The sequence below is a fragment of the Pantoea cypripedii genome, assembly GCF_002095535.1.
Taxonomy (GTDB): Bacteria; Pseudomonadota; Gammaproteobacteria; order Enterobacterales; family Enterobacteriaceae; genus Pantoea; species Pantoea cypripedii.
On the sequence record NZ_MLJI01000001.1, the window covers coordinates 4371839 to 4487181 of the forward strand.

Annotated in this window: 106 protein-coding genes, 1 rRNA gene, 1 pseudogene and 1 other annotated feature (1 of these 109 cut by a window edge); of the genes and pseudogenes, 60 read left to right on the forward strand and 48 right to left on the reverse strand. The window is 54.6% G+C overall.

Annotated elements, in window-relative coordinates:
* Positions 1 to 8: 8 nt before the first annotated feature.
* Positions 9 to 1691 carry an AsmA family protein gene (locus tag HA50_RS20480; RefSeq protein WP_084878636.1) on the forward strand — a complete coding sequence of 561 codons (1683 nt, stop codon included), beginning with the start codon at positions 9 to 11 and terminating at the stop codon, positions 1689 to 1691.
* A gap of 39 nt (positions 1692 to 1730) precedes the next feature.
* Here the strand turns inward: HA50_RS20480 and fabY are convergent, their stop codons facing one another.
* The 5 genes from fabY to typA form a co-directional block, all read right to left on the reverse strand.
* Positions 1731 to 2678 carry a fatty acid biosynthesis protein FabY gene (gene fabY, locus HA50_RS20485; protein ID WP_084878029.1) on the reverse strand — a complete coding sequence of 316 codons (948 nt, stop codon included), beginning with the start codon at positions 2676 to 2678 and terminating at the stop codon, positions 1731 to 1733.
* Positions 2679 to 2737: 59 nt separating this feature from the next.
* Entirely contained in the window at positions 2738 to 3175 is a 438-nt protein-coding gene (dtd, locus tag HA50_RS20490) for a D-aminoacyl-tRNA deacylase (RefSeq protein ID WP_084878032.1), read from the reverse strand.
* Positions 3172 to 4041, reverse strand: coding sequence for a virulence factor BrkB family protein (locus HA50_RS20495; protein WP_208617326.1), 870 nt, complete (start codon positions 4039 to 4041; stop codon positions 3172 to 3174). Before HA50_RS20495 ends, dtd begins: the two co-directional genes overlap by 4 nt.
* Before the next feature lie 3 nt (positions 4042 to 4044).
* The gene (yihX, locus tag HA50_RS20500) at positions 4045 to 4641 is read right to left on the reverse strand and encodes a glucose-1-phosphatase (protein ID WP_084878037.1); all 597 of its coding nucleotides are present in this window, start codon (positions 4639 to 4641) and stop codon (positions 4045 to 4047) included.
* A gap of 224 nt (positions 4642 to 4865) precedes the next feature.
* Positions 4866 to 6686, reverse strand: coding sequence for a ribosome-dependent GTPase TypA (gene typA / locus HA50_RS20505; RefSeq protein WP_084878039.1), 1821 nt, complete (start codon positions 6684 to 6686; stop codon positions 4866 to 4868).
* A gap of 438 nt (positions 6687 to 7124) precedes the next feature.
* On the opposite strand from typA, the gene glnA reads away from it, so the two are divergent.
* The 3 genes from glnA to glnG all read left to right on the forward strand — a co-directional run bounded on the left by glnA (position 7125) and on the right by glnG (position 11140).
* On the forward strand, positions 7125 to 8534 hold the full coding sequence (gene glnA / locus HA50_RS20510; protein ID WP_084878041.1) for a glutamate--ammonia ligase: 1410 nt from the start codon (positions 7125 to 7127) through the stop codon (positions 8532 to 8534).
* Between the two features lie 139 nt (positions 8535 to 8673).
* Entirely contained in the window at positions 8674 to 9723 is a 1050-nt protein-coding gene (gene glnL / locus HA50_RS20515; protein WP_013511065.1) for a nitrogen regulation protein NR(II), read from the forward strand.
* Between the two features lie 7 nt (positions 9724 to 9730).
* The gene (glnG, locus tag HA50_RS20520) at positions 9731 to 11140 is read left to right on the forward strand and encodes a nitrogen regulation protein NR(I) (protein WP_084878044.1); all 1410 of its coding nucleotides are present in this window, start codon (positions 9731 to 9733) and stop codon (positions 11138 to 11140) included.
* 37 nt (positions 11141 to 11177) lie between these two features.
* Here glnG and hemN read toward each other — a convergent pair whose 3' ends face one another.
* Together hemN and yihI are read right to left on the reverse strand one after the other, a co-directional pair.
* Entirely contained in the window at positions 11178 to 12551 is a 1374-nt protein-coding gene (gene hemN / locus HA50_RS20525) for an oxygen-independent coproporphyrinogen III oxidase (protein ID WP_084878047.1), read from the reverse strand.
* 236 nt (positions 12552 to 12787) lie between these two features.
* Positions 12788 to 13306 carry a Der GTPase-activating protein YihI gene (yihI, locus tag HA50_RS20530; protein WP_084878050.1) on the reverse strand — a complete coding sequence of 173 codons (519 nt, stop codon included), beginning with the start codon at positions 13304 to 13306 and terminating at the stop codon, positions 12788 to 12790.
* Positions 13307 to 13927: 621 nt separating this feature from the next.
* Between yihI and yihA the strand changes: the two genes are divergently transcribed.
* Positions 13928 to 14569, forward strand: a complete 642-nt coding sequence (yihA, locus tag HA50_RS20535) for a ribosome biogenesis GTP-binding protein YihA/YsxC (protein WP_084878052.1) — start codon at positions 13928 to 13930, stop codon at positions 14567 to 14569.
* 84 nt (positions 14570 to 14653) lie between these two features.
* On the opposite strand, the gene spfP is transcribed toward yihA, so the two are convergent.
* The 5 genes from spfP to HA50_RS20555 form a co-directional block, all read right to left on the reverse strand.
* Positions 14654 to 14701 carry a small protein SpfP gene (gene spfP, locus HA50_RS32280; RefSeq protein WP_071892919.1) on the reverse strand — a complete coding sequence of 16 codons (48 nt, stop codon included), beginning with the start codon at positions 14699 to 14701 and terminating at the stop codon, positions 14654 to 14656.
* A gap of 276 nt (positions 14702 to 14977) precedes the next feature.
* The gene (polA, locus tag HA50_RS20540) at positions 14978 to 17764 is read right to left on the reverse strand and encodes a DNA polymerase I (RefSeq protein ID WP_084878054.1); all 2787 of its coding nucleotides are present in this window, start codon (positions 17762 to 17764) and stop codon (positions 14978 to 14980) included.
* 370 nt (positions 17765 to 18134) lie between these two features.
* Entirely contained in the window at positions 18135 to 18764 is a 630-nt protein-coding gene (gene dsbA / locus HA50_RS20545; protein WP_084878057.1) for a thiol:disulfide interchange protein DsbA, read from the reverse strand.
* A gap of 26 nt (positions 18765 to 18790) precedes the next feature.
* Entirely contained in the window at positions 18791 to 19777 is a 987-nt protein-coding gene (locus HA50_RS20550; RefSeq protein ID WP_084878059.1) for a serine/threonine protein kinase, read from the reverse strand.
* 45 nt (positions 19778 to 19822) lie between these two features.
* Complete coding sequence (locus HA50_RS20555; RefSeq protein ID WP_084878061.1) at positions 19823 to 20098, reverse strand: YihD family protein; 276 nt, start codon at positions 20096 to 20098, stop codon at positions 19823 to 19825.
* Positions 20099 to 20169: 71 nt separating this feature from the next.
* Here HA50_RS20555 and mobA point away from each other — a divergent pair, with 71 nt between their 5' ends.
* Positions 20170 to 20745: a molybdenum cofactor guanylyltransferase MobA gene (gene mobA / locus HA50_RS20560; protein ID WP_084878063.1), complete on the forward strand. Its 576-nt coding sequence runs from the start codon at positions 20170 to 20172 to the stop codon at positions 20743 to 20745.
* On the forward strand, positions 20742 to 21254 hold the full coding sequence (mobB, locus tag HA50_RS20565; protein ID WP_084878065.1) for a molybdopterin-guanine dinucleotide biosynthesis protein MobB: 513 nt from the start codon (positions 20742 to 20744) through the stop codon (positions 21252 to 21254). Before mobA ends, mobB begins: the two co-directional genes overlap by 4 nt.
* Positions 21255 to 21321: 67 nt before the next feature.
* On the opposite strand, the gene rrf is transcribed toward mobB, so the two are convergent.
* Positions 21322 to 21437, reverse strand: a 5S ribosomal RNA gene (gene rrf, locus HA50_RS20570).
* Positions 21438 to 21676: 239 nt separating this feature from the next.
* Positions 21677 to 22455: a sequence feature (most likely nonfunctional fraction of RNA operon), on the reverse strand.
* Positions 22456 to 22991: 536 nt separating this feature from the next.
* Here rrf and mdtD point away from each other — a divergent pair.
* Positions 22992 to 24395, forward strand: coding sequence for a multidrug transporter subunit MdtD (gene mdtD, locus HA50_RS20575; RefSeq protein ID WP_084878067.1), 1404 nt, complete (start codon positions 22992 to 22994; stop codon positions 24393 to 24395).
* On the opposite strand, the gene rbsR is transcribed toward mdtD, so the two are convergent.
* From rbsR to rbsD, 6 genes are all read right to left on the reverse strand, one after another.
* Positions 24392 to 25384 (reverse strand): ribose operon transcriptional repressor RbsR, encoded by a 993-nt coding sequence (rbsR, locus tag HA50_RS20580; protein WP_409521686.1) that lies wholly within the window; start codon positions 25382 to 25384, stop codon positions 24392 to 24394. The two genes, mdtD and rbsR, sit on opposite strands and share 4 nt — an antisense overlap.
* A gap of 4 nt (positions 25385 to 25388) precedes the next feature.
* Complete coding sequence (rbsK, locus tag HA50_RS20585; protein ID WP_084878072.1) at positions 25389 to 26318, reverse strand: ribokinase; 930 nt, start codon at positions 26316 to 26318, stop codon at positions 25389 to 25391.
* Positions 26319 to 26382: 64 nt separating this feature from the next.
* Entirely contained in the window at positions 26383 to 27258 is an 876-nt protein-coding gene (gene rbsB, locus HA50_RS20590) for a ribose ABC transporter substrate-binding protein RbsB (protein ID WP_084878074.1), read from the reverse strand.
* Positions 27259 to 27284: 26 nt separating this feature from the next.
* A complete protein-coding gene (rbsC, locus tag HA50_RS20595; RefSeq protein WP_084878077.1) occupies positions 27285 to 28256 on the reverse strand; it encodes a ribose ABC transporter permease in 972 nt (323 codons plus the stop codon).
* Positions 28253 to 29761, reverse strand: a complete 1509-nt coding sequence (gene rbsA, locus HA50_RS20600) for a ribose ABC transporter ATP-binding protein RbsA (RefSeq protein WP_084878079.1) — start codon at positions 29759 to 29761, stop codon at positions 28253 to 28255. Before rbsA ends, rbsC begins: the two co-directional genes overlap by 4 nt.
* A gap of 7 nt (positions 29762 to 29768) precedes the next feature.
* Positions 29769 to 30188, reverse strand: coding sequence for a D-ribose pyranase (gene rbsD, locus HA50_RS20605; protein WP_084878081.1), 420 nt, complete (start codon positions 30186 to 30188; stop codon positions 29769 to 29771).
* Between the two features lie 238 nt (positions 30189 to 30426).
* On the opposite strand from rbsD, the gene HA50_RS20610 reads away from it, so the two are divergent.
* A complete protein-coding gene (locus tag HA50_RS20610) occupies positions 30427 to 31938 on the forward strand; it encodes a DUF3472 domain-containing protein (protein WP_158087423.1) in 1512 nt (503 codons plus the stop codon).
* A gap of 35 nt (positions 31939 to 31973) precedes the next feature.
* Here HA50_RS20610 and HA50_RS20615 read toward each other — a convergent pair whose 3' ends face one another.
* Entirely contained in the window at positions 31974 to 32369 is a 396-nt protein-coding gene (locus tag HA50_RS20615; RefSeq protein WP_084878086.1) for a YgiW/YdeI family stress tolerance OB fold protein, read from the reverse strand.
* Positions 32370 to 32552: 183 nt separating this feature from the next.
* On the opposite strand from HA50_RS20615, the gene qseB reads away from it, so the two are divergent.
* Entirely contained in the window at positions 32553 to 33215 is a 663-nt protein-coding gene (qseB, locus tag HA50_RS20620) for a quorum sensing response regulator transcription factor QseB (protein WP_084878088.1), read from the forward strand.
* Positions 33212 to 34543 (forward strand): quorum sensing histidine kinase QseC, encoded by a 1332-nt coding sequence (gene qseC / locus HA50_RS20625; protein WP_084878090.1) that lies wholly within the window; start codon positions 33212 to 33214, stop codon positions 34541 to 34543. The genes qseB and qseC overlap by 4 nt, the downstream gene beginning before the upstream one ends.
* Positions 34544 to 34561: 18 nt before the next feature.
* On the opposite strand, the gene kup is transcribed toward qseC, so the two are convergent.
* Positions 34562 to 36430 (reverse strand): low affinity potassium transporter Kup, encoded by a 1869-nt coding sequence (gene kup / locus HA50_RS20630; RefSeq protein WP_084878093.1) that lies wholly within the window; start codon positions 36428 to 36430, stop codon positions 34562 to 34564.
* Positions 36431 to 36729: 299 nt separating this feature from the next.
* Here kup and ravA point away from each other — a divergent pair, with 299 nt between their 5' ends.
* The 24 genes from ravA to HA50_RS20750 all read left to right on the forward strand — a co-directional run bounded on the left by ravA (position 36730) and on the right by HA50_RS20750 (position 63302).
* On the forward strand, positions 36730 to 38226 hold the full coding sequence (ravA, locus tag HA50_RS20635) for an ATPase RavA (protein WP_084878639.1): 1497 nt from the start codon (positions 36730 to 36732) through the stop codon (positions 38224 to 38226).
* Positions 38223 to 39683, forward strand: coding sequence for an ATPase RavA stimulator ViaA (gene viaA / locus HA50_RS20640; protein ID WP_084878095.1), 1461 nt, complete (start codon positions 38223 to 38225; stop codon positions 39681 to 39683). Before ravA ends, viaA begins: the two co-directional genes overlap by 4 nt.
* A gap of 67 nt (positions 39684 to 39750) precedes the next feature.
* Positions 39751 to 41874 (forward strand): 5-histidylcysteine sulfoxide synthase, encoded by a 2124-nt coding sequence (gene ovoA, locus HA50_RS20645; protein ID WP_084878097.1) that lies wholly within the window; start codon positions 39751 to 39753, stop codon positions 41872 to 41874.
* Positions 41875 to 41978: 104 nt separating this feature from the next.
* A complete protein-coding gene (gene asnC, locus HA50_RS20650) occupies positions 41979 to 42440 on the forward strand; it encodes a transcriptional regulator AsnC (RefSeq protein WP_013511092.1) in 462 nt (153 codons plus the stop codon).
* 155 nt (positions 42441 to 42595) lie between these two features.
* Positions 42596 to 43036: an FMN-binding protein MioC gene (gene mioC / locus HA50_RS20655; RefSeq protein ID WP_084878099.1), complete on the forward strand. Its 441-nt coding sequence runs from the start codon at positions 42596 to 42598 to the stop codon at positions 43034 to 43036.
* A 440-nt stretch (positions 43037 to 43476) separates the two neighbouring features.
* A complete protein-coding gene (gene mnmG / locus HA50_RS20660) occupies positions 43477 to 45366 on the forward strand; it encodes a tRNA uridine-5-carboxymethylaminomethyl(34) synthesis enzyme MnmG (RefSeq protein WP_084878101.1) in 1890 nt (629 codons plus the stop codon).
* A 47-nt stretch (positions 45367 to 45413) separates the two neighbouring features.
* Positions 45414 to 46031: a 16S rRNA (guanine(527)-N(7))-methyltransferase RsmG gene (rsmG, locus tag HA50_RS20665; RefSeq protein WP_084878103.1), complete on the forward strand. Its 618-nt coding sequence runs from the start codon at positions 45414 to 45416 to the stop codon at positions 46029 to 46031.
* Between the two features lie 713 nt (positions 46032 to 46744).
* Positions 46745 to 47125, forward strand: a complete 381-nt coding sequence (gene atpI / locus HA50_RS20670; RefSeq protein WP_084878105.1) for a F0F1 ATP synthase subunit I — start codon at positions 46745 to 46747, stop codon at positions 47123 to 47125.
* 8 nt (positions 47126 to 47133) lie between these two features.
* Positions 47134 to 47952, forward strand: coding sequence for a F0F1 ATP synthase subunit A (gene atpB / locus HA50_RS20675; protein ID WP_013511097.1), 819 nt, complete (start codon positions 47134 to 47136; stop codon positions 47950 to 47952).
* A 49-nt stretch (positions 47953 to 48001) separates the two neighbouring features.
* A complete protein-coding gene (gene atpE, locus HA50_RS20680; protein WP_003849523.1) occupies positions 48002 to 48241 on the forward strand; it encodes a F0F1 ATP synthase subunit C in 240 nt (79 codons plus the stop codon).
* Positions 48242 to 48348: 107 nt separating this feature from the next.
* Positions 48349 to 48819 (forward strand): F0F1 ATP synthase subunit B, encoded by a 471-nt coding sequence (gene atpF, locus HA50_RS20685; RefSeq protein ID WP_084878108.1) that lies wholly within the window; start codon positions 48349 to 48351, stop codon positions 48817 to 48819.
* A 14-nt stretch (positions 48820 to 48833) separates the two neighbouring features.
* Complete coding sequence (gene atpH / locus HA50_RS20690) at positions 48834 to 49367, forward strand: F0F1 ATP synthase subunit delta (RefSeq protein ID WP_084878110.1); 534 nt, start codon at positions 48834 to 48836, stop codon at positions 49365 to 49367.
* A 14-nt stretch (positions 49368 to 49381) separates the two neighbouring features.
* Positions 49382 to 50923, forward strand: a complete 1542-nt coding sequence (gene atpA, locus HA50_RS20695; protein WP_084878112.1) for a F0F1 ATP synthase subunit alpha — start codon at positions 49382 to 49384, stop codon at positions 50921 to 50923.
* Positions 50924 to 50975: 52 nt separating this feature from the next.
* On the forward strand, positions 50976 to 51842 hold the full coding sequence (atpG, locus tag HA50_RS20700) for a F0F1 ATP synthase subunit gamma (protein WP_084878114.1): 867 nt from the start codon (positions 50976 to 50978) through the stop codon (positions 51840 to 51842).
* 30 nt (positions 51843 to 51872) lie between these two features.
* Positions 51873 to 53270, forward strand: coding sequence for a F0F1 ATP synthase subunit beta (atpD, locus tag HA50_RS20705; RefSeq protein ID WP_084878116.1), 1398 nt, complete (start codon positions 51873 to 51875; stop codon positions 53268 to 53270).
* A gap of 24 nt (positions 53271 to 53294) precedes the next feature.
* A complete protein-coding gene (locus tag HA50_RS20710) occupies positions 53295 to 53714 on the forward strand; it encodes a F0F1 ATP synthase subunit epsilon (RefSeq protein ID WP_084878118.1) in 420 nt (139 codons plus the stop codon).
* A 167-nt stretch (positions 53715 to 53881) separates the two neighbouring features.
* Complete coding sequence (gene glmU / locus HA50_RS20715; protein ID WP_084878122.1) at positions 53882 to 55252, forward strand: bifunctional UDP-N-acetylglucosamine diphosphorylase/glucosamine-1-phosphate N-acetyltransferase GlmU; 1371 nt, start codon at positions 53882 to 53884, stop codon at positions 55250 to 55252.
* Between the two features lie 144 nt (positions 55253 to 55396).
* On the forward strand, positions 55397 to 57226 hold the full coding sequence (glmS, locus tag HA50_RS20720; protein ID WP_084878125.1) for a glutamine--fructose-6-phosphate transaminase (isomerizing): 1830 nt from the start codon (positions 55397 to 55399) through the stop codon (positions 57224 to 57226).
* Between the two features lie 176 nt (positions 57227 to 57402).
* Entirely contained in the window at positions 57403 to 58446 is a 1044-nt protein-coding gene (gene pstS / locus HA50_RS20725) for a phosphate ABC transporter substrate-binding protein PstS (protein ID WP_084878127.1), read from the forward strand.
* Between the two features lie 91 nt (positions 58447 to 58537).
* Positions 58538 to 59500: a phosphate ABC transporter permease PstC gene (pstC, locus tag HA50_RS20730; RefSeq protein ID WP_084878129.1), complete on the forward strand. Its 963-nt coding sequence runs from the start codon at positions 58538 to 58540 to the stop codon at positions 59498 to 59500.
* Positions 59497 to 60384, forward strand: a complete 888-nt coding sequence (gene pstA, locus HA50_RS20735; RefSeq protein WP_084878131.1) for a phosphate ABC transporter permease PstA — start codon at positions 59497 to 59499, stop codon at positions 60382 to 60384. The genes pstC and pstA overlap by 4 nt, the downstream gene beginning before the upstream one ends.
* A gap of 44 nt (positions 60385 to 60428) precedes the next feature.
* A complete protein-coding gene (gene pstB / locus HA50_RS20740; protein WP_084878133.1) occupies positions 60429 to 61202 on the forward strand; it encodes a phosphate ABC transporter ATP-binding protein PstB in 774 nt (257 codons plus the stop codon).
* A 17-nt stretch (positions 61203 to 61219) separates the two neighbouring features.
* Positions 61220 to 61954 carry a phosphate signaling complex protein PhoU gene (gene phoU, locus HA50_RS20745; RefSeq protein WP_084878135.1) on the forward strand — a complete coding sequence of 245 codons (735 nt, stop codon included), beginning with the start codon at positions 61220 to 61222 and terminating at the stop codon, positions 61952 to 61954.
* A 106-nt stretch (positions 61955 to 62060) separates the two neighbouring features.
* Positions 62061 to 63302 (forward strand): MFS transporter, encoded by a 1242-nt coding sequence (locus tag HA50_RS20750; RefSeq protein WP_084878136.1) that lies wholly within the window; start codon positions 62061 to 62063, stop codon positions 63300 to 63302.
* A gap of 42 nt (positions 63303 to 63344) precedes the next feature.
* Here HA50_RS20750 and yieH read toward each other — a convergent pair whose 3' ends face one another.
* Positions 63345 to 64004 (reverse strand): 6-phosphogluconate phosphatase, encoded by a 660-nt coding sequence (gene yieH / locus HA50_RS20755; protein ID WP_084878138.1) that lies wholly within the window; start codon positions 64002 to 64004, stop codon positions 63345 to 63347.
* A gap of 140 nt (positions 64005 to 64144) precedes the next feature.
* Here yieH and HA50_RS20760 point away from each other — a divergent pair, with 140 nt between their 5' ends.
* A complete protein-coding gene (locus tag HA50_RS20760) occupies positions 64145 to 65458 on the forward strand; it encodes an NCS2 family permease (RefSeq protein ID WP_084878140.1) in 1314 nt (437 codons plus the stop codon).
* A 32-nt stretch (positions 65459 to 65490) separates the two neighbouring features.
* On the opposite strand, the gene HA50_RS20765 is transcribed toward HA50_RS20760, so the two are convergent.
* Positions 65491 to 66249, reverse strand: coding sequence for a 4'-phosphopantetheinyl transferase family protein (locus HA50_RS20765; RefSeq protein ID WP_084878142.1), 759 nt, complete (start codon positions 66247 to 66249; stop codon positions 65491 to 65493).
* A gap of 301 nt (positions 66250 to 66550) precedes the next feature.
* On the opposite strand from HA50_RS20765, the gene HA50_RS20770 reads away from it, so the two are divergent.
* On the forward strand, positions 66551 to 67057 hold the full coding sequence (locus HA50_RS20770) for a flavin reductase family protein (protein WP_084878144.1): 507 nt from the start codon (positions 66551 to 66553) through the stop codon (positions 67055 to 67057).
* 64 nt (positions 67058 to 67121) lie between these two features.
* On the opposite strand, the gene HA50_RS20775 is transcribed toward HA50_RS20770, so the two are convergent.
* The 8 genes from HA50_RS20775 to rpmH all read right to left on the reverse strand — a co-directional run bounded on the left by HA50_RS20775 (position 67122) and on the right by rpmH (position 73429).
* Entirely contained in the window at positions 67122 to 67712 is a 591-nt protein-coding gene (locus HA50_RS20775; RefSeq protein ID WP_084878146.1) for a malonic semialdehyde reductase, read from the reverse strand.
* Positions 67713 to 67859: 147 nt separating this feature from the next.
* Positions 67860 to 69173, reverse strand: a complete 1314-nt coding sequence (locus HA50_RS20780) for a type II toxin-antitoxin system HipA family toxin (RefSeq protein ID WP_084878641.1) — start codon at positions 69171 to 69173, stop codon at positions 67860 to 67862.
* Positions 69173 to 69433: a helix-turn-helix domain-containing protein gene (locus HA50_RS20785; RefSeq protein ID WP_084878148.1), complete on the reverse strand. Its 261-nt coding sequence runs from the start codon at positions 69431 to 69433 to the stop codon at positions 69173 to 69175. The genes HA50_RS20780 and HA50_RS20785 overlap by 1 nt, the downstream gene beginning before the upstream one ends.
* A gap of 165 nt (positions 69434 to 69598) precedes the next feature.
* Positions 69599 to 70963, reverse strand: a complete 1365-nt coding sequence (mnmE, locus tag HA50_RS20790; RefSeq protein ID WP_084878150.1) for a tRNA uridine-5-carboxymethylaminomethyl(34) synthesis GTPase MnmE — start codon at positions 70961 to 70963, stop codon at positions 69599 to 69601.
* An 80-nt stretch (positions 70964 to 71043) separates the two neighbouring features.
* Entirely contained in the window at positions 71044 to 72690 is a 1647-nt protein-coding gene (gene yidC, locus HA50_RS20795; RefSeq protein WP_084878152.1) for a membrane protein insertase YidC, read from the reverse strand.
* 2 nt (positions 72691 to 72692) lie between these two features.
* Positions 72693 to 72950, reverse strand: coding sequence for a membrane protein insertion efficiency factor YidD (gene yidD / locus HA50_RS20800; RefSeq protein ID WP_084878154.1), 258 nt, complete (start codon positions 72948 to 72950; stop codon positions 72693 to 72695).
* A complete protein-coding gene (gene rnpA, locus HA50_RS20805; protein WP_036625704.1) occupies positions 72914 to 73273 on the reverse strand; it encodes a ribonuclease P protein component in 360 nt (119 codons plus the stop codon). Before rnpA ends, yidD begins: the two co-directional genes overlap by 37 nt.
* A 15-nt stretch (positions 73274 to 73288) precedes the next feature.
* Positions 73289 to 73429: a 50S ribosomal protein L34 gene (gene rpmH, locus HA50_RS20810; protein ID WP_003849659.1), complete on the reverse strand. Its 141-nt coding sequence runs from the start codon at positions 73427 to 73429 to the stop codon at positions 73289 to 73291.
* Positions 73430 to 74033: 604 nt separating this feature from the next.
* On the opposite strand from rpmH, the gene dnaA reads away from it, so the two are divergent.
* From dnaA to HA50_RS20885, 15 genes and pseudogenes are all read left to right on the forward strand, one after another.
* Entirely contained in the window at positions 74034 to 75434 is a 1401-nt protein-coding gene (gene dnaA, locus HA50_RS20815; RefSeq protein ID WP_084878156.1) for a chromosomal replication initiator protein DnaA, read from the forward strand.
* A 4-nt stretch (positions 75435 to 75438) separates the two neighbouring features.
* Positions 75439 to 76539 carry a DNA polymerase III subunit beta gene (gene dnaN / locus HA50_RS20820; protein WP_084878158.1) on the forward strand — a complete coding sequence of 367 codons (1101 nt, stop codon included), beginning with the start codon at positions 75439 to 75441 and terminating at the stop codon, positions 76537 to 76539.
* A gap of 183 nt (positions 76540 to 76722) precedes the next feature.
* Positions 76723 to 77808, forward strand: a complete 1086-nt coding sequence (gene recF / locus HA50_RS20825; RefSeq protein ID WP_084878160.1) for a DNA replication/repair protein RecF — start codon at positions 76723 to 76725, stop codon at positions 77806 to 77808.
* 17 nt (positions 77809 to 77825) lie between these two features.
* Positions 77826 to 80233: pseudogene (gyrB, locus tag HA50_RS20830) on the forward strand (DNA topoisomerase (ATP-hydrolyzing) subunit B).
* A 198-nt stretch (positions 80234 to 80431) separates the two neighbouring features.
* A complete protein-coding gene (locus tag HA50_RS20835) occupies positions 80432 to 81631 on the forward strand; it encodes a PfkB family carbohydrate kinase (protein WP_084878162.1) in 1200 nt (399 codons plus the stop codon).
* 36 nt (positions 81632 to 81667) lie between these two features.
* Entirely contained in the window at positions 81668 to 82591 is a 924-nt protein-coding gene (locus tag HA50_RS20840) for a dihydrodipicolinate synthase family protein (protein ID WP_084878164.1), read from the forward strand.
* A 155-nt stretch (positions 82592 to 82746) separates the two neighbouring features.
* Positions 82747 to 83241 (forward strand): NanQ anomerase/TabA/YiaL family protein, encoded by a 495-nt coding sequence (locus tag HA50_RS20845; protein ID WP_084878166.1) that lies wholly within the window; start codon positions 82747 to 82749, stop codon positions 83239 to 83241.
* A complete protein-coding gene (locus tag HA50_RS20850; protein ID WP_084878168.1) occupies positions 83238 to 84524 on the forward strand; it encodes an MFS transporter in 1287 nt (428 codons plus the stop codon). Before HA50_RS20845 ends, HA50_RS20850 begins: the two co-directional genes overlap by 4 nt.
* Before the next feature lie 89 nt (positions 84525 to 84613).
* Positions 84614 to 85423 (forward strand): sugar-phosphatase, encoded by an 810-nt coding sequence (yidA, locus tag HA50_RS20855; protein ID WP_084878170.1) that lies wholly within the window; start codon positions 84614 to 84616, stop codon positions 85421 to 85423.
* 209 nt (positions 85424 to 85632) lie between these two features.
* Entirely contained in the window at positions 85633 to 86331 is a 699-nt protein-coding gene (locus HA50_RS20860; RefSeq protein WP_084878172.1) for a FadR/GntR family transcriptional regulator, read from the forward strand.
* Entirely contained in the window at positions 86328 to 87200 is an 873-nt protein-coding gene (locus HA50_RS20865) for a 2-dehydro-3-deoxygalactonokinase (protein WP_084878174.1), read from the forward strand. Before HA50_RS20860 ends, HA50_RS20865 begins: the two co-directional genes overlap by 4 nt.
* The gene (locus HA50_RS20870; RefSeq protein WP_084878176.1) at positions 87184 to 87801 is read left to right on the forward strand and encodes a 2-dehydro-3-deoxy-6-phosphogalactonate aldolase; all 618 of its coding nucleotides are present in this window, start codon (positions 87184 to 87186) and stop codon (positions 87799 to 87801) included. The genes HA50_RS20865 and HA50_RS20870 overlap by 17 nt, the downstream gene beginning before the upstream one ends.
* Positions 87798 to 88946: a galactonate dehydratase gene (gene dgoD, locus HA50_RS20875; protein ID WP_084878179.1), complete on the forward strand. Its 1149-nt coding sequence runs from the start codon at positions 87798 to 87800 to the stop codon at positions 88944 to 88946. The genes HA50_RS20870 and dgoD overlap by 4 nt, the downstream gene beginning before the upstream one ends.
* 196 nt (positions 88947 to 89142) lie before the next feature.
* Entirely contained in the window at positions 89143 to 90435 is a 1293-nt protein-coding gene (locus tag HA50_RS20880; protein WP_084878181.1) for an MFS transporter, read from the forward strand.
* Positions 90436 to 90519: 84 nt separating this feature from the next.
* Positions 90520 to 91782, forward strand: a complete 1263-nt coding sequence (locus HA50_RS20885) for a YidR family protein (RefSeq protein WP_084878183.1) — start codon at positions 90520 to 90522, stop codon at positions 91780 to 91782.
* Here HA50_RS20885 and HA50_RS20890 read toward each other — a convergent pair.
* Positions 91760 to 92119: a YceK/YidQ family lipoprotein gene (locus tag HA50_RS20890; RefSeq protein WP_167379252.1), complete on the reverse strand. Its 360-nt coding sequence runs from the start codon at positions 92117 to 92119 to the stop codon at positions 91760 to 91762. The genes HA50_RS20885 and HA50_RS20890 overlap by 23 nt on opposite strands.
* 283 nt (positions 92120 to 92402) lie before the next feature.
* Between HA50_RS20890 and ibpA the strand changes: the two genes are divergently transcribed.
* On the forward strand, positions 92403 to 92819 hold the full coding sequence (ibpA, locus tag HA50_RS20895) for a small heat shock chaperone IbpA (protein WP_013507211.1): 417 nt from the start codon (positions 92403 to 92405) through the stop codon (positions 92817 to 92819).
* A 139-nt stretch (positions 92820 to 92958) separates the two neighbouring features.
* On the opposite strand, the gene HA50_RS20900 is transcribed toward ibpA, so the two are convergent.
* The 6 genes from HA50_RS20900 to HA50_RS20925 are packed head-to-tail and all read right to left on the reverse strand — an operon-like array spanning position 92959 to position 98677.
* Positions 92959 to 93864: an EamA family transporter gene (locus HA50_RS20900; protein WP_084878188.1), complete on the reverse strand. Its 906-nt coding sequence runs from the start codon at positions 93862 to 93864 to the stop codon at positions 92959 to 92961.
* 20 nt (positions 93865 to 93884) lie between these two features.
* Complete coding sequence (locus HA50_RS20905; RefSeq protein ID WP_084878191.1) at positions 93885 to 94385, reverse strand: YbaK/EbsC family protein; 501 nt, start codon at positions 94383 to 94385, stop codon at positions 93885 to 93887.
* A gap of 28 nt (positions 94386 to 94413) precedes the next feature.
* Positions 94414 to 95214 (reverse strand): 2OG-Fe(II)-dependent halogenase WelO5 family protein, encoded by an 801-nt coding sequence (locus HA50_RS20910; protein ID WP_084878193.1) that lies wholly within the window; start codon positions 95212 to 95214, stop codon positions 94414 to 94416.
* Positions 95215 to 95220: 6 nt separating this feature from the next.
* Entirely contained in the window at positions 95221 to 95928 is a 708-nt protein-coding gene (locus HA50_RS20915; protein ID WP_084878195.1) for a class II glutamine amidotransferase, read from the reverse strand.
* The gene (locus HA50_RS20920; RefSeq protein ID WP_084878197.1) at positions 95916 to 97193 is read right to left on the reverse strand and encodes an ATP-grasp domain-containing protein; all 1278 of its coding nucleotides are present in this window, start codon (positions 97191 to 97193) and stop codon (positions 95916 to 95918) included. The genes HA50_RS20915 and HA50_RS20920 overlap by 13 nt, the downstream gene beginning before the upstream one ends.
* A gap of 17 nt (positions 97194 to 97210) precedes the next feature.
* Positions 97211 to 98677, reverse strand: coding sequence for a hypothetical protein (locus HA50_RS20925; protein WP_084878199.1), 1467 nt, complete (start codon positions 98675 to 98677; stop codon positions 97211 to 97213).
* Between the two features lie 219 nt (positions 98678 to 98896).
* Here HA50_RS20925 and HA50_RS20930 point away from each other — a divergent pair, with 219 nt between their 5' ends.
* Entirely contained in the window at positions 98897 to 100351 is a 1455-nt protein-coding gene (locus HA50_RS20930; protein ID WP_084878201.1) for an aminotransferase-like domain-containing protein, read from the forward strand.
* Here HA50_RS20930 and HA50_RS20935 read toward each other — a convergent pair.
* The 9 genes from HA50_RS20935 to HA50_RS20975 form a co-directional block, all read right to left on the reverse strand.
* Positions 100348 to 101595, reverse strand: a complete 1248-nt coding sequence (locus HA50_RS20935; RefSeq protein ID WP_084878203.1) for a valine--pyruvate transaminase — start codon at positions 101593 to 101595, stop codon at positions 100348 to 100350. The two genes, HA50_RS20930 and HA50_RS20935, sit on opposite strands and share 4 nt — an antisense overlap.
* Positions 101596 to 101688: 93 nt before the next feature.
* Positions 101689 to 102672: a glyoxylate/hydroxypyruvate reductase GhrB gene (gene ghrB / locus HA50_RS20940; protein WP_084878204.1), complete on the reverse strand. Its 984-nt coding sequence runs from the start codon at positions 102670 to 102672 to the stop codon at positions 101689 to 101691.
* A gap of 69 nt (positions 102673 to 102741) precedes the next feature.
* Entirely contained in the window at positions 102742 to 104022 is a 1281-nt protein-coding gene (locus tag HA50_RS20945) for an MFS transporter (protein WP_084878205.1), read from the reverse strand.
* Positions 104023 to 104070: 48 nt separating this feature from the next.
* Complete coding sequence (locus HA50_RS20950; protein ID WP_084878643.1) at positions 104071 to 105015, reverse strand: sugar kinase; 945 nt, start codon at positions 105013 to 105015, stop codon at positions 104071 to 104073.
* Positions 105016 to 105028: 13 nt separating this feature from the next.
* Positions 105029 to 105775: a sugar phosphate isomerase/epimerase family protein gene (locus HA50_RS20955; protein WP_084878207.1), complete on the reverse strand. Its 747-nt coding sequence runs from the start codon at positions 105773 to 105775 to the stop codon at positions 105029 to 105031.
* Between the two features lie 358 nt (positions 105776 to 106133).
* Positions 106134 to 107159, reverse strand: coding sequence for a LacI family DNA-binding transcriptional regulator (locus tag HA50_RS20960; RefSeq protein ID WP_084878209.1), 1026 nt, complete (start codon positions 107157 to 107159; stop codon positions 106134 to 106136).
* Positions 107160 to 107225: 66 nt separating this feature from the next.
* Positions 107226 to 108221 carry a LacI family DNA-binding transcriptional regulator gene (locus HA50_RS20965; protein WP_084878211.1) on the reverse strand — a complete coding sequence of 332 codons (996 nt, stop codon included), beginning with the start codon at positions 108219 to 108221 and terminating at the stop codon, positions 107226 to 107228.
* 152 nt (positions 108222 to 108373) lie between these two features.
* Complete coding sequence (locus HA50_RS20970) at positions 108374 to 109036, reverse strand: OmpA family lipoprotein (RefSeq protein ID WP_084878214.1); 663 nt, start codon at positions 109034 to 109036, stop codon at positions 108374 to 108376.
* 108 nt (positions 109037 to 109144) lie between these two features.
* Positions 109145 to 109705: a DNA-3-methyladenine glycosylase I gene (locus HA50_RS20975; protein WP_084878217.1), complete on the reverse strand. Its 561-nt coding sequence runs from the start codon at positions 109703 to 109705 to the stop codon at positions 109145 to 109147.
* A gap of 144 nt (positions 109706 to 109849) precedes the next feature.
* Between HA50_RS20975 and HA50_RS20980 the strand changes: the two genes are divergently transcribed.
* From HA50_RS20980 to HA50_RS20995, 4 genes are all read left to right on the forward strand, one after another.
* The gene (locus HA50_RS20980) at positions 109850 to 110551 is read left to right on the forward strand and encodes an autotransporter domain-containing protein (protein WP_084878220.1); all 702 of its coding nucleotides are present in this window, start codon (positions 109850 to 109852) and stop codon (positions 110549 to 110551) included.
* Positions 110552 to 110664: 113 nt separating this feature from the next.
* The gene (gene dnaT / locus HA50_RS20985; protein ID WP_084878222.1) at positions 110665 to 111201 is read left to right on the forward strand and encodes a primosomal protein DnaT; all 537 of its coding nucleotides are present in this window, start codon (positions 110665 to 110667) and stop codon (positions 111199 to 111201) included.
* Positions 111201 to 111941 (forward strand): replicative helicase loader DnaC, encoded by a 741-nt coding sequence (gene dnaC / locus HA50_RS20990; RefSeq protein WP_084878225.1) that lies wholly within the window; start codon positions 111201 to 111203, stop codon positions 111939 to 111941. Before dnaT ends, dnaC begins: the two co-directional genes overlap by 1 nt.
* Before the next feature lie 117 nt (positions 111942 to 112058).
* Positions 112059 to 113192, forward strand: a complete 1134-nt coding sequence (locus HA50_RS20995; RefSeq protein ID WP_084878227.1) for an ROK family protein — start codon at positions 112059 to 112061, stop codon at positions 113190 to 113192.
* Positions 113193 to 113283: 91 nt separating this feature from the next.
* Here the strand turns inward: HA50_RS20995 and HA50_RS21000 are convergent, their stop codons facing one another.
* On the reverse strand, positions 113284 to 114747 hold the full coding sequence (locus HA50_RS21000) for a sugar porter family MFS transporter (RefSeq protein WP_084878229.1): 1464 nt from the start codon (positions 114745 to 114747) through the stop codon (positions 113284 to 113286).
* 117 nt (positions 114748 to 114864) lie between these two features.
* Between HA50_RS21000 and HA50_RS21005 the strand changes: the two genes are divergently transcribed.
* Together HA50_RS21005 and HA50_RS21010 are read left to right on the forward strand one after the other, a co-directional pair.
* Complete coding sequence (locus tag HA50_RS21005; RefSeq protein WP_084878231.1) at positions 114865 to 115047, forward strand: hypothetical protein; 183 nt, start codon at positions 114865 to 114867, stop codon at positions 115045 to 115047.
* A 102-nt stretch (positions 115048 to 115149) separates the two neighbouring features.
* A protein-coding gene (locus HA50_RS21010; RefSeq protein ID WP_084878234.1) for a LacI family DNA-binding transcriptional regulator crosses the window boundary here: on the forward strand, positions 115150 to 115343 show its beginning. Its footprint extends 799 nt past the window's final position; 194 of the gene's 993 nt are visible here — the first part of the coding sequence; it begins with the start codon at positions 115150 to 115152; the stop codon falls past the right edge of the window.

Genomic DNA, 115343 nt, shown 5'->3' on the forward strand with positions numbered 1-115343 from the left:
TGGATGCGATGAAATTTCTTGGAAAGTTTTTCCTTACCTTACTGCTGCTAATTCTGCTGGCCTTTGTCATCCTGTATGTGTTGCTGCAAACACAGTGGGGTGCAGGCTGGTTTAGCCGTTGGGTGAGCGACAAAACCGACTGGCATCTGTCCCTCAGCAAAATCGAACATAACTTCTCTGCGCCTTCGCACATCATCCTTGATGACTTTAGCTTTGGTCACGATGGTCAGCCTGCGGTGCTGGTCGCCAGCCACGTCGATCTCGGTCTGGCGCTGGTGCAGTTCAGCGATCCGCTGCACTTTAGCAGCATTGAATTGCGTGATGGCGAAGTTAACCTGGCGAACCTGACCCCGGATAACGCGTTGCCGGTGCAAGCCGATCGCCTGCAACTGAATAATATGCGTATCGACAGCCCACGCAGTGCCCTGCCAATGTTTGCCCGCAAGGTAAACGGTGGCGTTGTGCCGTGGAAGCCAACGGCCAGCGATATGCTCGGCAGCGACGCACAATTCCAGATGAGTGCCGGTGAAATGACGCTGGACGGCGTACGCGGTAATAATGTGCTGTTGCAGGGGAATGTGGCACAACGCCGCCTGGTGCTGAGTAATATCGGTGCCGATCTGGCACGCGGCTCAATGACCGGTGATGCCGAGCGCGATGCACAGGGCAACTGGAAAATTAACCAACTGCGCCTCAATGATATCCGCCTGCAAACCCATAAAGACCTGCTCGATTTCCTCAACCCGATCAGCGATGTGCCATCGGTAACGATTAATCGCCTCGATATGACCGACGCACGTTTGCAGGGGCCAGACTGGGCGGTCACTGACCTCGATTTAACCCTGAAAAACCTGACCTGGCGCGGGAATGACTGGCAGAGCGATGATGGCTCGCTGGCGATGAATGCCGGAAACTTTATTAACGGTACCTTTGAGCTGAATGATCCCATCGTCAATGCCGATTTTTCACCTCAGGGCATTGCGCTGACTCAGTTCAGTTCACGCTGGGCCAATGGTGTGATACGTGCCAGTGGTAACTGGACGCGCAGCGACAAACGCCTGACCCTGGATGAACTGGCGGTGGCCGGGCTGGAATATACCCTACCGCAAAACTGGCGCGATCGCTGGCAGCAGAGTTTACCGACCTGGCTTGATAGCGTGCTGCTGAAGCGCGTAACGGCCAACCGTAACCTGATCATTGATATTAATCCGGCGTTTCCGTTCCAGATGACGGCGCTCGACGGCAGTGGCGAAAACCTGTTGCTGGCACGTCAGCAGCAATGGGGCATCTGGGCGGGCAAAGCCAGTTTTAACGCTGCCGAGGCCACTTTTAACCGCACCGATTTACGCCATCCGTCGATTAGCTTTAACGCGGACGATCAGCAAATTCAGGTCAGCGAGATGAGCGCCTTTAACGGCAGTGGCTTACTGGAGGGCACGGCTACCGTCGGCCAGCTGGCGCAGCGTCCGTTGACACTGCACTTGAAAGGCCAGGCGGTTCCGGCCAATATCCTGGAGAACTGGGGCTGGCCAGCGCTGTCGTTGAATGGCAATAGTAATTTGCTGCTGCAAGTAAACGGTTCACTGAGTGCGGCTGCGCCATTGCGCCCAAGCGTCAATGGCACTTTGTCGGTGACGACAGAGTCCCAGTCCGTGCAGCAGACCATGCATGGCGGGCAGGTTCAGCCGTAATCGTAGGGTAACGGCGATCGTGCCGTTACCCTGACTTCACTAATCAATACGCGCGCCGGATCCACCCTCTTCCAGCGGTCCCTGGGGATCGGCGGGTAACACGATATATACCCCTTCAAACACCGCGCCCAGCTCCTCATCACCAAATAGCTCAACTTCCATCTGCACACGCGCTTTACGTCCACGCGCCAGACGATCGAGATCGCCACTCAGCGAGCCAAGATCGGCAATCGCGCCCGGACGGCCACTGATCGGTTTGCTATAACGAATGTGCGCATCGGCAAGAATGATGGTGCCGCCCAGATGACGTTCGCGCAGCAACAACCAGATCAATCCCCAGCCAGTGAGCGTGGCCAGCGAGAACAGGCTACCGGCAAACAAGGTGTGGTGCGGGTTCTGGTTACCGGTTTCTGGCATGGTGGTGGCAAACTTCTGCCCGGTATATTGCAGGATACGCACCCCCATTTTTTCACTCAGCGGGATATGCTCATACCAGGCCTGCTGCAACTGCCCACACCAGTCGGCACGATGCAGAATATCATCCAGCGTCACCACCGGTTTGATCATCAGGAAATGGCGTACCGGCGTGGTTTGGGGTGCGGTGATTTCCCCCTGATTAACGAAACCGAGCTTGGCGAAGAACTCGACAGCATCCTCGCGGGCGCTACAGGTCACGCGTTTTGCCCCTTCCTGACGCGCCACTGACTCCAGCGTCATCGCTACCAGCGTTCCCAGGCCTTTACCCTGCACCGACGGATGCACAGCGAGGAAGCGGATAGCCGCTTCATTTTCAGCATTGATATACAACCGCCCGACCGCCACAGGCTTGCCCTGCTCATCCACCACCATCTGATGATGAGCCAGCGCATCCCAGGCATCCCGTTCGGAACCCTGCGGCTGGCGCAACGGTTTACGTAACATTTCCCAGCGGAACTGGTAGTACATATCCAGTTCTTCAGCGGTTTGCGGTACGCGAAGATGATACATAAAGTGATTCTCTCGTTCGGAGCTTACGTGGCTGATCCCTTGCCGCTCGGCTGAAAATCTCACACCTGCAACCAAAAGGTCACCGGACCATCGTTAACCAGCGCTACCTGCATATCGGCAGCAAAGCGGCCATTAGCGGTTGTCACGCCCTGCTCACGGCAGCACGCACTGAAATAGTCATAGAGGCGCTCGGCTTCCGCCGGTTCAGCACCACCCGAGAAGGAGGGGCGCATGCCTTTTTGCGTGTCAGCGGCCAGCGTAAATTGTGAAACCACCAGCACGCTGCCGCCCGCCTGCTGCACATTGAGATTCATTTTATCGTTCTCGTCACCGAAGATGCGATAACCCAGAACGCGCTCGCACAATCGCTGTGCTTTTTTTTCATCGTCGCCCTTTTCAACACCCAGCAACACCAGCAAACCGGCACCAATCTCTCCCACAATCGCGCTGTCGACGCTGACACTGGCGCGACTGACGCGTTGAATCAAAGCAATCATGTTTCCTCTCGTTCTTTTTCTCGTTCCCGCTGTTTTAACTGACGATAGTCATCCAGCGTGACGGTGATTTCTGCACCTAACAACACAATACACCAGGTCCAGTAAACCCATAGAAACAGAATAGGGATTACCGCCAGCACCCCGTAAATTAACTGATACGAGGGAAACATCGTAACATAGAGCGCAAAGCCTTTTTTGCCCAGCTCAAACAGCAGGCCAGCCACCACCGCACCCACCAGCGCATCGCGCGCAGGGACACGGCGCGTCGGTACAATGCTGTACAGCAACCAGAAGGCGAGAATCGAGAGGAGTAAAGGGAAGAGGCGGAGTGCCTGCTCTATCAGGCTATTGACGCCCGAGACGTTCACCCAGCGCAACGACAGCAGATAAGAGCTGATGGCCAGACTGGCCCCCGCCAGTAGCGGCCCGAGGGTCAGAATCATCCAGTAGACGGCAAACGAGTACACCACAGGCCGCTTTTTATCACTGCGCCAGATGACGTTCAGGGCGCTGTCGACCGAATGCATCAATAGCAACGCCGTGACGATCAGGCTTACCGCTCCTACCGCGGTCATTTTATTCACGTTGGCGACGAACTGTTCCAGATAGCGCTGGATAGTGTTGCCCGCCGCTGGCACAAAGTTGGTGAAGATGAAGTTTTTCAGCTGCTCGCTGATATCGGAGAACACCGGAAAAGCGGCAAATAACGCAAACACCACCGCCACCAGAGGCACCAGCGCCAGCAAAGAGACGTAGGCAAGATTGCCCGCCTGCGTCGTCATGTTGTCTTCATCAATGCGCCGCCACAGCAGTTTTACCCACAGGAAAAATGCGTGTGAGGAGTGGCGCAGATGTCGCACCCACATCACTCAGAGACGGCCTGCAAACCAGGCGGGCACGGTCTTACTGTCGGTAACCAATACGCTATCAATGCCGAGCGCGCGCGCAGCCTCAATATTGGCGTGGTTATCATCGAAGAACACGGCCTGGTCCGCTGTGAAGCCTTCGTTCTCCAGCACATGATGATAGATGCGTGCTTCCGGTTTGCGCATACCGACATCCTGCGACATATAGAGGGTGTCGGCAGCCTGTTGTACCTCGGGATATTGCGTCGGCCAGAACTCATAATGTAGCCGGTTGGTATTGGAGAGGATCACCACACGATGCCCATCCGCACGCAGTTTATTCATCACCGCCAGCGTATCCGGGCGCACGTCAATAAACACCGCCTGCCAACCGGTGGTGAATTGTTCGTAACTGAGCGCAATATCCAGCTGGTCGCACAACCGGGCGGCGAAATGCTGATCGCTAATCTCCCCCCGTTCGTGTTGTTCAAAAGCTTCATCCATCCGAAAGCGGCTTTGTAGCATTGCCAGTGGAACGCGTCCCAGGTCACTCCAGACACCGAGCACACGGTTGAAATCAATATCAACAATCACATTGCCTAAATCAAAGATGTAGAGCATGACGCCTCCTTATATTCCCTGGATCATTCACTCTAGCGGCAAATAGGTAGGCTGAACAGGCAGGGGGGAGGTGAAATCCGCGATCTGGAAGCGGGCGCACCCTTCCACTTTGCAGGCCGGGTGCGGCTTACATTAAGAAATGGCCTCACGCGTTATCAGACAATTGCCCGATATTCAGGCAAAAAAAAGCCCCGCATTGCGGGGCTTCTTCTGTTCGTTTTCGCTTAGTCTTTGCTGCCGCGAGACGCACGCTTACGGTCGTTCTCGGTCAGGTGACGTTTACGAATACGTACTGATACCGGCGTCACTTCTACCAGTTCGTCGTCATCGATGAACTCGATAGCCTGCTCCAGTGTCATCTTGACTGGCGGAACCAGAGTGGTTGCTTCATCAGTACCTGACGCACGCATGTTGGTCAGTTTTTTACCGGTCAGGCAGTTTACAGTCAGGTCGTTAGAACGGCTGTGAATACCGATGATCTGACCTTCATAAACTTCCGCACCGTGACCCAGGAACAGCTTACCGCGATCCTGCAGACCGAACAGGGCGAAGGCTACCGCTTTACCCTGACCGTTGGAGATCAGTACGCCGTTCTGGCGCTGACCCACTTCACCCGGACGAACGTCGTCGTAGTGGCTGAAGGTGGAGTACAGCAGACCGGTACCTGAAGTCATGGTCATGAATTCGTTACGGAAGCCGATCAGACCACGGCTTGGGATCACGTAGTCAAGACGCACACGGCCTTTACCATCCGGGTCCATGTTTTTCATGTCGCCTTTACGCTCACCCATTGCCATCATCACAGAACCCTGATGGGTTTCTTCGATGTCCAGGGTCACGTTCTCGAACGGCTCCTGCTTACGGCCTTCGTGCTCACGGAAGATAACTTTCGGACGGGATACCGCCAGTTCGTAACCTTCACGACGCATGTTTTCGATCAGCACTGACAGGTGCAGCTCACCACGACCAGAAACGCGGAATGCATCAGCATCAGCAGTTTCTTCAACACGCAGTGCCACGTTGTGTACCAGTTCTTTGTTCAGACGCTCCAGAATCTGGCGCGAAGTCACGTACTTACCTTCTTTACCGCAGAACGGTGAGGTGTTTACGTTAAAGAACATGGTCACAGTCGGCTCATCCACGCTCAGGGCAGGCAGCGCTTCAACATTCTGCGGGTCACAAATGGTGTCAGAAATGTTCAGCTCACCCAGACCGGTGATCGCAATGATATCGCCAGCTTCAGCAACGGTGCTTTCGATACGTTCCAGACCGAGGTGGCCCAGCACTTTACCGACTTTACCGTTGCGGGTTTTGCCTTCGCTATCAATGATCGTAACCTGCTGGTTCGGCTTCACTTTACCGCGTTTGATGCGGCCGATACCGATAACACCCAGGTAGTTGTTGTAGTCCAGCTGAGAGATCTGCATCTGCAGCGGTGCTTCAACTTCAACCTGCGGCGGAGAAACACGGTCAACGATCGCCTGATACAGCGGGGTCATGTCGTCAGCCATGTCATTGTGGTCCAGACCCGCGATACCATTCAGCGCTGAAGCGTAAATGATCGGGAAGTCCAGCTGTTCGTCAGTCGCATCGAGGTTAACGAACAGGTCAAATACCTGATCCACCACCCAATCCGGACGCGCGCCAGGGCGGTCGACTTTGTTGATAACAACAATCGGCTTCAGGCCGTGGGCGAAGGCTTTTTTGGTTACGAAGCGAGTTTGCGGCATCGGGCCATCCATCGCATCAACAACCAGCAGCACCGAGTCCACCATGGACATTACGCGCTCAACTTCACCACCGAAGTCGGCGTGTCCCGGGGTATCAACGATGTTGATACGGTAATCATTCCATTTGATGGCGGTGTTTTTTGCGAGGATAGTAATTCCACGCTCTTTCTCCAAATCGTTGGAGTCCATCACACGCTCAGTCGCTTCGGTACGGGCGTCGAAAGTACCGGACTGTTGCAGCAGTTTATCAACCAGGGTGGTCTTACCATGGTCGACGTGCGCGATGATGGCGATGTTACGCAAATTTTCGGTCACAGCTTTGCCTCAGGCATTATAGAAATAACGCGGTATTGTACACGGATTAAGCGGAAGACTGAACATGATCACAGATTTCGCCTAAAGTTTCTTGAAGTGCTGGTTTTTAGCACCAATTGCGGTGCATTAATCTGCACTGCGATGGCGTTTTGCACCATTTAAGTGCTCAAATTCACCAGCAAAGCACCATTTAGGTGCATGCAATCCATCCTGGTGCAGCCGCCGACTCACTAAAGGGCGCACCACAGCACGATTTTACCTGTAATAAAAAAGTTGGCACAGAATTCGCTTTAGTATTTTCAAGCGAAAACGACAGTTGCACAACGGTTGAAGAGCTTGCCGAGATCTTTGGTTAGGAGATGTCAGAAGCCATGGCACATTCCAGGCAACGAAGTTCTCTCACCACGACGACAATGACAATTTCCAGGAGAGTTGAGTATGTCCGCTGAACACGTTCTCTCGATGATGAACGAGCACGAAGTTAAGTTTGTTGACCTGCGTTTTACCGATACCAAAGGTAAAGAACAGCACGTTACTATCCCTGCTCACCAGGTTAACGCTGACTTCTTCGAAGAAGGCAAAATGTTCGATGGCTCCTCCATCGGTGGCTGGAAAGGCATTAACGAATCAGACATGGTACTGATGCCGGACGCAACTACTGCTGTTCTGGATCCGTTCTTCGAAGACCCGACGCTGATCATCCGTTGTGACATCCTTGAGCCAGGCACCATGCAGGGCTACGATCGCGACCCGCGTTCAATTGCTAAGCGCGCTGAAGATTTCCTGCGCTCTTCTGGCATCGCTGATACCGTTCTGTTTGGACCTGAGCCGGAATTCTTCCTGTTCGATGACATCCGTTTCGGTTCTTCAACTTCTGGTTCACACGTTGCTATCGACGATATCGAAGCAGCATGGAACACCGGTAAAGAATACGAAGGCGGTAACAAAGGTCACCGTCCGGGTATCAAAGGTGGTTACTTCCCGGTTCCTCCGGTTGACTCAGCTCAGGACATCCGTTCTGCCATGTGTCTGACCATGGAGCAGATGGGTCTGGTGGTTGAAGCGCATCACCACGAAGTAGCAACTGCTGGTCAGAACGAAGTGGCTACCCGCTTCAACACCATGACCAAAAAAGCTGACGAAATTCAGATCTACAAATACGTTGTTCACAACGTTGCTCACGCTTACGGCAAAACCGCAACCTTCATGCCGAAGCCAATGTTTGGTGACAACGGTTCAGGTATGCACTGCCACATGTCTCTGTCTAAAGGCGGCGTGAACCTGTTCTCTGGCGACAAATACGGCGGCCTGTCTGAAACTGCTCTGTTCTACATCGGCGGTATCATCAAACACGCTAAAGCCATCAACGCCCTGGCTAACCCGACCACCAACTCTTATAAGCGTCTGGTCCCAGGCTACGAAGCACCGGTAATGCTGGCTTACTCTGCCCGTAACCGTTCTGCTTCAATCCGTATCCCGGTTGTTGCCAGCCCGAAAGCTCGTCGTATCGAAGCGCGCTTCCCGGACCCGGCTGCTAACCCGTACCTGGCATTCACCGCACTGCTGATGGCTGGCCTCGACGGCATCATCAACAAGATCCACCCTGGTGATGCGATGGACAAAAACCTGTATGACCTGCCGCCGGAAGAAGAAGCTGAGATTCCAAAAGTGGCTGGTTCACTGGAAGAAGCGCTGAACTGCCTGAACGAAGACCGCGAGTTCCTGACCCGTGGTGGCGTGTTCACTGACGACGCTATCGACGCTTACATCGAACTGCGTAAGTCTGAAAACGACCGCGTTCGCATGACTCCGCACCCGGTAGAGTTCGAGCTGTACTACAGCGTTTAAGTTTTCGAAGATTTTTTGTTGCCGTGGAAACTTTCAGCCCATCTCCGGATGGGCTTTTTTCTCCACGAATTCATCGTTCAAATGACGGGTTTTACCACCAAAGGCTATAATGCACTGAATTAGTGCAGAGGAACGCTGTATGGCAACTGGCACGCTGCCCGATGCGGGGCAGATTCTCAATTCCCTGATAAACAGTATTTTGCTGGTCGATAATGAACTGGTAATTCATTACGCCAACCCGGCAGCACAGCAATTACTGGCGCAAAGTTCACGGAAATTATTCGGCACGCCGTTACCTGAATTAACCGGCTATTTTTCGCTGAATATTGAGGTGATGCGCGAGAGTCTTGAGGCTGGCCAGGGCTTTACCGACAGCGAAGTGACCTTAGTGGTAGATGGCCGCGCGCATATTATGTCGCTCACGGCGCAACGTCTGCCCGATGGCTTAATTTTGCTGGAAATGGCGCCGATGGATAATCAGCGTCGTCTCAGCCAGGAACAAATTCAGCATGCTCAGCAGGTCGCCGCTCGCGATTTGGTACGCGGTCTGGCTCATGAAATTAAAAACCCGCTGGGAGGTTTACGTGGTGCTGCGCAGTTATTATCCCGCGCCCTGCCCGACCCTTCGCTGAATGAATATACCAAAGTCATTATTGAGCAGGCCGATCGTCTGAGAAATCTGGTCGATCGTTTGCTTGGCCCGCAGCAGCCCGGTTTACATGTCACTCAAAGTATTCATCAGGTGGCTGAGCGCGTGGTCAATCTGGTCTCGATGGAGTTGCCGGATAATGTTTCGCTGGTGCGTGATTACGACCCCAGCCTGCCGGAGCTGCCACACGACCCGGATCAAATTGAGCAGGTTCTGCTGAATGTAGTACGCAACGCGCTTCAGGCGTTGGGTGAAGAAGGCGGCACGATTATTATCCGCACCCGCACCGCGTTCCAGTTAACGCTGCACGGGGTACGATATCGCCTGGTGGCACGCATCGATATTGAAGATGACGGCCCAGGCATTCCGGCTCAACTGCAGGATACGCTGTTCTATCCGATGGTGAGTGGGCGTGAAGGCGGCACCGGTTTAGGTCTGTCGATTGCGCGCAGTCTGATCGATCAGCATTCAGGAAAAATAGAATTTAACAGTTGGCCTGGTCACACCGAATTCTCGGTTTACCTGCCTATTCGCCAGTGAGGTTTCTATGCAACGAGGGATAGTCTGGATCGTCGATGACGATAGCTCCATCCGCTGGGTGCTTGAACGTGCGCTCACTGGAGCCGGTTTGAGCTGTGCAACCTTTGACAGCGGCAACGAAGTGCTGGAAGCGCTCTCGACCAAAACCCCAGATGTTTTACTGTCAGATATTCGCATGCCGGGCATGGATGGGCTGGCGCTGCTGAAACAAATTAAACAGCGTCACCCGATGCTGCCGGTCATCATTATGACGGCGCACTCGGACCTGGATGCCGCCGTCAGCGCTTATCAGCAGGGAGCATTTGATTACCTGCCGAAGCCATTCGATATTGATGAAGCGGTTGCGTTGGTAGAGCGCGCCATCAGCCATTATCAGGAACAACAGCAGCCGCGCAATCAGCCGGTGAGCGGACCAACCACCGATATTATCGGTGAAGCCCCGGCCATGCAGGACGTGTTCCGCATTATTGGCCGTCTGTCGCGTTCCTCCATCAGCGTGCTGATCAACGGTGAGTCAGGTACCGGTAAAGAACTGGTGGCACATGCCCTGCATCGCCACAGCCCGCGCGCTAAAGCCCCCTTTATCGCGTTAAACATGGCGGCGATTCCGAAAGACCTGATTGAGTCCGAGCTGTTTGGCCATGAGAAAGGCGCATTTACTGGTGCCAATCAGATCCGTCAGGGACGTTTTGAGCAGGCCGATGGTGGCACGCTGTTCCTTGACGAGATTGGCGATATGCCGCTCGATGTGCAGACTCGTCTGCTGCGCGTGCTGGCCGATGGTCAGTTCTACCGGGTGGGTGGCTACGCGCCGGTGAAAGTGGACGTCCGCATCATTGCGGCAACCCATCAGAACCTGGAAATGCGGGTGCAGGAAGGCAAATTCCGTGAAGACCTGTTCCATCGTCTGAACGTGATTCGTGTACATCTGCCACCACTGCGTGAGCGTCGTGAAGACATTCCACGCCTGGCACGCTACTTCCTGCAAGTGGCGGCGCGTGAACTGGGTGTGGAAGCCAAGATCCTGCATCCTGAAACCGAGGCAGCGCTGACGCGTCTGCACTGGTCAGGCAACGTGCGTCAGCTGGAAAACACCTGTCGCTGGTTGACGGTGATGGCAGCAGGTCAGGAAGTGTTGATCCAGGATCTGCCCGCGGAGCTGTTTGAATCCAGCGCCCCGGAAAGTCCGGTGCAATCGCTGCCGGATAGCTGGGCCACGCTGCTGGCACAATGGGCGGACCGTGCGTTGCGTTCTGGTCATCAAAACCTGTTATCTGAAGCACAACCGGAGATGGAGCGTACCCTGCTCACCACCGCGTTGCGCCATACACAAGGCCATAAACAGGAAGCGGCACGTTTGCTGGGATGGGGGCGTAATACCCTGACCCGTAAACTGAAAGAACTGGGAATGGAATGACAGTGTGAAAAAGGGAGCATTTGCTCCCTTTGTTGTTTTATATCACGCGTGAAAACTGCTGCTGACGCGCCTTTTGCCGCAGATACACATCAAAGCACATGCAAATATTGCGGATCAGCAGGCGGCCAATGCCGGTAACCCGTAAACCGCCCTCATGCTGCTCCAGCAAGCCGTCTGCCACCAGCGGTGCCAGTAAGCCCAAATCCTCCGCAAAATAGCGCTTAAATACGATTGGCCATTGTGCCTCGATAGCTGCGAAGTCGAGTGCGAAGTTGCAAATCAGTGCCTTGATCACATCGCGACGCAGGCAATCATCTTCACTCAGGGTCAGACCGCGCCACAACGCATTGCCCTGTTCCTCAACGCTGGCGTACCAGGTATTGAGATCTTTATGATTCTGCGCGTAGCTGTCACCCAGCATGCTAATCGCCGACACACCCAGCCCCAGCAAATCCGTGTCACCCTGGGTGGTATAGCCCTGAAAATTGCGGTGCAACTCGCCTGCTCGCTGGGCCACCGCCAGTTCGTCATCGGGACGCGCAAAGTGGTCCATACCGATAAACTGATAACCTACGCCAGTCAGGGTCGCGATGGTCTGCTGTAAAATTTCCAGTTTTTGCGCTGCGCTGGGTAGTTCATCTTCTTTGATTTTGCGTTGTGCCGCGAACAGCGCGGGCAGATGCGCATAATTAAACACGCTAAGACGGTCGGGGTTGAGGGCAATGACACGTTGCAGAGTAAAGGCAAAGCTCTCTGGCGTTTGCAGCGGCAAACCGTAGATCAGATCGATGCTGACCGAGCGAAAACCCTGGTCACGCGCACGTTGTACCAACGCGAAGATCATCGCCTCATCCTGCACGCGATTGACCTTTTCCTGTACCGCTTTATTGAAATCCTGTACGCCCATGCTGAGACGATTGAAACCCAGCGAGCGCAGATGATCGATCATCTCCAGCTCAATTTCTCGCGGATCGACCTCGATCGACATCTCCACGTCATCAGCCAACGTAAAATGGCTGCGTAACAAGCCCACCAGCCGACTCACCTGCTGCTGATTAAGGAAGGTCGGCGTACCACCGCCCCAGTGCAGCTGGGTGACGCTACGGCCCGTAAACAGCGGCGCACGCTGTTTAATTTCCTGCTCCAGCACGTCAAGGTAGCGATCGGCTTTGTGCAGCTGACGCGTCACGATTTTATTGCAGCCACAGAAGTAGCACAGACGATGACAAAACGGGATATGAACATACAGTGAGAGCGGACGATCGGGATAGCGCGTCACCGCCTGCTGAAAATCGGCTTCGCCAAAATTTTCACTAAATTCCAGCGCGGTAGGATAGGAGGTATAGCGCGGACCGGCGTAATTGTACTTTTCAATCAGCCGCTGATCCCACTCAATCTGCTGCGATGACATGCTCACTCCTTACGGTGACGTCGTCTGAAGGCGGGCCGCGAAGCAGAAGAGTGAACAGGGTGACGCACAGAAACCCGATGTAAACGCGACTTCAGACGCGACAGGCGGCGTAGTTTAAACAATAAGCTGATTAGATAACATGCCAGCAGCAGCGCTAAAATTGATCCAGGCCAAAACATCGGTGAATACCTGTTTTGCGTGGCATGCGTGAAAACGCATGCCGATCAAAATGGAGCTTATTTGCCCTTCAGCAGGCGCATCATATCTTCTTCTGCCTGCTCATCATCGTCCGCATCATCATCAAGTGCGATGCCAAGCGTCTCCATCAGCTCATCAATGCGGTCCAGGGTTTCGTCCAGCCAGGCCTGCTCTTCACCACTCAGGGTCTCGCCATTTTCCAGACGATCCAGCAGTGTGTCGAGACGCTCATCATTTTCCAGCTTCGCCAGCTCTTCCTGCGGGGTAAGACGGACTTTTTCCGCTTTCGGCTTAGGTGCTGGCTTTTTCACAACAGATGTTTGCCCATCGGCCACTAAGGCTACCGGCTTCTTACTGCCAAGACGCGGATCCTGAGATTTTTTCGCCTGACCACTACCCGTGGTCTGTTTTTCCGGATTTCCACGGCTGCCAGCAGCATGACCGCGATGCTTTTTATCACGTTTGCGGTCGCGTGCTTCGGTATTCAAATCTTCACGCGATTTACGTTTCGCTTTAGCGGCGGGTTTGCCGCGTGTTGGTTGTGCAGGTTGCTTCATGGTGTTGGGTCTCGGCAATTTTTAATCAGTATATACCCGCCATATTACGGGCTGGTGTGGTGAGTGCGCTTTTCGCCTTCCCACCGCCCGAATGATTTAAGGTATAGAATTGCGGCGAAATCTAGCAGAAAGCAGACAAAGAAAAAAGGCGACAGCCTATGCTGTCGCCTTATTTCACACCTTCATATGAAGGAAACACGAAATAAATCCATTATGGCTCACAACGTCCCGGTTGCTCCCTCGCCAAATCGCTCCTGCGAAACTCCCTGTCCTTTTCCGATTTCTCCCTGAATCGCTTCCTGCCTGCTCCTCGTCACCCCCGACACTCCTGAGCACATCATCCTGATGGGTGCAGCCTTGCACTGACACCAAATGTAGACTACTCGGTAAAATGAACAAGTAAGACTCTTCTTTAATTTATAAAGGAAATGGTAGAGATATCAGTAATTCATTGAATTTAAAAATGAAAAAATCAGTCCCTGGAAAGGATAAACGGTAATAGCTGGCAGCACTAATCACACATCTCTTACAAAATGGCGCGTTAAGACGCCATCGGGCACTTTTGCGCCATAACAGGTATACTCTGCCCAATTGCCTGAATCACTTTGCCGGAGTTTTACTTTGTCTGCTTTGAATTATCACGTCACCCATTTCATCCTCAGTGCCCCGGATATTCGCCACTTACCCGCAGATAGCGGCATTGAAGTGGCTTTTGCTGGTCGCTCGAATGCAGGCAAATCCAGTGCGCTGAATACCCTCACCAATCAGAAAAGCCTGGCCCGTACCAGTAAAACGCCGGGGCGCACCCAGCTCATCAACCTGTTTGAGGTGACGGAGGGCAAACGTCTGGTGGACTTACCGGGCTACGGTTACGCCGAAGTACCGGAAGAGATGAAGCGTAAATGGCAGCGTGCATTGGGTGAATATTTGCAAAAACGCCAGGCGCTGAAGGGATTGGTGATACTGATGGATATCCGCCATCCGTTAAAAGATCTCGACCAGCAAATGGTGGAATGGGCGGTCCAGAGCGAGATCCCGGTTATGCTACTGCTGACCAAAGCCGACAAATTGGCTTCTGGCGCGCGTAAAGCACAGTTGAATATGGTGCGTGAAGCATCACTGGCCTTTCAGGGCGATGTGCAGGTGGAGATGTTCTCTTCGCTGAAGAAACTGGGCGTCGATAAACTTCGCGATAAGCTGGACAGCTGGTTTAACGAACTGGAACCTGCACAAGAAGGTGAAGGCGACGACATCACGGCATAACATGCCTGCGGGTTAATCACCCGCTTTTTCAGATAAAGCCCAATAAAAAACGCCCCAGTCATAAATGACTGGGGCGGCTAATATTCAGCCAAATCCGATTACGTGAAGTAAAAGGTCTGAAAGATAGAACATCTTACCTCTGTACCCTACGCGAGAAACTTTACCTGATTTTTCCTGACCAACAAAGGGTTTTTTGTTGTTTAGTTTCAGGAATCGACATCATTTTTACCAGGTTCGTCACAAAATTGCGTACCCACTGTAGTTTAATTACCAAAAAAATGCTTAGACGTTAGTGAGTTACAAAACGCGCATTTTACAGGCCGCTTTTGCATGTTGCTGAACCGATTAAGTAAACTTTTTTCTTATGACATTGTCGTAAGCGGCTTTTCACCGCTTACGAGGTAAAACTTAGTGTGCCTGGTCCCAGTTATCGCCAATCCCTACCTCAACCTGGAGCGGTACAGCCAGCTTCATACTGCCTTCCATCAACTGACGTATTTTTTCGCAGGCAGCATCCACTGCATCCTGATGGATCTCAAAGACGAGTTCATCGTGTACCTGCATGATCATTTTTACCGCATCACCGTTTTGCTGTAATAACCAGCCATCCACGGCGATCATTGCACGCTTAATGATGTCTGCAGCTGTCCCCTGCATGGGTGCGTTGATGGCCGCACGTTCCGCAGCTTTACGACGGATAGCATTACCGGATTTGATATCCGGCAGCCATAAGCGTCGGCCATCCAGAGTCTCGACGTAGCCTTTTTCTGCCGCCTGCTCACGCGTCTCTTCCATGTAACGCAACACGCCCGGATAACGTTCAAAGTAGAGATCCATATACTTTTTCGCTTCACCCGCGCCGATATTCAACTGACGTGACAGGCCAAACGCGCTCATCCCGTAAATTAAGCCAAAGTTGATCGCCTTGGCGCTGCGACGCTGCTCACCAGATACCTTGCCCAGCGCCACGCCAAATACTTCTGATGCCGTTGCACGGTGAATGTCCTCTCCCTGAGCGAAGGCATCCAGCAACCCTTTATCCTGTGACAGATGCGCCATAATACGCAGTTCAATCTGTGAATAGTCGGCAGCGACAATGCGTTTGTCCGGCCCGGCAATAAATGCCTGACGGATACGACGCCCTTCATCATTGCGCACCGGGATATTTTGCAGGTTAGGATCGGTGGAAGACAGGCGACCCGTCGCCGTTACCGCCTGATGATACGAGGTATGCACGCGACCAGTGACAGGGTTGATCATCAGCGGTAGCTTGTCGGTATACGTCGATTTCAGCTTCGACAAACCACGATGTTCCAGAATCACTTTTGGCAGTGGGTAGTCCAGCGCCAGCTCTGCCAGCACCTCTTCACTGGTCGATGGCGCTCCGCCTGGGGTTTTTTTAGTGGGTTTAATCCCCTGTTTTTCAAACAGAATGGTTTGCAGCTGCTTAGTAGAAGAAAGGTTAAATGGCTCACCCGCCAGCTCGTGCGCTTGCAGCTCCAGTTCCGCCAGACGCGTAGTCAATTCCTGGGAATGTTTCGCCAGGATATTTTGATCGATGAGCACGCCGTTACGTTCTACCCGAGAGATGACCTTCAGCAGCGGCATCTCAATCTCTTCGAAGATTTTTTTCGGACCGGCTTCTTTCTCCAGCTCAGGCCACATGTTCAGGTGTAACTGCAGGGTCACATCCGCATCTTCCGCAGCATAATGCCCCGCCTGCTCAATCGCGACCTGGTTAAATGTCAGCTGGTTTTTACCCTTCCCGGCGATTTCTTCAAAGGTCACGGTTTTATGGTTTAACCAGCGTGCTGCCAGGCTATCCATATCATGCTTACCGGCAACACTGTTCAGGCAATACGACTCCAGCATGGTGTCGTATTTAATCCCGTTCAGTTCGATATCGTAGTTCTTCAGTACGCCACGATCGTATTTAAGATTTTGCCCGACCTTAAGCGCCTTACTGTCTTCCAGCAACGGTTTTAATTGTGCCAGCACCGTTGCGCGATCCAGTTGATCAGGTGCATCGAGATAATCATGCGCCACCGGCAGATAAGCGGCTTCACCCGGGGCCACGGCAAAAGCGAGGCCCACAATGTTGGCGCTCAGGGTATCCAGTGAATCCGTTTCCAGATCAAAAGCAAAAACGTCGCTTTTTTTCAGCTTTTCCAGCCAGCTGGCAAAGGTGCCTTCATCAAGGATGGTGACATAGCCATCAGACGACAAGACACTCACGGTCTCAGCTTTAGCCACCGGTTCATCCGGTAATCCCTGCTGAGCCTGTGCGTTGTTCTTCTTACCCTGTAGCCATTTCCCTTCCTGCAGATCAACCAGCCAGCGTTTAAATTCGTAACGACCAAACAGCGTTTGCAGTACCGAGACATCCGGCTCATTTACCGTCAGCTGTTCACAGGTCAGTTCCAGTTCAACGTCAGTTTTGATGGTTGCCAGTTGATAGGAAAGAAATGCGACATCGCGGTTCTGTTCCAGCTTGGTCGCCATGGTTTTGGCTCCGCGGAATGACAGATCGGCCACTTTTTCCAGGTTGTCATAGATGGTTTGCATACCTCCCAACCCCTGCAACAGCGCCTGCGCCGTCTTTTCCCCCACCCCCGGTACGCCGGGAATGTTATCCGAGCTATCGCCCATCATGGCAAGGAAGTCGATAATCAGGGAAGGTGGTACACCGTATTTCTGTTCAACTTCTTCTGGTCCCAGGACCGTATTGGTCATGGTGTTAATCAGGGTGATACCCGGCGTAACCAGCTGGGCCATATCTTTGTCGCCGGTACTGATCAATACAGCGCGCCCCTGCTTTTCAGCTTCCTGTGCCAGCGTGCCAATGACGTCATCGGCTTCCACGCCAGAAACCGCCAGCAGCGGTAATCCCATCGCCTTTACCATTTCATGTAATGGCTCAATTTGCGCACGCAGGTCATCAGGCATAGGAGGACGATGAGATTTGTAGTTCTCGAATAACTCATCGCGGAATGTTTTTCCTTTCGCATCGAAGACCACGGCAACGTGACTGGGTTGATACTGCATCAACAGGCTTTTCAACATGTTGAGCACACCGTACATGGCGCCAGTTGGCTCACCTGCGCTATTGGTCAGCGGCGGAAAGGCATGATATGCACGGTAGAGATAGGATGATCCGTCTACCAGAATCAGGGGATTTTCTGCAATGTGCGCCATAAGTTTGATTTTTCTTCGTTGCGATTAAGAGGTGTATAAGGATGCCATAACCTGAGGCGAATGTTGAATTTGCACCAGCCGAAGTGGTGTTTTTTACTCAAAACGCAGCAGGGATCGCAAGGATCATATTGTGGATAACTTTGTGCGTAAATTTCATAACGTATTGTTATTTCCGTTATTCGCAATCGTTTCCCTTATAAAAAAATAAACTTTTCAATAGGTTATTGACTTTCTGTGATGCGAGACTTCTTTTTAAAAAGATGATCATCGATGTGGATATTAACCACAAGGTTAACAGTAGGTAGGGATATAAAGGAGGGGCCGATAATGAAAAAACGCCGACTGAGCCGGCGTTGGGTTGGTAGCTAAATTAGTTTTTTTCCACCAGGAATTTTACTACGTTGGCATAATCGGCAACAAAGTTATCCATCGAACTGGTGTCGAGACCGCCGTTGTTGACCATATATTTGCCATTAATAAACATCGCTGGCACACCCTGCAGATTTACATCAGATGCCGCTTTCTCCTGCTGAGCAACCAGCGCTTTTACTGCAAAGCTGTTCCACGCCGCATCGTAATCTTCAGAAGAAATTCCTGCCGCTTTGATAAAAGTATCTTTCAGGCTGGCCGCATCGGTCACGGTCTGCGTTTTCTGAATACCATCGAAAATTGGAGCTGAAACTTTGTCTTCAACACCCAGCGCCATCGCCACCGCCCATGCGTGCGTCACCACCGGACCGAAATCACCACCAAGGAAATCAACGTGATATTTGGTCACTTTAGTATTAGCAGGCAGATTCTTTTTCACCGCATCGCTAACGTGGTAAACACGTTCAAACTGGTAGCAGTGCGGGCAAAAGAAGGAGAAGAACTCCATTACCTGCGGTTCACCGGCGACAGGTTTCGGCAGCGTGACATACTGTTTGCCGTCGGTAAATTGTGCCGCTGAGGCGCTAAATGCCAGCATTAAACCTACCAGCGCGAACCAAATCTTTTTCATCGTGAAAAATTCTCCTGACTGCTTCATTAATATTGCGGGCTAAGCTGCAACGGCGGTTCGTTTAACAGCTTCTCCTGCTCGGTAAAAAGTACAATTTGCCGATGCCAAAAATCCTCATCGGTCATCCACGGAAAGGCTCGTGGAAAAGCAGGATCCTGCCAGCGACGCACGACCCAGGCTAAATAATAAACCATGCGCATCGCGCGTAAAGGCTCAATCAGTGACAATTCATGTAAATCGAAGTCACTGAATTCATTGTAAGCCTCCAGCAAAATATCCCACTGAATGCGTTGTTCCTGAAGATCACCATTCACTAACATCCACAGGTCCTGGATTGCAGGTCCGGTACGCGCATCATCAAGATCGACAAACATCGGTCCATCACGCCACAGAATATTGCCTGGATGGCAGTCACCGTGTAAACGCAGTGGCTGCCATTGCGTATTCCATCGCTGCTGCAGCGTGTGATACAGCTTATCTACAGCCGCCAGCAACGGAGCTTTACATGCATTCGGTACCAGCATGCTTTGTTCCAGCTGCTGACGCGGCTGCACAATATATTCATCCAGGCCAATAGTCGGCCGTTGCTCAAAATGCTGCTGACGGCCTGTTTGATGGATTCGCCCCAGAAAACGGCCAACCCACTCCATCTGTTCTTCATTATCGGTTTCATACTGCCGACCACCCAGACTCGGAAACACGGCAAACATAAATCCTGCATGGCTGTTCAGCGTGCTTCCCTGTAGCTCCAGAGGGGCTGCAACAGGGACTTCATCGGCCAGTAGATCATGGGTAAACTGGTGTTCCTCCAAAATCTGGCCAGCGCTCCAACGCTGTGGGCGGTAAAACTTCACCACATAGCGACGCTTTTCATCATCACTGAATTGATAGACGCGGTTTTCGTAACTATTAAGGGCGGTTAAGCCAGATTCGACGCGCAGACCTGTCTCCCAAAGTGCATCAAGGATGACATCGGGATTCAGTGTCTGGAAATTAAAGGCTGCTTCGCTCATCATTTGGCCTGTGTGTTACCTTTGCTTTAATGCGCAAGGATAGCACTACTCATCATCCCTAATCACACCGCGTGCGCGTAATAGCGCGGTTTTGAAGTCCACTTCATAATCCTTTTTCAGCCCGGGAATCTCAGCATCACTGCCTGCATCACGCATTTTGAGATGGTAAATCAATATGTCGTCAGTTAATTCACTTAATGGGCCACTGAAACCTGATTCCTGTGCCAGTTTTTGTAAAAATGCCAACAGGTTAAGATCAGACTCCTTCTGCCATGCCGGTTGCAGGAGTTCGAGCAGTTCGTTGAGACGGTGGTATTTCATCATTCATTCCTTTATGCAGGTGTTGGGCTGCCGACCTGTAAGTATCGTCCACTATGAGTAAGGAGACGAAAATGACAGCATTAACCGGCGTAATTCTGGCTGGCGGCCAGGGACGCCGTATGGGTGGTGAGGATAAAGGATTGATGCTGCTTCGGGGTGAGCCCCTTTATCAACACGTTCTGCGCCGTTTTCGGCCGCAGGTCAATATTGTGTTGATAAGTGCCAATCGTAACATTGATCGTTATCAGGCAAGCGGTTCTCAGATTGTTACCGATTCACTGGCGGATTATCCCGGCCCACTGGCAGGTATGCTAAGCGGCTTACGCCACAGCAAAACCGAATGGGTAGCGTTCTGTGCCTGTGACACGCCATGGATCCCTGACGATTTTGTCGCGCGTCTATGGCAACAAAAAGCTGATGCGTCAGCGGTGTGGGTAAAATCCTCTCTGCGCGATCATCCAGCGCTGGCTTTGGTGAATCGTTGTTTAGCGGATAATCTCGAAGCCAGCCTGTTAAGCGGAGAACGCCGTCTGATGCGGTTCTTGCAGGAAAATGGCGGACATGCCGTGGCCTTTGCAGATCCTGAATCAGCGTTTCGTAATATCAATACACCTGACGATCTGCGGGATGAGGAAATGTCATCATGACAGTACCTTTGCTGGCGATCGCCGCCTGGAGCGGAACAGGTAAAACCACGTTGTTAGAGAAGGTCATTCCCTTACTGAAAGCTCAGGGGATTCGTCCAGGCCTGATTAAGCACACACATCATCATATGGATATCGATAAGCCGGGAAAAGATAGTTATCTGCTGCGAAAAGCGGGAGCCGATCAGGTGATCGTTGCCAGCAATCAACGCTGGGCTTTGATGTGCGAGACACCTGATGAACCGTTAAACCTGGAACAACTGGCATCACATATGGATAAATCGATGCTGGATTTGGTGCTGGTTGAGGGTTTTAAAGATGAGCCAATTGCAAAGATCGTACTCTGGCGGGCAGGTGTTAAAGGCGAAGTGGCGGATTTACTTGATAAGCATGTCATCGCAGTGGCAAGTGATGCTGATCTGGAACTTCCGATAGCATCCCTGGATATTAATCAGCCTGAACAGATTGCTGAATTCATTGTTCAGTGGCTTGCTTCGCAGAGTAGTACATGAATTTCTTCTGATTCACAGACGTAAAAAAGCCCTGAACTTTCGTTCAGGGCTTCTTCACTTGATTGATGCCTGGCAGTTCCCTACTCTCGCATGGGGAGACCCCACACTACCATCGGCGCTACGGCGTTTCACTTCTGAGTTCGGCATGGGGTCAGGTGGGACCACCGCGCTACAGCCGCCAGGCAAATTCTTTGTGCTCTGTCCTGTGTCTTTTGCACTGCTGCTGCGTTGGCTGCATTCGCGTAAGTCAGTCACATACTCATGTATGCTCCTTCCTTCCGTCTCTTTTGCCGCCTTGCTTCAGCGCAAAATCCTTCGGACTTGACTCCGCAGGACACAACTAAATCCGGTAAACAATGCTGAAAATTCTTCTCTTGGTCTCTCACAACCAAAACGCCTCTGGCGTTGTAAGGTTAAGCCTCACGGGTCATTAGTACCGGTTAGCTCAATGCATCGCTGCACTTACACATCCGGCCTATCAACGTCGTCGTCTTCAACGTCCCTTCAGGACCCTCAAGGGGTCAGGGAGAACTCATCTCGGGGCAAGTTTCGTGCTTAGATGCTTTCAGCACTTATCTTTTCCGCACTTAGCTACCGGGCAATGCCATTGGCATGACAACCCGAACACCAGTGGTGCGTTCACTCCGGTCCTCTCGTACTAGRMGCAACCCCCTAGCTAGCTAGCTGCTGGCACGGAGTTACGCCGGTGCTTCTTCGTGCGGTAGCGTCAATGGTTGACGCGTATTAACCTCAACCCTTCCTCCCGCTAGAAAGTACTTTACAACCCGAAGGCCTTCTTCATACACGCGGCATGGCTGCATCAGGCTTGCGCCCATTGTGCAATATTCCCCACTGCTGCCTCCCGTAGGAGTCTGGACCGTGTCTCAGTTCCAGTGTGGCTGGTCATCCTCTCAGACCAGCTAGGGATCGTCGCCTAGGTGAGCCGTTACCCCACCTACTAGCTAATCCCATCTGGGTTCATCCGATGGTGTGAGGCCCGAAGGTCCCCCACTTTGGTCTTGCGACGTTATGCGGTATTAGCTACCGTTTCCAGTAGTTATCCCCCTCCATCGGGCAGATCCCCAGACATTACTCACCCGTCCGCCACTCGTCACCCAAGGAGCAAGCTCCTCTGTGCTACCGTTCGACTTGCATGTGTTAGGCCTGCCGCCAGCGTTCAATCTGAGCCATGATCAAACTCTTCAATTTAAGTTTGATGCTCAAAGAATTAAACTTCGTAATGAATTACGTGTTCACTCTTGAGACTTGATATTTTTTAAGTCCGTAGACTTTTGATATCAATCCTGCGAGTGCCCACACAGATTGTCTGATAAATTGTTAAAGAGCAGTGCGAGCAGCGGGTTAACCGTCTGTCGCGAGGTGGCGTATATTACGCTTTCCTCCTTCAGAGTCAATCACTTTTTTCAGCGATTTTCTCCGGCGGGATGAATCACTTCGTCCCTCGCTGACCGTCTGCGTTGCCGCTTTGCCGTGTCAGTGGAGGCGCATTATAGGGAGATAATTCTGACTGACAAGCGTTTATTGCAAAAAATTGACTGAGCGCTACTTTTTTAGTCGAACGGGTAAAAAGAAGACATTTTGCGATGAAGAAACACCCAAAACAGCCCCGCGCGCGGCACAAATCATCGTAATGCTCCTAAACGTCGGTGCTATCCTGTTTCTCCAATCGCAGTTTTCCCCTGCTGCAGACAGAATTTTATTAAAGAAGGACTTTAAATGATTCGCTCCGCGCGCAGTATGGCCGGGTTGCCCTGGATCGCCGCTATGGCATTTTTCATGCAATCGCTTGATGCCACCATCCTCAACACCGCGCTTCCTGCCATCGCAACCAGTCTTGAACGTTCCCCACTTGCCATGCAATCCGCTGTCATTAGCTACACATTAACTGTCGCAATGCTTATTCCCGTCAGTGGCTGGTTGGCCGATCGCTTCGGCACGCGCAAAATCTTTATTCTGGCGGTTGCATTATTCACCTTGGGTTCACTGGCCTGCGCGTTATCAGGCAGCCTGGGCATGCTGGTATTTTCGCGAGTGGTTCAGGGGATTGGTGGGGCGATGATGATGCCGGTCGCACGACTGGCGCTGTTACGCGCCTATCCACGCAGTGAACTGTTGCCTGTCCTCAACTTTGTTACCATGCCCGGCCTGGTCGGGCCGATTCTCGGACCCATGCTGGGCGGATTACTGGTTACCTATGCCAGCTGGCATTGGATCTTCCTGATTAACATTCCCATCGGTCTGCTCGGCATCTTTTATGCCCGGAAATACATGCCGGATTTCACCACACCGAAACGCCGCTTCGACTTTGGCGGTTTTGTGTTGTTCGGTGTAGGCCTGGTACTGATCTCCATTGGTATCGAACTGTTTGGCGAACGCATTGTGTCACCGTGGCAGGCAACCGCCGTGTTGTTTGCCGGTGTGTTGTTGCTTCTTCTATATATTGTTCATGCGCGTCACCATCCGGCACCGCTGATCAGCCTGCCGATGTTTAAAACCCGCACGTTTTCCATCGGCATCATCGGCAATATCGCTTCGCGTCTGGGTACCGGTTGTATTCCGTTCCTGATGCCACTGATGTTGCAGGTTGGATTTGGTTATCCAGCGATTATTGCCGGTTGCATGATGGGGCCGACCGCTATCGGCTCATTGCTGGCGAAATCCACCGTCACCCAGGTGCTGCGACGCTTTGGTTATCGCCACACGCTGGTCGGCATTTCAGTGATTATCGGAATTCTGATTGCCAGCTTCTCACTGCAATCACCGGGCGGAAGTGTGGCCATGCTGCTGCTGGCGTTATTCGTGCTGGGGATGGCAATGTCGACACAGTTCACCGCCATGAACACCATCACTCTGGCCGATTTGAATGATGAGAATGCCAGTGGCGGTAATAGCGTGCTGGCCGTTACGCAGCAGTTGTCGATCAGCTTTGGTGTCGCGGTAAGTGCAGCGGTGCTGCGCTTTTATCAGGAATTTGGTGGCACCACGGTGCAGCATTTTCATGCCACCTTTCTTACCATGGGGGTGATCACCGTGCTGGCCGCCTTCACCTTTATGCTGCTGCGTAATGGCGATGGCCGTCATTTAATCACCAACCGTGATAAAAAGAAGAAAGGCGCCTAAACCGAACCTCGCTCCACCAGCTCCGGCGTCAGGACCAGCGTTTGCTGACTGGCGTCGGGATCGCTCATGCGATGAATCAGCGTATCAATCGCCAGTTCACCCAACTCATCTTTCGGTTGATGGATGGTACTCAGCGGCGGCGTCAGATAACGCGAGAGTTCAATGTTATCGTATCCCATCACGGCGATATCCTGTGGCACACGCAACCCGGCCTGAAACAATGCGTGATAAACGCCGACCGCCATCGCATCGTTGCTGGTAAATACCGCCTCCGGCAGGGGGTCCAGGGTCAGCAGCTGGTTCATGGCATTAAAACCGCCCTGAAACTCAAAATCACTGTCCACCACGTACCCTGGCAATACCGGCAATCCGCTGCCGGACATGGCTTTATGGAAGCCATCCAGACGCAGCCGCGCGGGTGTTTTATCCTGCGGACCGGCAATGCAGGCAATACGGCGATAGCCACGATCGATCAGATGCTGCGTCGCCAGTTCACCGCCTAACAGCGCGTTATCCTGAATAATGTCACCACGTCCTTCAAACGGTGCCCAGTCCATCATCACCATAGGAATCGACGGATAACGATTCAGGATATCTGCCGATGGCAGGTGAGTTTCGGTACACATGATCAGCAAGCCATCAACGCGCTTCTGCAACAGCGTTTCCAGGCTGCGATTCATGCGCTCCTCATCCCCTTCGGTATTACACAGAATCAGACTGTAGCCCCGTTCATAGCAGCTATTCTCCACACCACGTACCACTTCCGAATAGAAGGGGTTGCTGCTGGCCGTCAATAACATACCAATGGTGCGTGTCTGATTGATTTTGAGGCTGCGCGCCAATGCGGAGGGAGCGTAATTCAGGGTACGAATGGCCTGCTCCACCTTTTCGCGTACCTGCTCGCTGACAAAGCGATTGTTATTAATGACATGCGAAACGGTGGAGGTTGAGACGCCCGCCAGGCGGGCGACATCTTTCATGGTAGCCAAGCGCTTATCCCTGTTGTTGCAGGAAGGCATCAATCTCAGTACGCCAGGGTACCGAGGGCTGCGCACCAGGACGGGTAACGGCTATCGCCGCTGCCGCATGGGCAAAACGCACCGCATCATGCATGGCTACGCCTTCAAGACGGGCAGTAATAAACGCACCGTTGAAGGTATCGCCAGCGGCGATGGTATCCACGGCCTGTACGCTGAAGCCCGGAATGCGCACACCATCGCCCTGCTCACTCAGCCAGACACCGCGGCGTCCCAGCGTAATCAACACGGTTTGAATACCTTTGGCATGCAACGCTGCGGCGGCACGTGCAGCATCTTCATCACTTTTTACCGCGATGCCCGTCAGAATCTCGGCTTCGGTTTCATTTGGCGTGATGATATCGATCAACGCCAGCAGTTCATCGGAAAGTTGCGTCGCCGGAGCCGGATTGAGGATCACCTGCGTCTGCTGTGCTTTGGCAATTTTCGCTGCCGCCAGCACGCTTTCCAGTGGGGATTCCAGTTGCATCAACAGGGCATCCGCGTCTGCGATAACCTGTTGATGACGCGCCACGCAGGCCGGCGTTAATGCCGCGTTGGCACCAGAATAAATGCCGATATTATTTTCACCTTCGCCATTTACGAAGATCATTGCCACACCGGTGGCTTCTTCCGCCACGGTTTCTACCGGAGCGGTATCGATACGGTCCTGCTGCAGCTGCTGACGAATGCGTTCGCCAATGTCATCTGCACCAACGCAGGCAATAAAGGCGATATCGGCACCGGCTCGTCCGGCCGCTACCGCCTGATTAGCCCCTTTACCGCCAAAGGCAACCTGATACTGTTTCCCGATCACCGTTTCGCCCGGACGTGGGAAGTGGGCGAGATTGAGGATGTGATCGGCATTGATGCTGCCGAGTACGGCCAGTTTTGCGCTTTTGCTCATAGGGAGTGATCCATCAAGAATGCGCCACCCAACGGTGGCGCGTTGCCCTGCTTTTCTTCGCGTGTTATTTGGTAACCAGTTTCAGATCGACCGGATTGATCGACTGCACTTTTTCACCTTTCAGTACTTTATCCGCAGTATCTACGCCGATGATACCAATCTTATCAGGCATCTGTGCGACAGTGGCAGTCAGTTTGCCCGCTTCAACGGCTTTCACACCGTCTGCGGTGCCGTCAAAGCCCACCACCACCACGTCGGTTTTACCGGCGGTCTGCAATGCACGCAGTGCGCCCAGTGCCATTTCGTCGTTCTGCGCGAACACCGCCTGCACATCCGGATGCGCCTGCAGCAGGTTCTGCATCACGTTCAGGCCTTTAGTACGGTCAAAATCAGCCGGCTGGCTGGCAAGAATATTGAATTTGTGCGCCTCGGCAGCCTGTTTAAAACCATCGCCACGCTCGCGGGCTGCTGAAGTACCGGCAATGCCCTGCAATTCGATGATTTTCGCGCCGTCACCGACTTTCTTCGCAATAAAGTCACCGGCCATCTTGCCGCCAAAGCGGTTATCAGACGCCACGTGGCTGACCACGGTGCCCTGAGCCGCTACGCGGTCAAGGGTGATAACCGGAATGTTTGCCTGGTTGGCCATCTTCACGGCATTGCCCACGGCGTCAGAATCGGTTGGGTTGATCAGCAGCAGCTTAGTGCCACGTACCGTGAGGTCCTGCACGTTCGCCAGCTCTTTCGCCGGGTTGTTCTGCGAATCCAGCACCACCAGGTTATAACCCAGTTTGTCAGCTTCTTTCTGTGCGCCATCTTTCAGCGCAACAAAGAATGGGTTGTTCAGCGTTGAAACCACCAGAGCGATAGTATCCTTCGCCATCGCGCTGGCACTGAGAGTGGCGCCAAGAATGACGGCCAATGCGGTTAACTTTTTCATTAATGAATCCTGTGTGAAGGTCAGAGTTATTTACTGCTTTTGTTATCCACCAGCACTGCCAGCAGAATGACGACTGCTTTAACAATCATTTGGTAGTAAGAGGAGACACCCAACAGATTGAGTCCATTGTTGAGGAAGCCGAGAATCAGTGCCCCGATCAGCGTCCCCATAATGCGACCTTTACCACCCGCCAGGCTGGTTCCGCCCAACACCACAGCAGCGATCGCATCCAGTTCATAACCGGTACCCGCTGTTGGCTGGGCTGATGACAGGCGTGCCACCTCGATGGTGCCTGCCAGCGCAGCCAACATGCCGCACAGTAAATAAACGATGATTTTGACGCGGTTAACGTTAATCCCGGACAAACGCGTTGCCGCTTCGTTGCCGCCCAGCGCATAGATATAACGACCCAGGCGTGTGTGGTGCAGCATGTACCAGGCAAGCCCGAATACCACCGCCATCAGCCATACTGGCGTCGGAATACCCAGCGGGCGACCAATACCGAACCAGCCAAACAAATCGGCGTTGTCACTAAAGCCGGTATTGATCGGGCTGCCATCGGTGTAAACCATGGTGACGCCGCGCAACAGCAACATCATCACCAGCGTGGCGATAAACGCCTGCACTTTGCCGCGTGCCACGATTGTGCCGGTAACCCCGCCGATCACCGCGCCAAGCGCCAGCGCCGCAGCCACGGCCACCAGCGCATTCACTTCGTGGCCGACGATCGAGGCGGCTACCGCACCGGTCAGCGCCAGCAGCGAGCCAACCGAAAGATCAATACCGGACGTCAGGATCACCAGCGTCATCCCGACCGCCATGATGGCGTTCACCGAGGTCTGCTGCAGAATGTTGAACAGGTTGGCAACGGTAAAGAAATTCGGGCTGAGGCTGGCAACCACGGCAATCAGCACAATCAGCGCGATCAGCGATTTCTGCTCCAGCAACCAGGCTTTGCTGAACCAGCGACGGCTGGCGGGTAAGGTTTGGGTACTCATACAACTAACTCCTCGCTGTGTTGCTTACCGACTGCCGCCGCCATCAGGGATTCCTGGGTAGCCTGCTCACGGGTAAATTCGCCACTCAGGTGGCCTTCATGCATCACCAGAATGCGGTCGCTCATGCCCAGCACTTCCGGCATTTCGGACGACACCAGGATGATGCTCAGCCCATCGGCTTTAAACTGGTTGATTAACTGATAGATTTCTTTTTTTGCGCCAACATCAACACCACGCGTCGGCTCATCAAGGATCAGCACATTCGGCCGCGTCATCAGCCCACGGGCAATCGCCACTTTTTGCTGATTACCGCCGGAAAGCAGGCCAATCGGCTGTTCCATCGAAGGCGTTTTAACGTTGAACAGGCGGATGAAATCGCCTACCGCCAGCTGTTCTTCAGCGTGCTTCAGGCTACCGTTGCCACGGCTGAAATAACGCAATGCAGTCAGCGACATGTTTTCTTTCACTGACATGCCCAGCACCAGGCCATCGCGTTTGCGATCTTCGGAGATATAAACGATGCCATTCGCCAGGCCATCCTGCGGTGCGCGCGTCACCACTTCACGGCCATCAAGCATCACCTTGCCGCCGCTGCGTGGCAGTGCGCCGTACAGCAGCTTCATCAATTCGGTACGGCCTGCACCCATCAGACCGGAAACGCCAAGGATTTCCCCTTTGCGCAGGGTAAAGCTGACTTCATGCACCCCTGGGCCACTCAGGTTTTCCACCTGCAAACGTACCGCGCCGGGTGCCTGGCCGAGATGTGGATATTGATCTTCCAGCTTACGACCCACCATCATCTCAATCAGGCTATCTTCGCTGAGTTCGCTGACCGTACGTTCGGCAATAAACTGACCATCACGGAACACCGTGACGTCATCGCAAATCTCGAAAATCTCTTTCATACGGTGGGAGATGTAGACAATGCCGCAGCCCTGCGCCTTCAGTTCATTAATGACGCGGAAGAGCGACAGCGTTTCGGTATCGGTCAGCGCATCAGTCGGTTCATCCATAATGATCACCCGCGACTGAAAACTGAGTACCTTGGCGATTTCCACCATCTGCTGGTCACCAATCGACAAATCACCCACCAGCTTATGGCTGTTGAAACGCAGGTTGAGGCGTTGCAGCAGCGTATCCGCTTCGGCATACATCTTTTTCCACTCGATGCGGCCAAAACGGTTAACAAATTCACGCCCAAGGAAGATGTTCTCCGCGACCGTCAGTTGCGGGATCAAATTCAGTTCCTGGTGAATAATGCCGATGCCAGCTTCCTGTGACGCTTTCGGCCCGGAGAAAGTGGTTTCCTGGCCCAGCCACTGTAGCGATCCCGCATCCATGCTGTAGATACCCGTCAACACCTTCATCATGGTGGATTTACCGGCACCGTTTTCCCCCACCAGCGCCATGACACGCCCCGGCATGACCGACAGCGATGCGCCCTTCAGCGCTTTCACACCGGGAAATGACTTTTCAATCCCTTTGAGTTGCAATAACGGTTGCATAACGACCTCAGAAGGTAACGCCCGCGCTCAGGATGACATTCGCATACGGAGAACACTCTCCGCTGCGAATGACCGCCTGACTACGCTGAGTCTGTTGTTTGAACTGTTCATGACTGATGTAACTAACGGCAATGGTATTTCCCTGGTGCTGTTGCAAGGCTTCGAGCACGGCGAGCAGAGCACTGTGGAGCTGCGGATTGTGTTGCTTAATCTCTTCCGCCATCAGAGCGCTTTCGACCTGCATCTCTTCAGTTACCACCTCAACAACCTGTAAAAACCCGGGCGTACCTGGCGTCAGCGCCAGATCGATACGTTGCGGCCCCAGCGGAATGGGTAACCCCGCATCAGCAATCGTCAGCGTATCCGTGTGTCCCAGACGGGCAATCACATGAGAGATTTCAGCGTTTAACAAGCGACCTTTCTTCATTTCTTCCACTCCACAGCGAAACGTTTCGCTGACCGGAGTGTATAAAATGTCCACCGCAACTCAATGGCGACATCACGGAAATGTGATCGCCATCGAAACGTTTCGCTTGTACCGGGGAAAATTTGAGTTAGGCGGAAAAAACCTGAGTTCTTTTACCTCCGACTAAAGAACTCACCTGGTTTTCAGGAGAAATTCCTTATTTAACCTCATGTCAATATGTTTTCTGATGTGTCCGGATATGTCACTTCACGCAAAAACCAACACTGAACAACCATCCGCTGGCTGTAAATACAGATGGATTTATCTAAGGACAATGATGAATTTCAAGGTGAAAACACTCGGAAGTTTGATTGCGCTCTCGCTCTTAACTGTCAATGTGCCTGTGGCAAAAGCGCATAACGATCAGGGAGATAAAGCCCGCACACCGAACGTACATTTCAGCACCCATCCCAACATGCAGAGCAGCAAAATGCTCAGCGCGTTGACGGCAAGCATGGAAGTGCAGGAAATGACAAATGAAGCGCCACCCTGGTACTGGGCTTATCAGGGCTGGTATATGAGTGAAGGCGCTTTTTATTTTGGTCTCCAGCCAAATGGTGAGTATGGCAAAACCGCGCTGTTCAGCATTTTCGGCAAAGGCACCCAAAGTAACGTTGAAGCCTGTAAGCGCGGCGCAGATTCGACCGACCCCGATACCGGTATGAGTTGCCATATTCCTTATGACTGGGAAGTTGGCCATAAATATACCTTCAACGTGAAACGTACCGGACAGGATGCCGCGCAAAGTCTGACAACCTGGCAAGGTTCTGTCACCGATCAGACTACCGGTCAAGAGACCATCATCGGTATCGTATCCGTACCTGCTCGTTGGTCAGATCTGCAACCAAGCCTGTTGGGCTGGGCTGAGTGGTTTTTGAACGGAGAACTCACCTGCGCGCAACGTACCAATTTTGTTGTTAAGTACAATGACGTCTCGGGTGTGTATTCCGATACCGCCACCCCATGGCAGAGCTATATCTCCGATTCGAACCCCAATACCTGCGCAACCTATGACATGACCGGTACGTATCCGACCGAAGTCATTATGAGCGCCGGAGGAACATTTGACGGAGATAATAATTCCGGTGGCAACACCGATAACGCGCCTGTCGCGGTGGTGCCTGCCGATTTTAGCGTCATCAGCTCATCTGATGGATCGATTGTCCGCGAGCTGGATGCTTCCGGCAGTAAAAATGCCGATTCATACAGTTGGAAAGTCACAGGAGGCAAGGGCAGCTTCTGGCTACAGGAAGAAGAAAAGGGTGGCTGGGTAAGCGCATTAGGACAGGCTAAGGTTCGCGCCCTCTTCCCAGCGAATTCCAGCGGTACCGCCATCTATGAATTAACCGTGAGCAAAAATGGCAAACAAGACACTAAACGCGTGACCATAACAGTCACTGCACCGGAAAATCCGACCACACCGGATCAGCCGGGCACCGAGTTTCCGGAATGGCAAGCGGGTACGCCTTATGTGGCAGGGGACAAAGTGACCTATGAAGGGATCAAATACGTCGCGAAATACTGGACGCTATTCAGACCCGGTTATAACGATGCCTGGAAACTGGCCAATCCATCTCAGATAACAGAATGGAAAGCATCGATGGCCTATTCCGGCGGCGATAGTGTCATTTATCAGGGGAAAACCTATAAAGCGGCCTACTGGACGCAGGGCAACACACCGGGGCAGCACTCCGTCTGGCTGGTGCAATAACGAAAAGGGGCTGCCATGGCAGCCCCTGAATGCGTTTACGGCAGTTTTTTCACTTGTTTCACATCCAGCTCAATCGCATTGAAATCTTTATCCAGCTCACCTGTCAGCTCAACCCGATCCTTCGGTGAAATGGTTTGCCCATTCCAATGCTTGTGATCAATTTCGACCTTCATGCTGCCGGTCTCATCGCGGAACAAGTAATCCTCCTTGCCTATTTGCTTCTCCAGAGAACCGCGCACGGTGATCCAGCTATCGTCCTTCATCTCTTCTGCCTGCTTCACCGTTACTACGCTGGTGTTGCCAGCCTGAAAACCACCTGAATGACTTTGTACGGCTGGCGCATTGGGATCGACAAATCCACCCTGCTGTGCCGCCAGAACCGGCGTGGCAACCAGCGCAACGATCGCGAAAAGTGCTGCATGCTTTTTCATTTGATTCACCTCTTTTCCATGAAATGTGCGGGATACGCGGGCTATTTCACCATAAGGTTCTTAACAGGATCTTAAGGCTGATCAATTAATTAAAATTGGTGAAAAACAGGCAAAATGTCGCCATTTCTCCTGTACATGCGTAACTCTGCTTCGTATAACACCAGCAGGAAAGGAGGGTTTTACATGCGGATTTTATTGATTGAGGACGACGGGATCATTGGTGATGGCCTGAAAGTCGGCCTGACCAAACTCGGTTTTAGTGTGGACTGGTTTGTTTCCGGGGATGCGGGATTTCAGGCGCTGGCATCTGCCCCCTGGGATGCGGTAATTCTTGATTTGTCCCTGCCTGAACGGGATGGACTCGATATTCTGCGCCAGTGGCGTCAGCAGGGTCAGGATGTCCCGGTATTGATCCTGACCGCACGGGATGCGCTCGATCAGCGGGTGCAGGGATTGCAGCTGGGAGCAGATGACTACCTCTGCAAACCTTTTGCCCTGACGGAAGTGGCGGCACGTTTGCAGGCGCTGATTCGCCGTCGGCATGGCCAGTTACAACCCGAATTACGCCACGGCAAGGTAGTGATGTCACCCGCCAGCCATAGCGTGCTGTATGACGGAGATCCGGTCATGCTAAAAAGCCGCGAGCTGGCCCTGCTGGAACTGTTTCTGCGCAATCCTGGCCGGGTGCTGACACGCAGCCAGCTGGAGGAAAAACTGTATAGCTGGGATGACGATGTCTCCAGTAATGCGGTCGAAGTCCACATCCACCATCTGCGCAAAAAACTTGGCAGCCAGTTTATCCGCACCGTGCATGGTGTTGGCTACACGCTGGGAGCGGCAGAATGAGTCTGTTCCTGCGCCTCGCCATCGGCTTTGTCGTGCTGATCATCCTGTGCTGGGGCAGCGCCAGCCTGAGCGCCTGGCACCAGACGCGCGACACCGTTAATGAACTGTTCGATACCCAGCAAATGCTGTTTGCCAAACGCCTGTTGGCACTCGATCCGGCCACGCTGCATGAAGCCACTCTGCCAAAAAACAAAGCGCTCCTGAGTAAGCATCGGGGTAAACAGGATGACGACGCGCTGGCCTTCGCTATTTTTAGTCACGATGGCAAACTCCTGCTGAATGATGGCGAAAACGGTCGCGATTTACAGTTTGATGACCGGCGCGACGGTTTCCGCGATGGGCGTCTGCGGGATGATGATGACAGCTGGCGTCTGCTATGGCTGACTTCTCCGGATCAACGCTATCGTGTGGTAGTGGGTCAGGAGAAGGATTATCGCGATGATATGACGCGCACGTTGGCCCAGAGCAGCATCATGCCATGGTTGTTCGCACTGCCGTTTATGTTGGTATTGTTGCTGGGGTTGGTGTGGTTTGAATTGCGCCCGTTGAAACGCCTCACCCGCTCACTCCACCAGCGTGCCGCCGATGATGCCACGCCGTTGCCGCTTGTGCGGCTGCCGAAAGAAGTTCAACCGCTGGTTCAGGCGTTAAACGGCCTGTTCAACCGCATGGCTGAGATGGTCCAGCGTGAACGCCGTTTTACCTCAGATGCCGCCCACGAGCTGCGCACGCCACTGGCAGCACTACGGGTGCAGAGTGAAGTGATCCAGCTGGCGGATGACGATGAGGCGATGCGCAACCGTGCGCTACAGCAACTGGATGCCGGGATCCTGCGTGCCACCCGGCTGGTGGATCAGCTGCTTACGCTGTCCCGGGTGGAAGCGGACGATCTGCGTAGCGAGTTCCAGCCAGTCGCCCTGGCTCCATTGCTGCAAACCTTGCTGGCCGAGCATTATCCGCAGGCAGAACAGCAAAATATCGAACTTCAGTTACACATGGCCGCCGAGCCGGTGATGAACGGTCATCAGCTGTTGTTGTCATTGATGGTGCGTAATTTGCTGGATAACGCGCTGCGTTATACCCCCGGCGGTAGCCTGGTAGAGGTCAGGCTGGCTGCACGTACCCTCACCATTGACGATAATGGTCCGGGCGTGAGCGATGCGCACTTAGCGCGGTTGGGGGAACGTTTCTGGCGACCTCCCGGACAAACGCAAAACGGCAGTGGGCTGGGCTTATCCATTGTGAAGAATATCGCGCAGCTGCATGGTATTCGCGTGGTATTTAGTCAGCGAGAAGCAGGGGGATTGCGCGTCACGCTCAGCTGGTAAGCGGACGCGCAAAGGGTGTCAGATCTCGACCTGAGTTCCCAGTTCAATCACCCGGTTCGGCGGGATTTCAAACTGATCCGGCGCGCGCAGCGCATTGCGTTGTAGCGCGAGGAACAGCTTACCGCGCAGACGCAGATACCACGGTCGGTCGCCAATAATCAGCGACTCATGCGACATAAAGAACGAGGTTTCCATCATGCGGCAGTTCAGGCCTTCCAGCCCGCAGCGGTGGAAAATCTCTTCCACATTCGGCGTTTCACGCCAGCCATAACTGGCGACCACACGCCAGAAAGTCGGTGACAGCTGTTCAATCGTCACCCGTCGCACGTTATGCACATAAGGCGCATCTTCGGTACGCAGCGTCAGCAGCACCACACGTTCATGCAACACTTTGTTGTGCTTGAGGTTATGCAGCATGGCAAACGGGATGACGTTTAACGCACGCGACATATACACCGCGGTGCCCGGCACACGCACCGGCGGTGATTTTTCCAGTGAAGCAATCATCGCTTCGAGAGAATTGCCGTGTTCATGCATACGGCGCAGCAGGCGGAAACGCTCGCTTTTCCAGGTGGTCATGACGATAAACATCACCAGCGCCAGGGAGAGCGGCAGCCAGCCGCCGGAGAAGATTTTCACCAGGTTGGCGGAGAACAGCGACACATCGATACACAGCAACGAAACCAGAATGAAACTGACCAGAATTTTATTCCAGTGCCAGTTTTTGATCGCCACGGTGCAGGACAAAATGGTGGTCAGCACCATGGTGCCCGTTACCGCGATACCGTACGCTGCCGCCAGATTGCTGGAATGTTCAAAGCTGACGATGACAATCAGCACGGCGAAATAGAGCAGCCAGTTGATCACCGGAACGTAGATCTGGCCGGACTCCATCTCAGAGGTATGAATAATACGCATCGGGGGCAGATAGCCCAGACGCACTGCCTGACGCGTCAGCGAGAACACGCCGGAAATAACCGCCTGCGAAGCAATCACCGTCGCCAGCGTGGCGAGGATCAACAGCGGAATGAGCGCCCAGTCCGGGGCCAGCAGGAAGAAGGGGTTTTTGATGGCTTCAGGATGAGACAGCAGCAGCGCGCCCTGGCCAAAGTAATTTAGCACCAACGACGGCAGCACCACCGCGAACCATGCCACGCGAATCGGCAACTTACCGAAGTGCCCCATATCGGCATACAACGCCTCCACACCGGTGATCGACAGCACCACAGCGCCCAGCGCAAAGAAGGAGACAGTTTTGTAATGCACAAAGAAGTACACCGCATGCGACGGGTTAAGCGCCTGCAACACTTCCGGGTTTTTGATGATGCTATCCGCACCGAGTACCGCCAGCACGATAAACCACAGCAGCATCACCGGGGCAAACAGTTTGCCAACAATACCGGTACCGTGTTTCTGGATGATAAATAGCAGGGTTAATACGGTAATCGACAGCGGAACAATCCAGGGATCGAGCGAAGGAGCGGCAATTTCCAGGCCTTCAATCGCCGACATCACCGAGATAGCCGGGGTGATGACCACTTCACCATAGAAGAAGCTGCCACCAATTAACCCCATAATCACCAGAATCGCCGTGGCTCTGGCACCGGTATTACGTCCCGCCAGTGACATGAGCGTCAGAATCCCACCTTCACCGGCGTTATCCGCACGCATCACGTAGCTGATGTATTTCAGCGACACCACCAAAATTAGCAGCCAGAAAATCAGGGAAAGAAAGCCAAATACCGCTTCGCGTTCCACACCAAAGCCAAACTGGCCGGAGAGACATTCACGTAAGGTATAAAGCGGGCTGGTACCAATATCGCCATACACCACGCCGATGGCGGCCAGCGTGACTGCGCCTAGGGACTGCTTGTTTTCCGAGCTCATAGAGTTATCTTTTGTTGGAGTCGATCAGGCGGTTTGCCGACCGCTCTGGCCATCAAAAAGCGCACAGTATGCACATATTCCCAAAAAAACCTACCCTTACTAACATACAACATGGCGTCAGCAACGCGTTTTTTCGCTGCAAAATCCGGCAAAAAGAGGCCGGAACAGGCGAGTGGCCTCGCCTCAACCTTCTGAAACAAAAAAGCTGACGGCTATCAACGCTTTCACGCATGATAATCAGTAGAGTAATGCGCTCGCCAGAATGCGTGGCACAGGATCAGAAGGACAATGATGTGATTATGGCTCAACCCCATCTTTTGGCAGAAAGAATTTCTCGCCTGAGCAACGCTTTAGAAAAAGGGTTGTATGAACGGCATCATGCGATCCGCCTCTGCCTGCTGGCGGCACTGAGTGGCGAAAGCGTCTTTTTGCTGGGTCCGCCAGGCATCGCCAAAAGCCTGATTGCCCGCCGCCTGAAGTACGCTTTCCAGCATGCCCGCGCGTTTGAATACCTGATGACGCGTTTCTCCACTCCCGAAGAAGTTTTTGGTCCTCTTTCCATTCAGGCGTTAAAAGATGAAGGTCGCTATCAGCGCCTGACCAAAGGTTATCTGCCGGACGCCGAAATCGTCTTTCTGGATGAGATCTGGAAAGCTGGCCCGGCGATTCTTAATACCCTGCTCACTGCCATTAATGAACGTCGCTTCCGCAATGGTGATAGCGAAGAAAAAATCCCGATGCGCCTGCTGGTCACCGCCTCCAACGAACTGCCGGAAGCCGACAGCGGGCTGGAAGCTTTGTATGACCGCATGCTGATTCGCCTGTGGCTCGATAACGTGCACGAGAAACAGAACTTCCGCAGCATGCTGACCCACCAGCAGGATGAAAACGTCAATCCGGTGGCTGATTCACTGTGTATCACGGATGAAGAGTATCAGCAGTGGCAACAAGGCATCAGCCAGGTGAGCCTGCCAGACCATGTGTTTGAACTGATTTATCAGTTGCGTCAGCAGCTGGAAAACCTGGCCGATGCACCTTATATCTCCGATCGCCGCTGGAAAAAAGCCATCCATCTGTTGCAGGCCAGCGCCTTCTACAGTGGCCGTGTGTCGATTGCCCCGCTGGATCTGATCCTGCTAAAAGATTGTCTGTGGCACGACGTGACCTCGATGAAACTACTGGATCGTGAAATCGATGCGCTGATGACGCAGCATGCCTGGCAACAACAACCGATGCTGATGAAACTCCAGCAGATCAAAGCGCGTCGGCTGGCGCTGCAACAGCAGCAAAGCGTGGCGCAGGCACTGACGCTGGAAAAGCACAGCGGCATGTTTAGCCGTAAACCTCATTACGAGTTGCCTGCCTCGCTCAGCGACGAACAGCTGACGCTGATGTTGCAACAGCCGCTGATGCTGCATGACATGCAGGTCAGCCATGTGTTGATCAGCCGTGAAGCGCTGAATCAGTGGTTACTGAAAGGCGGCGAAATCCGTGGCAAGCTCAACGGCATCGGTTTTGCGCAGAGCCTCGATTTGCTGGTGGATGCGCAACATTGCCTGACGTTACGTGACGTGAGCCTGCAGGCAACGCGTCTGACGCTGCCCGGTGCCAGTACCAGCAATGAAATGCCGCAGGAAATCATTGATGAGTTTGATGCGCTGGATAACCAGCTGCGCGCTCAGCGCACGTTGTTCAGCCAGCATCAGCGCTGTCTGTTTATCAGCGACGACTGGCTGGCACGCATTGAAACCAGCCTGCAGGATGTGGCGGAACAGCTGAAACAGGCGCGTAAATGATCTCGCTGGAGACGCTGAGCACCCTGCTGTCGATTGGTGAAACCGAGCTGATCGAAGAGTTAATTCTGGCTTTGCTCGCGTCGCCGCAGCTGGCGATGTTTTTTGAGAAATTCCCCCGCCTGAAACAGGCAATGATGCGTGACCTGCCGCGCTGGCGCTCTGAAATCGCTGAACAGATGAAAACCACCGCGGTGCCAGAGGCGCTGGGGCAGGAGTTTCAGCTGTTCCAGCAGGCGCAACTGCTGAACCCGCATGAATTCAGCCAGCAGCTACCCGCCATCATGACGCAGCTGAAAAGCCTGCCGTCACCCTTTATTGAAGAAGCCAGCAAACTGCTGCTGCATACCGATAGCAACCAGCTAAGCAACGCGCAGCACACCCTGTTTCTGCAACGCTGGCGGCTTAGCCTGACACTGCAAACCCTGACGCTAAATCAACAATTGCTGGAGCAACAGCGCGAGCGCCTGATGGCGGAGCTGCAACAACGCATGGCGCTGAGTGGACAACTGGCTCCGATCCTCACTGATGATGATGAAGCTGCTGCCGGACGTTTGTGGGATATGAGCAAAGCGCCGTTGCAGCATGGTGATTATGAGTTAATCGTGCAGTACGGCGATTTTCTTGCTCAGCAGCCGGAGTTGATGAAGCTGGCGCAACAGCTGGGGCGCAGCCGTGAAGCAAAGGCAGTGCCGTCGCAGGATGCGCCACTGGAGGAGTTTCATCAACTGGTACGCGAACCCGATAACGTGCCGGAAGAAGTCAGCGGCATTCATCAGAGCGATGATGTACTGCGCCTGTTGCCGCCCGAACTGGCCACGCTGAGCATTAGCGAGCTGGAGCTGGAGTTTTATCGCCGCCTGGTCGAGAAGCGTCTGCTGACCTATCGCCTGCAGGGTGAAGCCTGGCATGAAAAAGTCAGCCTGCGACCGGTCAGCCACCAGCAGCACGAAGAACAACCGCGTGGCCCCTTTATCGTCTGCGTCGATACCTCAGGTTCCATGGGCGGTTTTAATGAACGCTGTGCCAAAGCCTTTTGTCTGGCATTGCTGAAAGTCGCGCTGGCAGACAAACGCCGTTGCTACATCATGCTGTTCGCCCATGAAGTGATTGGCTATGAACTAACTGCCGATAACGGCATCGAACAGGCGATACGTTTTCTCAGCCAGCGTTTTCGCGGCGGCACCGATTTGGCTGCCTGTCTGGCGGCAGTGGTGGCGCGTATGGAAGGCAGCCTGTGGCAGGAAGCCGATGCAGTGATCGTTTCCGATTTTATCGCGCAGCGTTTACCGGAAGAAATTGTTAACGCCGTCAAACAACGCCAGCGCCATAATCAGCAACGTTTTCATGCTGTGGCGATGTCCGCGCACGGCAAGCCCGGTATTCTGCGTATTTTCAATCATATCTGGCGCTTTGACACCGGCCTGAAAAGCCGCCTGCTGCGGCGCTGGAAGCGTTAAGTCATCTGGCGGAAATGCTTATTTGCTATAGTGATAAGTTCTCACATTGAGCAAACTGGAGCACACCGTGACCACCGCCCTGCCAACACCAACCCGCACGCTGCGGCTCTCCGGCCAGAATTCACAACAAAAACGCGCCGAGCTGCTGACCTACTTCCAGCAAACCTGGAACCTGTATGAAAGCCTGTTCGATTGTCTTGCCGACGATCGTGCCTATTTCAATAAAGCTATTTCACTGCGTCATCCGCTGATCTTCTATTTTGGCCACACTGCCACCTTCTACATTAATAAGCTGATGGCGGGGGGGTATCTTGATCAGCGCGTCGACGATCGTATTGAAGCGATGATGGCGATCGGCGTGGATGAAATGAGCTGGGACGATCTCGACGACAGCCATTACGCCTGGCCGACCGTGGCGGAAGTGCGCGACTATCGCGGCAAGGTCAAAAGCCTGGTCAGCGAATTTATCCAGACCATGCCGCTGGAACTCCCTGTCAACTGGGATAGCCCGGCATGGGTGATTCTGATGGGTATCGAACATGAGCGCATTCATCTGGAAACCTCCAGCGTGCTGATGCGCCAGTTGCCAATCGAGTGGGTAAAACCGCAGCCGCACTGGCCGGTATGCCCGCAGGCACGGCACGATCGTAGTCAGGTGCCAGCTAACTCCTTGATTGCGATGCCCGGTGGCCGTGTGCAACAGGGCAAAACCGACGATACCTACGGCTGGGATAACGAATATGGCAGCAAGACAACTGAGCTAAAACCGTTCAAAGCCAGCAGGATGCTGGTCAGCAACGCGGAATTTTTCACCTTCGTCGCTGCGGGTGGTTACCAGCAAAAACGCTGGTGGGATGACGAAGGCTGGGGCTGGCGCGAGTTTTCCAGCGCACAGATGCCCAGCTTCTGGGTGGGTGATATTCAGCAACCCGATCAGCTAAAACTGCGGCTGATGACCGAAGAAGTTCCGATGCCATGGGACTGGCCCGCTGAGGTTAATCAGCTGGAAGCCGCGGCGTTTTGTCGCTGGCTGGCGGAAGAAACCGGCAAAGCCATCCAGCTCCCCTGTGAAGCTGAGTGGATGCAGCTGCGTGAATTAGTCAGTGGCGATCAGCCTGACTGGATCGAAGCACCAGGTAATATCAATCTGGCGCACTGGGCGTCTTCCTGCCCGGTCGATCGCTGCAACCAGGGCGAGTTTTTCGATATCGTCGGTAACGTCTGGCAATGGACCACCACGCCTATCAACGGTTTTGAAGGCTTTAAGGTGCACCCGCTATACGATGACTTCTCCACCCCAACCTTTGATGGCAAACATGCGTTAATCAAAGGCGGCAGCTGGATTTCTACCGGTAATGAAGCGCTAAAATCTTCACGCTATGCCTTCCGACGTCACTTCTTCCAGCACGCCGGTTTCCGTTATGTGGTTTCCTCACATGAAGAAACGATGGCGCTGAATCCGTATGAAACCGACAGCATGGTGTCGCAGTACCTCGATTTCCAGTACGGGCCATGCTATTACGGCGTGCCTAATTATGCGGAACATCTGGTCACGCTGCTGTTGCCGCACTGCACACAGCGTGGACAGGCGCTGGATATCGGTTGTGCCACCGGTCGCGCCAGCTTTGAACTGGCACGCCACTTCGAGCAGGTAGTCGGCATGGATTACTCGGCACGCTTTATTGATGTGGCGCTGCAACTGACCTCCGGAGAGGATTTCCGCTATGTGGTGCCGGAGGAGGGTGAGCTGGTGGAGTATCGCCAGGTGCGCCTGAAAGAGTTTGGTCTGTCTGATGAACAGGCGCAGCGCATTCAGTTCGTGCAGGGCGATGCCTGTAACCTGAAGCCGCAGCCGAATCGCTACGATTTGGTACTGGCATCAAATCTGATCGATCGCCTGCGCCAGCCAAAACGCTTCCTGCAGGATATCGCGCCGATGATTCGCTCAGGCGGCCTGTTGGTGTTGTCATCGCCTTATACCTGGCTGGAAGATTTCACGCCGAAGGAAAACTGGCTGGGTGGCGTGCGGGAAAACGGCGAAGCGCTGACGACCTATCAGGCGCTGCAACGTTTACTGCGTGACGAATTTGAAGAGATCGCAGCACCGCAGGATGTGCCTTTCGTCATTCGTGAGACGGCGCGTAAGTTCCAGCACACGCTGGCACAGGTCACCTTGTGGCGTAAGCGTTAAAAGCGTGCAGACAACGGCAGCCCCGTTGTCTGCGCCTTGCCTGCTCCGCCATTTTGCTGCACATTCTCCTCTGTTCACTGAAGACGAGTTTAAGAGGGAAGGAAATGGCGGAACATGTGCAGCTGGATAACCTGGATCGCGGCATTTTAAATGCGTTGCTGGAGAATGCCCGCACCGCTTATGCCGAGCTGGCCAAACAGTTCAATGTCAGTCCTGGCACGATCCACGTACGTGTTGAGAAGATGCGTCAGGCTGGCATCATTCTCGGTACCAGAGTCGAGATCGATCCGCGCCAGCTGGGTTTTGACGTCTGTTGCTTCATTGGCATTATCCTGAAAAGCGCCCGTGACTATCCCGCCGCGCTCAGCAAGCTGGAAGCGCTGGATGAAGTGGTCGAGGCCTGGTACACCACCGGTCACTACAGCATCTTTATTAAGGTCATGTGCCGTTCCATTGATGCCCTGCAACAGGTGCTGATCAACAAGATCCAGACCATTGACGAAATTCAGTCCACCGAAACCCTGATCTCCCTGCAAAACCCGATCATGCGTACCATCAAACCCTGATCCCTTCCTTTCCTGTGCACAAACTTATCCCAGGCAGATCTCACCTGGGATGCAGCCTGGCAGCCCGTGCTTTTCGTTATTAACCCTGTTTTCCACAGGTGGATCACGGCTTGATCACAGCGTACAATGCTCGCCTTTGAGTTCCGGAGAGCATCATGGCCGATATCACGTTAATCACTGGCAGTACCCTGGGCAGCGCCGAATATGTCGCCGAACATCTGGAAGAAAAACTCCAGGATGCGGGCTTCTCTACCACGGTGCTGCATGGACCGGAGCTGGATGAAGTGCCACAGGAAGGTATCTGGCTGATTGTGACCTCGACGCACGGCGCGGGTGAGCTGCCTGATAACCTGCTGCCATTCTATGAAGCATTAAAAGAGACTCAACCGGATCTCTCCGCCGTTCGTTTTGGCGCAGTAGGCATTGGCAACCACGAATACGATCTGTTTTGTGGCGCGATCAGGCTGCTGGAGGATCAACTGAACCAGCTGGGAGCCAAACGTATTGGCGATCGCCTGGAGATCGACGTGCTGGAGCATGAGATTCCGGAAGATCCGGCCGAAGTGTGGCTGGCAAGCTGGAAAACACAGTTATAAGGTGATCCTGGCCGGTTGGGGATCGTGAAATCGGGGCGATCCCCAGAGTTTTCCGCTGTTTTAGGATTTTTATTTCCCGATCTCCTGTGGATAACATAGTCTGAATCATGCGTATAACCGGTAGTTATCCCAAGAACAACCGATGATGCTTTTCTTAGCTGTGGATAACAAGGCATTTTGATCTCAGCTTATACGGATCAGGATCACCGATCATTAACAGCAAATGATCCAGACCAAGATGCTGTTGCTTAAGTGCTTTTTCAGGTTATCAACAGCAAGGGGCGATTCTAATAAGAGATCTAACAGGAAGATCATCCAAAGAATAAAGATCCTTTCTTTTAAACCTCAGGATCCCGCGACTTTCACCGCAGACAGAATTTCAGTAGAATCCACCGCCCAGGGCAATGATCCCTGTCCGAACATTAACGAGGTACCACTTCATGTTTTATCCAGATCCTTTTGACGTCATCGTAATTGGTGGTGGTCATGCGGGCACAGAGGCCGCGATGGCAGCTGCCCGAATGGGTCAACAAACCCTGTTACTCACCCATGACATTGATAAGCTGGGACAAATGTCCTGCAACCCGGCAATCGGTGGTATCGGCAAAGGACACCTAGTGAAGGAAGTGGATGCCCTCGGCGGTTTGATGGCAACGGCAATCGACAAAGCGGGTATCCAGTTTAGGATACTAAACGCGAGCAAAGGCCCGGCCGTGCGTGCGACCCGTGCACAGGCTGACCGTGTGCTGTATCGTCAGGCAGTGCGTTCTGCGCTGGAGAATCAGCCGAACCTGATGATCTTCCAGCAGGCGGTTGATGATCTGATTGTGGAAAACGATCGTGTCGTCGGCGCTGTAACGCAGATGGGTTTGAAATTCCGTGCCAAAACAGTAGTGCTGACTGTCGGGACCTTCCTCGATGGTAAAATTCATATCGGGATGGATAACTACAGCGGTGGTCGCGCAGGCGATCCGCCATCGATCCCATTATCAAAACGCCTGCGCGCGCTGCCGCTGCGGGTTGGCCGTCTGAAGACCGGTACTCCGCCGCGTATTGACGCGCGCACCATTGACTTCACCCAGCTGTCACCGCAGCACGGCGATGACCCAATGCCGGTGTTTTCATTCATGGGCAATGTCAGCCAGCACCCACAACAGGTGCCGTGCTGGATCACCCATACCAATGAACAAACCCATGATGTGATCCGCAACAACCTCGATCGCAGCCCGATGTATGCCGGGATTATCGAAGGGATCGGCCCGCGTTATTGCCCGTCGATCGAAGATAAAGTGATGCGCTTTGCCGATCGTAACTCGCATCAGATCTTCCTTGAACCGGAAGGGCTGACCAGCAACGAAATCTATCCGAACGGAATTTCCACCAGTCTGCCATTTGATGTGCAGATGCAAATCGTCCGTTCGATGAAGGGCCTGGAAAACGCGAAGATTGTGCGTCCGGGTTATGCCATCGAGTATGACTTTTTCGACCCGCGTGACCTGAAACTGACGCTGGAGAGCAAATATATCCAGGGTCTGTTCTTCGCGGGCCAGATCAACGGCACCACCGGCTATGAAGAAGCGGCGGCCCAGGGTCTGCTGGCCGGTCTGAACGCGGCTCGTCAATCCGCCGATAAAGAAGGCTGGGCGCCGCGTCGCGATCAGGCTTACATGGGTGTGCTGGTTGATGACCTGTGCACACTGGGTACCAAAGAACCGTACCGCATGTTTACCTCACGCGCGGAATATCGTCTGATGCTGCGCGAAGACAACGCGGATTTGCGTCTGACTGAAACCGGTCGCGAGCTGGGTCTGGTGGATGATGCGCGTTGGGCGCGTTACAACCAGAAACTGGAAGCCATTGAGCTGGAACGTCAACGTCTGCGCGATTTGTGGGTGCATCCAAAATCGGACAACGTAGCGGAAGTGAACAGCATCACCAGTTCGCCGCTGACCAAAGAAGCCAGTGGTGAAGATTTGCTGCGTCGTCCGGAAATGACCTATGCGTTGCTGACCTCGCTGAACAGCTATGGCCCGGCGCTGGCCGATGAACAGGCTGCAGAGCAGGTCGAAATCCAGGTGAAATACGAAGGTTACATTGCGCGTCAGCAGGAAGAGATCGATCGCCAGCAGCGCAATGAAAACACCTTGTTGCCTGCGACGCTTGATTACCGTCAGGTCTCGGGTCTGTCGAATGAAGTGATTGCTAAACTCAACGATCACAAACCCAGCTCGATTGGCCAGGCGTCACGCATTTCTGGCATTACGCCAGCTGCCATCTCCATTTTGCTGATTTACCTGAAAAAACAGGGCCTGCTGCGTAAAAGCGCCTGATTGATCACGGGGCGGGCCTGCTCGCCCCCGTTAATGGAATTCTCGTCGTGATTAACAAACTCTCCGCGCTGCTGAAAGCGGCAAACATTTCTCTCTCCGATCAACAAAAACAACAGCTGGTTGGTTATGTTGAGTTGCTGCATAAATGGAATAAAGCCTACAACCTGACATCCGTACGCGATCCGCAGCAGATGCTGGTGCGCCATATTCTCGATAGCATCGTGGTGGAGCCGCATTTACAGGGCGATCGCTTTATTGATGTGGGGACCGGACCGGGATTACCGGGTATTCCACTGGCGATTGTGCGTCCACAGGCGCATTTCACGCTGCTGGATAGCCTCGGCAAGCGTGTTCGTTTCCTGCGTCAGGTGCAACATGAGTTAGGGCTCACTAACGTTACGCCGGTGCAGAGTCGTGTCGAAGAGTTTCCGGCGGAGCCGCCATTTGATGGGGTGATCAGCCGTGCTTTCGCTTCGCTTGAGGATATGGTGAACTGGTGCCATCATCTTCCTTCGGCGCAGGGACACTTCTATGCCCTGAAAGGCGTGCGCCCGGATGATGAAATAAACACCTTACCGGCGGGCTTTGTGGTGCAGCAGGTTTATCCATTACAGGTACCTGAGCTGGATGGGGAACGTCATCTGGTGGTGATCGCCCGTCAATAGCCCCGAAAATGGTATGGATTAAGACCAATCTATACCATTTGAGTTACCTGATGGGGTGGATAAAAAAGCAGCAATCGAACGATAGACGATAAAGAGATTTATTCAGCAGGGCAGGGGAAGCGAGTTAACATTCCTGGCGGAAATTATCCGAAAAGCTCTGTTACATTTAACGTTTAATTCACATTTCATTATCAGTTAGATCACTTCTCTGGGTGTATTTACGTGAAAGAATAGTCACGCCAGAAAATATAACTCTGCAATAAATCGGCGTGCGTAATATCAGTTTTGCGATTTTATTACGCTGTGAGATGTCAATAGAGTGTTTTTATCGTTAATCCAGTCGATGTGACCTGATTATAATTTTATCTTTCTGATAAATGGACTTTTTTGTCCAATCTGAAATGGATGTTTCTATGTTCAAAACAAAATCACATCATGTCCATATGCTTATAATGTGATCTGAAGCACGCTTTAAAAGCAAGTGGCAGGCGCAATTTCACCTCATGAAACCATCATTCTTTGATGTGAATCTTTTGAGAAATAGCCCTCCGGAAAGAAATTTAAATAATTGTTCACCTTTTCGCTACTTAGCGATTGAAATCGCAGGTGCGGCCCGTATAATTTGCACGGCTTTTGCTGCTTGACTCAAATGAGTAAAGGCAGTCTTATACGACACGCGACATACCCCATTCGGGGCAGGAGAGTTCAGCACCATGTCAGTGTCTCTTTACAGTGTAAAATTAGCCCGAACCGTGCTGCTTTTTCAGCTGGTGACATTTGTCGTAATCGGTGCGTTGTTTGCCCTGAAAGATGTTATCTGGGGTGCCTCCGCCATCGCGGGTGGGCTGGCAGCCTGGCTGCCGAATGTGTTGTTTATGTTTTTAGCCTGGCGCCTGCAGGGGCAAACACCGGCCAAAGGGCGTGTAGCCTGGAGCTTCGCCTTCGGTGAAGTGTTAAAGGTGTTCGCCACCATTATTTTTCTCATTGTGGCGTTGGGTGTGTTTGGGGCGGTCTTCTGGCCAGTCGCAATCACCTGGTTATCGGTGCTGGTGGTGCAGATCGTCGCACCGGCTGTAATTAACAACAAAGGGTAAGAGGCATCATGGCTGCAGGAGAAATCTCTACTCCGCAAGAATACATAGGTCACCACCTGAATAACCTTCAGCTGGACCTGCGTACTTTCGAGTTAGTGAATCCGCACGACGCTCCCGCGACGTTCTGGGTATTAAATATCGATTCCATGTTTTTCTCTCTGGTGCTGGGACTTATCTTCCTGGTGTTGTTCCGTAAAGTGGCCAAAAGCGCCACCAGCGGTGTGCCAGGGAAATTACAAGCGGCTATCGAATTGGTTGTCGGTTTCGTTGATAACAACGTACGCGACATGTACCACGGTAAAAGCAAACTTATCGCCCCGCTGGCTCTGACGATTTTCGTCTGGGTCTTCCTGATGAACTTCATGGATCTGCTGCCTATCGACCTGCTGCCGTTTATCGGTGAGCACTATTTAGGCCTGCCGGCGCTGCGCGTCGTGCCGTCTGCGGACGTGAACATCACGCTGTCTATGGCGCTGGGCGTATTTATTTTGATTCTGTTCTACAGCATCAAAATGAAAGGTGTAGGTGGCTTCGCCAAAGAGCTGACGCTGCAGCCTTTTAATCACCCGATCTTCATCCCCATCAACCTGATTCTTGAAGGTGTTAGCCTGCTGTCCAAACCGGTTTCACTCGGTCTGCGACTGTTCGGCAACATGTATGCGGGTGAGCTGATCTTTATCCTGATTGCCGGTCTGCTGCCGTGGTGGTCGCAATGGGTGTTGAATGTGCCGTGGGCCATTTTCCACATCCTGATCATTTCGCTGCAGGCTTTCATTTTCATGGTCCTCACGATCGTCTATCTGTCGATGGCATCTGAAGAACATTGATTTTTATCTCAACTACTTAGCTTTTAACTGAAACAAACTGGAGACTGTCATGGAAAACCTGAATATGGATCTGCTGTACATGGCTGCCGCTGTGATGATGGGCCTGGCGGCAATCGGTGCTGCGATCGGTATCGGCATCCTCGGTGGAAAATTCCTGGAAGGCGCAGCGCGTCAGCCGGACCTGATTCCTCTGCTGCGCACGCAGTTCTTTGTTGTAATGGGTCTGGTGGATGCAATCCCGATGATCGCTGTTGGTCTGGGTCTCTACGTGATGTTCGCTGTCGCCTAAGCCTGATAGCCTTTGTTTCTCATGACACCCGGTGTGGTGAGAAACGGATTCTGCCGCTTATCATTGATAACGGCAGAGCAAGTTAACTTAATAAGAGGCATTGTGCTGTGAACATTAATGCAACAATCCTCGGCCAGGCCATCGCGTTCATCCTGTTTGTCGCGTTCTGCATGAAGTACGTATGGCCGCCGATTATGGCTGCCATCGAAAAGCGCCAGAAAGAAATTGCTGATGGCCTTGCTTCTGCTGAACGCGCGAAGAAAGATTTGGATCTCGCGCAGGCCAATGCGACCGACCAGCTGAAAAAAGCCAAAGAAGAAGCCCAGGTCATTATCGAGCAGGCGAACAAACGCCGTGCACAGATTCTGGACGAAGTGAAAACTGAAGCTGAGACTGAACGTAACCGCATCGTGGCGCAGGCGCAGGCAGAAATCGAAGCCGAGCGTTCACGTGTCCGCGAAGAGCTGCGTAAGCAAGTCGCGTTGCTGGCATTAGCTGGCGCCGAGAAGATCATCGAACGTTCCGTAGATGAAGCTGCTAACAGCGACATCGTTGATAAACTGGTCGCTGAACTGTAAGGAGGGAGGGGCTGATGTCTGAACTGATTACTGTAGCTCGCCCCTACGCCAAAGCAGCTTTTGACTTTGCTGTTGAGCATCAAAGTATCGAGCGCTGGCAAAACATGCTGGCGTTTGCCGCAGAAGTGGCTGGCAACGAACAGATGGCAGATCTTCTTTCCGGTGCCTTAGCACCGGAAGCCTTATCTGCTTCTTTCATCGCAGTCTGTGGTGATCAACTGGATGAATACGCTCAGAACCTGATTAAGGTGATGGCGGAAAACGGACGTTTGACAGCGCTTCCAGATGTACTGGAACAGTTCATTCAACTGCGTGACGCGCACGAAGCGACGGCCGAAGTTGATGTGATTTCTGCCAGTACGCTGAGCGACGGCCAGCTGACGAAAATCAGCGCCGCGATGGAAAAACGTCTGTCACGCAAAGTTAAGCTGAATTGCAAAATTGATAAGTCTGTAATGGCAGGCGTGGTCATCCGTGCGGGTGATCTGGTGATTGATGGCAGCGTTCGCGGCCGTCTTGAGCGTCTGGCAGACGCCTTGCAGTCTTAAGGGGACTGGAGCATATGCAACTGAATTCCACCGAAATCAGCGAACTGATCAAGCAGCGCATTGCTCAGTTCAATGTCGTGAGCGAAGCTCACAATGAAGGTACTATTGTTTCTGTAAGTGACGGTATCATCCGCGTACACGGCCTGGCCGATGTAATGCAGGGTGAGATGATTGCCCTGCCGGGTAACCGTTACGCTATCGCCCTGAACCTCGAGCGTGACTCTGTAGGTGCGGTGGTGATGGGTCCGTACGCTGACCTCGCCGAAGGCATGAAGGTTAAGTGTACTGGCCGTATTCTGGAAGTGCCGGTTGGACGTGGCCTGCTGGGTCGCGTTGTGAACACCCTGGGTGCTCCAATCGACGGTAAAGGCGCAATCGAAAACGACGGCTTCTCGCCGGTTGAAGTGATTGCTCCGGGCGTTATCGATCGTCAGTCTGTTGATGAGCCAGTTCAGACTGGTTACAAATCTGTCGATGCGATGATTCCAATCGGCCGTGGCCAGCGTGAGCTGATCATCGGTGACCGTCAGACCGGTAAAACGGCGATGGCTATCGACGCCATCATCAACCAGCGCGATTCAGGCATCAAATGCGTGTACGTTGCGATCGGTCAGAAAGCTTCTACCATCTCTAACGTGGTACGTAAGCTGGAAGAACACGGTGCACTGGCTAACACCATCGTGGTTGTGGCTTCTGCTTCTGAATCTGCTGCACTGCAATACCTGGCACCGTATGCCGGTTGCGCAATGGGCGAATACTTCCGTGACCGTGGTGAAGATGCGCTGATCGTATACGATGACCTGTCTAAGCAGGCTGTTGCTTACCGTCAGATTTCTCTGCTGCTCCGTCGTCCGCCGGGTCGTGAAGCGTTCCCTGGCGACGTGTTCTACCTCCACTCTCGTCTGCTGGAGCGTGCATCACGCGTTACCGCTGATTACGTTGAGCGTTTCACCAATGGTGAAGTGAAAGGTAAGACCGGTTCTCTGACTGCACTGCCGATCATCGAAACCCAGGCGGGTGACGTTTCTGCGTTCGTTCCGACCAACGTGATTTCAATCACCGATGGTCAGATCTTCCTGGAATCTAACCTGTTCAACTCCGGTATTCGTCCGGCAGTTAACCCAGGGATCTCAGTATCTCGTGTGGGTGGTGCAGCGCAGACCAAGATCATCAAGAAACTGTCCGGTGGTATCCGTACCGCTCTGGCACAGTATCGTGAACTGGCGGCGTTCTCTCAGTTCGCTTCTGATCTGGACGATGCAACCCGTAAACAGCTGAGCCACGGTCAGAAAGTGACCGAGCTGCTGAAACAGAAACAGTATGCGCCGATGTCAATCGCGCAGCAGGGTCTGGTGCTGTTTGCTGCAGAGCGTGGCTTCCTGAACGACGTTGAGCTGGCAAAAATTGGTAGCTTCGAAGCAGCGCTGCTGGCGTTTGCAGACCGCGACCACGCCGAGCTGATGGCTGAAATCAACCAGTCTGGTAACTTCAACAACGAAATCGAAGAGAAGCTGAAAGGCCTCCTTGAAACGTTTAAAGCAACCCAGTCCTGGTAATGTCTGGCGGCTTGTCTGAAAAGGCAGGCCGCAAGGCTTTGAGGAGAAGCTAATGGCCGGCGCAAAAGAAATACGATCCAAAATCGGAAGCGTGAAAAACACGCAGAAGATTACCAAAGCAATGGAAATGGTCGCCGCCTCCAAGATGCGTAAAACGCAGGAACGCATGGCGGCCAGTCGTCCGTATGCAGATACCATGCGCAAAGTGATTGGTCACCTTGCGTTAGGTAATCTGGAATACAAGCACCCTTACCTGGATGAGCGTGACGTTAAGCGCGTCGGCTACCTGGTCGTTTCGACTGACCGCGGGCTTTGTGGTGGTTTGAACATTAACCTGTTCAAAAAAGTGCTGGCAGAAATGAAAGCCTGGACTGATAAAGGCGTACAGAGCGATCTGGCGATTATCGGTTCCAAAGGGCTGGGTTTCTTCGGCTCTGTGGGTGGCAACATCGTGGCGCAGGTTACAGGCATGGGCGATAAGCCTTCACTGTCTGAATTGATCGGCCCGGTAAAAGTGATGTTGCAGGCTTATGATGAAGGCCGCATCGACAAGCTGTATGTCGTCAGCAACAAGTTTAATAACACCATGTCTCAGACTCCGACCATTACCCAACTGCTGCCGTTACCGCCAGCGGAAGGTGAAGAAGAGATGAAGGCGAAGACCTGGGATTACCTGTACGAACCCGATCCGAAAGCGCTGCTGGATACCCTGCTGCGTCGTTATGTCGAATCGCAGGTTTATCAGGGTGTGGTGGAAAACCTGGCCAGTGAGCAGGCCGCACGTATGGTTGCGATGAAAGCTGCAACCGATAACGGCGGAAATCTGATCAAAGAGCTGCAGTTGGTTTACAACAAAGCTCGTCAGGCCAGCATCACCCAGGAACTTACCGAGATCGTCTCGGGGGCCTCCGCGGTTTAACCAGGTTTGGAATTAGGTAGAGGATTCAAGATGGCAGCTGGAAAGATTGTCCAGATTATCGGCGCCGTAGTTGACGTCGAATTCCCTCAGGATGCAGTACCGCAAGTGTACAGCGCCCTTGAGGTTAAGAATGGTGATGCTCGTCTGGTGCTGGAAGTTCAGCAGCAGCTGGGTGGTGGCGTGGTTCGTACCATCGCCATGGGTACTTCTGACGGCCTGAAGCGCGGTCTGGAAGTCACCGACCTGAAAAAACCGATCCAGGTACCGGTTGGTAAAGCAACCCTCGGCCGTATCATGAACGTGCTGGGCGAGCCGATCGACATGAAAGGCGACCTGAAAGAAGAAGACGGCAGCGCAGTAGAGGTTTCCTCTATTCACCGTGCAGCACCTTCTTATGAAGAACAGTCTAACTCGCAGGAACTGCTGGAAACCGGCATCAAGGTTATCGACCTGATGTGTCCGTTCGCTAAGGGCGGTAAAGTCGGTCTGTTCGGTGGTGCGGGTGTAGGTAAAACCGTAAACATGATGGAGCTGATCCGTAACATCGCGGCTGAGCACTCAGGTTACTCGGTATTTGCCGGTGTGGGTGAGCGTACTCGTGAGGGTAACGACTTCTACCACGAAATGACTGACTCCAACGTTATCGATAAAGTAGCGCTGGTGTATGGCCAGATGAACGAGCCGCCGGGTAACCGTCTGCGCGTCGCACTGACCGGTCTGACCATGGCGGAAAAATTCCGTGATGAAGGCCGTGACGTACTGCTGTTCATCGACAACATCTATCGTTACACCCTGGCCGGTACAGAAGTTTCTGCACTGCTGGGTCGTATGCCTTCAGCGGTAGGTTATCAGCCGACTCTGGCTGAAGAGATGGGTGTGTTGCAGGAGCGTATTACCTCCACCAAGACCGGTTCAATCACTTCCGTACAGGCCGTTTACGTTCCTGCGGATGACTTGACTGACCCGTCTCCGGCGACCACCTTCGCCCACCTGGACTCAACTGTAACCCTGAGCCGTCAGATCGCTTCTCTGGGTATCTACCCGGCCGTTGACCCGCTGGATTCCACCAGCCGTCAGCTGGATCCGCTGGTTGTTGGTCAGGAGCACTACGATGTAGCGCGTGGCGTACAGTCACTGCTGCAACGTTACCAGGAACTGAAAGACATCATCGCCATCCTCGGTATGGACGAGCTGTCTGAAGATGACAAACTGCTGGTGGCACGTGCGCGTAAAATTCAGCGCTTCCTGTCTCAGCCGTTCTTCGTTGCTGAAGTGTTCACCGGTTCTCCAGGTAAGTACGTATCGCTGAAAGACACCATCCGTGGCTTCAAAGGCATCATGGAAGGTGAATTCGACCATCTGCCAGAGCAGGCTTTCTACATGGTTGGCGCGATCGACGAAGCTGTGGAAAAAGCGAAGAAACTGTAATTTCGGTTTCCCGGGAGGAATGATATGGCTATGACTTATCACCTGGATGTGGTCAGCGCGGAGCAACAAATGTTCTCCGGTCTGGTGCAGAAAATCCAGGTGTCAGGTAGCGAAGGTGAACTGGGTATTTTCCCGGGTCACGCCCCGCTCCTGACTGCCATCAAGCCTGGTATGATTCGCATCGTTAAACAGCACGGCGAAGAGGAGTACATCTACCTCTCTGGCGGCGTGCTGGAAGTACAGCCGAGTAGCACCACTGTGCTGGCCGACACCGCGATTCGTGGTGAAGACCTGGACGAGGCGCGCGCGCTGGAAGCGAAACGTAAAGCAGAAGAGCACATGAGCAGCAGCCACGGTGACGTGGACTATGCGCAGGCCTCTGCCGAACTGGCGAAAGCTATCGCGAAACTGCGTGTAATCGAGCTGACCAAAAAAGCGATGTAATCAGGCTTTATGCGTCACGAAATGCCAGCCCTTTGGGCTGGCATTTTTTTTGCCTGTACTTTCCCGTCAGCACATTGCGACATCCTCTAATTTCGATCCGAGAAAAATGTAGTAATCTCAGGGGTAAACCTTAAACTTTCGAAAGCTAAAACAGAGTCAGGATGGTTATGTCTACAACTGCGATGAGTGTGGTGATTCTTGCTGCTGGCAAGGGCACCCGTATGTATTCCGATCTCCCCAAAGTTCTGCATACCCTGGCAGGAAAACCGATGGTTCAGCATGTGATTGACGCCGCCACCGGGCTGGGTGCCCAGCAAATCCATCTGGTGTATGGTCATGGCGGTGATCAACTCAAAGCACAGCTTGCCGGGAACACCCTGAACTGGGTACTTCAGGCACAGCAACTGGGCACCGGACATGCGATGCAGCAGGCGGCTCCTTATTTCGCCGATAACGAAGATATTCTGATGTTGTACGGCGATGTGCCGCTGATCTCGCAGGAGACTTTGCAGCGTCTGCGCGCCGCCAAACCAGCAGGCGGCATCGGGCTACTGACGGTAGTTCTCGACAATCCCACCGGTTATGGTCGCATCGTACGTGAACACGACACCATCACCGGCATCGTGGAACAAAAAGATGCCTCGGCAGAACAGCTGAAGATTCAGGAAATCAACACCGGTATCCTGGTTGCCAACGGCGGCGATCTCAAACGCTGGCTTTCTCAGCTGAACAGCAACAATGCCCAGGGCGAGTTTTATATTACCGACATTATTGCCATGGCGCATCAGGAAGGTCGTGTCGTGCAGGCGGTCCATCCGGCGCGGATCAGCGAAACCGACGGTGTGAACAATCGCCTGCAACTGGCTGCGCTGGAGCGTGCATATCAGGCTGAACAAGCCGAGAGATTGTTGCTGGCTGGCGTCATGTTGCGCGACCCGGCACGTTTTGATCTGCGCGGTACGCTGCAACACGGGCGCGATGTCGAAATCGATACCAATGTGATCATCGAAGGTCACGTGACGCTGGGTGATCGCGTGAAAATTGCGGCGGGTTGCATCATCAAAAACAGCGTGATTGCCGATGACTGTGAAATCAGTGCGTATTCGGTAATTGAAGATGCCAGCCTGGCGGCGGCTTGTACCGTCGGCCCGTTTGCCCGTCTGCGTCCTGGCAGCGAGTTGGGTGAAAAGGCGCATGTGGGTAACTTCGTTGAAATGAAAAAAGCCAGCCTCGGCAAAGGCTCCAAAGCCGGACATCTCTCTTATCTGGGTGATGCGGAGATCGGCGAGGACGTGAATATCGGTGCGGGTACCATCACCTGCAATTACGATGGCGCGAACAAATCGAAAACCATCATTGGCGATAACGTCTTTGTTGGCTCCGACACGCAGCTGGTTGCTCCGGTGACCATTGCCAGTGGCGCAACTATCGCCGCAGGCACCACGGTGATGAAAGACGTTCCCGCTGCGGTTCTGGTTTATAACCGTAAAGAACAGAACCAGAAAGCCGGCTGGCAGCGCCCGGTGAAGAAAAAGTAATTTTTAATGGCCGGCAAAGACCGGCCTGTTAGCAGTAAATATAACTCTATCCCCACTCTCTACAAGGCTCGGGGAACCGGCAATGCCGGATATCAGGTCAGATGACAACGCAATGGCCGAAAGCCATGAAGTCAGGAAACTATTATGTGTGGAATTGTTGGTGCAGTAGCACAGCGCGACATTGCAGAGATTCTGCTGGAAGGTCTGCGTCGTCTCGAATATCGCGGTTACGATTCGGCTGGTCTGGCCGTCGTTGATCGTCAGGGCCATGTGACGCGTCTGCGTCGTCTCGGCAAAGTGCAGAAGCTGGCAGAGGCGGCGGAACAACAGCCGTTGATTGGCGGCACCGGTATCGCTCACACCCGCTGGGCAACGCACGGTGAACCCTCAGAAGCCAATGCGCATCCGCATATTTCTGAGCACATCATCATTGTGCATAACGGCATCATTGAGAACCATGAGCCGCTGCGTGCACAACTGATTGAACGCGGCTACCAGTTTGCCTCAGAAACCGACACCGAAGTGGTGGCGCATCTGGTGCACTGGGAGCAGAAGCAGGGTGGTTCGCTGCGTGAAGTGGTATTGCGGGTCATCCCGCAGCTGCGTGGTGCTTATGGCATGGTGATCATGGATAGCCGCGATCCGTCGCTGCTGGTGGCTGCCCGTTCCGGTAGCCCGCTGGTGGTCGGTCGTGGCATGGGCGAAAACTTTATCGCCTCTGATCAGCTGGCATTGCTGCCGGTGACGCGCCGCTTCATCTATCTGGAAGAGGGCGATATCGCTGAAATCACCCGCCGTGAAGTGACGATTGTCGATCGCAGTGGCAAACCGGTTAATCGCGCCGAGATTGAATCCAACGTGCAGTACGATGCCGGTGACAAAGGCGTCTATCGTCACTATATGCAGAAAGAGATTTATGAACAGCCGATGGCGATCAAAAACACCTTAACCGGTCGTTTTAGCCACGGTGAAGTCGATCTCAGTGAACTTGGCCCGCAGGCTGAAGACCTGCTGAGCAACGTTGACCATATCCAGATTATCGCCTGCGGTACGTCGTACAACTCCGGTATGGTGTCGCGTTATTGGTTTGAGTCGCTGGCCAACATTCCCTGCGATGTCGAAATCGCTTCTGAATTCCGCTATCGCAAATCCGCCGTACGTAAAAACAGCCTGCTGATCACGCTGTCGCAGTCAGGTGAGACGGCAGATACGCTGGCCGCGCTACGTCTGTCGAAAGAACTGGGCTACCTCGGTTCTCTGGCGATTTGTAACGTTGCGGGTTCGTCGCTGGTGCGGGAATCCGATCTGGCGCTGATGACCAAAGCGGGCACCGAAATCGGTGTGGCTTCCACCAAAGCCTTTACCACGCAGCTTACGGTATTGCTGATGCTGGTGGCGAAACTGGGGCGTCTGCACGGTATGTCTGCCGACACCGAGCACGAGATTGTGCACGCATTACAGGCGCTGCCGAGCCGTATTGAGCAGATGCTGGCGCAGGACAAGGTTATCGAAAGTCTGGCGGAAGGTTTCTCTGACAAACATCACGCGCTGTTCCTTGGCCGTGGCGATCAGTACCCGATTGCGATGGAAGGGGCGCTGAAGCTCAAAGAGATCTCCTACATTCACGCGGAAGCCTATGCTGCCGGTGAGCTGAAGCATGGGCCGCTGGCGCTGATTGATGCCGATATGCCAGTGATTGTGGTGGCACCGAACAATGAGTTACTGGAAAAGCTGAAGTCGAATATTGAAGAGGTGCGCGCGCGCGGTGGTCTGCTGTATGTGTTCGCCGATCAGGATGCGGGTTTCAGCGACAGCGAAGGCATGAAGATTATCTCACTGCCGCACGTAGAAGAGGTGATTGCGCCGATCTTCTACACCGTACCGCTGCAACTGCTTTCGTACCATGTGGCGTTGATTAAAGGTACCGATGTTGATCAGCCACGTAACCTGGCGAAATCAGTTACCGTTGAATAATCAGTAAGAAAAGCGGGGCCTGTCAGGTCCCGCTTCATTTTTAAACGATGTCATAAAACTGTCATATTTCGTACATTTGACTGTAATCAAACTGTCCTATTTTCCCTCCAGCAGCAATCAATGACTCCTACTAAAATGGCATAGAGCCTGATTTTTTTAACTCCCCTGGAGGGAACATGACACTGATGCGTAGCACCGTAGCCCGAATCCTCGCCGCCACCTTCGCAGTAAGCGCGGTCTCTGCTTTTGCAGCAACCGATCTGACTGGCGCAGGCGGGACGTTCCCGGCACCGGTTTATGCCAAGTGGGCAGCAGAATACCAGCAAGCCACCGGTAGCAAAATCAACTATCAGGGTATTGGTTCTTCAGGCGGCGTGAAGCAAATCATCGCCAAAACCGTCGATTTCGGTGCGTCAGATGCGCCGATGAAAGATGAAGATCTGCAAAAAAATGGCCTGTTCCAGTTCCCGACCGTGATCGGTGGTGTGGTACTGGCAGTGAATATCCCTGGTATTAAATCAGGTGAGCTGACCCTCGACGGCAAAACCGTTGGTGACATCTACCTGGGTAACATCAAAAAGTGGAACGATCCGGCGATTGCCAAACTGAACAAGGGCGTAAAACTGCCTGACACCAATATCAACGTGGTACGCCGCGCTGATGGTTCCGGTACTTCTTTCGTCTTCACCAGCTACCTGTCTAAAGTGAACGAAGAGTGGAACAGCAAAATCGGTAAAGGTAACACCGTAAACTGGCCAACCGGTCTGGGCGGTAAAGGTAACGACGGCGTGGCTGCATTCGTACAGCGTCTGCCGGGTTCAATTGGCTACGTAGAATATGCGTACGCTAAGCAGAACAACCTGACCTATACCAAACTGATGGATGCTGACGGTAAAGCGGTATCGCCGAGCGAAACCAGCTTCTCTAACGCGGCGAAAGGCGCGAACTGGAGCGAAACCTTTGCTCAGGACCTGACTTTCCAGAAAGGCGCAGATGCATGGCCGATCTCCTCAACCACGTTCATCCTGGTTTACAAAGATCAGGCGAATGCTGAAAAAGGTAGCGAAGTGCTGAAGTTCTTCGACTGGGCTTACAAACACGGTTCTAAAACGGCGACCAGCCTGGATTACGCCGCTCTGCCAGACAGCGTAACCGCGCAGATCCGTTCTGCCTGGAAAGCCAACATCAAAGACAGTTCAGGCAAAGCGCTGTTCGAGTAACTGATAGACCTGGCCAGCCGCAATGCTGGCCTACCCAATGGGCGGCATGATGATCATGTCGCCCTGTCATTCCCTGAGAACAGAGACTTCTATGGCTGCCACTAAGCCGACGTTTAAAGCCCCTGGCAAACAAGGTGACATGATTTTCGGCGCGCTGGTTAAACTCTCCGCGCTGATTGTGTTGTTGCTGCTGGGTGGCATCATCGTCTCCCTGATTTTCTCCTCCTGGCCCAGCATCCAGAAATTTGGCTTCTCTTTCCTGTGGACCAAAACCTGGGATGCGCCTAATGAACAATTTGGTGCGCTGGTGCCGATTTACGGAACTGTCGTGACCTCGCTGATTGCGCTGATCATCGCCGTTCCGGTGAGCTTCGGTATCGCCCTGTTCCTGACGGAACTGGCCCCAGGCTGGCTGCGTCGTCCGCTTGGTACGGCGATTGAACTGCTGGCGGCCATTCCCAGTATCGTTTACGGCATGTGGGGCCTGTTTATTTTCGCACCGCTGTTTGCGCAATATTTCCAGACGCCGGTGGGTGACATCATGTCGAATATCCCGATCGTCGGCGCGCTATTTTCCGGCCCGGCCTTTGGTATCGGCATCCTCGCCGCAGGCGTGATTCTGGCCATTATGATCATCCCTTATATCGCTTCGGTGATGCGTGATGTGTTTGAGCAGACGCCGGTGATGATGAAAGAGTCAGCCTATGGTATCGGCTGCACCACCTGGGAAGTGATCTGGCGCATCGTGCTGCCGTTCACCAAAAACGGGGTTATCGGTGGCGTGATGCTCGGCCTGGGCCGTGCTCTGGGTGAAACCATGGCGGTCACCTTTATTATCGGTAACACCTACCAGCTCGACAGCGCTTCGCTGTTTATGCCAGGCAACAGCATCACCTCGGCGCTGGCGAACGAATTCGCTGAAGCGGAATCCGGCGTGCATGTGGCGGCACTGATGGAACTGGGGCTGATCCTGTTTGTTATCACCTTTATCGTGCTGGCGATCTCCAAACTGATGATCCTGCGTCTGGCGAAGAGTGAAGGAGCCCGTTCATGACAACGATTGAATTGCAGGCGCGCGCCGAGCTGGAAGCCTCACGTCGTAAAATGCAGGCATGGCGCAGTACCAAAAATAAAATTGCGCTGACGTTGTCGTTACTGACGATGGCGTTTGGCTTGTTCTGGCTGGTGTGGATTCTGTTCACTACCGTTTCGCGCGGTATCGATGGCTTATCCTGGTCGCTGTTTACTGAATCGACCCCGCCGCCTAATACGGCAGGTGGTGGTCTGGCGAACGCCCTGGCCGGTAGCGGTTTATTGATTTTCTGGTCAACCTTCTTCGGTACGCCGCTGGGCATCATGGCGGGGATTTACCTTGCCGAATATGGTCGCAAGCACTGGCTGGCGGAAGTGATTCGTTTTATTAACGATATCCTGTTATCCGCACCGTCGATTGTGGTGGGTCTGTTCGTTTACACCATCGTGGTAGCGCAGATGCAGCACTTCTCCGGTTGGGCCGGTGTGGTGGCGCTGGCGCTGTTGCAGATTCCGATTGTGATCCGCACCACCGAGAACATGCTGCGCCTGGTGCCTGACAGCATGCGTGAGGCAGCCTATGCCCTGGGTACGCCGAAATGGAAGATGATTTCAGCTATCACCCTGAAGGCGTCAGTCTCGGGCATTATGACCGGTGTGCTGCTGGCGATTGCGCGTATTGCCGGTGAAACCGCACCGTTGCTGTTTACTGCGCTGTCGAACCAGTTCTGGAGCACCGACATGATGCAGCCGATCGCTAACCTGCCGGTGACTATCTTTAAATTCGCCATGAGTCCGTTTGCTGAATGGCAAAGCCTGGCGTGGGCGGGTGTACTGATCATTACCCTGTGCGTGTTGCTGCTGAACATCCTGGCGCGTGTGATTTTCTCCAAGAGCAAACACTAATTTCCCGGCGCGGCTTCGGCGGCGCGGTACATGAGAGACGAGCAATGAGTATGGCAACTTCTTCTGCCGGCAAAATTCAGGTGCGCAATCTGAACTTCCATTACGGGAAATTCCATGCGCTGAAAAATATCAATCTGGACATCGCGAAAAACCAGGTCACCGCATTTATCGGGCCGTCGGGCTGCGGTAAATCGACCCTGCTGCGTACCTTCAACAAAATGTACTCGCTCTACCCGGAGCAGCGTGCAGAAGGTGAAATTCTGCTGGATGGCGACAACATTCTGGCATCGAGCCAGGATATTGCCCTGCTGCGCGCCCGCGTTGGCATGGTGTTCCAGAAGCCGACGCCATTCCCGATGTCGATCTATGACAACATCGCCTTTGGCGTACGTTTATTTGAAAAGCTGTCGCGTGCTGATATGGATGAGCGCGTGCAGTGGGCGCTGAGCAAAGCAGCGCTGTGGAATGAAACCAAAGACAAGCTGCATCAGAGTGGTTACAGTCTCTCCGGCGGTCAGCAGCAACGTCTGTGCATTGCACGCGGCATTGCGATTCGCCCGGAAGTGCTGCTGCTGGATGAGCCTTGTTCGGCGCTGGACCCGATTTCAACCGGCCGTATCGAAGAACTGATCACCGAGCTGAAGCAGGACTACACCGTGGTGATCGTCACCCATAACATGCAGCAGGCGGCGCGTTGTTCCGATCACACCGCGTTTATGTATCTGGGTGAGCTGATTGAATTCAGCGATACCGATACGCTGTTTACCAAGCCAGCGCAGAAACAGACAGAAGACTACATTACCGGTCGTTACGGCTGATTTGACAGGAGACGCACATGGATAATTTAAATCTGAACAAACATATCTCCGGTCAGTTCAACGCGGAGCTGGAGCACATTCGCACTCAGGTGATGATCATGGGTGGCATGGTTGAGCAGCAGCTCACCGACGCCATTACCGCGATGCATAACCAGGATGGCGAACTGGCGCAGCGCGTGATCGACGGTGATCAGAAGGTCAATATGATGGAAGTGGAGATTGATGAAGCCTGCGTGCGCATCATCGCCAAACGCCAGCCTACCGCCAGCGACCTGCGCCTGGTGATGGCAATCATCAAGACCATTTCTGAGCTGGAACGCATCGGTGACGTGGCGGAAAAAATCAGCCGCACTGCACTGGAGAAATTTGGCCAGCAACATTTGCCGCTGCTGGTGAGCCTGGAATCGCTTGGCCGTCATACCGTGCAGATGCTGCATGACGTGCTGGATGCGTTTGCCCGCATGGATCTGAATGCGGCGATCCAGATCTACCGTGAAGATAAGAAGGTGGATAAAGAGTACGAGGGCATTGTACGTCAGCTGATGACTTACATGATGGAAGATCCGCGTACCATCCCCAGCGTACTGACCGCCCTGTTCTGCGCACGCGCCATTGAGCGTATCGGTGACCGTTGCCAGAACATCTGCGAAATCATCTTCTACTTCGTGAAAGGTCAGGATTTCCGTCACGTTGGCGGTGACAAGCTGGATGAGCTGCTGTCCGGCGACGATGGCACCAACAAACCGTCCTGATAGCCTGATGGCTGCCTGCATTAGCGGCAGCCATCTTCATTTCTGATTGGTCTCACGGCGTTCCGCTCTTTATACTTGGCGCACTTTTTATTACAAGGTGTTGCTGATGTCACCCCTCTCCCCCAAAAAGAAACAGAGCGTCACCCCGGCCAAAGCGATGCTGGCGGCTATAAGTGGCTATGCGATGGACGGCTTCGATCTGCTGATTCTTGGCTTCATGTTACCGGCGATTAGCGTTTCGCTGGCGCTCGATCCTTCACAAGCAGGATCGCTGGTCACCTGGACACTGATTGGAGCCGTGGTGGGTGGCATTGTCTTTGGTCATCTCAGCGACCGTTTTGGCCGCATCCGCATTCTGACCGTCACCATTCTGATGTTTTCCATTTTCACCGGGTTATGTGCGGTGGCGCAGGGCTACTGGGATTTGCTGGCGTACCGAACCCTGGCAGGGATGGGACTGGGTGGCGAATTTGGTATCGGCATGGCGCTTATCGCTGAAGCCTGGCCGCAGGAGAAGCGCAATCGCGCCTCCGCATGGGTAGGCATCGGCTGGCAGCTGGGTGTGCTGCTGGCGGCCTTTATTACCCCGCCGTTGCTGAGCGTGATTGGCTGGCGCGGTATGTTCCTGGTGGGGCTGTTGCCCGCGCTGGTGTCGTTTGTGATTCGCCGCAGCATGGGGGAACCGGAAGGATTTACCCATCATGTGGCGAAAACCCCGCAATTGTCGTTTACCGCCCGTATCCGTTTGCTGTTTAGCGACCGGGCCACCAGCAAGGCAAGCCTGGGTATCTTTATCCTCTGCTCGGTACAGAACTTTGGTTATTACGGCCTGATGATTTGGATGCCGAGTTATCTCTCCTCCAGCTTCGGCTTCAGTCTGACCAAATCCGGCCTGTGGACCGCCGTCACCGTGGTGGGGATGACGTTCGGTATCTGGCTGTTTGGCGTGCTGGCGGACCGCTTCGCGCGCTGGAAAATCTTCCTGTTGTATCAATTTGGCGCGGTAGTGATGGTGGTTATCTACGCTCAGCTGCGCGATCCCACCGTGATGCTGTTTACCGGCGCGCTGATGGGGATGTTTGTGAATGGCATGATTGGCGGCTATGGTGCGTTGATTTCCGACACTTTCCCGCCACAGGCACGCGCCACGGCGCAGAACGTGTTGTTTAACCTCGGACGAGGTGTGGGTGGTTTTGGCCCGCTGGTAATTGGTTTACTGGCGGCGAAAATATCATTCGCTGCGGCTATCACGCTGCTGGCGCTGATTTATCTGCTGGATATTGTGGCAACGCTGTTTTTGCTGCCGAAGAAGCAGGGTAATGAGGATTCACTGGGCGCGATTGGCTGATGCCACGGCGCGATTTTTCGCGCCGTGATGGGTAACAGGGCGTTACACCAGCGCCCAACCCCGCGCCTGCCACAATGCTGGCAACTGCGCCATATCATCAAAACGGGTCACCAGCGGGTGATCAAGCTCCGGGTTATGCGCATCAGCGCAGTAATAAAACACCGGAATACCGGCGGCGATACCGGCGCGGGCACCCGCTTCCGAATCATCCACCAGAATGCATTTCTCAATCGGCACCTGCATTTGCTCCGCCGCGTGGTACATCAGTTCCGGATCGGGTTTCCAGTGATTGATGTCATAACCGCTGTAAAGATGCTCAGCGAAGTACGGCAGCATGCCGGTCAGCCCGAGGGAATGCTGCATTTTCTTTACCGTGCCATTCGACACCACACACATCGGCACTTTAACCTGCTCCACCAGCGCTTTGGCCCCGGCGATAGGCTCCAGCTGCAAGTCAAACAGCCGGGCCACTTCGGCGCGGTAGGCGGTTTCCACTTCCTCGATAGGGAGTTCGGCCTGATGTTCCGCTGCCACATCACGGATGATGTCGTACAGTTTTACCCCTTTGTATTTTTCGAACATCTGCTGGAGCGATAGCTCGATACCGTAGCGGGCAAAGGTGTTGACGTAAGATTGTGTACAGATCACCTCGCTGTCGACCAGCGTGCCGTCACAATCAAAAAAAATACATTCAACTGACATCGCACATCATCCTTTTGGTAAACAATTAGCTGTCACTCTAACCCACTGCGCGCGTCGAGCAAACGCTTGCGAAAAATCAGTGTGCTGGGCCGGTAAAATCTATAGGATACGCGCGTTAAATTTTTCAGCAGGATAATGCTATGAACAAGCAGGGTCTGTTGCAGCGCATTTTTAAGTTGCAGGAACACGGTACTACCGTGCGTACGGAAGTGATCGCCGGTTTCACCACTTTTCTGACGATGGTGTACATCGTCTTCGTTAACCCGCAGATTCTTGGTGCCGCGGGTATGAATACCCAGGCGGTGTTTGTCACCACCTGTCTGATTGCCGCATTTGGCAGCATCCTGATGGGGCTGGTGGCCAATCTGCCGGTCGCACTGGCACCGGCGATGGGGCTGAATGCCTTCTTTGCCTTTGTCGTGGTCGGCGCGATGGGGTATTCGTGGCAGATCGGTATGGGGGCAATCTTCTGGGGCGCGCTGGGATTATTAATCCTCACGTTGTTGCGCGTGCGTTACTGGATGATCGCCAATATCCCGCTGAGCCTGCGCGTGGGCATCACGGCCGGTATCGGGCTGTTTATCGCCATGATGGGGCTGAAAAATGCGGGCATCATTGTGCCGAATGCGGACACGCTGGTCACCGTGGGTAACCTGACCTCGCATAGCGTGCTGTTGGGTGCGCTCGGCTTCTTTATCATCGCCATTCTGGCTTCACGTAATATCCATGCGGCGGTGCTGGTGTCGATTGTGGTGACTACCGTGATTGGCCTGCTGCTGGGCGATGTGAAGTTTACCGGCGTGTTCGCAACACCGCCGTCTGTTGGCTCTGTGGTGGGTCAGGTCGATATCAAAGGTGCGCTGAATATCGGGATGGCCGGGGTAATTTTCTCCTTCATGTTGGTCAACCTGTTTGACTCCTCCGGCACGTTGATTGGCGTAACCGACAAAGCCGGGCTGACCGATGAAAAAGGCACCTTCCCACGGATGAAGCAGGCGCTGTTTGTTGACAGCATCAGCTCAGTGGCCGGGTCGCTGATTGGCACCTCATCGGTCACCGCCTATATCGAAAGTTCTTCGGGCGTGGCGATTGGTGGCCGCACCGGACTGATGGCGGTGATCACCGGTATCCTGTTCCTGCTGGTGATGTTTCTGTCACCGCTGGCGGCAATGGTGCCCGCCTATGCGGCTGCGGGCGCTTTGATCTACGTCGGCGTGCTGATGACGGCATCGCTATCACGCGTGCGCTGGGACGATCTTACTGAAGCGGTTCCGGCGTTTGTCACTGCGGTGATGATGCCGTTCAGTTTCTCGATTACGGAAGGCATTGCGCTGGGCTTTATTGCTTACTGCGTGATGAAACTGGGAACGGGGCGCTGGCGGGAAATCAGTCCGTGCGTGGTGGTGGTTGCGTTGCTGTTTGTACTGAAAATCGTGTTTGTTGACGCCCACTAAAACTAAACAGGCCGCATAAGCGGCCTGTTTTGTTATGGGTGACCCATTTCCTGCGGTGTGGTGCGCTCGCTGGGTAAACTGGTCAGACGCAAGGTGCGTGGACCGATATTCGGTTTACTCATCTCCACATCGCGCAGCGGCTGCCATTGATAGTCGCCATCAATTTCCCACAACCGAAGTCGTTCCGTACCGGGTGACAACGCGCACGACCAAACCAGCGTCGGTTCGGCATCGCACACGGCCTGAATATCCGGGAACACGCTGGAGCGCAGACGCCCTGCGGCGGGATGGAGTCGCAGTGAATCAATACCGCTTTCCGCTTCACCAGTGAGTTTGAGAATGCTCTGGCGCAGCGTCCAGATCTGCGTCAGCGCTTCCATAAAATCCTGCTGCGCATTAATCCAGGCTTTCTCCCCGGAGGAGAGGTCCTGGGTGAGGGCATCCTGTGTCTGACGACTGTGGGCGCGCACGATTTCCATATCCAATCCGGCACGGCCGCCTTCTTCAGCCAGCAGAACACCCACCATATTTCCGGCGTAGGCGATGCTGAAATCAGGCAGGGCGGAATCGGCAAAACAAGGTCGACCGCTGCTGGTGGTGACAAGCTGCGGTAATTCATTGATACCGTAAATACGCAACATCAGCTGCGCCAGCAGCTCACGAGCGGCAAGAAAGCGGCCACGGCGCTTATCGGGCAGACGTTGCGCGCTATTAATTACATCCTGTGGAACCCGCATTGTCTCAGAGGAGAGGGGCGGGTTACCCATCCATCGAACAAAATGACTAGCCATCTGTCGCTCCGTGAAAATGGTCGGATAATCATCACAGCTATTGTAAGAATTTTCTCATGTCTTTGCATCCGGCATTACGTTGAATCCCTGAATTTCAGATAACGCCGAACATCATGACCATGCGCTGAAGCCGCGCCAGCAGCCATGTCATGCGGGGTGTTTGCTGATAAATGCCTGATTAGATGCTGAATGGGGCGATGTAGTGTAGGATTTGGGCATTAAAAAGGCAGGCTGATGAGAAAATTATAATTGCCGGATTTCAGCTGTGCTTCATCGCAGAATCATGCACGTCGGAGTTTTTATGTCAGTTACTTCATCTTCCCAGGAATCGATCTCACTCGATGACTTTCGTTTTGGTATGCGCCGCCTGAGTGCAGGCGTCTCACTGGTCACCACACAATCAGGCGATGAGAAGTTTGGTCTGATTGCGTCGTCGGTCAGCTCACTGGCGGCAGAACCGCCCAGCCTGCTGGTTTGTATCAACCAAAGCTCCTCCAGCCATGCCGGTTTTCTGCAGGCAGGATATTTTGCGGTTAACGTGCTGCGCGCGCACCATGCCGATCTATGCGCGCAGTTCAGCCAGCCAGCGCGTCGCGCCGAGCGCTTTCAGCACGGTGACTGGCAAACCCTGACTACCGGCGCGCCGGTGCTGGCGGATGCGCTGGTGAGTTTTGATTGTCAGCTGGAAAAAGTGGTGGACTGGCATACACATAGCGTGTTTCTGGCGCGGATTGTGGGCATTAATTTGCCGGGCGAAGCGGCAGAACCGATGGTCTACTTCAATAGCGGTTTTCATTCGCTGGGATAAGCGCGGTCCATAAAACCCGCGTGATAAATCGCGCCGCGACAGACTGGGTCACGGCGCTTTTTACTCAGGCAAATTTGCAGACGTCATCAAAACCGAGGCGCGGCAGACGCGGATGCAGTTTGCTTGCTTCGCCATAACCGAGGTTGATCAGCAAATTAACCTGCCATTTGCTGTTGCTGAAGAAAGCTTCATTGATTTTGGCCGGATCAAAACCCGACATCGGGCCAGCATCCAGCCCCAATGAGCGTGCCGCCAGGATCAGATAACCCGCCTGCAAACTGCTGTTGCGAAATGCCGTCTCTTTAACCAACTCCGGATTGCTGGTGAACCAGCTACGCGCATCACCGTGTGGAAACAGCTTAGGCAGATTTTCATAGAACTCCGCATCAGAGGCGACGATAACCGTCACTGGCGCTGCCATGGTTTTTTCCAGGTTGCCGGAAGAGAGCGCGGGTTTCAGCTTTTCTTTCCCTTCCTGGGAGGTGACAAACACAAAGCGGCCCGGTGAGCAGTTGGCAGAAGTCGGACCCAGCGCCGTCAGCGCGTAGAGTTGCTTTAACAGGTCCGGTGAAATCGGTTTGTTTTGCCAGTAGCTGTGGGTGCGGGCTTCATTGAACAGCGCATTCAGGGCGAGGCTGTCGAGCGGTGTACTCATGTTTCTCTCCTTTTCAGGCATCAAATTGAGCCTAATGTTTAGCATGAATAGAGGAATGACCAGGATCCGTTGGTGCACTTTGCGCACCCAGTGGGATCGTTATACTGCAAAGGCAGGGGGGAGCCAAATAACAAAGCAGCATCGAAACTATTCCTGATGAAGCCGCGCTGCTCTCTTTTTAAGTCCGCCGAGAATTTTTTCTTTAATTGATTCAGGGAAATCTTCTGGCAGTTGCTGGCATACACGGTCAATCACGCTATCTACGGAATCGGCAAATTCGTTGAGAATGGTTTCCATAGCCTGTTGCTCAAAGCCGATATCTCTGGCTGTATTTATGAAGTGGCGCGGGAATATCTGTTCAATCTGGTCTTTTTTTCCTCGTGTGCCCTTCAATCCCATTGCCAGTTTTGCATCCCGAACGTGCAGTCCTCTGCCTCCCAGGGCAGGATATATCGACAAAATGTCGTAGAAGGGGGTTAGGCGAAATCGGCCTTCAGGTTCGATAAATACCGAAAAGTTCTTTGCGTGCCCATCAGTTGCTGCCAGAAGCCAGAATAATACCTGTGACTTCATGAAGTTATAACGATCCTCCTCAGGATTTGATGAACTCAGCAAATGCTCCATAATCTGCGCAATGCCTGGGCCACCATGACTTTCATATTTTCTTGCTGAGGGAATACCCAGAACCTGACAAAAATCCTCCTGAGGCAGGCGCATAATCCAACGTCCATCTGACGCATAGCGACGATCGAAGCGTTCTACTGCTAATGCTTTGATTTCCCGCACTTTCACGATGAAGCAATCAGGTACTTGCAGTCCGAATTCTCTTGCCAACAGGGTGCAAAGCCACTCATTCTCAACACTCTCTGACAGGTCGATAGTATGTGAGTGGCTCTCAATTTTGCCGATTGGCAGTTTGAGAATGTGTGTAGTGGGGGTTGTTCCACGTGGCAAGCACCAACGATCCTCTTTCCAGAGTAAAGCTGTCTTTTCCTGCGCTCCAGCCAGGGAAATACGGAAGTCCGCAATCTCTTCGATCATGCCGAGTGGTGCACCCGCCTGATATCCTGTCAGGATCTTCTCCAGCTCCGCATTCGTTAATACATCGTAGTGAGTTGTGTGTACGTCATCAGGAATTGAACCCTGGGGCAGGAGTTGCAATGCACCTACCGTATCCGCGCCGACTCTGGTCAGTAAATCGAAGGGCTGCGTTGAGTCGGCGTTATAACGAGCCAGAATGCGGTTGCGAATTTCAGGATTGTCCGGCAGGAGGTTATCAAAGAAGTTGTACACTTCTTCACCCTTATAGACGGCATGCTGTAAGGGCATTGAGAGAGAAATCGGGCGGCTACCAGGCAGATTTAACCACTCATCGACATATCTGAACTGATGGGCCCCTGTTGCCACTTTGGTAAAAATGCCGACCTTATAGCCATTCATGTAGACATTAAGATCAGCCATTACCATTCCTCTTTCCAGATTTTGTCGCTTTGAGGATCGCCACTTGCAGATCCTCGTGGCTTGATTTCAAGTTCGAGGTTTAATGCTGAAAGAATACGGAAAAACGTCTCCAGCTTGGTTGTTCCTGGTTGCAATTCAAAGCTGGAAACGGTGTCCTGGCGAATCCCCACTTTCGCAGCAACTTTACCCTGAGAAAGCTGCTTTGAAAGCCTCACATCTTTGAGGTAAACACTTAATTGCCTGGCACTGGTGATTTTCATCGGGCGACTCCTGCAAATGGCATGTTACTACATTTACACGCTATAGCAGGTAAATCAAACGTTACCTGCTATAGGCGGTAAACTAACTTTTCACACGCTATAGCAGGTAAAACAGCGGCTACCTGTTGTAACAGGTAACAGAATGATAAGCAGGAGGGAGGAGCATCACTTCCCAATACAAAAACTGGAGAAAATCCGCCCCAGCAGGTCATCCGAGGTGAACTCGCCGGTGATTTCGCTCAGGGCCTGCTGCGCCAGACGCAGTTCTTCGGCCAGCAGTTCACCCGCCCAGGCTCCCAGCAGCTGATCTTTGCCCTGTTGCAGGTGAGTCGCTGCTAACTCCAGCGCCTGCAAATGACGGCGGCGGGCGAGGAAGCCGCCTTCCATATTGCCGCTGAAGCCCATGGTCTGTTTCAGATGGTCGCGCAAGGTATCGACGCCTTCACCCGTGCGGGCAGACAGGCGAATAAGCGAGTGACCATTCACTTCGGACAGGCCGAGGGTTTCCCCGGTCATGTCGGCTTTGTTGCGTACCACGGTGATCGGCAGTTCCGCGGGCAGACGTGACACGAAATCGGGCCAGATGGCGGCGGCTTCGGTGGCCTCGGTAGTGGTGCCATCTACCATAAACAGCACGCGATCGGCCTGTTCAATCTCCTGCCATGCTCGTTCAATACCAATGCGTTCAACTTCGTCGCTGGCATCGCGTAAGCCCGCGGTATCGATGATATGCAGTGGCATACCGTCGATATGGATATGTTCGCGCAGTACGTCACGCGTGGTACCGGCGATATCGGTGACGATAGCGGCTTCGCGTCCGGCTAATGCATTCAGAAGACTGGATTTTCCGGCGTTGGGACGGCCAGCAATCACTACTTTCATCCCTTCACGCAGCAGGCTGCCCTGGCGCGCTTCGGCGCGCACGCCATTCAGGTCGCCGATCACCGCATTGAGCTGTGCTTCAATTTTTCCGTCAGAGAGGAAGTCGATCTCCTCATCCGGGAAGTCGATGGCTGCTTCCACATAGATACGCAGGTAAGTGAGTGCTTCCACAAGGGCGTTAATACGCACGGAAAATGCGCCCTGTAATGAATTCACCGCCGAGCGCGCTGCTTGCTCGGAACTGGCGTCGATCAGGTCAGCAATGGCTTCCGCCTGGGCCAGATCGAGTTTGTCATTCAGAAAAGCGCGTTCGGAGAATTCACCCGGCTGGGCAATACGTACGCCGGGCAGCGCCACAATACGTTTCAGCAACAGGTCGAGAATCACCGGACCGCCGTGGCCCTGCAACTCCAGCACGTCTTCACCGGTAAAAGAATTGGGGCCGGGGAACCACAGCGCAATACCCTGATCCAGCACGCTGCCATCGGCATCGGTAAACGGCAGATAGTCGGCATAGCGCGGTTTCGGCAGTTTACCCAGCACGGCTTGCGCGATGTCGGCCGCTTTTGCTCCGGAGATACGCAGAATGCCGACGCCGCCACGGCCGGGTGGCGTTGCCTGGGCGACGATGGTATCGCTATGGCTCATGATTCACCTTCTTTGCAAAAAAAACAGGGCGACATAAATGCCGCCCCGATGTTTACGTCCTTGCTCGCAGGAGCTGGGCGTTACGCTTTCTTCTTGTCGCGGCTATGCAGACCACGTTTTTCCAGGCCGCGATAAATCAGCTGCTGCTGGAGGATGGTGACCAGGTTGCTGACGATGTAGTACAGCACCAGACCTGACGGGAACCACAGGAAGAACACGGTAAAGATAACCGGCATGTAGGTCATGATCTTCTGCTGCATCGGATCGGTCACGGTGGTCGGTGACATCTTCTGAATGAAGAACATGGTGATACCCATGATAACCGGCAGGATGTAGTACGGGTCCTGCGCGGACAGGTCATGAATCCACAGAATAAACGGCGCGTGACGCAGTTCAACCGAGCCTGACAGCATGTAGTACAGGGCAAGGAAGATTGGCATCTGAATGACCAGCGGCAGACAGCCGCCGAGCGGGTTCACTTTCTCCGCTTTGTACAGCGCCATCATCTCCTGGCTCATCTTCTGCTTATCATCGCCCAGACGCTCACGCATAGCCTGAATCTTCGGCTGCAGCATGCGCATCTTCGCCATCGAAGTGTACTGCGCTTTGGTCAGCGGGTACATGATGCCACGAACGATGAAGGTGATAACGATGATGGAGAAGCCCCAGTTACCGATAAAGCTGTGGATGAACTTCAACAGCTTGAACAGCGGCTGAGAGATGAACCACAACCAACCGTAATCCACCGTCAGATCCAGGTGAGGCGCGATAGCGGCCATCTGGTCCTGAATTTCCGGGCCAACCCACAGGGTCGCGCCGAGATTCTGCTGCGCGCCAGGTGCGACGGTGACCGGTGCTGATTTATAACCGATGGCGGCAACGCCGTTACCCAGATTGCTGGTGTACAGGGTGTTGGTGCCTTCGGTACGCGGTACCCATGCAGTAGCAAAGTACTGTTGCAGCATCGCTACCCAGCCATTGCTGGTAGTGGTGTTCAGGTTCTCGTTATCGGCGATGGTGTCGAATTTATATTTTTCGTATTTCGCATCGCTGGTTGAGTACGCTGCACCACGGAAGGTATGCAGAGCAAAGTTGTTGCTACCGGTATCACGGTGCTTCGGCACTTCGATGGTCTGTTTCAGCTGACCAAACATCGCCACTTCCAGCGGTTGCTCGCTGGTGTTGTTGATGTTGTAGTCAACATTCACGGCGAATTCGCCGCGTTTGAACACGAAGGTTTTGGTGTAAACCACACCATTTTCGCCAGTCCAGGTGAGCGGTACGCGCAGCTCAGTCTGGCCTTCCGCCATCTCAAAGTGATCCTGAGTGGTGGTGAAAAGCGGACGCGCGCCATTGTTCGGATTATCCGGACCGTTACGGCCGGTTAAGCCGCTCTGCGCCTGATAGATGAACGCTGGGGTGGTTTCAAGCAGCTGGAACGGTGCATCCGAACCCAGTTTGTCCGGGTAAGTCAGCAGTGAAGCCTGCTCGATGTCGCCACCGCGAGTGTTGATGTTCAATGACAGGACATCAGTCTTAACGGTGATCGTTTTGCCCTGGCCGCTGCCGGGAACGCCGGAAGAGGCGGCATCACCCGCTGTACTGTTGGTCGTCTGCGTGGTCTGGGTTTGCTGCGGCTGCGGAGCATGGTCCGTTTGCCAGGCTTGCCAGATCATAAAAGACACGAACAGAAAAGCGATGAGAAAGAGATTGCGTTGCGAATCCATCGTTAATGTTCTCTGGTATCAAAGGTTTTTGGCGGCACAGGATCGTCGCCACCCGGGTTCAAAGGGTGGCATTTTAATACGCGTTTAATCGTCAACCAACTGCCTTTTATTACCCCAAAGCGACGCAATGCCTCAATCCCATACTGCGAACAGGAGGGATTGAACCGGCAATGAGGTCCCAGCAGTGGGCTGATGGCGCGTTGATACACGCGTATCAGGGCGATCAGGAGCCGCGAGCCAGGCGACAGTGACGACGCCATAATTTCTCCAACGCTTCCGCCAGCGCACGATTATCCAGGTCAGCAACCCCTTTTTTAGCCACGACCACAAAATCCATCGCTGGCAGTTCATGTTGGCGCAGACGAAAGCTTTCGCGGGTCAATCGCTTGATCCGGTTACGTTCATGGGCGCGTTTTACATGTTTTTTGGCGACGGTGAGACCGATGCGGGGATGCCCCAGCGAATTAAGGCGGCCGAGGATGGTGATTTGCGGCGTGCCAGCCCTTTGTGGCTGCTGGAAGACGAAAGTGAAATGAGTGGGAGTTAACAAACGTAACTCCCTGGGAAATGCGAGCTTAACCACGAGGGTTAGCTTTTATTACTTAGAAACGGTCAGACGAGAACGGCCTTTAGCACGACGACGTGCCAGAACCTGACGACCATTTTTTGTAGCCATACGTGCACGGAAGCCGTGAGAACGGTTGCGCTTCAGTACGGACGGTTGAAAAGTGCGTTTCATGGCGGTTTCTACCTAAACTTGAAAATTTTCACTGGGTGACGCGTATTCGGGCCAGTAAAACGACCGACGCCTCAATGTGTCTTTAATAAAGAGGCGGGATTGTAATAATTGTACAGTCCAGAGTCAATTTACTTCGCTGGTCGCGGTACCAGGAAAACCCGGATACAGCCCGCTGTTTCCGGGCATTGGGCTAAACGCGACAACGCCGGGGTGGAGAATTATACGGGCTATACGGCAAAGCGCAAGGATCGCGCAGGATCTTCTTGCGATCAAGAGGGGGATTTTTTGCACAGAAAACGAGACGCCGCCAGAAAATTTGCAGCTTTCATCCTGATCCCCGCTCGCTTTTCCGCCAGAAGGCGTAAACTCTTTAGCGCGCCACTACCCTGTGGATAAATTGGATCAAAACTGTGTAGAAAGGGAAGATCTCTGTGCCGCTTTGCGCTATGATCCGCCCTTCCGCTGACGATCCGCACTGCGATCGACGGGGGAGACTACCGCGGATAGCGGTCGCGGGCGCTTTCTGATCGCCTGTGTCAAAAAACGAACGTTTCTTTTATTAGCGCCTAAAATTCTTATCGATTTTGTACGAGTGGAGTCCGCCGTGTCACTTACGCTTTGGCAACAGTGTCTTGCCCGTTTGCAGGATGAGCTTCCTGCCACCGAATTCAGCATGTGGATTCGTCCGCTGCAGGCTGAATTGAACGACAATACGCTCGCCTTGTATGCACCAAATCGGTTTGTACTCGACTGGGTTCGGGATAAATATCTCAACAGTATCAATGGGCTGCTGAATGAATTCTGCGGTGCGGATGTGCCGTTGCTGCGTTTTGAGGTCGGCACGCGTCCGGTCGCGCAGGTCGCGACCAGTCAGCCTGCGATGGCCAGCGTCAGCGCGCCCGCTCCGGCACAAAACCGCCCGGCTCCGGCGCAAACGCTGCGTCCCAGCTGGGATTCGGTGCCTGCTCCGGCCGATGTGACTTACCGTTCCAACGTGAATAACCGCCACAACTTTGACAACTTTGTCGAAGGTAAATCTAACCAGCTGGCGCGCGCGGCGGCACGTCAGGTGGCAGACAATCCGGGCGGCGCTTACAACCCGCTGTTCCTGTATGGTGGCACCGGTCTGGGCAAAACCCACCTGTTACATGCGGTGGGGAATGGCATCATGGCGCGTAAACCCAATGCCAAAGTGGTCTATATGCATTCCGAGCGTTTTGTGCAGGATATGGTGAAAGCCCTGCAAAACAACGCCATTGAAGAGTTCAAACGTTACTATCGTTCTGTCGATGCGCTGCTGATCGATGATATCCAGTTCTTTGCCAATAAAGAGCGCTCGCAGGAGGAGTTTTTCCACACCTTCAATGCGTTGCTGGAAGGCAATCAACAGATCATCCTGACGTCGGATCGTTACCCGAAAGAGATCAACGGGGTGGAAGATCGTCTCAAGTCGCGTTTTGGCTGGGGACTGACGGTTGCGATCGAGCCGCCGGAGCTGGAAACGCGTGTCGCTATCCTGATGAAGAAAGCCGATGAAAACGACATCCGCCTGCCGGGTGAAGTGGCGTTCTTTATTGCCAAGCGTCTGCGTTCCAACGTCCGTGAGCTGGAAGGCGCGCTGAACCGCGTGATTGCCAACGCCAACTTTACCGGTCGCGCCATTACTATCGACTTCGTACGTGAAGCGCTGCGCGATCTGCTGGCGTTGCAGGAAAAGCTGGTCACCATCGACAATATTCAGAAGACGGTGGCGGAGTATTACAAAATTAAAGTGGCCGATTTGCTGTCCAAGCGCCGTTCGCGCTCGGTAGCGCGTCCGCGCCAGATGGCGATGGCGATGGCGAAAGAGCTAACCAACCATAGCCTGCCGGAAATTGGTGATGCGTTTGGTGGCCGTGACCATACCACCGTGCTACACGCCTGCCGTAAAATCGAGCAGCTGCGTGAAGAAAGCCACGACATCAAAGAAGATTTCTCTAACCTCATTCGAACCTTATCTTCCTGACGCTATGAAATTAATTGTTGAACGTGAGCAGTTGCTGAAACCGCTGCAACAGGTCAGCGGTCCGCTCGGTGGGCGTCCGACGCTGCCGATCCTCGGAAATTTACTGCTGCAGGTAAATGACGGCACTTTGTTGCTGACCGGCACCGATCTGGAAATGGAGATGGTGGCCCGCGTTGCGTTAACGCAGCCGCATGAACCTGGTGCAACCACCGTCCCGGCGCGTAAATTCCTCGATATTTGTCGTGGTTTGCCGGATGGTGCTGAGATCTCCCTGACACTGGAAGGCGACAGAATGCTGGTGCGTTCCGGGCGTAGCCGTTTCTCGCTTTCCACGCTGCCTGCCAGTGACTTCCCGAATCTGGATGACTGGCAGAGCGAGGTAGAATTTACCCTGCCGCAGGCCACGTTGAAGCGTCTGATTGAAGCGACACAGTTTTCGATGGCGCATCAGGACGTGCGTTACTACCTCAACGGCATGTTGTTTGAAACCGAAGGGGAAGAACTGCGTACCGTGGCGACCGACGGTCACCGTCTGGCGGTTTGCTCGATGCCGATAGGCCAGGCGTTGCCTGACCATTCGGTGATCGTACCGCGTAAAGGGGTGATTGAACTGGTTCGCCTGCTCGACGGTGGCGAAACACCGTTGCAGGTTCAGATTGGCAGCAGCAACATCCGTGCGCATGTCGGCGACTTTATCTTTACGTCGAAGCTGGTTGATGGCCGTTTCCCGGATTATCGCCGCGTATTGCCGAAAAATCCCGACAAAGCGCTGGAAGCCGGTTGTGATCTGCTCAAGCAGGCATTTGCCCGCGCGGCGATCCTGTCGAACGAGAAATTCCGCGGTGTTCGTATCTATATCACCGAAAATCAGCTGAAAATCACCGCCAACAACCCGGAACAGGAAGAGGCGGAAGAGATGCTGGATGTCAGCTACAACGGCAGCGAACTGGAGATCGGTTTTAACGTCAGTTACGTGCTGGATGTGCTGAACGCGCTGAAGTGCGAAAACGTCCGCCTGTTGCTGACCGATTCCGTCTCCAGCGTGCAGATCGAAGACGTCGCCAGTCCGGCTGCAGCGTACGTTGTTATGCCGATGAGGTTGTAGAAAATATCGGGCTAACTTACTCGCTATTTTGCACCCGGGCAGTGCTCACCCCTGGTCACATACTTCAGTATGCTCCCAGGGGATTGCGCGCTGGCCGTGCACAAACTAGCTTCGCCGTCTACGCCCTGGGTCGCATTAGTTAGGTGAAACCCTCTCCTTTATCCTCCAAAGCTGGATTGATTGATGGCTTTAACCCGCCTCCTGATTAAAGATTTTCGCAACATCGAGCAGGCCGATCTGACCTTAGCGCCAGGATTTAACTTCCTCGTAGGTGCTAATGGCAGCGGCAAAACCAGCGTGCTGGAGGCTATTTATACCCTGGGGCATGGTCGTGCTTTTCGCAGCCTGCAAGCCGGGCGCGTGATACGTCACGATCAACAGGCTTTTGTGTTGCATGGCCGTATCGAGGGCAGTGAGCGCGAGCTGGCGGTGGGATTAACCAAAAATCGCGCCGGGGAAAGCAAGGTGCGTATTGATGGCAGTGACGGCCATAAAGTGGCTGAACTGGCGCAATTGCTGCCGATGCAGTTAATCACCCCGGAGGGGTTTACTTTGCTCAACGGCGGCCCCAAATACCGTAGAGCCTATATCGACTGGGGCTGTTTTCACTCTGCCCCCGGTTTTTTCCATGCCTGGAGCAATCTGCGTCGTTTGCTAAAGCAGCGTAACGCCGCACTGCGTCAGGTCACGCGTTACAGCCAGATTCGCCCGTGGGATCAGGAGTTGGTGCCGCTGGCGGAGCAAATCAGCGCCTGGCGTGCTGAATACAGCGAAGCGATCTCCCGCGAAATCACCGCCACCTGCGCCCAGTTTTTGCCGGAATTTGAACTGGCGTTCTCCTTCCAGCGTGGCTGGGACAAGGAAAGCGACTACGGCGAACTGCTGGAACGCAATTTCGAGCGCGATCGCGCGCTGACATACACCGCCAGCGGCCCGCACAAAGCGGATTTCCGTATTCGTGCCGAAGGGACGCCGGTAGAAGATTTACTCTCACGCGGCCAGTTAAAACTGCTGATGTGCGCACTGCGCCTGGCGCAGGGGGAATACCTGACGCGCAGCAGTGGGCGTCGCTGCCTGTACCTGATTGATGACTTTGCTTCGGAGCTGGATGACGTGCGTCGCCGCCTGTTAGCGGAGCGTTTAAAAGCCACTCAGGCTCAGGTATTCGTCAGTGCCATCGGTGTCGAGCATGTAATCGACATGAGCGACGAAAAGGGCAAGATGTTCCGCGTGGAACAGGGTAAAATAGCAGTTCAACCTGAAGATTAAATGAGCGAGAAACGTTGATGTCGAATTCTTATGACTCCTCAAGTATCAAAGTTCTGAAAGGGCTTGATGCGGTACGCAAACGCCCTGGCATGTATATCGGCGATACGGATGACGGCACCGGTCTGCATCACATGGTATTCGAGGTCGTGGATAACGCCATTGACGAAGCGCTCGCCGGTTACTGTAGTGACATTATGGTGACCATCCATGCCGATAACTCGGTATCGGTGCAGGATGATGGCCGTGGTATCCCAACGGGTATTCACCCGGAAGAGGGCGTATCGGCGGCTGAAGTCATCATGACGGTACTGCATGCGGGCGGTAAGTTCGACGACAACTCCTATAAAGTTTCCGGTGGTCTGCACGGTGTGGGTGTCTCCGTAGTAAACGCCCTGTCGCAGAAACTGGAACTGACCATTCGTCGCGATGGCAAAGTGCACCAGCAAACCTACATTCACGGCGTGCCGCAGGCACCGCTGGCCGTGGTCGGTGACACTGAAGCCACCGGTACGCGCGTGCGTTTCTGGCCGAGCCATGAAACCTTCACCAATGTGACGGAATTTGAGTACGAGATCCTGGCAAAACGCCTGCGCGAACTGTCGTTCCTCAATTCTGGCGTGTCGATTCGCCTTGAAGACAAGCGCGATGACAAAACGACCATTACCACTACGAAGGTGGTATCAAGGCGTTTGTTGAATACCTCAACCGCAACAAAAATCCGATTCACCCCAATGTGTTCTATTTCTCCACTGAGAAGGACGGCATTGGTGTGGAAGTGGCGTTGCAGTGGAATGATGGTTTCCAGGAAAACATCTACTGCTTCACCAACAACATTCCGCAGCGCGATGGCGGTACTCACCTTGCGGGCTTCCGTGCGGCGATGACGCGTACCCTGAATGCCTATATGGACAAAGAAGGTTACAGCAAAAAAGCCAAAGTCAGCGCCACCGGCGATGACGCGCGTGAAGGTCTGATTGCCGTGGTATCGGTAAAAGTGCCGGACCCGAAATTCTCCTCGCAGACCAAAGACAAGCTGGTTTCCTCAGAAGTGAAATCGGCGGTTGAACAGCAGATGAACGAACTGCTGGCTGAGTACCTGCTGGAAAACCCGTCTGACGCGAAAATCGTCGTCGGTAAAATTATTGATGCCGCGCGTGCGCGTGAAGCGGCACGTCGTGCCCGTGAAATGACCCGCCGTAAAGGCGCGCTGGATCTGGCCGGTCTGCCGGGCAAACTGGCAGATTGCCAGGAACGCGACCCGGCGCTGTCCGAAATCTACCTGGTGGAGGGTGACTCCGCAGGCGGTTCCGCCAAACAGGGCCGTAACCGTAAGAACCAGGCGATTCTGCCGCTGAAAGGTAAAATCCTTAACGTGGAGAAAGCGCGTTTCGACAAGATGCTTTCCTCGCAGGAAGTTGCCACGCTGATTACCGCGCTGGGCTGCGGTATTGGTCGTGACGAATACAACCCGGACAAACTGCGTTATCACAGCATCATCATCATGACCGATGCGGACGTCGACGGCTCGCACATTCGTACCCTGCTGTTGACCTTCTTCTATCGTCAGATGCCGGAAATCGTTGAACGTGGCCATGTCTACATTGCTCAGCCGCCGCTGTATAAAGTGAAGAAGGGCAAGCAAGAGCAGTACATCAAAGACGACGAAGCGATGGATCAGTATCAAATCGCGATCGCTCTGGATGGCGCGACCCTGCACACCAACGCCAGCGCCCCGGCACTGGGTGGCGAGCCGCTGGAAAATCTGGTGGCGAGCTTCAACAGCACGCAACGCATGATCAAACGTATGGAGCGCCGCTACCCGCTCGCGCTGCTGCGTGGCCTGATTTACCACCCAACCCTGAGCGATCTCAGCGATGAGGCCGCAGTTAAAGGTTGGCTGGATGGGCTGGTGGCGTACCTGACCGAGCGCGAAGCGCACGGCAGCACCTACGTCGCGCAGGTGCGCGCTAACCGTGAACAGAACCTGTTCGAGCCGGTGCTGCGTGTGCGTACCCACGGCGTGGATACCGATTACCCGCTGGACAGCGAATTCATCGGCGGTCCGGAATATCGCAAAATCTGCGAGCTCGGCGAGAAGCTGCGTGGTCTGATCGAGGAAGACGCCTTTATCGAACGTGGCGAGCGTCGTCAGCCGGTGACCAGTTTCGAACAGGCGATTGAATGGCTGGTGAAAGAGTCGCGTCGCGGTCTGTCAGTACAGCGTTACAAAGGTCTGGGCGAGATGAACCCGGAGCAGCTGTGGGAAACCACCATGGACCCGGACAGCCGTCGTATGCTGCGCGTCACCATCAAAGACGCCATTGCTGCCGATCAGCTGTTCACCACGCTGATGGGCGATGCGGTAGAACCGCGCCGCGCCTTCATCGAAGAGAACGCGCTGAAAGCGGCCAATATCGATATCTGATATGCCCAAACCCTTCCCATCCGGGAAGGGTTTTTTGTTTCTGCCTCTGTTGTTACCCGCCTGACATTTCCTTTTTTGCTTAAAAAACATCTGCGTTAGCTTTTGTTTGCTTCCGTTTTTTCCCGTGCGCTGCGATCCGTGTCACTTACATCTGCGGGCTGCTCCCTTACGCTTTTGGCGAAGCGGAGGGGATGACGCATGTTTCTGGAAGAACGACGCAACCAAATACTGAAATGGCTGGATGAACACGATCGTGTCACGGTTAACGGACTGGCGAGCCAGCTGGGCGTGACGCGTGAAACCATTCGTACCGATCTCGGCGCATTGGCGCGTGAAGGATTGGTACAGCGCTGCTATGGCGGGGCCATCGCGCTGCGCCGCAACCTACAGGAAAAGCTGATCAGCGAAAGCGGCGGTAATTTTGAAGTGCTGCTGGAGCGGTTGCAGGCGCGACAAACGGTCGCCAAAGTCTCAGAAAAGAACGGAAAAGTGTGCATTCTGGGCGCGTTCAACGTGGATATCGTGGCGAAAGTGGCGCGCTTCCCTCGCGGTGGCGAGTCGCTGCTGGCGCTGGGCAGTACCCTCGGACCGGGTGGCAAAGGTGCCAACCAGGCGATGGCCGCCAGCTGTGCCGGTACGCGAGTGCATTTTGTCGCCAAGGTCGGTACCGATCAGTTCAGCAAATTTGCCTTCGACCACCTTTCCGCCTCTGGTATTCACTCGTTCCGTTTGTATCAGACCGATCGTGAGCCGACCGGTAGCGCCATCATTTACGTCTCGCAGGAGAATGGCGAGAACATGATCGCCATCTATTCCGGCGCGAACAAAACTTTCACCGACGACGAAATCGCCGAGCTGACCCATGAGCTGTCGGATGCCAGCGTGCTGTTGCTGCAACTGGAAAACAACTTCGAGGCGACGCGTAGCGCCATCCGTCTCGCCCATACGCTGGGTGTGCGGGTGATTATGAACCCGGCACCGTTTTCCGCCGAGGTGCTGAGTTGTCTGGCAATGATCGACGTGCTGACCCCCAACGAAACCGAAGCCTCGCTGCTGTCCGGCATTGAAATCGTCGACCTGGCCAGTGCGCGCGCGGCGGCCCAGGCCATCGTCCAGCTCGGTGCCCGCCGCGTCATCATCACCATGGGTTCACGCGGTGCGTTACTGCTTGATAACCAACAATTTCATCATATTCCCGCTTTTCCGGCGCTGAGCGTCGACACCACCGGCGCAGGCGATGCCTTTAACGGTGCGCTGGCTGCGGCGCTGGCACAGGGGCAAAGCCTGTTGCAGGCCGCCACCTGGGCATCGGCCTTTGCCGCGCTGGCTGTGGAACGTGAAGGTGCCAGCAATATGCCGGATCGACAACAGGTTATGGCCCGACTTCATCAACGATAACAAATCACAGCGGTGGAACCGCTGGCAGGAGAGATCATGAAAAAAATCGAAGGCATTGTGCCGGTTATGCTTACCCCGTTTACCGCCGACAACCAGGTTGATTATCCCGGACTGGAGCGACTGATTAACTGGTATCTGGCAGAAGGCGTCGATGCGCTGTTCGCCGTGTGCCAGTCAAGCGAGATGCAGTTCCTCAGCCTTGAGGAACGTGTGGCGCTGGCGAAGTTTGTGGTGGAAAAAGTGCAGGGCCGTGTGCCGGTGATTGCCTCTGGCCATATCAGCGACGATCTGGCTGAACAAACCACTGAATTGCAGGCGATGGCGAACACCGGCATTGATGCGCTGGTGCTGGTGACCAACCACCTCGACCCGAAAAATGAAGGCAGCACCACCTTCTACGCGCACCTCAATCATCTGCTCAACGCGCTGCCAGTTTCCATGCCGCTCGGCCTGTACGAGTGTCCGGCTCCGTACCGTCGTCTGCTGAGCGATGAAGAATTTAGCTTCTGCGCCAACAGCGGCCGTTTCGTGGTGCTGAAAGACGTGAGCTGCGATCTGCCGACCGTGACCCGCCGCGTGCAGCTGGCCGAAGGTACACCGCTGGCGGTGATCAACGCCAACGCCGCCATCGCCTGGCCAGCCATGCAGGCCGGTTCCAAAGGCTTCAGCGGCGTCTTCACCAACTTCCATCCGGGCCTGTATCACTGGCTTTACCACCAGGGGGCGCAGCAGGCGGAAAAAGCCCATGAGCTGTCGCTGTTCCTGTCGCTCAGCGCGGTAACGGAAACTCTCGGCTATCCGAAAAACGCCAAAATCTACCATCAGCGCCTCGGCACTTTCGCCAGTGAACATTGCCGCGTCAACAAAGACAACGTGCTGGAGAAATTCTGGGGACTGGGCGTACTGCTCGACCAGATCCGCGATGGCAGCCAGATTTGGCAGCAGCGTATCGATAAGTAACATCAGCTCAGCTGACATCAGATTTACTAAAAAACATCTGTAGCGGCGCGATTTATCGCGCGGGTTTCGACGGCAAAATCGCTGAACAGAGCGCGATAAATCGCGCCGCTACGGCTGTACCTGAACCCATTAACGATAACGACAGGGAAAACACCATGATTGTATGTGATAGCCAGGACTGGGCGCGCGAGCGCCATGCTTTCCACCCCATCGTCGACCAGGCACTGCGCTGGATTGCCGATACCGATTTCAGCCAGCTGGCGACCGGCAAATACGACCTGCTGCCAGATAACCAGATGTTCTGCCTGGTGCAGGAGATGGACACCGAACCGGCCAGCGATCGTCGCGCCGAGTCGCATTTTAACTACGTTGATATCCAGTACCTGCTGGCCGGGCGCGAGAATATTGGCGTGGCACGCGCGCATCCTCAGCATGTCATCACCGAAGATCTGCGTGCGGAACGCGACGTGGTGTTTTATCAGGAGACGATTGATGAATCGATGATCACCCTGACGCCGGGCATGTTTGCGCTGTTTTTCCCGCACGATGTTCATCGTCCTTGCTGCGCCGCGCCTGAAGCGCAGCCGATCCGTAAGGCAGTGATCAAAATTCATCTCAACCTGTTCACTTCACCGGGGGCGACGCAATGAAAACCTCTGTGAATACGCTGTCCGGCGCAGCGGTGGCACAACCCACGCTGGTGGGGAAATTGCGCTGGGGCATCATCACCATCCTGCTGCTGGCGGCGGTGGTGAACTACCTTGATCGCGCGAACCTGAGTATCGCCAACACCACCATCGCGGCCGAGTTTGGTTTCTCGCAAACCGAGATGGGCCTGCTGTTATCCGCGTTTCTCTGGCCTTACGCGCTGGCTAACCTGCCAGCAGGCTGGCTGGTGGATAAGTTTGGTCCGAAGAAAATGTTCTCCTGGGCGCTGGGGTTATGGTCCGGGTTTACCGTGCTGGCCGCCTTCGTGAACAGCTATAGCTTCTTCTATGGCCTGCGCATGATGCTGGGTATCTCTGAATCCCCGTTCTTTACCTCTGGTATCAAAATCACCCATCGCTGGTTTGGTGAGAACGAACGTGGTTTGCCCACCGCGATCATCAATACCGGTTCGCAGATCGCCAACGCCATCGCGCCGCCAATCCTCACCGTGCTGCTGCTGACGTTCGGTTGGCGTGGCATGTTTGTTGCCATCGGTCTGATGGGGATTCCTTTGCTGCTGGCGTGGTGGAAATTCTATCGCGATCCTGAAGCACGCGAAGATGCGTTGCTGCATGCTGGTCAGCGCAGCGAGGCCGCGCCGGAAGAGAAAGCCCAGGCGAGCTGGGGCGCGTTGTTCCGCCACAGCACCACCTGGTTTATGGTGATCGGTAACTTCTCCATCATGTTCACCATCTGGGTTTATCTCACCTGGCTGCCGGGCTATCTGGAAAAATCCCTTGGCTTCAGCCTGAAAGCCACCGGCTGGATCGCCTCGATTCCTTTCCTGTGCGGCATTCTGGGTGTGCTGGTGGGCGGTATGTTGTCGGATCGTCTGGTACGCAACGGCGTTCGCGCCATCACCGCGCGTAAAATCCCGGTGGTGACCGGTGCGGCGCTGGCAGCCTGCTTTGTGGCACCGATTCCTTTTGTCGACAGTACGCCGCTGGCGATTACCCTGCTGGCACTCGGTTATTTCTGTTCGCAGATGCCGCAGGGTGCGCTCTGGACGCTGGCGACGGATATCGCGCCAAAATCACAGGTGGCGTCCCTGGGGGCGATCCAGAACTTCGGTGGTTTCCTCGGTGCGGCGATGGCACCGATTGTCACCGGCATCATCCTCGATACCACCGGCAAGTTCACCAATGTATTCCTGCTGGGCGCGGCATTGCTGATGATTGGCGCGCTGAGTTACGGCCTGTTTGTGCGTAAACCACTGGGGAACTGACAGGCAAGGTGCCGTTTGTGTCGATAAACTGGTCAATGTGAGCTGAATCGCGCTAGCATGGATGCAAACCCTGAATTAACGAGGACGTTATGGCGATAAAACTGATTGCGATCGATATGGACGGCACCCTGCTTAATCCGTACCACCTCATCACCCCGGCAGTAAAATCGGCGATTGGGCGTGCACGCGACAAAGGCGTTGCGATCGTACTGGCAACAGGCCGCCCTTTTGTCGGTGTCGAGCGCTATCTGCAGGAGCTGGATTTGCGTCAACCGGGTCAGTATTGCATCAGCAATAACGGTGCGCTGGTGCAACGCGCCGATAGCGGTGAGAGCGTGGCAGAAGTGACACTGAGTTTTGACGATTTTCGCTATGTCGAACAGTTGTCGCGTGAACTTGGCGTGCATTTCCATGCTTTTGACCACTCTTCGCTGTATACGCCGAACAAAGATCTCAGTGAATACACCATCCATGAAGCCAGCCTGACCGGCATTCCGGTGCGCTATCGTGCCGTGGAAGAGATGGACCCGGCGACGCGCTTCCCGAAACTGATGATGATCGACAAGCCCGCACTGCTGGATAAAGCGATTGCCGCACTGCCAGCCCGCGCCCGCGACAGCTACACCATTTTGAAAAGCGCGCCTTATTACCTCGAAATCCTCGACCCACGCGTTAACAAAGGCTATGGCGTCAAAATGCTGGCGGAAAAACTCGGCCTGCAACAGTCAGAAGTGATGGCGATTGGCGATCAGGAAAATGACCTGGCGATGATTGAGTACGCCGGAACCGGCGTGGCGATGGGCAATGCGATTGATTCGGTGAAAAGCATCGCGCAATTTGTCACCAAAACCAACATGGAAGATGGCGTTGCCTACGCTATCGAAGAGTTAGTGCTGTAACCCTTCCTGCGTTTTAACACCTGACAGCGCGATTTATCGCGCTGTTTTCATTTCCGTCCCCCGGCAAAAATCTGCGCAATGGGTTGTCTATTTTGTGATCCAGATTGTAGTACAAACTCAGTTGATGGTACTACAATCTGCACCAGAGGTTGAGACGGTGCAGATTGTAGTACTCTGAGGGTACACCGCCTTTCATTGAATGGAACATCATGACGCAAGAACAATTAAGCAAAACCGAGCGCATCATCCTGACGCTGGGGGAAGAGATTGTGGCAGGGAAGTTTGCACCGGGTGGCGCGTTGCCCGCCGAAGCTGAACTCTGCGAACGCTTTGCCACCTCGCGCAACATCATCCGCGAAGTGTTTCGTTCGCTGATGGCCAAACGCCTGGTGGAGATGAAGCGCTATCGCGGCGCGTTTGTCACCGCGCGTAATCAGTGGAATTACCTCGATAGCGATGTCCTGCAATGGGCGCTGGCGCACGATCAGGACCCGCGTCTGATTGCCGCGATGAACGAAGTCCGTGTGCTGGTGGAGCCGCAGATTGCGCGCTGGTCGGCCGAACGCGCCACCTCCAACGATTTAGCAGCAATTGAACAGGCATTTAACGACATGGTGGCGAATCACCTCGATCGGGATGCCTTTAACGAAGCAGATATTCGCTACCACGAAGCGGTGCTGGCCTCGGTGCATAACCCGGTTTTGCAGCAACTCAACGTGGCGATCAGTCAGCTGCAAAAGGCGGTGTTCGCCAAAACCTATATGCCGGACGAAGGCAACATGCCGCGCACCCTGGCCGAGCACAAAGCGCTGTTTGACGCGATTCGCCATCAGGATGCGAACGCTGCCGAACAGGCCGCCAAAGCGATGATCGCCAGCTCAACGGCACGACTAAAGGAGTTTATGTGACCAGCTATATCGCGATTGACTGGGGATCCACCAATCTGCGCGCCTGGCGTTATCAGCACGGGGAGTGCATCGATGAACGCCGTTCCGAAGCGGGGGTGACCCGCCTGAACGGACGCACCCCGGCTGAGGTCTTTGCCAGCGTCACCGCAGGTTGGCCGGTGGATGAAGTGCCGGTGGTGATGGCCGGTATGGTCGGCAGCAATGCGGGCTGGCTTTCGGTGCCGTATCTGAGCTGTCCGGTGGCGCTGAGCGCACTGGCAGGTCGCCTGACCCGCGTGGAGGATAAAGCGTGGATCGTGCCGGGATTGTGCGTCGAACGTGAGGACAACTACAACGTCATGCGCGGTGAGGAAACTCAGCTGCTGGGCGCACTGGCCCTGCATCCGGCGTCGGTGTATGTGATGCCCGGCACGCATGCCAAGTGGGTGCAGATGGAACAGGACCGCGTCATCGACTTCCGCACCGTGATGACCGGGGAACTTCATCATCTGCTGCTGACGCAATCCCTGATTGGCGCGGGCCTGCCGCAGCAGGAAGAGAATGCAGCAGCCTTCCGCGCCGGTCTGGATATTGGCAGCCATGACCGCTCGATTCTGGCGCGTTTGTTTGAAGTGCGCGCGGCGCATGTGCTGGGCGCACGCGACCGTCGCCATATCAGCGATTTCCTGTCTGGCCTGCTGATCGGCCATGAAGTGGCGCAGATGACGGCCAGCACCGCAGCACAGCCGATCACCATTATTGCTGGCAGCGCGCTGGCGCAGCGTTACCAGCAGGCGCTGCATTTTATCGGACATGATTCAGTCACGCTGGAAGGTGACCGTGCCTTCCAGCACGGAATAAGGAGCATTGCCCATGAACTGGCAAACTAAGTTACCGCTGATCGCCATCCTGCGTGGCATCAGGCCGGAAGAAGCCGAGGCACACGTTGGCGCACTGATTGAGGCGGGTTTCGATGCCATCGAAATCCCACTTAACTCACCGGACTGGGCCAGCAGCATTGGCGCGATGGTGAACACCTTTGGCGATAAAGCGCTGATCGGTGCCGGTACGGTGCTGACGCCCGCCCAGGTGGATCAACTGGCAACGCTCAACAGCAAGCTGGTGGTGACGCCGAATACCGACGCGGCGGTGATTCGCCAGGCGGTGGCCTGCGGCATGACGGTGGCTGCCGGATGCGCGACGGCCACCGAAGCCTTTACTGCCCTGCAAGCTGGCGCACAGGCGCTGAAAATTTTCCCGTCATCGGCGTTTGGCCCCGGTTACATCAAAGCCCTGAAGGCGGTGTTGCCACCGGACGTGCCGGTGTTTGCCGTTGGCGGCGTGACGCCAGAAAACCTGCATGAATTCCTTGCCGCGGGCTGTATCGGTGCGGGCTTAGGCGGCGATCTCTATCGCGCCGGTCAGCCGTTGACGCGTACCGTGGAGAAGGCCCGCGCATTTATTGCTGCTTATAAGGACGCTGTACGATGAAAATTACCAAACTGACGACTTACCGCCTGCCACCGCGCTGGATGTTCCTGAAAATCGAAACCGATGAAGGCATCGTCGGCTGGGGTGAGCCGGTGATTGAAGGCCGCGCGCGCAGTGTCGAGGCGGCGGTGCATGAGCTGTCGGAGTATCTGGTGGGTCAGGACCCGGCACGCATCAACGATTTATGGCAGGTGATGTATCGTGGCGGTTTTTATCGCGGTGGTCCGATTCTGATGAGCGCCATCGCCGGTATCGATCAGGCGTTGTGGGACATCAAAGGCAAAGCGCTTGGCGTGCCGGTGTATCAGCTGCTGGGCGGCCTGGTGCGTGACAGCATCAAAGCCTACAGCTGGGTCGGTGGCGATCGCCCGGCGGAAGTGATCGATGGCATCAAAAAACTGCGCACCATCGGCTTCGATACCTTCAAGCTGAACGGCTGTGAAGAGATGGGGATCATTGATAATTCACGTAAAATTGATGCAGCGGTGAATACCGTGGCGCAGATCCGTGAAGCCTTTGGCAAGGACATCGAGTTTGGCCTCGATTTCCACGGTCGCGTCAGCGCACCGATGGCGAAAGTGTTAATTAAAGAGCTGGAACCTTACCGTCCGCTGTTTATTGAGGAACCGGTACTGGCGGAGCAAGCGGAATATTATCCGCGTCTGGCGGCGCAAACCCATCTGCCGATTGCGGCCGGTGAGCGTATGTTCTCGCGCTTCGAATTCAAACGTGTGCTGGATGCCGGTGGGCTGGCAATTCTGCAGCCGGACCTGTCCCATGCGGGCGGTATCACCGAATGCTACAAAATCGCGGCGATGGCGGAATCTTACGATGTGGCGCTGGCTCCGCACTGCCCGCTGGGACCGATTGCACTGGCGGCCTGCCTGCATATTGATTTCGTCTCACGCAATGCGGTGTTCCAGGAGCAGAGCATGGGCATTCACTATAATCAGGGTGCCGAGCTGCTCGATTACGTGATCAATAAAGACGATTTTAAAATGGATGACGGCCATTTCTATCCATTAAATAAACCGGGTCTTGGCGTAGAAATTAATGAAGAACTGGTGATTGAACGCAGTAAAAATGCGCCGGACTGGCGTAATCCATTATGGCGCTTCCCGGATGGTTCTGTCGCTGAATGGTAATTTGATTAAGCTCTGAATTTATTAAATCTCTGATAACGATGTGCCGGTAAATAAGGCGCAGGGCCTCGTGCACGCTTTATTTATCGCCACCACCGGCGCGCAGCCTTATCCGGCTGTGCAGGATAGCTGCGCGCCTTATTTGCCGCCATGAGCGGTTATTACCGATATAGATACCCTACGTATCCGGAGAAACACCATGGATCTCTCTGCCGTTCAGGCCCGGCCGACGCGCCGCCGTTATATCACGTTATTGATGATATTTATTACGGTGGTAATTTGTTATGTCGATCGCGCGAATTTAGCTGTCGCCTCTGCCCATATTCAGCAGGAATTTGGCATTACCAAAGCAGAAATGGGTTATGTCTTTTCCGCCTTTGCCTGGTTATATACGCTGTGCCAGATTCCCGGTGGCTGGTTTCTCGATCGTGTCGGCTCGCGCCTGACCTATTTTATTGCTATCTGCGGCTGGTCGATCGCCACCTTATGCCAGGGCTTTGCCGGTGGTTTATTGTCGCTGATCGGCCTGCGCGCCATTACCGGCGTCTTCGAAGCCCCGGCGTTTCCGACCAATAACCGCCTGGTGACCAGCTGGTTCCCGGAGCACGAACGCGCCTCGGCGGTGGGTTTCTACACTTCCGGCCAGTTTGTTGGTCTGGCATTCCTGACGCCGCTGCTGATCTGGATTCAGGAGCTGCTGAGCTGGCATTGGGTGTTTATCCTCACCGGGGCGATTGGCCTGGTCTGGTCGCTGGTGTGGATTAAGGTTTATCAGGCTCCAAATCAGAGTAAAGGCATCAATCAGGCCGAGCTGGATTATATTCGCGAAGGCGGCGCGATGGTGGAAGGGGATGCGCCCGCTGAGAAGAAAGCCCGCAGCCGGGTGACCGCTGCCGACTGGAAACTGGTGTTCCACCGTAAACTGTGCGGCGTGTATCTCGGCCAGTTTGCCGTGACCTCAACCCTGTGGTTCTTCCTGACCTGGTTCCCGAACTACCTGACCCAGGAAAAACACATTGGCGCGCTGACGGCGGGCTTTATGACCACTGTCCCTTTCCTCGCCGCTTTTGTCGGGGTGATTCTTTCCGGTATCGTGGCGGACCGGCTGGTGCGCAGTGGCCGTTCACTGGGTTTTGCGCGTAAAACGCCGATTATCTGTGGCCTGCTGATCTCCACCTGCATTATGGGAGCCAACTACACCAACGATCCGATGTGGATTATGGCGCTGATGGCGCTGGCGTTCTTCGGTAACGGCTTCGCGTCAATTACCTGGTCGCTGGTTTCATCACTGGCCCCGGTGCGGCTGATTGGCCTGACTGGCGGTATGTTTAACTTTATCGGTGGCCTCGGTGGCATCAGCGTACCGCTGGTGGTGGGCTATCTGGCGCAGGATTACGGTTTCGCCCCGGCGCTGGTTTATATCTCGGTGGTGGCGCTGATCGGTGCACTTTCTTATATCCTGCTGGTTGGTGATGTGAAGCGCGTCGGTTGATGGCGTTGCGCCCTGCCGGAGCACTGGCCCGGCAGGGCAGAATCGCGTAGTTTGTCTGGCAACTGTTGGATGTAAGGTTGCCCCATGTCAGAAAAACAACTCACCTTTGCAGAACGTCATCACCAGCTCACCAATATCAACGTCTGGACTGCCGACAGCCAATGGCTGGCGTTTGATGTCCGGCCTTCCGGTGCCTCCTTTACCAGCCTGACCATTGAGCGCGTTAATGTGCAGAGCGGCGCTGTGGAAGTGCTGTATCAGGCCCGCGACGGTGCCTACGTTGGCGTAGTTACCGTCAGCCCGGATCTGCCGCCACGCTACGTTTGCATCCACGGCCCGGAACGTCCCGATGCGCACTGGCATTACGATTTCCACCATCGGCGTGGCGTGATTGTGCAGCGAGGTATCGCGGAAAACCTTGATGCCTGTGATATCACTGCACCCTACACGCCAGGCGCGCTGCGCGGCGGTTCCCATGTCCATGTCTTCAGCCCGGATGGTTCGCGTCTCAGCTTCACCTATAACGATCATGTGATGCATGAAAAGGATGTACGCGATGACCTGCGCAACGTCGGTGTTGCCGTGCCGCTGCATCCGGTGTGTCCGCCAAAGCATCATCCGCGTGAATACGAAGGCAGCCATTATTGTGTGCTGGTCAGCCAGACCCAGCGCGATCCGCAGCCGGGTAGCGACCAAATCGATCGGGCGTATGAAGAGTGCTGGATTGGCGATCGCGGCTATCAAAAGCCAGACGGCAGCTGGCAGCGCTGGGCCATCGCGTTTATTGGTGATACGCGGGCGGTTGATGGCGAAAAAGTGCCGGAGGTGTTTGTGGTGGATTTGCCGGGTGCGCTGGCAGATTACGCGAAACCGGGGGCGGTGCCGCTACAGGGAACCGTGGATAAACTGCCTGCGCCACCGGCCGGGGTTCAACAGCGCCGCGTGACCCGGAGCAAAGGGCTGGCTTTACAGCCGCGTCACTGGTTGCGCGCAGCGCCGGACGGCAGCGCGATTGCTTTTCTGCTGGCGGATGACAACGGTGTGGTGCAGCTATGGACGGTCTCCCCCAACGGTGGGATGCCGCGGCAGGTAACGCAGCTGGAAAGCAGCATTCAGTCCGCCTTTAGCTGGCATCCTGGCGGGGAGGCGATCGCCTTTATCTGCGATAATAGCGTGATGCGCTGCGAGTGGGCATCAGGTAAATGCACACGGCTGACGCCGCACAGTGAGCTGCCGCCATCCGGTGATGCGGTGGTCTGGTCGCCAGATGGGCAGAAGATTGCGTATATGCGCGAGGTTAACGGCTGGCGACAGCTGTTCTGCGTCAGTGCGCTTCCGCAGGCATAGCGGCAGCGGTAGACAGGCTGGCCTGGGTACCGGTCAGCTTCTCGCTTTGCCGCACGCGCTCACGCGGTGAGTCGATCGATTTATCATCATCGTGGCGGAAGTAATCCCACGGCAGCAGGATGGTATCCATGACCGCTGAGAACGGCAGATCAATCGCGACCAAAGGTTTCATCGCCCAGCTGGTGTGATCATCCGTCAGCATTTCCGCGCTGGCGCGGGTGCCGGGGTAATAACCCTGGCTGGCGCCAGTATGGGACATGACGCTGGAACAACCGGAGGTGGTACATGCACAACAGACCAACAGGCCTGGCAGCGAAAAGCGTTTCATTATATTCATCGTCTTCATCCCTTCAGTCATGGCATGGCCCTGGCTGGAGTGTGTCACCTGCGCTGCATCACTCTGGGGTGATGTCCTGAGTCTCAGGCGAATAATTTCCTGAGTGTATGCTATTTCATCAGAATTGCTGCAAGAAAATCCTAATGAAAACTTGAAAGCGACAAAACCGCACCCACTTTTAGGATAAGGTCACGCTGCTTTTGCCGACAGGGAGAGCAACGGGCCGCACAACCTGTCCATGGTGGAAGGTTGCCAAAACTTGCTGAATATCAGGAGTCCTAATATGCGTAATTTTGATCTCTCTCCGCTTTATCGTTCTGCGATTGGTTTCGATCGTCTGTTTAACCTGCTGGAATCCAATCAGAACCAGGCCAATGGTGGCTACCCTCCGTATAACGTCGAGCTGGTAGACGAAAACCACTACCGTATCACCATTGCCGTTGCGGGCTTTGCCCAAAGCGAGTTAGATATCACGTCACACGACAATATGCTGGTTGTGCGCGGCGCGCATCCCGAGGAGCAACAGGAACGTAAATACCTGTACCAGGGCATCGCCGAGCGTAACTTTGAGCGTAAATTCCAGCTGGCCGACCATATCGTGGTACGCGATGCGCGTCTCGAAAATGGCCTGTTAAGCATCGATCTGGAACGCATCGTCCCCGAAGAGGCGAAACCGCGTCGGATTGAAATTTTGAAATAAATTAAATAAAGCAAAAGCCGCAGAGATGCGGCTTTTTCATACCGGTGTAGCGGCGCAATTTATTGCGCGGGTTTTTGCAACCGGGCACAGATTTGCGCGATAAATCGCGCCGCTACAATATTGTGCGATTTTTAGCTTGTTAGGTTCTCACCAGAAATCGCTGGCTCACCATCCCGCCGAACACATTGATCAGCAGACCAAAAATAATCACCGATGCCCCGAGCATCTGCTGCGCCGACAGGGTTTCACCCAAAATCAACGCCGCACTGAGAATCCCCACCACCGGTACCAGCAGCGACAGCGGTGCCACGCGCCAGGTTTCGTAGCGACTCAGCAGATTGCCCCAGATGGCGTAGCCGACGATGGTGGCGACAAAGGCCAGATAGATCAGCGCCAGCACGGTTTGTAGCGAGATATTCAGCAGGCTGCTGACAATCGTCTCCTGCCCTTCAAACCACCATGAACAGGCAAAGAACGGCACCATCGGCACCAGCGCACTCCATACCACCAGCGACATCACCGGCACTTTGCGGTTACGCAGAATAATCTTGTTGGTGATATTGCCCAATCCCCACGACAACGCCGCCGCCAGCGTCAGCATCATGGTGGTGAGCGTAATGCCTGCGGTGGTTTGCCCCTCCATCCCAGCGGTTGCCAGGGTAAACATGCCGAGGGTCGCCACCAGAATGCCGACGATATGGTTCCAGCGCAGTTTCTCCGCCAGCAGCAATGCGCCGAGTATCAGGGTGAAAAAGGCCTGCGCCTGCACCACCAGCGACGCCAGACCGGCTGGCATACCGAGCTTGATGGCGAGGAACAGGAAGGCGAACTGACCAAAACTGATGGTCATGCCGTACACCACCAGCCAGCGCAGCGGAATGGCCGGGCGTTTAACGAAAAAGATCGCCGGGAATGCCACCAGAGTAAAACGCAGTCCCGCCAGCAAAAAGGGGGGCATGCCATGCAGCCCCAGCTTAATCACCACAAAATTGACGCCCCAGGCGAGTACCACACACAGGGCTAATAAGAGATCTTTGACTGACATAAAAATTCCTTCTGCCGCGATCAGGCGGTCGCCGTCACGGGGGTGGCGATCTCTGCGCAGCAGTCATCGCCGATAACACGAAAATAGTCATTCACATCCAGCGCCACTGAACGTTCCAGCAACCCGGCGTTAAACCACAAAGTACCGACATCACGCAGGCGCGCATCAACGCGCAGCGCCAGCCGGTCATCAAAACTAAAGGGTGGCACCGCGCCCATCACGCATTGCGTCAGTTCCTGGGCTTTTTCGGGTGCAGCAAAGCTCGATTTCTTGCCGCCGATGGCGCGAGCGGCGCTTTTGAAGTTAATTTTGCAATCACCCGGCACAATCGCCAGCAGGTAACGGGCCTCCGCGCCCTCCGGCATCGTGACTTCCAGTACCATCGCCTTTGCGGCCTGATTCAGCTCGTTACCACGGATGGCGCTGATGACATCGGTCTGACCGATGGCCTCATGCTCAATCACACGATAATCCGCCTGATGCTGCTCCAGTTGGGTGATCACTTTCTCAAAGGTTGTCATCTTTTCTCCTCGTATGACGGGCCTCGGGTCAACTCCAGGCAATCGCGTGCTTCATCTTTTTGTCGGTGAGACCAAAGAAGAAGCCCATGGTGATGCGTGTATCGCCTTCCACCCGATCAATTTCATGATAAAAAGCAGGATTAAACAGATAGATATCGCCACTGCGCGGCGAAAATTCGCAGGTTTCGCAATGCTCAACCACGCCACTCTGGTAGCCGAGTTCGCCGGGCGTTTTAAAGCGCTCGTCCACCGGCTGCCATTTCTTATTAAAAATGCGCAGTTCACCCCCGGCGTTGCACTCCTGGAGGCACACCACGCAACTCAGCTGATGCAAAATGTTGGTCACAGCCAGGCCGCTGCCCGCCGCATCGCGCACGATGTTGTCGTTATGCAGCGGATTAGCGACGCCATTGGCATGGAAGCGCACAATCGAACCTGCGTAATCGCCGTGCTGTGGATCGGTGGCGGTTTGCAGGCTTTCCAGCCGTAATGCGTGTTTCACCCAGTTGTAAACCTGGTCACGCAGGCAGTGCAGCGACGGCGGTAACGCGGGCTGGATATCACGCAGTTCGGTGAAATAGTTTTCCGGCGCAGCGGTATGCTTCGCCAGATAGGGGCCAAGGGTGGTCAGCGCACCGTTGGGATAGTGGGATACCCGCACCTTTTCGCGGCAAAGTTGCAGGTCATCCACCGCCGCTTCACGCACTTCCGGGGTCAGGAAATTACGCAGCACCAGCAGCGGTACGCGCGCAGTAACAATGTCATCCAGCCAGGTACTTTCCACAAACATTTTGGGGCTAATAACGCGTATCTGATTGAAAATGGCCATGCTTGTTCACTCCGACAAAGGAATTTCATGAAGTTCATGGTTGCTCATACGACGCCATGAGGACGCCGCGCCCAGTGCTGCAATGGGTTCAGAAGAGATAAACGTGCTGTTGTTATGCTGACAGTGGTGCAGGGTGAAATAATCCGGGTAGGGGGTGTCATCGGGATGCCATTGCCACGCCCAGGCTTTCTCGCGGGTGACAAAAATGGCATTGGCCGCGCTGCCACCGGGAGCCACCTGCGCCATCTTGTCGCGCAGATAACTACGGGTGAAATCGGCAGGCGTGGCGCGATCAACCATATATTCGAGGTATTCCGCCGAATCAAAGCGTGACTCCGTCATGCCGAGCTGTTGGTGCACCGTCGGCAGAAAGCCGTTGTGCATCATGTACCACTGCGTCTGGCCGCTGGTACGCCACAGCGGATGCGAAAATTCGATGCCCTGATTTTTACTCAGCGTGGCATGACGCACATGCACCGCGAGAAAGCGGCCGCGCAGACGGTCGACATCAATCCCCGGCAGCGCATCGGCAAAAGTGCCGGTGCCGTGCAACGTGCGAATATGGCCCTGTTCCCGCCACAGCAAGCCCCAGCCGTTCGGATGTTGTTTGATCGGACCATCATGGGTGGCGGTTTCTCCGCAGCTCATGGCGCGCGCCGCCTCCAGTACCGCTGCGGCATCAAACTGACCGTGCGCCAGAATCATTCTGCACATAGTAAATCCCCCCGGGTGGCAAAGGACGAGACATCGAGAATCTGATGGAAGGTCGCCAGCACGTCGTCGCGGCTGTTGCCCGGCAGACGGAAGGTGGCGAGGATGCCCGCATGGCGGGTTAAATCGGCGTACAGCGAGGAGCGCGGCGAGACTTCAAGCGCAGGCAGATTGAGCGGCGGCAATAGCTGACCGCGCTGCTGTTGGGCGATCCACTGCTCCGCCTGACGATATTGCAGTGGCTGGCGTAACCGTAAGCGTCCCACCACCTGAGTGGCCTGACAGAAATGCAGCTCGGGCATGCCGCGTCCCGCTTCGATGTGAAAGGCGATTTCGGCCCAGTTGATGCCGGTCACTTCCTCGACCAGATTCACCACGCCCATTCCCGACAGGCGGAAACCCATTTCGAGAAAATGCGGCTCGCCGTTGACCACGATGAAATCGATATGAAAGGCCCCCTGACGGTAGCCAAAGGTTTCGCAGCAGAAACTCATCAGGCTGGTGAAGGAGGCGGGCAACTGTTGTGCCGCCATCGCCACATGCCCGGATTCGTAAAAGCTGATGCTGCCATCCTGATCGCTGTGATGTTCGATCACCTTCTGGCAGCAGGTCAGCGCCACGGCGTGACCGTTATCCACCACCCCCTGGAGCGAATATTCATCGCCGCACAGCCAGCTTTCGACGATAAAGCCGGAGAAACCGCGCCCGCCGTAATTCATGGTATCGACCAGTTTATTGATCACGGTGTCGAGCTGGCTGGCCTGTTCCACCAGCCAGATCCCGAGGCCGCCACCGCCATCGACCGGCTTGATCACGCACGGATAAAGCAGTGCCTCACGCGCATCGCGAATGCTGAGCGGAGAAGCGAAGAAGCGGAATTCCGGCTGCGGGAAACGCGGCCAGGCTTTGCGCAGCGCCATGCGTTGCGCATATTTATCCGGGGGAATAAAACCGGGACCGGCATCCGGGCCAGCCAGCATCTCGCGTACCCGTCCGGCGGAGACGTTGTAGGCCTCAAACCCCGCCAGCACCACCTGGGGATGCTCCAGCAGCCCGGCACGCAGGCAGGCCTGCAACACATCCCAGGGGTTTTCTGGCCGGTCAAGCCGTACGATCAGATCGAACGGCAGCGTAAAGCTGAGCGACTGGTAATCGACAAAATCACCCATCTCCGCCAGCACGGTAAAATAGCCTTCGCGTTTCGCCACGGCGCAGTACGGGTTTTGCCCGTCACGGGTCGCGCCAATCTGCAGGAATATCTTTCTCATCGCTTAGCCTTACCGGGTCAGCGCCCGGAAATCACTTCTGTGACGATGTCCTGCAGGACACCATTGTTCACCTGAATCACCGCTTTGTGGGGATCGAAGCGCAACACGCGCGACAGGGCATCGTGCTGCTGGTTATCCAGCAGCGAACTCACCTGCGCGCTGCGCCAGCAATGGCGCATCTGGGTGATGGTCAGGCCGGACAGTTGTTCCAGCTGTTGTGCCAGCTGGATATCGTTGCTGTCACCCGCCAGTAGCGCCCGCACGGCCTGCTCCTGCGGCGGTTGCGGCAACTGATGTAACCAGGCCGCCAGCTGCCTGCCGCTGGCGATAAACGGGGAGTAAATCATGCACACCAGCTGGGTTTCATTGAGGCCAAAGGCCTGTTCCGCGAACTGCGCAGCGCGCTGACGCGCCCGTGCGATAGCCTCATCATCCTGATAACGCGCCGCCATCTCCTCAATCAGCTGGGGTGGGAAATCCTTTTGCTGCATCAACCCCAGCGCAAAGCGCACATATTCGCGAATGCCTTCGGCATAGCTACGCTGCAACAGCGTTTCCGCGCGTAGACCGCGAATATGGGCCATTAAGGTGGGATTGCCGCAGTCCGATTCGGAAAAGCTGAACATCAGTTCATCGAAGCGGAAATGCATAAACTCCGTCAGCAGCGCCCAGTGCGCACCGGCTTCATAGGCGGTGTCCTGATAGATATTGAAGAACAGCGGGTCGCGGGCCAGCTGCCAGGTGATGCGATGCGCCGGTGTGACCTGATCGGCGCCGTAGATATCAGCAAAATAACGTTCAGCGACGCCATCAAGGGTTTGCAGAAAGCCGCTAAAGCCGCGTGATTTATCCGCCACCGGTGCATCAAACAGCCGTGACAGATGGCGCGCCCACGCGAGGTAAGCGGTTTGTTCCTGCGGGGAATCGCCGGTAATGATCATATCCACCCCGCCAGCGTAGTGCGCGGCAAGGCCAAAGGAGTTCACCATGCTGAGGTTGCAGGCGTTGCAGAAGGTGGAGCGTGCATCAGCGCGGAAACGGTGGCCATTCATCAGCACATCGTGGCGATTTTGCTGGCGTACTGCTTCCGGCATCGGCAGATGACGGGCAAAAGGACGAATCTGTAATCCGTCGGTCACCAGACATTCGGTAAAGTCATCGTTGTGGATATGCAGCGCGCGATAAACGCGATCGATGTTCTCCATCACGCTGTCGTTCATCGCCGCATGGCGGTTGGTACTGATGCGCAGCTGGAAGGTGCTGCCGCGCTGTTGCCAGATCAGCCCCTGGATGTAGCGCACATACGCCACCATGTAGCTGCTGTCTTTGCCACCGCCATAGGCGAGGAGCACACGGTTGTTTTCGGGATGATGCGTATCGGGTAGAGCGGCGAGCAAACGGCGGGAACAGGCCTGGGCTGATTCGAGAATGGCGCTGGATAGGTATCCTTCAATTTCTCTCATCATGGTGGACAGATTATTCATTTTTCACTTTTTCCTTTGGCTAATAAAATCGCAGTCGCCTTGAATACGACAACCTTGCTCACGGGCCACGAAGGTGTTACGGAATGAATGTCTCGGTCTTATGCTGTGTGGCTGTTGGCTTGCCACCGCTGCGCATCGTTATTTAGGAGATGCAGCCTAAACTACTTTGAATGTAATCTGATGGATACGCACAGATCAGCACGATATGGGGTGGAACAGATGGCGGGTGAGACGGAAGAACAGGAGAGTCAGAGCAGTCGTTACCGTCAGATAGCAGAACAGATCAAACAGGCGATTCACAGCGGATCGCTGCCGCCGGACAGCCGCCTGCCTTCGGTGCGTACCCTGGCGACGCAGTACCATGTCAGCATGACCACCGCGTTGAAAACATTACGCACCCTTGAGGATGAGCATTATGCGGTGGCGCGTCCTAAGTCCGGCTTTTTTGTTGCGCCGCGTAAGGCGGACAAAAAATTGCCGGTGGTGAGCCATGAGCAGCCGCGCGAAATCGCCCCGCTGGATGAGCAGACTGAGCTGCATCTGGCGATGGTCGGCTCGGATTGTCGGGTACGTCTGGACCTGGCAAACGGCGATATCTCACTGTATCCGGTAAAGAAAATTGGCCTGCTGATGCGCCAGATGGGCTACAGCAAACCGGCGTTGCTGGGCAACACCGTCAAGGGCACCGGCTATGCGCCGCTCAAAGCGGAGATTGCCCGCCGCGCGGTGGATTATGGCTGCAACATCAACGCCGATGACATCCTGATCACCAATGGTTGCATCGAGGCGATCTCGCTGTCGCTGCGCGCCACCACGCGGCCCGGCGATATCGTGGCGGTGGAATCGCCGTGCTATTTCGTGCTGCTGCAAATGTTGCACAACCTCAATCTGCGGGTGATTGAAGTGGAGGCGGGCGCGGAAGGCTACGTCAACGTGGAAAAACTGACGTCGCTGTTCCAGCGCAAAGCGGTGCAGGCGTATCTCAGCATTAACAACATCAACAACCCGCTGGGCAAAAGTATTCCTAACGAGCAGAAGGCCTATATTGCGCGTCAGGCGGATGAAAACGATGTGGTGATTATTGAGGATGATATCTTCGGGGATACCGCGTTTGGTGAACGCCGCCCGTTCCCGATGCGCGCCTTCAGCCCGAACGTTATTTTATGCAGCGGCTTCTCGAAAACCGTGGCCCCCGGCATCCGTATTGGCTGGGTGCACAGCGCCAACTACATGCGCAAAATCGCCTCGCTAAAATACACCTCAACCATGGGCACCTCGGTGCTGTCGCAGGCGGCGATTGCCGAGCTGCTGCGCAATGGCGGTTACGATGCCCATCTGCGTAAGCTGCGCCGCGAGCTGGCGAACCAAATCCGCCAGATGCGCCAGGCGGTGCTGCGCTATTTTCCTGCGGGCACGCGGGTGTCCGATCCGGAAGGCGGTTATGTGTTGTGGGTTGAGATGCCGGAGCAGGCGCTGAACGTGCGTGCGCTGTTTCTCAAGGCGCGCAACGCCGGGATTGGCATCGCGCCAGGGCATATATTCGCCACCGATCACCGCTACGACCACTGTTTTCGGCTCAATGCCGGGTTTGGCTGGAATGCGGAAGTGGAGCAGGCGATTCGCCAGCTGGCACAGTGGTGCCAGCTGTCATTGGTAGAAGCAAAGCAGGATTAAGCGCGCCAGGCGTCTTCGAGTTCTTCCGCCAGAATCTGCACCGCGCGTTCAATGTTCTCTGCGTCCGGCACATAATTCATGCGCATGCATTGATGGGTATGCGGCCATTCCTGTTCCAGACCGGGGAAGAAGAAGTGGCCGGGTACCATCAGCACGCCGCGCGCTTTCAAACGCTGATACAGCGCTTCGGTGGAGATCGGCAAATCGCGGAACCACAACCAGAGGAAAATCGCCCCTTCCGGTTTATGAATCAGGCAGCGATCTTCCGGTAAATAGCGGCGAATGATGGCGATCGTCTCGCTAACTTTGTGCTGGTAAAACGGTTTGATCACCTCTTCCGACAGACGCAATAAATCCCCGCGTACAATCATCTCGTTGGCGATCGCCGGGCCGATGCTGCCAGGCGCGAGGCTGATAATCCCGTTCATGTTGCCAATGGCGCTGATGGTCTTTTCATCGGCAACGATAATGCCGCAACGCGCACCGGGCAGGCCGAGTTTTGACAGGCTCATGCACAGGATAATGTTGGGATTCCACAGCGGACGCGCTTCGCTAAAGATAATGCCGGGGAAGGGCACGCCATAGGCGTTATCAATCAGCAGCGGCACCTGGTGCTGCTGGGCCAGCGCATCCAGCTGCAACAGTTCATCATCGGTGATCACGTTGCCGGTCGGATTGGTCGGGCGTGATACGCAGATCAGGCCAACCTCGTCATTCAGCGGCAAATGGTCAAAATCGACGTGGTATTTAAACTGGCCTTCCGGCAGCAGTTCGATGTTCGGCTTCGCGGAAACAAACAAGCCTTCTTCCAGCCCGGCATCAGCGTAACCGAGGTATTCCGGGGCCAGCGGGAACAGCACGCGTTTTTTGCTGCCGTCGGCGCGGTGTCCGGCGAACAGGTTAAACAGATAAAAAAACGCGCTCTGGCTGCCGTTGGTGAGCGCGATATTCTGCGCCGTTAATGGCCAGCCGAACTCCTCGCGCAGCATGGCTGCCAGCGCATCGAGCAGCAACGCTTTACCACGCGGGCCGTCGTAATTGCACAGCGCCTCGCTCAGCTTGCCTTCCTGATGCATCTGCTGCAAAAGCTGGTGGAAATAGTCGTTAATGGCCGGGATTTGCGCCGGATTGCCGCCGCCAAGCATGATGGTGCCGGGGGTACGCAACCCTTCACCCATATCTTCCATCAGACGTGAGATGCCGGAATGTTGCGTAAATTTGTCGCCGAACTGTGAAAAAGACATAGCAGGTTAAAACTTTGTGATGACTGATTGGGGACAACCATAGCGCCCGCAACAGGCAGGCGCAATGGTCAGGCGGGGAAAAGGTGCAAAGCCTTATTTCACAACCTCAGGATTGACACAATTCTTCTCGATTTTGCCGGTCAGCGCGGCGATCAGGTTATCCACCGCATCGCTCAGCATGCCGTAGCGGGTTTCATGGGTGGCGGAACCGATGTGCGGCAGCGTCACCACATTTGGCAGCTTCAGCAGTGCGGAATCGGCAGGGATGGGCTCCTGCTCGAACACGTCCAGACCCGCGGCGTGAATGGTGCCGTCCTGTAATGCCGTGATCAGCGCCTGCTCATCGACCACCGGACCGCGTCCGGCATTGATCAGAATGGCGCTCGGTTTCATCATTTTCAGCTGTGCGGTGCTGATCATATGATGTGTCTGTTCAGTCAGCGGCAGGCTGATGCAGACAAAATCGCTTTCCTTCAGCAGCGTCTCCAGGTCGCAGGCGCGTGCGCCAAAACGGGTTTCCGCTTCGCTATGCTGACGACGTGCGTTGTACAGAATCTTCATACCGAAGCCGAAATGCGCGCGCTGCGCCAGCGCCAGACCGATGCGACCCATGCCGAGGATACCGAGGGTTTTGTGATGCACATCGATGCCGTATTTTTCCGGACCAATGCTTTTCTGCCACTGACCGGCTTTCACCCAGGCATCCAGTTCCGTTACGCGGCGGGCGCTGCTCAGCACCAGCGCCATCATGGTGTCGGCCACGGTTTCGGTCAGCACCGTGGGTGTGTGCATCAATACCACACCACGCTGGTTTAACGCCGCGACATCAAAGTTGTCATAGCCGACAGAGATGGTTGAACAGGCACGCAAGGCAGGCATTTTTGCCAGAAGGTCCGCATTCACTTTCCCGCCTGAACCCAGTAAGCCCTGAGCCTGTTGAAACTGGGCTGCGTATTGATTGACGGTTTCTGGGGAAATGTCGTTGACTTCGGTGACAGTGAAGTGCGCGTCGAGTTTCGCGTACAGTTCTTCCGGCAGGCTTTTCTGACCCTTATAAACAATCACAGCAGGTTTCATCTTTTGCTCCCTGTAGAACGAGTGACGGGCGACCCGCGTCGCCCGGAAAAGTCATTTCAGCTTACGCTTTCAGGCGTGTTTTGCCCCGTGCAACGGCGGCGTTTTGTTTTCAGCGGGTTTGACGACCAGCGTCAGCCAGACTGACGCCAGCAGGGCTGCCCCCATAAAAATGTAAGAGGCCGATGGGTTGCCGGTTGCGCCATTAAGATAACCCACAATCCATGAGCCGACGAAGGAACCGAGTGCGCCCATGCTATTAATCAGTGCCATCGCGCCACCTGCCACATTACGCGGCAGCATCTCCGGGATGATGGCGAAGAACGGACCGTAAGGGGCGTACATCGCACCACCGGCAATCACCAGCAACGCATACGACAACCAGAAATTGCTGGAACCCACCAGATACGAACCGAGGAAGGCCAGCGCGCCAATCAGCAGCAACGGCCAGACAAACAGTTTACGGTTCTGCATTTTATCCGAGGCCCACGACACCACGATCATCGCGATGGTGGCCACCAGATAAGGCACCGCCGACAACCAGCCCGCTTCCACCATCCCCATCTGCGTACCGTTACGCAGGATGGACGGCAGCCACAGTACGAAGCCATACACGCCGATACTCCAGGCAAAATATTGCAGGCATAACAGCACAACATTACGGTTACGGAAGGCTTCGCCGTAATTACGCACCGCTTTGATGCCTTCCTGCTCTTTCTGCAATTGCGCCTGCAACGCGGCTTTTTCGCTGTCGCTCATCCATTTCGCCTGCGCCGGTTTGTCCTGCACCAGGAACCACCAGGCGACGGCCCAGATCACTGCCGGAATCCCTTCGAAGATAAACATCTCACGCCAGCCAAAGGAATCGATCAGATAGCCCGACACCACCGACATCCACAGCACCGTCACCGGGTTACCAAGGATCAGAAAGGTGTTGGCGCGTGAACGTTCGGATTTGGTGAACCAGTTGCTGATGTAAATCAGCATCGCGGGCATCACCGCCGCTTCTACCACGCCGAGCACAAAACGGATAGCCGCCAGCATTGGGATATTGCTCACTACCCCGGTCAGCGAGGCGCACAGCCCCCACAGCACCAGGCAGCAGAAAATCAGTTTTTTCACGCTGCGGCGTTCGGCATACACCGCACCGGGGATCTGGAAAAAGAAGTAGCCAAGGAAGAACAACGCGCCGAGCAGCGATGACATGCCTTTGGTGATGCCGAGGTCGTCGTTAATGCCTGCGGCCGAGGCGAAGCTAAAGTTCGCGCGGTCGAGATACGCCAGACTGTAGGTGATAAACACGATGGGCATGATAAACCACCAGCGTTTTGGCGCGATTGTCTGCGTTTTCATACGTTTATCCTCTGGTTGTAACGGCGCAATCAATCGCGCCGTTACAGATTAAAAATCGCCAAGGGTGGCGCGTGTCGGCAGCCCTTCGCTGTCGCCCGCCACCTGAATAGCCAGCGAGCCGATTCTGTTGCCGCGCAGGATCGCCTGCGGCAGCGTTTTGCCCTCCAGCAGGGCGCTGATCAGGCCGACGGCAAAACCGTCACCGGCACCGACGGTATCGACCACCTTGTCAACGCGCATCGGGGCCACCAGACCTTTGTCACCGTCGGCAGTTTTGAACCAGGCACCGTCGCTGCCGGTTTTGATCACCACCGCTCTGACCCCTTTATCCAGGTAGAAATCAGCGATGGCTTCCGGCTGACGATAGCCGGTGAGAATCAATCCCTCGCGCTCACCCGGAAGTACCCAGTCGGCGTACTCCGCCAGCAGGTTCAGCTGTTTACGCATCTCATCTTCGCTGCGCCATAACACCGGCCGCAGGTTGGGATCGAAGGAGATGGTTTTGCCCTGCGCGCGCATCTCTTTGGCGGCATGTTTGCAGAGCGCCAGCGAGGTCTCGGAAATCGCTGCCGCTACGCCGCTCAGATGCAGATGGCGCGCATGGCCGAAATAGCTGGCATTGAAATCATCCGGCGACAGATGGCTGGCGGCGGAACCGGCACGGAAGTACTCCACTTCAGGGTCGGAGCCATCATCGACGCGGGATTTGAGCTGAAAACCGGTGCGATAACGCGTATCAACGGTGACGCAGCGATGATCCACCGCTTCTTTTGCCAGCTGTTGCAGGGTAAAGCGACCAAAGCTGTCGTCACCCACCCGGCTCACCCAACCCACCTGCAATCCCAGGCGCGCCAGACCAATTGCCACGTTAAGTTCGGCACCGGCGATGCGTTTGGTAAAACGCTCGGCAGCGGCCAGATCGCCGGTTTGCTCCGCGATAAACATCGCCATCGCTTCACCAATGGTCACCACATCCAGTTGTGTCGGGGTCATCATTGTCAGCTCCTTAGCAGGCGCGCAGCAGGTCAACGTAGTGACGCGTGACCGCCACTAAATCGTCGCCTTCCAGCGGGAATTCGATGCCGCGAGGTACTTCGCCGGGCAGCGCCTGCAACAGGACGCGCCAGTCTTCGGGGCTGTCGTCCAGTGCGATGGCGCGGAAACTGTGGTGATGGGGTACGGCGGTTTTGACATGCACGTAGCCGACATAACGGCTCAGCTGCTGTGCCGCCTGCATGGCGTCTTCGCCGGTCCAGTGCCAGTTCGCCATATCAAACGTCATTTGCAGCGGCAGCGCGGTGTCAAAGGCGTGATGGAAAAAGCGCTGCATCGGGGCCAGCTTGCAATCGGCGGTTTGATCGTTTTCCACCACCAGTTTGACCGGGGATGCGTTCAGTACCGTAAGTAAGGCATCGAAGTGCGGCTCGACATAATGGCCGAGCGACAGTTTCAGGCGCTGTGCCCCGAGCAGTCCGGCTTCGCGCAGCAGTTGTGCCAGATGGGGATTCAGCGCGCCATCAGCCAGATACAGCGTTTCCGGGGCGGAATAGCACACGCTCAGCCCCTGCTGAGCAATCGCTTCACCCAACGCGGGCAACTGGCTTAACTCATCGGCAGCAAATAATTCACGGCGGATTTCCACGCCATCCGCCCCTGCCTGCTTAATCAGTGGCAGCAGCGCAGCCTGACCGCCCAGTTCTGCTACTTTGGTGGTGCCGTAAGCGGCTGTAACAACGATAATTTCTGGTTTCATCTCATCTCTCCGGGCGTAAACAGCTTGCCAAACGTTATAAAAACGTTAGATGGAACCGGTTCCAAAGAAAAGCGACAGATCGCGGAAGTATGATCCTGCTCACGAAGTGGGCCGTAGCGGCGCGATTTATCGCGCGGGTTTTAGTTTCGCGATAAAAACACATTGCGCGATAAATCGCGCCGCTACGAATTGGGGTTTTTTGGAGTTATCTTAGCAGTGATTCGATAAGGGCTGAAAATACGCTATCTCCACGGTATTTTCAGGAATTTAATATTTAATTGCCTATCCATGTGAGTAGTCGGAAATTAAATAACCACCTGTAGCGGCGCGATTTATCGCGCAGGTTTTAACGAATAAATCAACGCAGCCGCTGGCTGGAGCCACGTACGATCAATTCCCCGGAAAACACCTGCTCGGAGATCGGTTGATCGTCGCCTTCAATACGCGCGATAACCTTTTCCAGCGCGGCGTAGCCGATCTGCCAGGTAGGTTGTTTCAGGGTGGTGATGCCAGGTCCGGCCAGCGCAGCCCACTCCAGTTCATCGAAGCCAAGCAGGCCGATGGATTCGCCCCAGTTGAGGTTAAGACGTTGCATGGCGCGCGCCACCTGCAACGTCAGGGCGCCGTTAGCGGCGACGATGGCACAGCGTTTTCCGGCATGACGCTGGCGGAAATCGCGCAGCGCCGCATCCATCAACGCGGGCTGATGCAGGGCAACTTCGGTGTTTTCTGCCTGAACCGCAGGCTGCGATTGTGCGGTGCTGAAGAACGCCGCCAGGCGCTCGCGGCGGGTGTTGACGCTACCCAGTGGCTCGCTGAGAAACAGCAGCGCTTCATAACCGTTATCCAGCAGGTGCTGCGTAGCCTGATGCGCCGCTTCCGGGTTATTCAGCCCGACCACATCACAGGCGAAATCAGGGATTTTGCGGTCAATCAGTACCATCGGCAGCATCGACTGTTGCAGCTGGCGCAGCACGTCTTCACGCATGCCGACCGCATTCACCACAATGCCTTCCACCTGATAGCTGCTCAGCAGTTGCAGGTAATGCTGCTCCAGGTCCACTTCATTGTTGGTGTTACACATCAGCAGGGTAAAACCGTGGCTGCGGCAGGCGGCTTCAATACCGCTCAGCACATCAACCGAGTAGGGATTGGTGATGTCCGCAATGATCAGGCCAATCAGGCGGGTACGTCCACGTTTCAGCCCACGCGCCATCTGGCTGGGGCGATAATCGAGTTCAGCAATCGCCTGTTCAATACGCGCCTTCAGGTCGGGTGACAGCAGATTTTGCTCGCCATTCAGATAGCGGGAAACGCTGGTTTTCCCGGTCTTTGCCGTGCGGGCAACATCACTGATAGTCGCGCGTGGCGGCCTGGTCTTCATCGCATATACCTGAATCAAAAGAAACAGGCGAAGACTACCACAGGAACACCGCTGCGCAACAACCGGCTAGTCAGAAGTGAGGAGCAGACGCGGTTGCCACAGGGCCTGCACCTGTTCAGGGGGGGTGCCGTCCAGCAATTGCAGCACCATCTCGGCAATCTTTTCGCCAACATGCTGCTGAGAGCATTGCAGGATGGAATTGACCGGGTGATCGATAATCGAATCATGCGGCAGCCCGTCATAAACAAACAACGGAATGGCCTGCGGTCCGCTGAGCCGCCCGGCCTGTTGCAGTGCTATGGCGGCACCTTCTCCCAGCGGGCTGCAATCGGTAATGATCGCCTGCGGTTGAGGGGCGCTCGCCAGCCAGGCCGAGGTTTGCTGATAACCCGCGCGGCGTGAGGGAGCGACGGTAGCCCGCTTCGGCACAGGAACCGGCGGCTGATGCGATGCGATGGCATCGAGGAAACCCTGGCGGCGGTCGCGCACAAAAGAGCTGGGTTCGTTGCTGCCAATCCATCCCAGCCGGGTCAGCCCCTTTGCCAGAAAGTGTTCTGTCGCCAGCTTCACCCCGGCGTGATTATCGTAGTCAAACCAGGCATAGGGCTGCGACAGCTGGCTTCGTCCCAGCGACAGAAAGCGGAAACCTTTCTGTTGCAGACGTTGCAGACGGATGTCGTCGGGGGTGGTATGGGTGACGATCAGCGCATCCATGGCGCGGCTGCGCAACATACGCAGCGTGCGTTGTTGATCCTGGGGTTTATCGGCCAGCATCAGCAGATCAATGTCTTCACGGGCCAGGCGTTGATCAATGGTTTGCAGCATGCCGGTGAAATGGCTATCGCTCAGCGGCAATACGCTATCGGGTATCACCAGCCCGACGGTGTTGGTACGGCCGGTCTTTAGTTGGCGAGCCGCAGCATTGGGACGATAGCCACGGCGGCTGGCTTCTTCTTCAATACGTTTGCGCGTGTCTTCAGCCACATCATCATAGCCATTCAGTGCGCGACTCACGGTGGTAACGGAAAGTCCGAGGACGGAGGCAATGGCTTTCAGCGACATGATGGGCTTCCATTGATCAATTTTTGATCAAACTAACATAAAGAAATCGGCGGCTCTACGGGGGGATAATATTTGAGGGCAGGGGCAGCAGCAAGCGTCAAAAGTGGAGTAAAAACGTGCGAAATGGGCCTGACAGCGCAGGCCCAAAAGACTTATCCCAGCGGGGTGAGGGTGATCTCAACGCGGCGGTTCTGCGCCTTGCCGGCTTCGGTGCTGTTGCTGGCAATCGGGCTATCCGGCCCCATGCCCTGGGTACGCAGGCGGCTGGCTTCGACGCCCTGCACAATCAGCGCGCTGGCAACGCTTTCCGCACGCTGCTGCGACAGACGCATATTCAGGGCGCGCGTACCGGTGCTGTCAGTAAAGCCCACCACGTTGACGGCGGTTTTTGGATACTCTTTCAGTACCATTGCCACGCCGGTCAGGGTATTGGCACCCGCCGGTTTCAGGTTGCTGCTGCTGGAATCGAAGGTGACATTGTTTGGCATATTCAGCACGATGTTGTCACCCTGGCGCGTGACGCTGACGCCGGTGCCACGCATTTTGTCGCGCAGTTTGGCTTCCTGCACATCCATGTAATAACCGATCCCGCCTCCCAGCGCTGCGCCGGAAGCCGCGCCAATCAGCGCCCCTTTACCGCGATCTTTTTTCGAGGATGACAGCATGCCGACACCCGCGCCCAGTACGGCTCCGAGGCCCGCGCCAATGCCGGATTTACCTGCCTGTGATTCGCCGGTGTAAGGGTTGGTGGTACAGCCAGATAATGCCAGGCTGCCGCTCAGTAACAAGGCCAGTGCAACAGTGTGCTTATTCATAAAAGTCCCTTCGATTTAAATGGGGGGAAAAACCCAAAACGGTGCTGATTATGCCGTTAAATCGTGAGGGAAAGCGTGAGAATAAGTCTTAAATTGTAAAGAATCGCCTCAGATGTTGGCAGGATGGCAGAAACAATCAGTCTGATGATCGTTGATCAGGCCACAGGCTTGCATATAGGAATGGCAAATCGTTGGGCCGATGAATTTAAAACCACGCTTCTTCAACGCTTTAGACATTGCTATGGCTGCGTCTGAGGTAGTAGGTGCCAGCTTATAATCAGAGAAATTATGCAAAACGGGCGTGTTATCGACAAATCCCCAGATAAAGCGAGAAAAGTCTTCACCGCTGGCCTCCATGGCGAGGAACGCCCGCGCATTCACAATAGTGGCTGACAGTTTGGCGCGTTGACGAATCAGGCCGCTGTCCTGCATCAGACGATCGAGATCGGCTTCATCCATCGCAGCCACTTTCTGTGGGTCAAACTGATGAAAAGCACGCTGGTAATTTTCGCGTTTTTTTAACACCGTAATCCATGAAAGCCCGGCCTGCTGTCCTTCCAGACACAGCATTTCAAATAAGGCACGCTTATCAGTTTGCGGCACGCCCCATTCGGTGTCGTGGTACGCCAGATACAGCGGATCCTGTGTTACCCAGCCACATCGTTGCATCGCATTGCTCCTAAAGCATGAGGAAAATACTTCTCTTTCCTTGACGTATTTAATAATCGGTTAATAGTTAATCAAAGGGCGCCGATAACTGTTGTATCCAATACCTATACGCCCGGTTCTCATCTGGCTCGTCAGGAGTCCTTCATGTTGCAGAAAAGTCAGCGGTCAGGCCAGCACATTCTTGCGCTGGCTCTTGTTGGTGTGTGGCTATCAGCCTGCGCTTTGCCTGCACGCGCGTGGGATGAGGGCAGCCAGCAGCACGCGCCCAGTGCCAGCTCGCCTGATTATGACGCCATCCTGGCGGAAAAAATTTCCCAGAATCACCTGACGTTGACCGGCAACAACGATCGCGGCCTGATGGATGCGGCGCTTAACCCACCTGATGGGGCGATCATTAACCTCCATACCGAAGCCGCCAGCGTCGGCGCGAATCCGTTTGCAAACCGCCTCTCGGCTGGCTGGCAAATGCCGATGAGTGAGGCGATTTCTACCGGGCCGGTGGCGCAATACGCGGTCGATCCCTCGTCTCTCAACTGCCCGCAATGTGAATTTATCGATCGTAACAACCCTGACCAGGTCGCTTCGCTGGGCTGGCGCGTTGATTCCAGTCTTGGCTGGATAGCGCCCTACGCACAGATTAGCTACAGCCATCAATTGGGCGAGATGAATTTTACGCCACGCAGTGATGAAGGGATCGGCAGGGAAAACAACTGGATGGATGTCAGCGTGGGTGCCAATATGCCGCTGGGGCAACATCTGTCAGCGTTTGCCTCATTCTCGCAAACCGGGGCGATGAGCAGCGGTGAGCAGTTCATTTATAGCCTTGGCGTCAGCGCCAGCTTTTAATCTGCGATGACCTTTTTTGGCGATTCCACGCGCTAAAACAGGTACACTGCAACCTTAGCGCCGGGCGGAATATCCGCTCCGTTGCACTGGGCTTGTCAACGTCAGGTTTCTTCATGTCAGTCAAAATCTTAACTTCAACGCTGGTCGGGCTGGATGGCTTTTGTCAGGATCCGCTCGCGGTATTGCAACAGGCGGAAAACGGCACGCTGGCGGTGCTGCATCACAACGCACCGGCGTTTTATGCGCTGACGCCACAGCGGCTGGCGCAATTGCTGGCGCTGGAAGCCGCGGCACAGCAACCCAATGATGTCATGCTGGATGACAGCATGTTTGACACCCCCAGCACGCCCATTGCGGCCCCGGTGGGGAAATTCGCCATGTATGAGGGGTGGCTGCCGGACAACGATTTTCAGCGCCAGGCCGCCATCTGGGGCATCGCACTGAGCGAACCGGTGACGGCGGCTGAGCTGGCCATCTTTATTGCTTACTGGCAGGCCGAAGGGCGTCTGTTCCATCATGTGCAGTGGCAGCAGAAGCTGGCGCGTAGCGTACAAATGAACCGGGCGGCGAACGGCGGACAGCCGAAGCGCGATATCACCCGGATCAGCAATACTGATTATGATATTCCCGATGGTTTTCGAGGTGAATGATGAAAACGCCGAACGATCTTTTCAGCCGCCTGAAAAAACTGATGCCGCATGAGGTGAAACCAAAATTCACCAGCGGTGAAGAACTGCTGGCCTGGAATCAGGAGCAGGGCCGTTTACGCTCCGAAGCCATTGTGCGTGAGAATCGTGCGATGAAGATGCAGCGTATTATGGGCCGCTCCGGTATCCGCGAACTGCATATGAATTGCTCGTTCGACAACTATCGGGTGGAAAACGAAGGGCAACGCAAAGCATTGAGCCTGGCGCGTGAGTACGCGGCGGGTTTTGATAACAGCATTTCCAGCTTTGTGTTTTCCGGCCGCCCTGGTACCGGCAAAAACCATCTGGCGGCAGCTATCGGTAATGACCTGATTCTGCGTGGTAAAAGCGTGCTGATTGTGACCGTAGCGGATTTGATGTCGAGCATGAAAGGCACCTTCAGCGGCGGCAGCGATATCACTGAAGAACGCCTGTTGCAGGATCTCAGTAATGTCGATCTGCTGGTGATCGATGAGATCGGCATGCAAAGCGAATCACGCTATGAAAAAGTGATCATTAACCAGATTGTCGATCGCCGATCCTCGTCCAAACGCCCGACGGGCATGTTGTCGAACCTCGACCCCGCCGGGATGAACACGCTGCTGGGCGAGCGCGTGATGGACCGTATGCGCCTCGGCAATAGCCTGTGGGTGCGCTTCGACTGGGAAAGTTACCGCAGCCGCGTACGCGGCGATGAATACTAATTCGCCAGCCTCACTTCATCAGGGTGCGCCACGTCAAAAATGCCAGCAAAGTCTGAGATAAAGCGCACCCGGACACTGCTACACTGAACCTCTTCCATTTTGCCGGGTGAGAAAGGCATGAAAGCGATGGGTAAAGGGCCGGCATTATTACGACTTAATAACCTGAAGCGGGTCATGACGCAGCTGCGTCAGACGCGGATAACCTCCCGCCAGGATCTGGCCCTGGCATTAAACCTCAGCAAAAATACCGTTTCGCTGATTGTGGATGATCTGCTGGAGCTGGGGGTGATTACCGAGCTGGGTCCGGTCAGTGTTGCCTCTGCCGGGCGTCCGAAGATTGAAATATCACTCAGGCCGGAAAAGCTGAAAAGCGCCGGTATCATGGTGGAACGCCAGACGATTCACTGGCAGGTATGTGACTATTTCTCGCAGGTGATTGCCGAACAGACCTGGCGCACCAAAACGGATGACCCCGCCGTGCTGTTGCAGGAGCTGGCGGAGTGCTGCCAGACGCTGGTCGCTGCCCATCCTGAATTAATTGGTATCGCGCTCGGATTTCCTGGCATCGTTGATCCCCAACGTGGCTGGATGCATTTCTCTTCCCATCTTGGCTGGCAGGATATTGATCTGCTGACGCCACTCAAAGCTGAAATCAGCCTGCCTTTGCGCATCATGAATAATGTTAAAGCGGCGGCGCTGTTGCCGGTGCAGCAACTGGCGCTGGATAAAAACCAGAGTCATTTTTATCTGCGCATAGCGGAGGGCATTGGCGGTGCGCTGGTACAGCAGGGCGAAGTGTTTACCGGCAGCAGCTGGACCGCAGGGGAAGTGGGCCATTTGACGGTGCAGCCGAATGGTGCGCGTTGCAGCTGCGGGCGTCTCGGTTGCCTGGAAGCGCTGGTCAGCCAGCCTGCGATTCAGCACCAGCTGGCCCAGCGAAAACCGGGTCTGCGTTGGCAGAATCGCGAGAGCGAACCGGCAATGGTCAGGGCGGTGATGAGTGAGGCTGGCGCGCAGCTCGGTAGCGCGTTGAGCCAGGTGATGCTGCTGCTCAATCCCGCCAGCATTATGGTGGATGCGCAGTGGAATGCGTCCCCCGCCTTTGTTCAGGCGGTGCAGCAGACGGCACAGGCGAGCACGCTGGCCTTTACCTTTGCCCATACCGCGCTGCATTTTCTGCCGCAGCGTATCGATCCGGCCAATGGTCTGGCGCTGGCGGTGATTGAGCAGTATGAGCAGCGGATGGGGTGATACTTCAAATCATGCGCGATAAATCGCGCAGCTACCGGGTTGTGCAATCATGGGTAGCGGCGCGGTTTTCGGGCGTCACCGCCAGAAAGAGTTAATGCCGTGGAATATTCAGTGACTCAGCGGATTTGCTGCTGCTGGTCGCAGCGGGCAGTTCCGCATCCACATTGAATTTCTCCAGCACCAGACCGTGAATTTTCTCCAGCGATACGCCCGCCGTTTCCGGCAGATAGCGGAAGGTGAAGAAGTACATAGCCAGCGAGAAAATCGCGAACAGCAGCAGCGGGAAACCACCGTGGAACATATCGATCAACATCGGGCTGCTGTTCATGATCGGGAAGGTGGAACTGATGATAAAGTTCGCCATCGACATCGCGCAGATGGAGATCCCGACACAGATGGAGCGGATTTCGGTCGGGAAGATCTCGCCCAGCACCGTCCAGACAATTTGGCCCCAGGTCATACCGAAGAAAATCATGTAGGCGAACAGACCAATCACCGGCAGCAGGCCTGGCAGATGGTAATAGAAGGCGATAAACGAGTAAGCCAGGAAGATGCAGGAGGTGATGGCCCCGAGCAGCAGCAGCTTACGCCGCCCCACTTTATCGATCAGCGTCATCCCCACCAGTACGCCTATAAACTGACAAACGGACAGCCAGAAGGTTTGCAGCAGCGCCGAATCCACACTGCCAGAGACATTTTTCAGCAGCGTTGGCCCAAAATATTGAATCACGTTAATGCCGCTGATTTGGTTGCCCACTGCCAGACCAATACCGATCACCAGCAATGGCACCGTGGTTTTATCGAGGCGAAAACGCGCCTTGTGCTGACGTGCTGCCTCGTCGGAGAACGAGTGTTTGATTTCGCTGAACACGCTCTCCGCATGTTCGCGGTTGGAGATTTTGGTCAGTGTGTCCAGGGCGGCATCGTATTTGCCTTTCAGCACGTTCCAGCGCGGTGATTCCGGGATAAAGGCGATAAAGAAGATAAACAACGCGCAGGGCACCAGGGCGGTCGCCAGAATATAGCGCCAGCCCATGGCAATCATGGCTTCCGGCAGCATCGATTTGGTGATGAAGTAGTTAGTCAGCAGCACCACCGATTGCCCGCCGACGCAGCACACCGCATACAGCGCGGTGGTGCGACCACGAAACTTCGATGGCGACAGCTCCGCCAGATAAATAGGCGAGATCACCGAGGCGAGTCCGATTGCCAGGCCACCGATGATGCGGAAAAGCACAAATACCGTGAAATTGTGGGCGATGGCAGTGCCGATCACCGAAACGGTGAACAGCAAGGCGGTGATGGCGAGCGATTTTTTACGCCCCAGCACATCACTCAGGCGCGGGGCGATAAAACAGCCCACCAGACTGCCGAGCAGAATGTTAGAGACTGCCCAGCCCGTTTCAGCGGGTGTCAGCTGGAAGTATTCACTTAAGGGTTCGATTGCACCGGAGATAATGGAAGAGTCATACCCCATCAGCAACCCGCCAAACGCGGCGACGGTGCAGCAGAGAATGACATATCTCATGTTGTAGCGTTTTTGTCTGGAATCCATGGTTATAGCCCCTTGTCTCTACCGCCTGAACGTTGCATGTCCAGAAAGAGGAATGTTGTAGGTTGTCGATGTTCCGTGTATTCACGCAGGGTACTCACAGTGAAATATATTTTCTAAATGGATATTTTTGGATCATTTTTTCCGAAATATGTGAGCGGGGTTGCGAAAATTGCTGCCTGGGATAAATGGGTTAAGATTTATGCGGATGAAATGATAGGTTTTTTGTCATTACCTTCTGACAGGGATGTTGCGCTTCTTGTTTTTTACTGGAATTTTTCTGAAATTTTCATTCTGAAATGAGTGATTTTCCCCTGCCGGTAATTACGCCAGGGCGCGGTTTCTTTTTTTGCCGGGCAGCAGGCATAATACGTTGATTGAAAGGCCGTCTTTGCGGACATCGCGATGAAAACGCAACGTATCACCCTGGATGATATTGCCACCCTGGCGGGGGTCACCAAAATGACGGTGAGCCGATATTTACGCACGCCGGAAAAAGTGAAAACGGAAACGGCCGACAAAATTGCCAGCGTTATTGCCGAAATCGGCTACACGCCCGATCCGGACAACCTCGGCCTGAGCAGCGCCAGCCCGCCACG

Excerpts from the sequence above, each read along its gene's own strand:
- HA50_RS20480 (WP_084878636.1), top strand. The coding sequence starts at position 9 with ATGAAATTTCTTGGAAAGTTTTTCCTTACCTTACTGCTGCTAATTCTG.
- fabY (WP_084878029.1), bottom strand. The coding sequence starts at position 2,678 with ATGTATCATCTTCGCGTACCGCAAACCGCTGAAGAACTGGATATGTAC.
- dtd (WP_084878032.1), bottom strand. The coding sequence starts at position 3,175 with ATGATTGCTTTGATTCAACGCGTCAGTCGCGCCAGTGTCAGCGTCGAC.
- HA50_RS20495 (WP_208617326.1), bottom strand. The coding sequence starts at position 4,041 with ATGTGGGTGCGACATCTGCGCCACTCCTCACACGCATTTTTCCTGTGG.
- yihX (WP_084878037.1), bottom strand. The coding sequence starts at position 4,641 with ATGCTCTACATCTTTGATTTAGGCAATGTGATTGTTGATATTGATTTC.
- glnA (WP_084878041.1), top strand. The coding sequence starts at position 7,125 with ATGTCCGCTGAACACGTTCTCTCGATGATGAACGAGCACGAAGTTAAG.
- glnL (WP_013511065.1), top strand. The coding sequence starts at position 8,674 with ATGGCAACTGGCACGCTGCCCGATGCGGGGCAGATTCTCAATTCCCTG.
- glnG (WP_084878044.1), top strand. The coding sequence starts at position 9,731 with ATGCAACGAGGGATAGTCTGGATCGTCGATGACGATAGCTCCATCCGC.
- hemN (WP_084878047.1), bottom strand. The coding sequence starts at position 12,551 with ATGTCATCGCAGCAGATTGAGTGGGATCAGCGGCTGATTGAAAAGTAC.
- yihI (WP_084878050.1), bottom strand. The coding sequence starts at position 13,306 with ATGAAGCAACCTGCACAACCAACACGCGGCAAACCCGCCGCTAAAGCG.
- polA (WP_084878054.1), bottom strand. The coding sequence starts at position 17,764 with ATGGCGCACATTGCAGAAAATCCCCTGATTCTGGTAGACGGATCATCC.
- dsbA (WP_084878057.1), bottom strand. The coding sequence starts at position 18,764 with ATGAAAAAGATTTGGTTCGCGCTGGTAGGTTTAATGCTGGCATTTAGC.
- HA50_RS20550 (WP_084878059.1), bottom strand. The coding sequence starts at position 19,777 with ATGAGCGAAGCAGCCTTTAATTTCCAGACACTGAATCCCGATGTCATC.
- HA50_RS20555 (WP_084878061.1), bottom strand. The coding sequence starts at position 20,098 with ATGAAATACCACCGTCTCAACGAACTGCTCGAACTCCTGCAACCGGCA.
- mobA (WP_084878063.1), top strand. The coding sequence starts at position 20,170 with ATGACAGCATTAACCGGCGTAATTCTGGCTGGCGGCCAGGGACGCCGT.
- mobB (WP_084878065.1), top strand. The coding sequence starts at position 20,742 with ATGACAGTACCTTTGCTGGCGATCGCCGCCTGGAGCGGAACAGGTAAA.
- mdtD (WP_084878067.1), top strand. The coding sequence starts at position 22,992 with ATGATTCGCTCCGCGCGCAGTATGGCCGGGTTGCCCTGGATCGCCGCT.
- rbsK (WP_084878072.1), bottom strand. The coding sequence starts at position 26,318 with ATGAGCAAAAGCGCAAAACTGGCCGTACTCGGCAGCATCAATGCCGAT.
- rbsB (WP_084878074.1), bottom strand. The coding sequence starts at position 27,258 with ATGAAAAAGTTAACCGCATTGGCCGTCATTCTTGGCGCCACTCTCAGT.
- rbsC (WP_084878077.1), bottom strand. The coding sequence starts at position 28,256 with ATGAGTACCCAAACCTTACCCGCCAGCCGTCGCTGGTTCAGCAAAGCC.
- rbsA (WP_084878079.1), bottom strand. The coding sequence starts at position 29,761 with ATGCAACCGTTATTGCAACTCAAAGGGATTGAAAAGTCATTTCCCGGT.
- rbsD (WP_084878081.1), bottom strand. The coding sequence starts at position 30,188 with ATGAAGAAAGGTCGCTTGTTAAACGCTGAAATCTCTCATGTGATTGCC.
- HA50_RS20610 (WP_158087423.1), top strand. The coding sequence starts at position 30,427 with ATGTCACTTCACGCAAAAACCAACACTGAACAACCATCCGCTGGCTGT.
- HA50_RS20615 (WP_084878086.1), bottom strand. The coding sequence starts at position 32,369 with ATGAAAAAGCATGCAGCACTTTTCGCGATCGTTGCGCTGGTTGCCACG.
- qseB (WP_084878088.1), top strand. The coding sequence starts at position 32,553 with ATGCGGATTTTATTGATTGAGGACGACGGGATCATTGGTGATGGCCTG.
- qseC (WP_084878090.1), top strand. The coding sequence starts at position 33,212 with ATGAGTCTGTTCCTGCGCCTCGCCATCGGCTTTGTCGTGCTGATCATC.
- kup (WP_084878093.1), bottom strand. The coding sequence starts at position 36,430 with ATGAGCTCGGAAAACAAGCAGTCCCTAGGCGCAGTCACGCTGGCCGCC.
- ravA (WP_084878639.1), top strand. The coding sequence starts at position 36,730 with ATGGCTCAACCCCATCTTTTGGCAGAAAGAATTTCTCGCCTGAGCAAC.
- viaA (WP_084878095.1), top strand. The coding sequence starts at position 38,223 with ATGATCTCGCTGGAGACGCTGAGCACCCTGCTGTCGATTGGTGAAACC.
- asnC (WP_013511092.1), top strand. The coding sequence starts at position 41,979 with ATGGCGGAACATGTGCAGCTGGATAACCTGGATCGCGGCATTTTAAAT.
- mioC (WP_084878099.1), top strand. The coding sequence starts at position 42,596 with ATGGCCGATATCACGTTAATCACTGGCAGTACCCTGGGCAGCGCCGAA.
- mnmG (WP_084878101.1), top strand. The coding sequence starts at position 43,477 with ATGTTTTATCCAGATCCTTTTGACGTCATCGTAATTGGTGGTGGTCAT.
- atpI (WP_084878105.1), top strand. The coding sequence starts at position 46,745 with ATGTCAGTGTCTCTTTACAGTGTAAAATTAGCCCGAACCGTGCTGCTT.
- atpB (WP_013511097.1), top strand. The coding sequence starts at position 47,134 with ATGGCTGCAGGAGAAATCTCTACTCCGCAAGAATACATAGGTCACCAC.
- atpE (WP_003849523.1), top strand. The coding sequence starts at position 48,002 with ATGGAAAACCTGAATATGGATCTGCTGTACATGGCTGCCGCTGTGATG.
- atpH (WP_084878110.1), top strand. The coding sequence starts at position 48,834 with ATGTCTGAACTGATTACTGTAGCTCGCCCCTACGCCAAAGCAGCTTTT.
- atpA (WP_084878112.1), top strand. The coding sequence starts at position 49,382 with ATGCAACTGAATTCCACCGAAATCAGCGAACTGATCAAGCAGCGCATT.
- atpG (WP_084878114.1), top strand. The coding sequence starts at position 50,976 with ATGGCCGGCGCAAAAGAAATACGATCCAAAATCGGAAGCGTGAAAAAC.
- atpD (WP_084878116.1), top strand. The coding sequence starts at position 51,873 with ATGGCAGCTGGAAAGATTGTCCAGATTATCGGCGCCGTAGTTGACGTC.
- HA50_RS20710 (WP_084878118.1), top strand. The coding sequence starts at position 53,295 with ATGGCTATGACTTATCACCTGGATGTGGTCAGCGCGGAGCAACAAATG.
- glmU (WP_084878122.1), top strand. The coding sequence starts at position 53,882 with ATGTCTACAACTGCGATGAGTGTGGTGATTCTTGCTGCTGGCAAGGGC.
- glmS (WP_084878125.1), top strand. The coding sequence starts at position 55,397 with ATGTGTGGAATTGTTGGTGCAGTAGCACAGCGCGACATTGCAGAGATT.
- pstS (WP_084878127.1), top strand. The coding sequence starts at position 57,403 with ATGACACTGATGCGTAGCACCGTAGCCCGAATCCTCGCCGCCACCTTC.
- pstC (WP_084878129.1), top strand. The coding sequence starts at position 58,538 with ATGGCTGCCACTAAGCCGACGTTTAAAGCCCCTGGCAAACAAGGTGAC.
- pstA (WP_084878131.1), top strand. The coding sequence starts at position 59,497 with ATGACAACGATTGAATTGCAGGCGCGCGCCGAGCTGGAAGCCTCACGT.
- pstB (WP_084878133.1), top strand. The coding sequence starts at position 60,429 with ATGAGTATGGCAACTTCTTCTGCCGGCAAAATTCAGGTGCGCAATCTG.
- phoU (WP_084878135.1), top strand. The coding sequence starts at position 61,220 with ATGGATAATTTAAATCTGAACAAACATATCTCCGGTCAGTTCAACGCG.
- HA50_RS20750 (WP_084878136.1), top strand. The coding sequence starts at position 62,061 with ATGTCACCCCTCTCCCCCAAAAAGAAACAGAGCGTCACCCCGGCCAAA.
- yieH (WP_084878138.1), bottom strand. The coding sequence starts at position 64,004 with ATGTCAGTTGAATGTATTTTTTTTGATTGTGACGGCACGCTGGTCGAC.
- HA50_RS20760 (WP_084878140.1), top strand. The coding sequence starts at position 64,145 with ATGAACAAGCAGGGTCTGTTGCAGCGCATTTTTAAGTTGCAGGAACAC.
- HA50_RS20765 (WP_084878142.1), bottom strand. The coding sequence starts at position 66,249 with ATGGCTAGTCATTTTGTTCGATGGATGGGTAACCCGCCCCTCTCCTCT.
- HA50_RS20770 (WP_084878144.1), top strand. The coding sequence starts at position 66,551 with ATGTCAGTTACTTCATCTTCCCAGGAATCGATCTCACTCGATGACTTT.
- HA50_RS20775 (WP_084878146.1), bottom strand. The coding sequence starts at position 67,712 with ATGAGTACACCGCTCGACAGCCTCGCCCTGAATGCGCTGTTCAATGAA.
- HA50_RS20780 (WP_084878641.1), bottom strand. The coding sequence starts at position 69,173 with ATGGCTGATCTTAATGTCTACATGAATGGCTATAAGGTCGGCATTTTT.
- HA50_RS20785 (WP_084878148.1), bottom strand. The coding sequence starts at position 69,433 with ATGAAAATCACCAGTGCCAGGCAATTAAGTGTTTACCTCAAAGATGTG.
- mnmE (WP_084878150.1), bottom strand. The coding sequence starts at position 70,963 with ATGAGCCATAGCGATACCATCGTCGCCCAGGCAACGCCACCCGGCCGT.
- yidC (WP_084878152.1), bottom strand. The coding sequence starts at position 72,690 with ATGGATTCGCAACGCAATCTCTTTCTCATCGCTTTTCTGTTCGTGTCT.
- yidD (WP_084878154.1), bottom strand. The coding sequence starts at position 72,950 with ATGGCGTCGTCACTGTCGCCTGGCTCGCGGCTCCTGATCGCCCTGATA.
- rpmH (WP_003849659.1), bottom strand. The coding sequence starts at position 73,429 with ATGAAACGCACTTTTCAACCGTCCGTACTGAAGCGCAACCGTTCTCAC.
- dnaN (WP_084878158.1), top strand. The coding sequence starts at position 75,439 with ATGAAATTAATTGTTGAACGTGAGCAGTTGCTGAAACCGCTGCAACAG.
- recF (WP_084878160.1), top strand. The coding sequence starts at position 76,723 with ATGGCTTTAACCCGCCTCCTGATTAAAGATTTTCGCAACATCGAGCAG.
- HA50_RS20835 (WP_084878162.1), top strand. The coding sequence starts at position 80,432 with ATGTTTCTGGAAGAACGACGCAACCAAATACTGAAATGGCTGGATGAA.
- HA50_RS20840 (WP_084878164.1), top strand. The coding sequence starts at position 81,668 with ATGAAAAAAATCGAAGGCATTGTGCCGGTTATGCTTACCCCGTTTACC.
- HA50_RS20845 (WP_084878166.1), top strand. The coding sequence starts at position 82,747 with ATGATTGTATGTGATAGCCAGGACTGGGCGCGCGAGCGCCATGCTTTC.
- HA50_RS20850 (WP_084878168.1), top strand. The coding sequence starts at position 83,238 with ATGAAAACCTCTGTGAATACGCTGTCCGGCGCAGCGGTGGCACAACCC.
- yidA (WP_084878170.1), top strand. The coding sequence starts at position 84,614 with ATGGCGATAAAACTGATTGCGATCGATATGGACGGCACCCTGCTTAAT.
- HA50_RS20860 (WP_084878172.1), top strand. The coding sequence starts at position 85,633 with ATGACGCAAGAACAATTAAGCAAAACCGAGCGCATCATCCTGACGCTG.
- HA50_RS20870 (WP_084878176.1), top strand. The coding sequence starts at position 87,184 with ATGAACTGGCAAACTAAGTTACCGCTGATCGCCATCCTGCGTGGCATC.
- dgoD (WP_084878179.1), top strand. The coding sequence starts at position 87,798 with ATGAAAATTACCAAACTGACGACTTACCGCCTGCCACCGCGCTGGATG.
- HA50_RS20880 (WP_084878181.1), top strand. The coding sequence starts at position 89,143 with ATGGATCTCTCTGCCGTTCAGGCCCGGCCGACGCGCCGCCGTTATATC.
- HA50_RS20885 (WP_084878183.1), top strand. The coding sequence starts at position 90,520 with ATGTCAGAAAAACAACTCACCTTTGCAGAACGTCATCACCAGCTCACC.
- HA50_RS20890 (WP_167379252.1), bottom strand. The coding sequence starts at position 92,119 with ATGAATATAATGAAACGCTTTTCGCTGCCAGGCCTGTTGGTCTGTTGT.
- ibpA (WP_013507211.1), top strand. The coding sequence starts at position 92,403 with ATGCGTAATTTTGATCTCTCTCCGCTTTATCGTTCTGCGATTGGTTTC.
- HA50_RS20900 (WP_084878188.1), bottom strand. The coding sequence starts at position 93,864 with ATGTCAGTCAAAGATCTCTTATTAGCCCTGTGTGTGGTACTCGCCTGG.
- HA50_RS20905 (WP_084878191.1), bottom strand. The coding sequence starts at position 94,385 with ATGACAACCTTTGAGAAAGTGATCACCCAACTGGAGCAGCATCAGGCG.
- HA50_RS20910 (WP_084878193.1), bottom strand. The coding sequence starts at position 95,214 with ATGGCCATTTTCAATCAGATACGCGTTATTAGCCCCAAAATGTTTGTG.
- HA50_RS20915 (WP_084878195.1), bottom strand. The coding sequence starts at position 95,928 with ATGTGCAGAATGATTCTGGCGCACGGTCAGTTTGATGCCGCAGCGGTA.
- HA50_RS20920 (WP_084878197.1), bottom strand. The coding sequence starts at position 97,193 with ATGAGAAAGATATTCCTGCAGATTGGCGCGACCCGTGACGGGCAAAAC.
- HA50_RS20925 (WP_084878199.1), bottom strand. The coding sequence starts at position 98,677 with ATGAATAATCTGTCCACCATGATGAGAGAAATTGAAGGATACCTATCC.
- HA50_RS20930 (WP_084878201.1), top strand. The coding sequence starts at position 98,897 with ATGGCGGGTGAGACGGAAGAACAGGAGAGTCAGAGCAGTCGTTACCGT.
- HA50_RS20935 (WP_084878203.1), bottom strand. The coding sequence starts at position 101,595 with ATGTCTTTTTCACAGTTCGGCGACAAATTTACGCAACATTCCGGCATC.
- ghrB (WP_084878204.1), bottom strand. The coding sequence starts at position 102,672 with ATGAAACCTGCTGTGATTGTTTATAAGGGTCAGAAAAGCCTGCCGGAA.
- HA50_RS20945 (WP_084878205.1), bottom strand. The coding sequence starts at position 104,022 with ATGAAAACGCAGACAATCGCGCCAAAACGCTGGTGGTTTATCATGCCC.
- HA50_RS20950 (WP_084878643.1), bottom strand. The coding sequence starts at position 105,015 with ATGACCCCGACACAACTGGATGTGGTGACCATTGGTGAAGCGATGGCG.
- HA50_RS20955 (WP_084878207.1), bottom strand. The coding sequence starts at position 105,775 with ATGAAACCAGAAATTATCGTTGTTACAGCCGCTTACGGCACCACCAAA.
- HA50_RS20960 (WP_084878209.1), bottom strand. The coding sequence starts at position 107,159 with ATGAAGACCAGGCCGCCACGCGCGACTATCAGTGATGTTGCCCGCACG.
- HA50_RS20965 (WP_084878211.1), bottom strand. The coding sequence starts at position 108,221 with ATGTCGCTGAAAGCCATTGCCTCCGTCCTCGGACTTTCCGTTACCACC.
- HA50_RS20970 (WP_084878214.1), bottom strand. The coding sequence starts at position 109,036 with ATGAATAAGCACACTGTTGCACTGGCCTTGTTACTGAGCGGCAGCCTG.
- HA50_RS20975 (WP_084878217.1), bottom strand. The coding sequence starts at position 109,705 with ATGCAACGATGTGGCTGGGTAACACAGGATCCGCTGTATCTGGCGTAC.
- HA50_RS20980 (WP_084878220.1), top strand. The coding sequence starts at position 109,850 with ATGTTGCAGAAAAGTCAGCGGTCAGGCCAGCACATTCTTGCGCTGGCT.
- dnaT (WP_084878222.1), top strand. The coding sequence starts at position 110,665 with ATGTCAGTCAAAATCTTAACTTCAACGCTGGTCGGGCTGGATGGCTTT.
- dnaC (WP_084878225.1), top strand. The coding sequence starts at position 111,201 with ATGAAAACGCCGAACGATCTTTTCAGCCGCCTGAAAAAACTGATGCCG.
- HA50_RS20995 (WP_084878227.1), top strand. The coding sequence starts at position 112,059 with ATGAAAGCGATGGGTAAAGGGCCGGCATTATTACGACTTAATAACCTG.
- HA50_RS21000 (WP_084878229.1), bottom strand. The coding sequence starts at position 114,747 with ATGGATTCCAGACAAAAACGCTACAACATGAGATATGTCATTCTCTGC.
- HA50_RS21005 (WP_084878231.1), top strand. The coding sequence starts at position 114,865 with ATGGATATTTTTGGATCATTTTTTCCGAAATATGTGAGCGGGGTTGCG.